98 protein-coding genes, 1 other RNA gene, 2 pseudogenes and 1 riboswitch (1 of these 102 cut by a window edge) are annotated in these 113,203 nt (G+C 71.7%); of the genes and pseudogenes, 59 read left to right on the top strand and 42 right to left on the bottom strand.

Features of this window, described 5'->3' with window-relative positions:
• Nucleotides 1-529 precede the first annotated feature (529 nt).
• Both ACIP79_RS15120 and ACIP79_RS15115 read right to left on the bottom strand, forming a co-directional pair.
• Nucleotides 530-1,180 (bottom strand): SCO2322 family protein, encoded by a 651-nt coding sequence (locus tag ACIP79_RS15120; RefSeq protein ID WP_401223222.1) that lies wholly within the window; start codon nucleotides 1,178-1,180, stop codon nucleotides 530-532.
• Nucleotides 1,177-2,394 (bottom strand): prenyltransferase/squalene oxidase repeat-containing protein, encoded by a 1,218-nt coding sequence (locus ACIP79_RS15115; protein ID WP_401223220.1) that lies wholly within the window; start codon nucleotides 2,392-2,394, stop codon nucleotides 1,177-1,179. The genes ACIP79_RS15120 and ACIP79_RS15115 overlap by 4 nt, the downstream gene beginning before the upstream one ends.
• Nucleotides 2,395-2,653: 259 nt before the next feature.
• A riboswitch (cobalamin riboswitch) is annotated at nucleotides 2,654-2,725 on the bottom strand.
• 88 nt (nucleotides 2,726-2,813) lie between these two features.
• Between ACIP79_RS15115 and ACIP79_RS15110 the strand changes: the two genes are divergently transcribed.
• Nucleotides 2,814-3,488, top strand: a complete 675-nt coding sequence (locus ACIP79_RS15110; RefSeq protein ID WP_401223219.1) for a phosphotransferase — start codon at nucleotides 2,814-2,816, stop codon at nucleotides 3,486-3,488.
• On the opposite strand, the gene ACIP79_RS15105 is transcribed toward ACIP79_RS15110, so the two are convergent.
• A complete protein-coding gene (locus ACIP79_RS15105) occupies nucleotides 3,469-4,650 on the bottom strand; it encodes a PP2C family protein-serine/threonine phosphatase (protein ID WP_401223217.1) in 1,182 nt (393 codons plus the stop codon). The two genes, ACIP79_RS15110 and ACIP79_RS15105, sit on opposite strands and share 20 nt — an antisense overlap.
• A gap of 194 nt (nucleotides 4,651-4,844) precedes the next feature.
• Between ACIP79_RS15105 and ACIP79_RS15100 the strand changes: the two genes are divergently transcribed.
• On the top strand, nucleotides 4,845-7,583 hold the full coding sequence (locus ACIP79_RS15100; RefSeq protein ID WP_401223215.1) for an NB-ARC domain-containing protein: 2,739 nt from the start codon (nucleotides 4,845-4,847) through the stop codon (nucleotides 7,581-7,583).
• Nucleotides 7,584-7,613: 30 nt separating this feature from the next.
• On the opposite strand, the gene ACIP79_RS15095 is transcribed toward ACIP79_RS15100, so the two are convergent.
• A complete protein-coding gene (locus ACIP79_RS15095; protein ID WP_401223213.1) occupies nucleotides 7,614-8,639 on the bottom strand; it encodes an MBL fold metallo-hydrolase in 1,026 nt (341 codons plus the stop codon).
• 182 nt (nucleotides 8,640-8,821) lie between these two features.
• Here ACIP79_RS15095 and ACIP79_RS15090 point away from each other — a divergent pair, with 182 nt between their 5' ends.
• Together ACIP79_RS15090 and ACIP79_RS15085 are read left to right on the top strand one after the other, a co-directional pair.
• On the top strand, nucleotides 8,822-10,279 hold the full coding sequence (locus tag ACIP79_RS15090) for an aldehyde dehydrogenase (RefSeq protein WP_383679743.1): 1,458 nt from the start codon (nucleotides 8,822-8,824) through the stop codon (nucleotides 10,277-10,279).
• Between the two features lie 2 nt (nucleotides 10,280-10,281).
• A complete protein-coding gene (locus ACIP79_RS15085) occupies nucleotides 10,282-10,515 on the top strand; it encodes a ferredoxin (RefSeq protein WP_383679746.1) in 234 nt (77 codons plus the stop codon).
• A gap of 20 nt (nucleotides 10,516-10,535) precedes the next feature.
• Here ACIP79_RS15085 and ACIP79_RS15080 read toward each other — a convergent pair whose 3' ends face one another.
• Nucleotides 10,536-11,228 (bottom strand): TetR family transcriptional regulator, encoded by a 693-nt coding sequence (locus tag ACIP79_RS15080; protein ID WP_401223211.1) that lies wholly within the window; start codon nucleotides 11,226-11,228, stop codon nucleotides 10,536-10,538.
• A gap of 250 nt (nucleotides 11,229-11,478) precedes the next feature.
• On the opposite strand from ACIP79_RS15080, the gene ACIP79_RS15075 reads away from it, so the two are divergent.
• Genes ACIP79_RS15075 through ACIP79_RS15065 form a run of 3 tightly spaced genes read left to right on the top strand, consistent with a single transcriptional unit; the run spans nucleotide 11,479 to nucleotide 14,755 of the window.
• The gene (locus ACIP79_RS15075) at nucleotides 11,479-12,876 is read left to right on the top strand and encodes a glycosyltransferase family 4 protein (RefSeq protein WP_401223209.1); all 1,398 of its coding nucleotides are present in this window, start codon (nucleotides 11,479-11,481) and stop codon (nucleotides 12,874-12,876) included.
• Entirely contained in the window at nucleotides 12,870-13,688 is an 819-nt protein-coding gene (locus ACIP79_RS15070) for a class I SAM-dependent methyltransferase (protein WP_401223207.1), read from the top strand. The genes ACIP79_RS15075 and ACIP79_RS15070 overlap by 7 nt, the downstream gene beginning before the upstream one ends.
• Nucleotides 13,685-14,755 (top strand): prenyltransferase, encoded by a 1,071-nt coding sequence (locus ACIP79_RS15065; RefSeq protein ID WP_383679757.1) that lies wholly within the window; start codon nucleotides 13,685-13,687, stop codon nucleotides 14,753-14,755. Before ACIP79_RS15070 ends, ACIP79_RS15065 begins: the two co-directional genes overlap by 4 nt.
• A gap of 60 nt (nucleotides 14,756-14,815) precedes the next feature.
• Here the strand turns inward: ACIP79_RS15065 and ACIP79_RS15060 are convergent, their stop codons facing one another.
• Nucleotides 14,816-15,109 (bottom strand): hypothetical protein, encoded by a 294-nt coding sequence (locus ACIP79_RS15060; protein ID WP_401223205.1) that lies wholly within the window; start codon nucleotides 15,107-15,109, stop codon nucleotides 14,816-14,818.
• A gap of 140 nt (nucleotides 15,110-15,249) precedes the next feature.
• On the opposite strand from ACIP79_RS15060, the gene ACIP79_RS15055 reads away from it, so the two are divergent.
• From ACIP79_RS15055 to ACIP79_RS15040, 4 genes are all read left to right on the top strand, one after another.
• Nucleotides 15,250-15,801, top strand: coding sequence for a hypothetical protein (locus tag ACIP79_RS15055; RefSeq protein ID WP_401223204.1), 552 nt, complete (start codon nucleotides 15,250-15,252; stop codon nucleotides 15,799-15,801).
• 128 nt (nucleotides 15,802-15,929) lie between these two features.
• The gene (locus ACIP79_RS15050) at nucleotides 15,930-17,183 is read left to right on the top strand and encodes a hypothetical protein (protein WP_401223202.1); all 1,254 of its coding nucleotides are present in this window, start codon (nucleotides 15,930-15,932) and stop codon (nucleotides 17,181-17,183) included.
• Entirely contained in the window at nucleotides 17,180-18,760 is a 1,581-nt protein-coding gene (locus tag ACIP79_RS15045; RefSeq protein ID WP_401223200.1) for a substrate-binding domain-containing protein, read from the top strand. Before ACIP79_RS15050 ends, ACIP79_RS15045 begins: the two co-directional genes overlap by 4 nt.
• Nucleotides 18,747-19,517 (top strand): hypothetical protein, encoded by a 771-nt coding sequence (locus ACIP79_RS15040; protein WP_383679767.1) that lies wholly within the window; start codon nucleotides 18,747-18,749, stop codon nucleotides 19,515-19,517. Before ACIP79_RS15045 ends, ACIP79_RS15040 begins: the two co-directional genes overlap by 14 nt.
• 89 nt (nucleotides 19,518-19,606) lie before the next feature.
• On the opposite strand, the gene ACIP79_RS15035 is transcribed toward ACIP79_RS15040, so the two are convergent.
• The 8 genes from ACIP79_RS15035 to ACIP79_RS15000 form a co-directional block, all read right to left on the bottom strand.
• Entirely contained in the window at nucleotides 19,607-20,617 is a 1,011-nt protein-coding gene (locus ACIP79_RS15035) for an LLM class F420-dependent oxidoreductase (RefSeq protein ID WP_401223198.1), read from the bottom strand.
• 116 nt (nucleotides 20,618-20,733) lie between these two features.
• Nucleotides 20,734-21,591 (bottom strand): hypothetical protein, encoded by an 858-nt coding sequence (locus ACIP79_RS15030; RefSeq protein WP_401223437.1) that lies wholly within the window; start codon nucleotides 21,589-21,591, stop codon nucleotides 20,734-20,736.
• A 159-nt stretch (nucleotides 21,592-21,750) separates the two neighbouring features.
• The gene (locus ACIP79_RS15025) at nucleotides 21,751-22,707 is read right to left on the bottom strand and encodes an N-acetylmuramoyl-L-alanine amidase (protein ID WP_401223196.1); all 957 of its coding nucleotides are present in this window, start codon (nucleotides 22,705-22,707) and stop codon (nucleotides 21,751-21,753) included.
• An 85-nt stretch (nucleotides 22,708-22,792) separates the two neighbouring features.
• Complete coding sequence (locus ACIP79_RS15020; RefSeq protein WP_401223195.1) at nucleotides 22,793-23,431, bottom strand: LysE family translocator; 639 nt, start codon at nucleotides 23,429-23,431, stop codon at nucleotides 22,793-22,795.
• 69 nt (nucleotides 23,432-23,500) lie between these two features.
• Nucleotides 23,501-24,151 carry a class I SAM-dependent methyltransferase gene (locus ACIP79_RS15015; RefSeq protein WP_383679779.1) on the bottom strand — a complete coding sequence of 217 codons (651 nt, stop codon included), beginning with the start codon at nucleotides 24,149-24,151 and terminating at the stop codon, nucleotides 23,501-23,503.
• Nucleotides 24,152-24,256: 105 nt separating this feature from the next.
• Nucleotides 24,257-25,996 carry an MFS transporter gene (locus tag ACIP79_RS15010; RefSeq protein ID WP_401223192.1) on the bottom strand — a complete coding sequence of 580 codons (1,740 nt, stop codon included), beginning with the start codon at nucleotides 25,994-25,996 and terminating at the stop codon, nucleotides 24,257-24,259.
• A gap of 253 nt (nucleotides 25,997-26,249) precedes the next feature.
• Nucleotides 26,250-26,882 (bottom strand): response regulator, encoded by a 633-nt coding sequence (locus ACIP79_RS15005; protein ID WP_401223435.1) that lies wholly within the window; start codon nucleotides 26,880-26,882, stop codon nucleotides 26,250-26,252.
• 5 nt (nucleotides 26,883-26,887) lie between these two features.
• Complete coding sequence (locus ACIP79_RS15000; RefSeq protein ID WP_401223190.1) at nucleotides 26,888-27,424, bottom strand: MarR family winged helix-turn-helix transcriptional regulator; 537 nt, start codon at nucleotides 27,422-27,424, stop codon at nucleotides 26,888-26,890.
• 189 nt (nucleotides 27,425-27,613) lie between these two features.
• Between ACIP79_RS15000 and ACIP79_RS14995 the strand changes: the two genes are divergently transcribed.
• Entirely contained in the window at nucleotides 27,614-28,579 is a 966-nt protein-coding gene (locus ACIP79_RS14995; RefSeq protein WP_401223189.1) for a zinc-binding alcohol dehydrogenase family protein, read from the top strand.
• A 38-nt stretch (nucleotides 28,580-28,617) separates the two neighbouring features.
• Here the strand turns inward: ACIP79_RS14995 and ACIP79_RS14990 are convergent, their stop codons facing one another.
• On the bottom strand, nucleotides 28,618-29,982 hold the full coding sequence (locus ACIP79_RS14990; RefSeq protein ID WP_401223187.1) for a sensor histidine kinase: 1,365 nt from the start codon (nucleotides 29,980-29,982) through the stop codon (nucleotides 28,618-28,620).
• Between the two features lie 396 nt (nucleotides 29,983-30,378).
• Between ACIP79_RS14990 and ACIP79_RS14985 the strand changes: the two genes are divergently transcribed.
• Genes ACIP79_RS14985 through ACIP79_RS14975 form a run of 3 tightly spaced genes read left to right on the top strand, consistent with a single transcriptional unit; the run spans nucleotide 30,379 to nucleotide 33,346 of the window.
• Entirely contained in the window at nucleotides 30,379-31,254 is an 876-nt protein-coding gene (locus tag ACIP79_RS14985) for a MaoC/PaaZ C-terminal domain-containing protein (RefSeq protein ID WP_401223185.1), read from the top strand.
• A gap of 34 nt (nucleotides 31,255-31,288) precedes the next feature.
• Nucleotides 31,289-32,365: a Zn-dependent alcohol dehydrogenase gene (locus ACIP79_RS14980; protein ID WP_401223183.1), complete on the top strand. Its 1,077-nt coding sequence runs from the start codon at nucleotides 31,289-31,291 to the stop codon at nucleotides 32,363-32,365.
• Between the two features lie 42 nt (nucleotides 32,366-32,407).
• The gene (locus tag ACIP79_RS14975; RefSeq protein WP_401223182.1) at nucleotides 32,408-33,346 is read left to right on the top strand and encodes a 3-oxoacyl-ACP reductase; all 939 of its coding nucleotides are present in this window, start codon (nucleotides 32,408-32,410) and stop codon (nucleotides 33,344-33,346) included.
• Between the two features lie 88 nt (nucleotides 33,347-33,434).
• Here ACIP79_RS14975 and ACIP79_RS14970 read toward each other — a convergent pair whose 3' ends face one another.
• Nucleotides 33,435-33,584: a hypothetical protein gene (locus tag ACIP79_RS14970; RefSeq protein WP_401223180.1), complete on the bottom strand. Its 150-nt coding sequence runs from the start codon at nucleotides 33,582-33,584 to the stop codon at nucleotides 33,435-33,437.
• Nucleotides 33,585-34,167: 583 nt separating this feature from the next.
• A pseudogene (locus tag ACIP79_RS14965) lies at nucleotides 34,168-35,307 on the bottom strand (hypothetical protein); the annotation flags it as partial.
• Nucleotides 35,308-35,549: 242 nt separating this feature from the next.
• Between ACIP79_RS14965 and ACIP79_RS14960 the strand changes: the two are divergent.
• The 3 genes from ACIP79_RS14960 to ACIP79_RS14950 are packed head-to-tail and all read left to right on the top strand — an operon-like array spanning nucleotide 35,550 to nucleotide 38,671.
• Nucleotides 35,550-36,401 (top strand): Nif3-like dinuclear metal center hexameric protein, encoded by an 852-nt coding sequence (locus ACIP79_RS14960; RefSeq protein WP_401223179.1) that lies wholly within the window; start codon nucleotides 35,550-35,552, stop codon nucleotides 36,399-36,401.
• On the top strand, nucleotides 36,398-37,141 hold the full coding sequence (locus ACIP79_RS14955) for a zinc ribbon domain-containing protein (RefSeq protein ID WP_401223433.1): 744 nt from the start codon (nucleotides 36,398-36,400) through the stop codon (nucleotides 37,139-37,141). Before ACIP79_RS14960 ends, ACIP79_RS14955 begins: the two co-directional genes overlap by 4 nt.
• Nucleotides 37,142-37,153: 12 nt before the next feature.
• A complete protein-coding gene (locus ACIP79_RS14950; RefSeq protein ID WP_401223178.1) occupies nucleotides 37,154-38,671 on the top strand; it encodes a bifunctional RNase H/acid phosphatase in 1,518 nt (505 codons plus the stop codon).
• A gap of 36 nt (nucleotides 38,672-38,707) precedes the next feature.
• Here ACIP79_RS14950 and eda read toward each other — a convergent pair whose 3' ends face one another.
• Together eda and yaaA are read right to left on the bottom strand one after the other, a co-directional pair.
• Nucleotides 38,708-39,355 carry a bifunctional 4-hydroxy-2-oxoglutarate aldolase/2-dehydro-3-deoxy-phosphogluconate aldolase gene (eda, locus tag ACIP79_RS14945; protein ID WP_401223176.1) on the bottom strand — a complete coding sequence of 216 codons (648 nt, stop codon included), beginning with the start codon at nucleotides 39,353-39,355 and terminating at the stop codon, nucleotides 38,708-38,710.
• A gap of 72 nt (nucleotides 39,356-39,427) precedes the next feature.
• Nucleotides 39,428-40,228: a peroxide stress protein YaaA gene (gene yaaA, locus ACIP79_RS14940; RefSeq protein ID WP_401223175.1), complete on the bottom strand. Its 801-nt coding sequence runs from the start codon at nucleotides 40,226-40,228 to the stop codon at nucleotides 39,428-39,430.
• A 111-nt stretch (nucleotides 40,229-40,339) separates the two neighbouring features.
• Between yaaA and ACIP79_RS14935 the strand changes: the two genes are divergently transcribed.
• Nucleotides 40,340-41,779: an RNB domain-containing ribonuclease gene (locus ACIP79_RS14935; protein ID WP_401223173.1), complete on the top strand. Its 1,440-nt coding sequence runs from the start codon at nucleotides 40,340-40,342 to the stop codon at nucleotides 41,777-41,779.
• On the opposite strand, the gene ACIP79_RS14930 is transcribed toward ACIP79_RS14935, so the two are convergent.
• Entirely contained in the window at nucleotides 41,730-42,353 is a 624-nt protein-coding gene (locus ACIP79_RS14930) for a hypothetical protein (RefSeq protein ID WP_401223171.1), read from the bottom strand. The genes ACIP79_RS14935 and ACIP79_RS14930 overlap by 50 nt on opposite strands.
• Nucleotides 42,350-43,108 (bottom strand): MerR family transcriptional regulator, encoded by a 759-nt coding sequence (locus ACIP79_RS14925; protein ID WP_401223170.1) that lies wholly within the window; start codon nucleotides 43,106-43,108, stop codon nucleotides 42,350-42,352. Before ACIP79_RS14925 ends, ACIP79_RS14930 begins: the two co-directional genes overlap by 4 nt.
• Before the next feature lie 184 nt (nucleotides 43,109-43,292).
• Here ACIP79_RS14925 and ACIP79_RS14920 point away from each other — a divergent pair, with 184 nt between their 5' ends.
• The 6 genes and pseudogenes from ACIP79_RS14920 (at nucleotide 43,293) to ACIP79_RS14895 (ending at nucleotide 47,189) form a co-directional block, all read left to right on the top strand.
• Nucleotides 43,293-43,862: a Uma2 family endonuclease gene (locus tag ACIP79_RS14920; RefSeq protein ID WP_401223432.1), complete on the top strand. Its 570-nt coding sequence runs from the start codon at nucleotides 43,293-43,295 to the stop codon at nucleotides 43,860-43,862.
• Nucleotides 43,863-43,957: 95 nt separating this feature from the next.
• Entirely contained in the window at nucleotides 43,958-44,779 is an 822-nt protein-coding gene (locus ACIP79_RS14915) for a helix-turn-helix domain-containing protein (RefSeq protein ID WP_401223168.1), read from the top strand.
• Nucleotides 44,780-44,873: 94 nt separating this feature from the next.
• Nucleotides 44,874-45,653 (top strand): annotated as a pseudogene (locus ACIP79_RS14910) (DMT family transporter); the annotation flags it as partial.
• Between the two features lie 118 nt (nucleotides 45,654-45,771).
• Nucleotides 45,772-46,190, top strand: an RNA gene (rnpB, locus tag ACIP79_RS14905) — RNase P RNA component class A.
• 192 nt (nucleotides 46,191-46,382) lie between these two features.
• Nucleotides 46,383-46,841 (top strand): hypothetical protein, encoded by a 459-nt coding sequence (locus tag ACIP79_RS14900; RefSeq protein WP_401223166.1) that lies wholly within the window; start codon nucleotides 46,383-46,385, stop codon nucleotides 46,839-46,841.
• Nucleotides 46,842-47,045: 204 nt separating this feature from the next.
• The gene (locus ACIP79_RS14895) at nucleotides 47,046-47,189 is read left to right on the top strand and encodes a hypothetical protein (RefSeq protein ID WP_401223164.1); all 144 of its coding nucleotides are present in this window, start codon (nucleotides 47,046-47,048) and stop codon (nucleotides 47,187-47,189) included.
• A 68-nt stretch (nucleotides 47,190-47,257) separates the two neighbouring features.
• Here ACIP79_RS14895 and ACIP79_RS14890 read toward each other — a convergent pair whose 3' ends face one another.
• The gene (locus tag ACIP79_RS14890) at nucleotides 47,258-50,428 is read right to left on the bottom strand and encodes a tetratricopeptide repeat protein (protein WP_401223162.1); all 3,171 of its coding nucleotides are present in this window, start codon (nucleotides 50,426-50,428) and stop codon (nucleotides 47,258-47,260) included.
• A 279-nt stretch (nucleotides 50,429-50,707) separates the two neighbouring features.
• Between ACIP79_RS14890 and ACIP79_RS14885 the strand changes: the two genes are divergently transcribed.
• A complete protein-coding gene (locus ACIP79_RS14885) occupies nucleotides 50,708-51,967 on the top strand; it encodes a hypothetical protein (protein WP_401223161.1) in 1,260 nt (419 codons plus the stop codon).
• 466 nt (nucleotides 51,968-52,433) lie between these two features.
• On the opposite strand, the gene ACIP79_RS14880 is transcribed toward ACIP79_RS14885, so the two are convergent.
• Nucleotides 52,434-54,596, bottom strand: a complete 2,163-nt coding sequence (locus tag ACIP79_RS14880) for an ATP-binding protein (protein WP_401223160.1) — start codon at nucleotides 54,594-54,596, stop codon at nucleotides 52,434-52,436.
• Nucleotides 54,597-54,895: 299 nt separating this feature from the next.
• Between ACIP79_RS14880 and ACIP79_RS14875 the strand changes: the two genes are divergently transcribed.
• From ACIP79_RS14875 to ACIP79_RS14815, 13 genes are all read left to right on the top strand, one after another.
• Nucleotides 54,896-57,130 (top strand): MMPL family transporter, encoded by a 2,235-nt coding sequence (locus ACIP79_RS14875; protein ID WP_401223158.1) that lies wholly within the window; start codon nucleotides 54,896-54,898, stop codon nucleotides 57,128-57,130.
• 106 nt (nucleotides 57,131-57,236) lie between these two features.
• Nucleotides 57,237-57,956 (top strand): response regulator transcription factor, encoded by a 720-nt coding sequence (locus ACIP79_RS14870; protein ID WP_401223156.1) that lies wholly within the window; start codon nucleotides 57,237-57,239, stop codon nucleotides 57,954-57,956.
• Nucleotides 57,953-59,416 carry a sensor histidine kinase gene (locus tag ACIP79_RS14865; protein WP_401223154.1) on the top strand — a complete coding sequence of 488 codons (1,464 nt, stop codon included), beginning with the start codon at nucleotides 57,953-57,955 and terminating at the stop codon, nucleotides 59,414-59,416. The genes ACIP79_RS14870 and ACIP79_RS14865 overlap by 4 nt, the downstream gene beginning before the upstream one ends.
• 50 nt (nucleotides 59,417-59,466) lie before the next feature.
• Nucleotides 59,467-60,141, top strand: coding sequence for a LuxR C-terminal-related transcriptional regulator (locus tag ACIP79_RS14860; RefSeq protein ID WP_401223152.1), 675 nt, complete (start codon nucleotides 59,467-59,469; stop codon nucleotides 60,139-60,141).
• Nucleotides 60,138-60,818 carry a GPP34 family phosphoprotein gene (locus ACIP79_RS14855; RefSeq protein ID WP_401223150.1) on the top strand — a complete coding sequence of 227 codons (681 nt, stop codon included), beginning with the start codon at nucleotides 60,138-60,140 and terminating at the stop codon, nucleotides 60,816-60,818. Before ACIP79_RS14860 ends, ACIP79_RS14855 begins: the two co-directional genes overlap by 4 nt.
• A gap of 382 nt (nucleotides 60,819-61,200) precedes the next feature.
• Nucleotides 61,201-63,210: a hypothetical protein gene (locus ACIP79_RS14850; RefSeq protein ID WP_401223148.1), complete on the top strand. Its 2,010-nt coding sequence runs from the start codon at nucleotides 61,201-61,203 to the stop codon at nucleotides 63,208-63,210.
• A 129-nt stretch (nucleotides 63,211-63,339) separates the two neighbouring features.
• The gene (pelF, locus tag ACIP79_RS14845) at nucleotides 63,340-65,043 is read left to right on the top strand and encodes a GT4 family glycosyltransferase PelF (RefSeq protein ID WP_401223147.1); all 1,704 of its coding nucleotides are present in this window, start codon (nucleotides 63,340-63,342) and stop codon (nucleotides 65,041-65,043) included.
• Nucleotides 65,044-65,270: 227 nt separating this feature from the next.
• The gene (locus ACIP79_RS14840) at nucleotides 65,271-66,569 is read left to right on the top strand and encodes a hypothetical protein (protein WP_401223145.1); all 1,299 of its coding nucleotides are present in this window, start codon (nucleotides 65,271-65,273) and stop codon (nucleotides 66,567-66,569) included.
• Nucleotides 66,570-66,618: 49 nt separating this feature from the next.
• A complete protein-coding gene (locus ACIP79_RS14835) occupies nucleotides 66,619-67,644 on the top strand; it encodes an SDR family NAD(P)-dependent oxidoreductase (protein WP_401223143.1) in 1,026 nt (341 codons plus the stop codon).
• A 100-nt stretch (nucleotides 67,645-67,744) separates the two neighbouring features.
• Nucleotides 67,745-68,458, top strand: a complete 714-nt coding sequence (locus ACIP79_RS14830) for an NDP-sugar synthase (RefSeq protein WP_401223142.1) — start codon at nucleotides 67,745-67,747, stop codon at nucleotides 68,456-68,458.
• A 9-nt stretch (nucleotides 68,459-68,467) separates the two neighbouring features.
• Nucleotides 68,468-69,382, top strand: coding sequence for an NAD-dependent epimerase/dehydratase family protein (locus tag ACIP79_RS14825; RefSeq protein WP_401223140.1), 915 nt, complete (start codon nucleotides 68,468-68,470; stop codon nucleotides 69,380-69,382).
• Entirely contained in the window at nucleotides 69,379-70,071 is a 693-nt protein-coding gene (locus tag ACIP79_RS14820) for a spherulation-specific family 4 protein (protein ID WP_401223138.1), read from the top strand. The genes ACIP79_RS14825 and ACIP79_RS14820 overlap by 4 nt, the downstream gene beginning before the upstream one ends.
• On the top strand, nucleotides 70,068-70,865 hold the full coding sequence (locus ACIP79_RS14815) for an endo alpha-1,4 polygalactosaminidase (RefSeq protein WP_401223136.1): 798 nt from the start codon (nucleotides 70,068-70,070) through the stop codon (nucleotides 70,863-70,865). Before ACIP79_RS14820 ends, ACIP79_RS14815 begins: the two co-directional genes overlap by 4 nt.
• A gap of 54 nt (nucleotides 70,866-70,919) precedes the next feature.
• On the opposite strand, the gene ACIP79_RS14810 is transcribed toward ACIP79_RS14815, so the two are convergent.
• A complete protein-coding gene (locus ACIP79_RS14810; protein WP_401223134.1) occupies nucleotides 70,920-71,309 on the bottom strand; it encodes a MazG-like family protein in 390 nt (129 codons plus the stop codon).
• A gap of 57 nt (nucleotides 71,310-71,366) precedes the next feature.
• Nucleotides 71,367-71,912 (bottom strand): DoxX family protein, encoded by a 546-nt coding sequence (locus tag ACIP79_RS14805; RefSeq protein WP_401223132.1) that lies wholly within the window; start codon nucleotides 71,910-71,912, stop codon nucleotides 71,367-71,369.
• Between the two features lie 186 nt (nucleotides 71,913-72,098).
• Here ACIP79_RS14805 and ACIP79_RS14800 point away from each other — a divergent pair, with 186 nt between their 5' ends.
• Both ACIP79_RS14800 and ACIP79_RS14795 read left to right on the top strand, forming a co-directional pair.
• Complete coding sequence (locus ACIP79_RS14800) at nucleotides 72,099-72,425, top strand: nuclear transport factor 2 family protein (protein ID WP_401223130.1); 327 nt, start codon at nucleotides 72,099-72,101, stop codon at nucleotides 72,423-72,425.
• Between the two features lie 67 nt (nucleotides 72,426-72,492).
• Nucleotides 72,493-73,494, top strand: coding sequence for an aldo/keto reductase (locus ACIP79_RS14795; protein ID WP_401223128.1), 1,002 nt, complete (start codon nucleotides 72,493-72,495; stop codon nucleotides 73,492-73,494).
• A gap of 46 nt (nucleotides 73,495-73,540) precedes the next feature.
• Here ACIP79_RS14795 and ACIP79_RS14790 read toward each other — a convergent pair whose 3' ends face one another.
• From ACIP79_RS14790 to ACIP79_RS14780, 3 genes are all read right to left on the bottom strand, one after another.
• Entirely contained in the window at nucleotides 73,541-74,266 is a 726-nt protein-coding gene (locus tag ACIP79_RS14790; RefSeq protein WP_401223126.1) for an ABC transporter ATP-binding protein, read from the bottom strand.
• A 122-nt stretch (nucleotides 74,267-74,388) separates the two neighbouring features.
• Nucleotides 74,389-75,852 (bottom strand): ABC transporter permease, encoded by a 1,464-nt coding sequence (locus tag ACIP79_RS14785; RefSeq protein WP_401223125.1) that lies wholly within the window; start codon nucleotides 75,850-75,852, stop codon nucleotides 74,389-74,391.
• A 775-nt stretch (nucleotides 75,853-76,627) separates the two neighbouring features.
• Complete coding sequence (locus tag ACIP79_RS14780) at nucleotides 76,628-77,386, bottom strand: SDR family oxidoreductase (RefSeq protein WP_401223123.1); 759 nt, start codon at nucleotides 77,384-77,386, stop codon at nucleotides 76,628-76,630.
• 146 nt (nucleotides 77,387-77,532) lie between these two features.
• Between ACIP79_RS14780 and ACIP79_RS14775 the strand changes: the two genes are divergently transcribed.
• Nucleotides 77,533-79,179 carry an alkaline phosphatase D family protein gene (locus ACIP79_RS14775; RefSeq protein ID WP_401223121.1) on the top strand — a complete coding sequence of 549 codons (1,647 nt, stop codon included), beginning with the start codon at nucleotides 77,533-77,535 and terminating at the stop codon, nucleotides 79,177-79,179.
• 127 nt (nucleotides 79,180-79,306) lie between these two features.
• Here the strand turns inward: ACIP79_RS14775 and ACIP79_RS14770 are convergent, their stop codons facing one another.
• Nucleotides 79,307-80,308: a Gfo/Idh/MocA family protein gene (locus ACIP79_RS14770; protein WP_401223119.1), complete on the bottom strand. Its 1,002-nt coding sequence runs from the start codon at nucleotides 80,306-80,308 to the stop codon at nucleotides 79,307-79,309.
• A gap of 191 nt (nucleotides 80,309-80,499) precedes the next feature.
• Here ACIP79_RS14770 and ACIP79_RS14765 point away from each other — a divergent pair, with 191 nt between their 5' ends.
• The 3 genes from ACIP79_RS14765 to ACIP79_RS14755 all read left to right on the top strand — a co-directional run bounded on the left by ACIP79_RS14765 (nucleotide 80,500) and on the right by ACIP79_RS14755 (nucleotide 84,296).
• Nucleotides 80,500-82,005: a multidrug effflux MFS transporter gene (locus tag ACIP79_RS14765; protein WP_401223117.1), complete on the top strand. Its 1,506-nt coding sequence runs from the start codon at nucleotides 80,500-80,502 to the stop codon at nucleotides 82,003-82,005.
• Nucleotides 82,006-82,022: 17 nt separating this feature from the next.
• Nucleotides 82,023-83,132, top strand: a complete 1,110-nt coding sequence (locus ACIP79_RS14760; protein WP_401223430.1) for a serine hydrolase domain-containing protein — start codon at nucleotides 82,023-82,025, stop codon at nucleotides 83,130-83,132.
• A gap of 177 nt (nucleotides 83,133-83,309) precedes the next feature.
• Nucleotides 83,310-84,296, top strand: coding sequence for a small ribosomal subunit Rsm22 family protein (locus ACIP79_RS14755; protein WP_401223115.1), 987 nt, complete (start codon nucleotides 83,310-83,312; stop codon nucleotides 84,294-84,296).
• On the opposite strand, the gene ACIP79_RS14750 is transcribed toward ACIP79_RS14755, so the two are convergent.
• Nucleotides 84,293-84,478 carry a DUF6243 family protein gene (locus ACIP79_RS14750; protein WP_401223113.1) on the bottom strand — a complete coding sequence of 62 codons (186 nt, stop codon included), beginning with the start codon at nucleotides 84,476-84,478 and terminating at the stop codon, nucleotides 84,293-84,295. The two genes, ACIP79_RS14755 and ACIP79_RS14750, sit on opposite strands and share 4 nt — an antisense overlap.
• A 130-nt stretch (nucleotides 84,479-84,608) precedes the next feature.
• Between ACIP79_RS14750 and ACIP79_RS14745 the strand changes: the two genes are divergently transcribed.
• Nucleotides 84,609-85,253, top strand: coding sequence for a TetR/AcrR family transcriptional regulator (locus ACIP79_RS14745; protein WP_401223111.1), 645 nt, complete (start codon nucleotides 84,609-84,611; stop codon nucleotides 85,251-85,253).
• A gap of 182 nt (nucleotides 85,254-85,435) precedes the next feature.
• On the top strand, nucleotides 85,436-86,164 hold the full coding sequence (locus ACIP79_RS14740) for a bifunctional DNA primase/polymerase (RefSeq protein ID WP_401223110.1): 729 nt from the start codon (nucleotides 85,436-85,438) through the stop codon (nucleotides 86,162-86,164).
• A gap of 97 nt (nucleotides 86,165-86,261) precedes the next feature.
• On the opposite strand, the gene ACIP79_RS14735 is transcribed toward ACIP79_RS14740, so the two are convergent.
• From ACIP79_RS14735 to ACIP79_RS14715, 5 genes are all read right to left on the bottom strand, one after another.
• Nucleotides 86,262-87,284 carry a hypothetical protein gene (locus tag ACIP79_RS14735; protein WP_401223108.1) on the bottom strand — a complete coding sequence of 341 codons (1,023 nt, stop codon included), beginning with the start codon at nucleotides 87,282-87,284 and terminating at the stop codon, nucleotides 86,262-86,264.
• Nucleotides 87,232-88,122 (bottom strand): iron uptake transporter permease EfeU, encoded by an 891-nt coding sequence (efeU, locus tag ACIP79_RS14730; RefSeq protein ID WP_401223107.1) that lies wholly within the window; start codon nucleotides 88,120-88,122, stop codon nucleotides 87,232-87,234. Before efeU ends, ACIP79_RS14735 begins: the two co-directional genes overlap by 53 nt.
• 2 nt (nucleotides 88,123-88,124) lie before the next feature.
• Nucleotides 88,125-89,384, bottom strand: coding sequence for an iron uptake transporter deferrochelatase/peroxidase subunit (gene efeB / locus ACIP79_RS14725; protein WP_401223105.1), 1,260 nt, complete (start codon nucleotides 89,382-89,384; stop codon nucleotides 88,125-88,127).
• A 12-nt stretch (nucleotides 89,385-89,396) separates the two neighbouring features.
• A complete protein-coding gene (efeO, locus tag ACIP79_RS14720; RefSeq protein WP_383681549.1) occupies nucleotides 89,397-90,548 on the bottom strand; it encodes an iron uptake system protein EfeO in 1,152 nt (383 codons plus the stop codon).
• Between the two features lie 209 nt (nucleotides 90,549-90,757).
• Entirely contained in the window at nucleotides 90,758-91,819 is a 1,062-nt protein-coding gene (locus ACIP79_RS14715) for a hemin ABC transporter substrate-binding protein (RefSeq protein ID WP_401223103.1), read from the bottom strand.
• Between the two features lie 140 nt (nucleotides 91,820-91,959).
• Between ACIP79_RS14715 and ACIP79_RS14710 the strand changes: the two genes are divergently transcribed.
• From ACIP79_RS14710 to ACIP79_RS14700, 3 genes are all read left to right on the top strand, one after another.
• Nucleotides 91,960-93,399, top strand: a complete 1,440-nt coding sequence (locus ACIP79_RS14710) for an HtaA domain-containing protein (protein ID WP_401223101.1) — start codon at nucleotides 91,960-91,962, stop codon at nucleotides 93,397-93,399.
• 55 nt (nucleotides 93,400-93,454) lie between these two features.
• The gene (locus ACIP79_RS14705) at nucleotides 93,455-94,969 is read left to right on the top strand and encodes an HtaA domain-containing protein (protein ID WP_401223100.1); all 1,515 of its coding nucleotides are present in this window, start codon (nucleotides 93,455-93,457) and stop codon (nucleotides 94,967-94,969) included.
• Nucleotides 94,970-95,089: 120 nt separating this feature from the next.
• Nucleotides 95,090-95,770 carry a PhzF family phenazine biosynthesis protein gene (locus ACIP79_RS14700; RefSeq protein WP_401223098.1) on the top strand — a complete coding sequence of 227 codons (681 nt, stop codon included), beginning with the start codon at nucleotides 95,090-95,092 and terminating at the stop codon, nucleotides 95,768-95,770.
• Between the two features lie 116 nt (nucleotides 95,771-95,886).
• Here ACIP79_RS14700 and ACIP79_RS14695 read toward each other — a convergent pair whose 3' ends face one another.
• Both ACIP79_RS14695 and map read right to left on the bottom strand, forming a co-directional pair.
• A complete protein-coding gene (locus ACIP79_RS14695; RefSeq protein WP_383681541.1) occupies nucleotides 95,887-96,546 on the bottom strand; it encodes a heme oxygenase (biliverdin-producing) in 660 nt (219 codons plus the stop codon).
• Nucleotides 96,547-96,773: 227 nt separating this feature from the next.
• Nucleotides 96,774-97,631 (bottom strand): type I methionyl aminopeptidase, encoded by an 858-nt coding sequence (map, locus tag ACIP79_RS14690; RefSeq protein WP_401223096.1) that lies wholly within the window; start codon nucleotides 97,629-97,631, stop codon nucleotides 96,774-96,776.
• 58 nt (nucleotides 97,632-97,689) lie between these two features.
• Between map and ACIP79_RS14685 the strand changes: the two genes are divergently transcribed.
• Nucleotides 97,690-97,929 carry a hypothetical protein gene (locus ACIP79_RS14685; protein ID WP_401223094.1) on the top strand — a complete coding sequence of 80 codons (240 nt, stop codon included), beginning with the start codon at nucleotides 97,690-97,692 and terminating at the stop codon, nucleotides 97,927-97,929.
• A 255-nt stretch (nucleotides 97,930-98,184) separates the two neighbouring features.
• Here ACIP79_RS14685 and ACIP79_RS14680 read toward each other — a convergent pair whose 3' ends face one another.
• Complete coding sequence (locus tag ACIP79_RS14680; protein ID WP_401223093.1) at nucleotides 98,185-98,787, bottom strand: hypothetical protein; 603 nt, start codon at nucleotides 98,785-98,787, stop codon at nucleotides 98,185-98,187.
• 100 nt (nucleotides 98,788-98,887) lie between these two features.
• On the opposite strand from ACIP79_RS14680, the gene ACIP79_RS14675 reads away from it, so the two are divergent.
• The 3 genes from ACIP79_RS14675 to ACIP79_RS14665 all read left to right on the top strand — a co-directional run bounded on the left by ACIP79_RS14675 (nucleotide 98,888) and on the right by ACIP79_RS14665 (nucleotide 101,092).
• Complete coding sequence (locus tag ACIP79_RS14675) at nucleotides 98,888-100,066, top strand: exo-alpha-sialidase (protein ID WP_401223091.1); 1,179 nt, start codon at nucleotides 98,888-98,890, stop codon at nucleotides 100,064-100,066.
• 37 nt (nucleotides 100,067-100,103) lie between these two features.
• Nucleotides 100,104-100,832 (top strand): NADPH-dependent F420 reductase, encoded by a 729-nt coding sequence (gene npdG, locus ACIP79_RS14670; protein ID WP_401223090.1) that lies wholly within the window; start codon nucleotides 100,104-100,106, stop codon nucleotides 100,830-100,832.
• A gap of 62 nt (nucleotides 100,833-100,894) precedes the next feature.
• Nucleotides 100,895-101,092 (top strand): hypothetical protein, encoded by a 198-nt coding sequence (locus tag ACIP79_RS14665; RefSeq protein ID WP_401223088.1) that lies wholly within the window; start codon nucleotides 100,895-100,897, stop codon nucleotides 101,090-101,092.
• A gap of 80 nt (nucleotides 101,093-101,172) precedes the next feature.
• On the opposite strand, the gene ACIP79_RS14660 is transcribed toward ACIP79_RS14665, so the two are convergent.
• Complete coding sequence (locus ACIP79_RS14660; protein WP_401223086.1) at nucleotides 101,173-101,973, bottom strand: site-2 protease family protein; 801 nt, start codon at nucleotides 101,971-101,973, stop codon at nucleotides 101,173-101,175.
• Between the two features lie 206 nt (nucleotides 101,974-102,179).
• On the opposite strand from ACIP79_RS14660, the gene ACIP79_RS14655 reads away from it, so the two are divergent.
• Nucleotides 102,180-105,455 carry a BTAD domain-containing putative transcriptional regulator gene (locus ACIP79_RS14655; protein ID WP_401223084.1) on the top strand — a complete coding sequence of 1,092 codons (3,276 nt, stop codon included), beginning with the start codon at nucleotides 102,180-102,182 and terminating at the stop codon, nucleotides 105,453-105,455.
• A gap of 34 nt (nucleotides 105,456-105,489) precedes the next feature.
• Here the strand turns inward: ACIP79_RS14655 and ACIP79_RS14650 are convergent, their stop codons facing one another.
• The 3 genes from ACIP79_RS14650 to panB all read right to left on the bottom strand — a co-directional run bounded on the left by ACIP79_RS14650 (nucleotide 105,490) and on the right by panB (nucleotide 108,500).
• Nucleotides 105,490-106,308 carry an ABC transporter permease gene (locus ACIP79_RS14650; RefSeq protein ID WP_401223082.1) on the bottom strand — a complete coding sequence of 273 codons (819 nt, stop codon included), beginning with the start codon at nucleotides 106,306-106,308 and terminating at the stop codon, nucleotides 105,490-105,492.
• Nucleotides 106,305-107,339: an ATP-binding cassette domain-containing protein gene (locus tag ACIP79_RS14645; protein WP_401223081.1), complete on the bottom strand. Its 1,035-nt coding sequence runs from the start codon at nucleotides 107,337-107,339 to the stop codon at nucleotides 106,305-106,307. Before ACIP79_RS14645 ends, ACIP79_RS14650 begins: the two co-directional genes overlap by 4 nt.
• Nucleotides 107,340-107,612: 273 nt before the next feature.
• Entirely contained in the window at nucleotides 107,613-108,500 is an 888-nt protein-coding gene (gene panB, locus ACIP79_RS14640; protein WP_383681520.1) for a 3-methyl-2-oxobutanoate hydroxymethyltransferase, read from the bottom strand.
• A 228-nt stretch (nucleotides 108,501-108,728) separates the two neighbouring features.
• On the opposite strand from panB, the gene ACIP79_RS14635 reads away from it, so the two are divergent.
• The 4 genes from ACIP79_RS14635 to ACIP79_RS14620 all read left to right on the top strand — a co-directional run.
• Complete coding sequence (locus ACIP79_RS14635) at nucleotides 108,729-110,321, top strand: MFS transporter (RefSeq protein WP_401223079.1); 1,593 nt, start codon at nucleotides 108,729-108,731, stop codon at nucleotides 110,319-110,321.
• A gap of 81 nt (nucleotides 110,322-110,402) precedes the next feature.
• On the top strand, nucleotides 110,403-111,026 hold the full coding sequence (locus ACIP79_RS14630) for a TetR/AcrR family transcriptional regulator (protein WP_401223077.1): 624 nt from the start codon (nucleotides 110,403-110,405) through the stop codon (nucleotides 111,024-111,026).
• Between the two features lie 356 nt (nucleotides 111,027-111,382).
• Nucleotides 111,383-112,345 carry an endonuclease/exonuclease/phosphatase family protein gene (locus tag ACIP79_RS14625; protein ID WP_401223428.1) on the top strand — a complete coding sequence of 321 codons (963 nt, stop codon included), beginning with the start codon at nucleotides 111,383-111,385 and terminating at the stop codon, nucleotides 112,343-112,345.
• 146 nt (nucleotides 112,346-112,491) lie between these two features.
• Nucleotides 112,492-113,203 carry the 5' portion of an MFS transporter gene (locus ACIP79_RS14620; RefSeq protein WP_401223076.1) on the top strand. The gene runs 512 nt beyond the window's last position, so only the first 712 of its 1,224 coding nucleotides appear in the window; it begins with the start codon at nucleotides 112,492-112,494; its stop codon lies beyond the right edge, outside the window.

Below are 113,203 nucleotides of genomic sequence, written 5' to 3'. Positions count from 1 at the left end.
GGAACCCGGTACGGGGTTACGACGCCAGGGGCGGCGCGTGCTCCGGCCGGAACCCGGGGTGGGGGTGCGGCGCCAGCGGTGGGTCTTGTTCTCGCCCGTGCTCGGGGTGGGGGTGCGGTGCTGGAGGTGGTCCTTGCTCTCGCCGGTAGCTGGCGTGGGGGTGCGGTGCGAGGGGCGGTTCTTGCTTTCGCCAGCTCCTGGCGTGGGGGTGCGGTGCCAGCGGTGGGTCTTGCTTTCGCCGGTGCCTGGTGTGGGGGTGCGGTGCGGAGGGCGGTTCTCGCTCTCGCCTGCACCTGGCGTGGGGGTGCGGTGCCAGCGGTGGGTCTTGCTCTCGGCCGTGCTCGGCGTGGGGGTGTGGCGCTGGAGGTGGTCCTTGCTCGGGGCGGTGTTCGGTGTGGGGTGCCGGCGTTGGAGGGGTGCCTCGCTTTGGTGGGTGGGCGGCGTAGGGGGCTGGGGTTGGGCGTTCTGCCTCGCGGGGCGGGGAGCCGGGGCTTCGTCGTCGTTCTCTCTCGCTGTCGCCACCTCGAGGTCAGCTCCTGCGGCGGCGGGCTTGCCAGATCGCCGCGCCGCCGAGCACGGCGACGGCCGCGGCGCCCGTGAGGAGGCCCACCGAGGGGCCGCCGTCGGGCGGATCGGCCTGGGGGCGGGCGGTCTCCGTGGCGCGGGAGCCGGTGGAGACCGGGTCGCCGCAGCCCGTCCTCGGGTAGGACGCGATGGCGCAGAGCAGCGCGTTGGTGTCGTAGCGCAGGGGTTTCGCGACCGAGGCCAGCGCCTCGGCGGAGGTCGCGTCGGCGGGAACGCGGGCGCAGGCGGTGCGCGCGGCCGGCGGGGTTTCGCCGGACGGCGCGTCCGCGGGCGTACCGAAGTCGATGACGAGAGCCACCCGCTTCCTGCCCTCCTGGGCGGGGAACTCGGCGCAGATGGCGGCGAAGTCGGTCGCGCCGCGCGGCTTCGTGGCGTGCTGGGAGTCCTCGCTCACCGCGAAGCGGAAACCCTGCACGTCGCCGTCGGAGGGCCGCGCGGTCGACGGACCCTGCGTGGCGTACGTCCACTCGCCGCCGGTCAGGTCCCAGAAGGACCAGTAGCGGTAGCCGACGGCCTGGGCCTGCCCCGCGGAACCGAGTCCCAGGAGCAGCGCGAGCAGGGCCACGAGCAGGGAGACCGCACCGCCGCGGCTCACAGCTGTCGCCTCTTGTCGCGGCCGCTGATCAGGAAGCCGATGCCGATACCGGCGACGAGGCCGACGCCGACGATCCACCAGACGCTGAGGCCCCCGTTGTCGCTGTCGTCCGCCTTGTCGCTCTCAGCGGGGGCGGCGGACGCCGTCCCGGCCGCCGGGCCCGTCGCGCCGAGCTGCCTGACGAGGTCCTGGCCGCCGAAGTCGCGCGGGTCGGCGCCGCTCGCCTCCGCCGCCAGGATCAGCTGCGCGTACGCGGCCGGTCCGCTCTGCGCGGCCCACTTCGCGGAGTGGCTCTCCAGCCAGCGCACCGCGCCGGCCGCGTCGTCGGCCCGGCCGGCGGTGGCGAGGGCCACGACCGCGTCCGCGGTGTTGCCGTAGTCGGGCTGGTCCTCGGCTCCGGCCAGCGCCGACTTGAGGTACTTGTCCTTGGCGAGGGCCGTGACGAGGTACGCGGCGCCGTTGTGCGCGGCGCGCCGCGGGTCGGCGGCGCCGGACTCGCACGCCGCGCCGGCGCCGGCCGGCTTCGCCTCGGCGCCCGCGAAGCCCTTGCCGAGGGCTCCGGTGACGGCCGCCGCGGTGGCGTCCGCGTTCGCCGCGAGCTTCCCCTTCTTGTCCGGCTGGTAGGCGAAGGCGCCGCCGCCGTCCGCGTCGCAGGGGATCGACAGCCCGGCCAGGGCGTCGTACGGAGAGTCGCCGCTCCCGGCGGTGACGTCCGCGGGCTTCTCGCCCACCGCGGTCAGCGCCCCGATCACCACGGACGTGGAGTTCGCGTCGCTGGCCCCGCCCGCGACGTACCCCCAGCCGCCGTCCTTGTTCTGCGCGGACTTCAGCCACGCGACGGCCTTGCCGGTCTCGGCGTCGTGCCCGCCGAGGGCCGCGAGGGCCTGTACGGCGGCGGCCGTGCTGTTCGTGTCGATCAGTGTCTCGGCGTCACACTTCGCGGTGGCGTCGGCGCGGTACGGGGCGAAGGCGCCGTTCGCGCACTGCTGTCCGGTGAGCCAGTCGACGGCCTTGGCCGCGGGCCGCAGACCCACGGTGTGCTGGGCGAACAGCGCGAGCGACTGACGCCAGACACCGTCGTAGGCGGGGTCGGCAGTGCCATACAGACCCGACGGGAGCGCGGGGGAGGCGGAGGGGGAGGGGGAGGGTGACGTGTCGGCCAGCGCGGCAGGCGCGAAGACCGTACCGGCCAGGGCGGTGGCGGCGAGTACCACGACCGATACAGCCGTCTGCCTCGCCGTCTGCCGCGCCGCCTGCCTCGTCGTCGGCCTTGTCGCCGGCGTCGCCGCCCGCCTCGGGACGCGAACCGCTGCGGGTACCGCTGCGCTGCGGCGAACAAACATGACTCTCCCCTGTGGGGAACCGGGCAGCACCGGGCACGCGTGAGTATCCGGGCGGCTCCGGCCCCGTATGCCTCGACGGTGCCGGCCAACGGCGGACCGCCGGTGGCGCGAGCCGGTCACGTCCCGGACCGGGTGATCCGGCTCGCCGCTGCTGGAGCGGCTCACGGTTGCGGGTCAGCGCCGGATTCGCACCGGCTTCCCCCAGAACGGGCGTGATGACGACGGGTTCACTCTACCGGCCCCTTGACCAGCGGCTGAGGGCCGGCTGTGCGGCCGGGTAGGTTCGGGCCATGAGGTCAACGGGGAGACTGCTCGGCTCGGGGCGTTCGGCGGACGTCTACGAGGTGGACGAGGCGTGGGTGCTGCGCCGGGACCGCGCGGGATGGGGCGACGCGACCGCCGAGGCCGCGGTGATGGAGCATGTACGGGGCCACGGCTTCCCGGCGCCGGGTGTGCGGCTCGCGACCCGCACCGACCTGGTGATGGAGAGGCTGTCCGGGCCGACCATGCTGGAGGCGTTCACCACGGGGCACCTCGGCCCCCAGGAAGCCGGTCCCGTCCTCGCCCGCCTGCTGCGCGCCCTGCACGCGGTGCCCGCCCGGATCTCCGCCGACCCCGCCGTCCGCGTCCTGCATCTGGACCTGCACCCGGAGAACGTGATGCTCACCTCCGAGGGTCCCAGGGTCATCGACTGGTCCAACGCCGAGGAGGGCCCGCCCGGCCTCGACTGGGGCATGTCCGCCCTGATCCTCGCCCAGGTCGCCGTCGGTGACGCCCCCTACGCCGGGGCGGCCCGCGACACCCTGGCCGCGATGCTGGCCGACGGCACGCCGGGGATCACCGACGCGGGCCTCACGGAGGCGAGGGAGCGGCGGGCGGCCAACCCGACGATGAGCGGGGCGGAGACCGCGCTGCTGGGCGAGGCGGAGGAACTGGTCCGCGGGATCAGCGCACCCGGGCTGTGACCGTCGCTGTCGCGGGCTGGCAGAGGACGAGGGCCACATCGTCGGTGAGGGCGGTGCCGGTGTGGGCGATCAGACGCGTGTGGAGGGTGTGGAGGGCCTCTTCGGGGAGCAGCTCGCGCAGGGCCAGGGCGGCTTCGCCGAGGAGGGGGAAGGGGTTGCCCTCCGGGTCGCGGGCCTCGGTCAGGCCGTCGGTGTAGAGGAGGAGACGGTCGCCGGGCTGGAGGCGGACCCGGTACTGGCGCGGGTCCGGGCTCAGTCCCAACGGCGGTGTGGTGATGAGGGGTTCGAGGAACTCGATGCGGTGGCCCGAGCGCAGCGGCGGCGGGTGACCGCAGTTGACGAGCCGCACCTCGCCGGGCGCGAACTCGGCGAACACGGCGGTGACGAAGTCCTCGGGGCCGAGCTCCGGCGTCAGGCGCTCGTCGAGGGCGCAGGTGAGGGCGATCAACGTGGGCGCGGTGTAGGCGAGTTCGCGGAAGGCCGTGATCGTGTCCGAGGTCAGCCGGATGGCGTCGAGGCCGTGACCGCGTACGTCACCGACGAGGACGCGCAGTCCGTACGGGGTCACCGCGACGTCGTACAGATCGCCGCCGACGGTCGACTCGCGGGCGGCGCAGTGGTAGCGGGTGCACACCTGAGTGCCGTCCAGGGTGCGGGAGATGGGCCGCAGGATCGCCTCCTGGGTGACGCGGGCGACCTCGCGGGCGTGGGCGAGTGTCATGGCGAGGTGCTCGCGCCGGCGTGCCACGTACACGGTGAGGGCGCAGCCGAGCAGCAGGCCGATCCAGTGCACGTCGAACCCGACGCTCGGTACGGCGCCGTCGCCGATGCCCATTGCCAGGCCCAGCGCCGCCGACAGGCAGCAGACGATCACGGTGTGCCGCACGCCGAACCTTGCGCAGGCCAGCAGCGGACCGATCAGGAGCAGGGTGGTGAGCGGCGGTACCCGGGAGACGAACAGATCCGGCAGGGCGATCAGCAGGCAGGCGACCAGCGGGGCGGGCACCAGCCAGCGGGCCCGCAGCTCCGCCGAGAGCGGCAGTGACGGGGGGCGCCACGCGCGTCTCCCGACGTCCGGCGGGGGCGGCGGCCATGTCGTCGGCCTCTCGGCGCCTGCGGACCGGCTTCCGTCGCCCGCACCGCCTCCGTCACTGGCGGCCATCCGCTCCCCAGCTCCCCCTCGTCCGTCACTCACCGACCCGACCATCACCGAATATCGACCTCCGCGCCCCTGCCAAAGGGGAGTTGACCGCATCTCGTCGAAAGGCGCCCGGAAGTGACGGAGCTCTGTCGTCTTTCTGTCCGAGTTGTCGGACATCGGTAATGGGTGGGTGTGACCAGGCCAGACTGATCGATGTGTCCAAGGAGACGAACGACGGTGCGTGCGACGGGACGAGCACGGGCGAGGGCGACGGCCGGTCCGGTCGGTCACCGCATCCCGGCAATCTCCTTCCGGAGACGCGGAGTTTCGTCGGGCGTGCGGAGGAACTGGCCTGGCTCGACCGTGAGTTGGATCCAGGCGCTGGTGTCGGGCGGCTGGTGAGTCTCGTCGGGGCCGGCGGGGTGGGCAAGACGCGGCTCGCCTCCCGGGCCGCCGCCCGGGTCCGGGACGCCTACCCGGACGGCGTCTGGCTGGTGGAGCTCTCCGTGCTGCGCACCGCGGGCCTGGTGGGGCTGGCCGTCGTGGAGGCGCTGCGGCTCGCGGACCAGTCGACAGGGCCGGTCCTCGACGTGGTGGCCGAATGGGCGCGGGGCAAGCGGCTGTTGCTGATCCTCGACTCCTGCGAGCACGTCCTGGCGGACTGCGTGGCGCTCGCCGGGACCCTGCTGCCCGCCCTGCCGGGACTACGGATCCTCGTCACCAGCCGGGAGCAGCTCGGCGTGCCGGGCGAGCGGGTGCTGTACGTGGACCCGCTGCCGGTCGCCGACGACGCGGTGGCGCTGTTCGCCGAGCGTGCCGCCGCCACCGGATTCACCCTCGACGCCACCAACCGCCCCGCGGTGGAGGCCGTCTGCCGCCACCTCGACGGCATCCCCCTCGCCATCGAACTCGCCGCCGTCCGCCTCGCAGAACTCACCCTCACCGAACTCCACGGCCGCCTCGACGAACACCTGACGTCCCGCCTGGACGTGCTGGGGCCGGGGGGTGGGGGGTTGGGGGGTGAGAACTCGGGCGGCGCCCTGAAGGTTGCGGGCGGCGACCCGGAGGGCGCGGGCGGCAACCCGAAAGTTGCGGGCGGCACCCTGGAGATCCCGGGCGGCACCCCGGAAGTCACGGGCGGCACCCAGGGGGTCGCGGACGCGCCGCCCGGACGGCCGCGGGACGGCGACACCGGGCCGCGCGAGGGATCGCCCCGCGACGTGCCTCGACGTGACGCGTCGCGAGGTGACGCACGGCACCGAGATGCACCGCACCGGGATGCCCTGCCCCGCGAGGGGCCGTCCCGCGAGGGATCGCCCGGCGAGGGATCGCCCGGCGAGGGATCGCCCCGCGACGTCCCTCGATGTGACGCATCGCGAGGTGACGCCTTGCGACGCGAGGGATCGCACCGGGATGCCCCGCACCGGGATGCCCTGCCCCGCGAGGGACCGCCCCGCGATGCTCCGTACCGCGAAGGACCCCGCCGGGATGCCCCGCAGGGCGATGCCCCGCGAAGCGAGGGGCCGCATCGAGAGGGACTGCCCCGCGATGCCCCGCCCCGCAAGGACCCGCCCCGCAAGGACCCGCCCCGCAAGGACCCGCCCCCCCACCTCCCACCCCCCGAAGGACCCCCCCGCCACCACACCCTCCGCACAGCCATCGGCTGGAGTCATCAGTTGTGCACGCCGTTGGAGCGGCTGCTGTGGGCGCGGCTTTCGGTGTTCGCCGACGGGTTCTGTGTCGGCGCGGCCGAGGAGGTCTGCTCGGGGGGGCCGTTGCCCGCCGGGCGGATCCCCGGGTTGCTCGACCGGCTCGTCGAGCAGTCCATCGTGCGACGCCACCGGACCGACCCGTCCCGCTACCAGTTCCTCGACACCGTGCGGGAGTTCGGCGCCGACTGGCTGCGCGCGCTCGGCGAGCAGCGCGCCGTGCGCCTGCGCCACCGTGACCACTACCGCCGCCTGGCCCGCGAGGGCTGCGCCGAATGGAACACCGGGCGCCAGGTCGCCTGGTGCGAGCGCGTCCTCACCGAACACGCCGACCTGCGCGCCGCGATGGACTGCGCGCTCATCGACCCCGGCAGCCGCCCCGCCCTCGAAATGGCGGCCGACATCGGCTTCCTGTGGCGCCACTGCGGCTATCTGCGCGACGCCCAGCACTGCCTGGACCTGGTACTCGCCGCCGACCCGCCCCCCGGACCCGACCGCACCCGCGCACTGTGGTCACGCGGCGCGGTCGCACTGCTCCAGGGTGACCTGGACGTCGCGGCCGGCTGGGCGGCGCGCTGCGCCGACGCGGCCCGGGAAGAGGGCGACGCGGTGGCGACCGTAGCCGCCGCCTACCTGACGGGAGCTCAACTCGCGCTCAGCGGGAGCATCTCGGAGGCGATCGACGTGCTGTCCGCGGCTCCCCGACTGCCCATCGGGGAGGACGCGTTCGGTGCCGCCCAGCTCCAGGTCCGCGTCGGTCTCTCCTTCGCGCACATGATGGACGGCGACCACGACCGCGCGCGCACCGTGGCCCACGAGGCACGCGAGGCCAGCGTGGCGTGCGGCGAGTCCTGGACGGGCGCCTTCGCCGACGCCGTCATCGCGCAGGCGGACCTGGCGGCCGGCGACACCCGCGCGGCGGTCCGCAACGCCCGCACGGCGGTGGCCGGTCACGCCCTGATGCACAACACGGTCGGCGCCGCCCTCGCCCTCGACGTCCTCGCCGCCGCCGTCGTCGCGGAGGGCGACGGCCCCCGCGCCGCCCGCCTGCTGGGCATCGCCGCCCACGTCTGGGAACTCACCGGCCGCGCCCAGATGGACTCCCCCGACCTCATAGCCACCCGCCGCTCCCACGAACTCCGCGTCCGCGAGGAGATCGGCGGGAGCGCGTACGAGAAGGCGTACGACGAGGGGCGCGGCATGCGGTACGAGGAGGGCCTCGACTACGCGGTGCGCGGCGGCTGAGCGGGCGGCCACCGGCACGGGCCCCCGCCGCTACACGGCCACGTACGTCACCGGATCGCTCCCCGGCACGGCCTCCGCCCGCCCCAGCTTCACCAGTCGGCGGACATGGGCCTCCGCCTCCGAGAGGGCGATGGTCCGGGACCCGTAGGGAATCTGGTCCCAGGGCCGGTTCCATTCCATCCGCTCGGCGAGCTGCCAGGACGTGAGCGGGACGGAGAGCAGCGTGCGGAGATCGGCGAGCCGGTCCTCGTGGTGGTCGAGCAACTCCCGTACGCGGGAAGGAGCGTCGGCGAACGCGTACTGGTGGGCCGGCAGCACCTCGGCGGGTGCGAGGCGGCCGACCCGCTCCAGGGAGTCGAGATAGTCGCCGAGGGGATCGGTGACGGTGGCGTCGTCCGGATCCTCGTACAGGCCGATGTGCGGAGTGATCTCCGGGAGCAGGTGGTCGCCGGAGAACAGGCGTCCCTTGCCCGGGAGTTGAGCGGGGTGGTCCTCCTCCAGGTGGAGGCAGACATGGCCGGGGGTGTGGCCGGGGGTCCAGATCGCGCGCAGGCGGCGGCCGGCCAGGTCGAGGAGTTCGCCGGGGACGATCTCGCGGTCGGGCAGCGCGGGCGAGAAGCCGGGCAGATCGCGGCGGCGGGCCCCGCGCAGGGGTGCCAGATGGTCCTCGGGCGCGCCGGCGGCCGTCAGTTTCGCCGTCATGTACGCGTACCACCGCTCGGGCCGGTTCTCCCGTGTCCGCCGCACGATCGAGGCGTCCGCCGCGTGCATCGCGAGCCAGGCCCCGGACGCCTCCCGCACTCTGCCCGACAGGCCGTGGTGGTCGGGGTGGTGGTGGGTGATGACCACGCCGTGCACCTCGGCGACGGAGGTGCCGCAGGCGGTGAGCCCCTCGGCGAGCGTGTCCCAGGAGGTCGGGTCGTCCCAGCCGGTGTCGATCAGGACGGCGCCGCGGTCGGTGTCGAGGACGTACACCAGCGTGTGGCCGAGCGGATTGTCCGGGATGGGGACCCTGATGGACCGCACGCCCCCGCCGTGATCGGTCACCTGCGTCATGGGCTTCCACCAATCGCCGCGTCCCGGGTACCGGCCAACTATAACTAGAACCAGTTCCAATGGGAGCCCAGGTCGACCATCCGCCCGAAGAGTCCGACCCGTGGACTCCGTTCACCGGAACTGGTATCAGTTCTAGTCATCTGATGCATCGTCAGAGAAACTCCCCGGGGAGGCAGTCGGCCATGACCGAGCTCGTGGAACACGGACAGCTGTTCATAGGCGGGGAGTTGGCGGACCCGCTGGGCAAGGACGTCATCGAGGTGATCTCGCCGCACACGGAGGAGGTCATCGGGCGGGTGCCGCACGCCTCCACGGCGGACGTCGACCGGGCCGTCGCCGTGGCGCGGCAGGCCTTCGACCAGGGACCCTGGCCGCGGATGAGCCTCGACGAGCGGATCGAGGTGGTGACCCGGATCAAGGACGGGATCGCCGTACGGCACGAGGAGATCGCCCGCGTCATCTCCTCCGAGAACGGCTCCCCGTACTCCTGGAGCGTCCTCGCGCAGGCCCTCGGCGCGATGATGGTGTGGGACGCGGCGATCACCGTCGCGCGCGGCTTCACCTACGAGGAGACGCGCGACGGAGTCCTCGGCAGGATTCTCGTCCGGCGGGAGCCGGTGGGCGTCGTGGCGGCCGTCGTCCCGTGGAACGTGCCGCAGTTCGTGGCCGCCGCCAAGCTCGCGCCCGCGCTGCTGACCGGCTGCACCGTCGTACTCAAGCCGTCGCCCGAATCGCCCCTGGACGCCTACCTGTTGGGCGAGATCGCGAAGGAGGCCGGGCTGCCCGAGGGAGTGCTGTCGATCCTCCCGGCGGACCGCGAGGTCAGCGAGTACCTGGTCGGGCACCCCGGGATCGACAAGGTGTCCTTCACCGGGTCCGTGGCGGCGGGCCGGCGCGTGATGGAGGTCGCCTCGCGCAACCTCACCCGCGTGACACTGGAGTTGGGCGGCAAGTCGGCGGCGGTGGTGCTGCCGGACGCGGACCTCGCGACGTCCGTTCCCGGGATCGTCTCGGCGGCCTGGATGAACAACGGCCAGGCGTGTGTCGCGCAGTCCCGCATCCTGGTGCCCCGCTCGCGCTACGACGAGTTCGCGGAAGCCTTCGCGGCCGCGGCGAGCGCGCTGGTGGTCGGGGACCCGCTGGACCCGGCGACCCAGGTCGGCCCGTTGGTCGCCGAGCGGCAGCAGCGGCGCAACCTCGACTACATCCGCATCGGCCAGGAGGAGGGTGCCAAGATCCTGGCCGGCGGCGGCCGTCCGCCCGGCCTGGACCGCGGCTGGTACGTCGAGCCGACCCTCTTCGGCGACGTCGACAACTCCATGCGGATCGCCCGCGAGGAGATCTTCGGGCCGGTGATCTGCCTCCTGCCCTACGGCGACGAGGCCGAGGCGCTGAAGATCGCCAACGACTCCGAGTACGGACTGAGCGGCAGCGTCTGGACGGCGGACGTCGCGCACGGCATCGACGTCGCCCGCCAGGTCCGTACCGGCACCTACTCCGTCAACACCTTCAGCCTCGACATGCTCGGCCCCTTCGGCGGCTACAAGAACTCAGGTCTGGGGCGGGAGTTCGGCCCCGAGGGCTTCGGCGAGTTCCTGGAGCACAAGATGATCCACCTGCCGGCCGGCTGGGAGGCGTAGGGATGGGCGACCGCTGGCAGGTCGAGGTCGACCGCTCCGTCTGCATCGGCTCCGCCCAGTGCGTCCACCTCGCACCGGACGCGTTCCGGCTCGACACCGGCATGCAGTCCCACCCGGCCGACCCGGAGCCCGACGCCAACGAGAGGATCCTGGAGGCGGCGGAGGGTTGCCCGGTGGAGGCGATCATGATCACACTGCTGGGCAGCGGGGAGCCGGTGTTCCCGCCCGAGGAGTAGCCGCGGCGCCGGGCGGCGGATCAGCGCCCCTCGCCCGGGTCCGTCAGGTCGATCAGCCGGCAGACCGTCTCGATGTCGATCTTGACCTGGGCGATGGAGGCCCGGCCGGACAGCCAGGTGATGAGGGCCGAGTGCCAGGTGTGCTCGATGACGCGGACGGCGGAGAGCTGCGCTGGGGTCGGATCGTCGAGTCCCATCGCGTCGAGGATGATCACCGTGGTCATCCGGGAAACCTGGTCGACCTCCGGGCTGACGCTGCGGTCCGCGAAGGTCAGCGCGCGGACCATGGCGTCCGCCAGGTGCGGTTCGCGCTGGAGGGCGCGGAAGGCCCGCATCAGGGTCTCCGCGACGCGGTCGGCGGCCGTGTCGCCGGACGGCGGCTTCTTGCGCAGCGTGCCGTGCATGTGTTCCAACTGGTCCTGCATGGTGGCGACCAGGAGATGGACCTTCGAGGGGAAGTAGCGGTAAAGGGTGCCGAGGGCGACCTGCGAGGACTCCGCGACCTCGCGCATCTGCACCGCGTCGAAACCTCCCCGGCTGGCCAGCTGCGCGCTCGCGTGCAGGATCCGCCGGCGGCGCGCCTCCTGCCGCTCGGTGAGCGGGGGAGAGGCGGTGAGCGCGCCGGAGGGCGGGGTGAGGCGCGGGGGGTGCGGCGCGGCGGGCCCCGAGTCCGGTCGCGCGCTGTTCGTGTCCGCCTTGGCTTCCGCAGGCATGGTTCCCGTTCCGTGACGTTCCGTGACTTCGGCGAGAGGGTCGGCGAGTCGGCGCGGCAAGCCGTCCGACCACCGTGCGGACCCCGCGACCCCGTCGTCCCGTCGTGGCGTGAATCACCTGATCCACCGCTCACACTGGCGCTACCTGCCGGTAGATTCAATGCTCCTTGAACGATCAAGTCTGAAACTTGTTCTAGATTAGCGTCCCGGCGTAATCTCGCGGGAAAGTGCAGGGAGAAGGGGGCCGAGAGTGACCGCTGAGGCCATGGAGGCGGACCCCGGAGAGGGCGCGGCCGCCGACGGCGAACGACCGTTGCGCATCGCGCTCCTCACGTACAAGGGCAACCCGTTCTGCGGCGGCCAGGGCGTCTACGTGCGGCATCTCTCGCGCGAGCTCGCCCGGCTCGGGCACCGGGTCGAGGTCATCGGCTCCCAGCCGTACCCGGTGCTGGACGAAGGCCTCCCGGCCCTGAGCCTCACCGAGTTGCCCAGCCTCGACCTGTACCGCCAGCCCGACCCCTTCCGCACCCCCAAGCGCGGCGAGTACCGCGACTGGGTCGACGCGCTGGAGGTCGGCACGATGTGGACCGGCGGCTTCCCCGAGCCGCTGACCTTCTCGCTGCGCGCCCGGCACCATCTGCTGGCGCGGCGCGGCGAGTTCGACGTCATCCACGACAACCAGACACTCGGCTACGGCCTGTTGGGCGACGTGGGCGCCCCGCTCGTCACCACCATCCACCACCCCATCACCGTCGACCGGCAGTTGGAGCTGGACGCCGCCGAGGGCTGGAAGCGGCGCATGTCCGTCCGCCGGTGGTACGCCTTCACCCGCATGCAGAAGCGCGTCGCGCGCCGCCTGCCGTCCGTGCTCACCGTCTCCGGCACATCGCGCCAGGAGATCGTCGAGCACCTCCGGGTGCGCGAGGACCGTATCCACGTCGTGCACATCGGCGCCGACACCGATCTTTTCTCGCCGGATCCGGCGGTGCCCCAGATCCCGGGGCGGATCGTCACCACGTCCAGCGCCGACGTGCCGCTCAAGGGGCTCGTCTTCCTCGTCGAGGCGCTCGCGAAGGTGCGCACCGAGCACCCGGCCGCGCACCTCGTCGTCGTCGGCAGGCGCGCCGAGGACGGACCCGTCGCCCAGGCCATCGAGCGGTACGGCCTCGAAGGCGCCGTCCAGTTCGTCAAGGGGATCTCCGACGCCGAACTCGTCGACCTCGTACGGTCGGCCGAGGTCGCCTGCGTGCCCTCCCTGTACGAGGGGTTCTCGCTGCCCGCCGCCGAGGCGATGGCGACGGGGACACCGCTCGTGGCCACCACCGGCGGCGCGATCCCGGAGGTCGCCGGACCCGACGGGGAGACCTGCCTCGCCGTACCCCCGGGCGACTCGGGGGCGCTCGCCACCGCGCTGAGCCGGGTCCTCGCCGACCCGCGGCTGCGCGCACGCCTGGGCGCCGCGGGCCGCGCACGCGTCCTGGACCGCTTCACCTGGGCCCGGGCGGCCGAGGGCACCGTGACCCACTACCGCGAGGCAATGTCCCGCTCCGCGGCAGGGGGCACGGCGGCTCCCGCGACACCCGGCCAGGACATCCCCGCCCGCCCGGCACCCCCCACCCCCGACCGCGAAAGCAGGGCCACGTGCTGACCGTCGACTTCTCCCGGTTCCCGCTCGCCCCGGGTGACCGCGTACTGGACCTGGGATGCGGTGCCGGACGGCACGCGTTCGAGTGCTACCGGCGCGGCGCCCAGGTGGTCGCGCTGGACCAGAACGGCGAGGAGATCCGCGAGGTCGCCAAGTGGTTCGCGGCGATGAAGGAGGCGGGCGAGGCCCCCGCCGGGGCCACCGCGACGGCCATGGAGGGCGACGCCCTGGCCCTCCCCTTCCCCGACGAGTCCTTCGACGTCGTGATCATCTCCGAGGTCATGGAGCACATCCCGGACGACAAGGGCGTACTCGCCGAGATGGTCCGGGTGCTCAGGCCCGGCGGCCGCATCGCGATCACCGTGCCGCGCTACGGGCCCGAGAAGGTCTGCTGGTCGCTGTCCGACGCGTACCACGAGGTCGAGGGCGGCCACATCCGCATCTACAAGGCGGACGAACTCCTCAGGAAGATCAGGGAGGCCGGGCTCAGGCCGTACGGCTCCCACCACGCGCACGCCCTGCACAGCCCGTACTGGTGGCTCAAGTGCGCGTTCGGCGTCGACAACGACAAGGCGCTGCCCGTGCGGGCGTACCACAAGCTCCTGGTCTGGGACATCATGAAGAAACCGCTCGCCACCCGGCTCGCGGAGAACGCGCTGAACCCGCTGATCGGCAAGAGCTTCGTGGCCTACGCGACCAAGCCGCATCTGCCCGTCGGCTCCGCCGGGGCCACCGGATCGGACGGGTCCACCGGAGCCGCCGCATCGGACGGGTCCACCTCGGCCGACGAGTCCGCCGAGGTGGCCGGCCGGTGACGACTCCCCGGACAGAACACCTCGTCCTGCCCGGGGTCCTCACCGCCGAGCAGGCTGCCGCCACGGTGGGCGGCATCCTCGCGGTGCAGCGCCCGGACGGCGCCGTCCCGTGGTTCCGCGGGCACCATCTGGACCCGTGGGACCACACCGAGGCCGCCATGGCGCTGGACGCGGCGGGCGAGCACGAGGCCGCGGAGAGCGCCTACGACTGGCTGGCGCGCCACCAGAACCAGGACGGTTCCTGGTACGCGGCGTACGCCGACGGGGACTTCGAGGACGTCACCGACCGCGGCCTGGAGACCAACTTCTGCGCCTACGTCGCCGTGGGCGTCTGGCACCACTACCTCGCGACCGGCGACGACACGTTCCTGGACCGGATGTGGCCCACCGTCTACGCGGCCATGGAGTTCGTGCTCAGGCTCCAGCAGCCCGGCGGACAGATCGGCTGGAAGCGCGAGGCCGACGGACGCGCCGTCAACGACGCTCTGCTGACCGGCAGTTCGTCCATCCACCACGCCCTGCGCTGCGCACTGGCCATCGCCGAGCAGCGTGAGGAGCCGCAGCCCGACTGGGAGCTCGCGGTGGGCGCCCTGCGGCACGCCATCCGACGGCACCCCGAGCGGTTCCTCGACAAATCCCGCTACTCGATGGACTGGTACTACCCGGTGCTCGGCGGCGCGTTGACCGGCGCGGAGGCCAAGTCGCGCATCGAGGAGGGCTGGGACCGTTTCGTGGTCCCCGGGGTCGGTGTCCGCTGTGTGGTCCCCAATCCGTGGGTGACCGGCGGTGAGTCGGCCGAACTCGCCCTGGCGCTCTGGGCCGTGGGCGAATCCGACCGCGCACTGGAGATTCTCCAGTCGATCCAGCACCTGCGCGATCCGAGGACCGGCCTGTACTGGACCGGATACGTCTATGAGGACCAGGCTCTCTGGCCCGAGGAACTCACCAGTTGGACAGCCGGTTCGCTGCTGCTGGCCGTCGCCGCGCTCGGCGGCGACGAACCCACCTGCGCCGTCTTCAGCGGCGAACGTCTGCCGACCGGCCTGGACCCCGACTGCTGCCGGTAGCAGATCAGTTGGGGCCCAGGTGGTGCGGGTACTTCAGTGTCCGTGCGTCATTTCCGTGCGTCAGTGCCGGTGCATACGGTTGGCGATGGCGTGGCCTATGAAGAGGTACACGACGGCTGCGAGGCCGTAGCCCGCGACGACCCGAGCCCACTCCTCGTCGAAGGTGAACAGGTCACGGGACCAGCCCGCCAGCCAGGCGGCCACGTCGTGGATGAACTGCACCAGGTCGTTGGCGCGGTTCGCGTCCAGTAGGTACATCAGGATCCAGAGACCGAGGATGAACGCCATCGCGTCCGCGACGATCGCGATGACCCTCCCCGCCTGGTTTGAACCGTTGCGATATCGAGGGGACATGACCCCCGTGTTGCCCGCAATTTCTCCATGAAACCCGAACGGCTCAGCCTGAGTGGCGCACGTGTGCGAGTCGGCTGACGCTGCCGGTAGAGCCGTGTTCTCCCGGGACCGGGGAGGACCGTTCCCTTCCGGAGGACCCCGTGCCCGTTCCGATACGGCGCCTGATCGTGGCGCTCACCCTCTGCTGCGCCCTGCTCGCCGGCGCCACCGCGTGTGGCGGCGACAACGACACCGAGGACACCGCCGCGGTGGCCGCGACCGCCACCCCGACCAGCTCCGCCGAGAGGCAGAAGTTCGCCAAGACCCGGTTCGTGGCGAACGCGGGGCTCGCGGCCGGTGCCACCTACCAGTGGATCGTGAAGCCCTGGAAGGCGGGCAAGTTCAAGAAGGGCGCCGAGGGACGCAGGGTCGCCCTCGTCAAGGCGGGCCTGGCGGGCGCGTTCACGTACAACCGGCTCAAGGCCGCGAACAGGAACGCCCAGGGCGACCCGGCGCTCGCGAAGGCCGTCGCCCCGCTCACCGCGGGCATCGACGCGCTCAAGGACCTGCCGTCCAAGCTCCGCAAGGGCGACTCGACGGACGCGGTGGTCGGCTCCTTCGACGACATCATCAACAACGTGAAGGAAGCCGGGAAGAGCGCGGGCGCCGAGGTTACGGACAAGGTGCCCTCCGCCTCCCAACTCAGCGGCTGACAAACGCTCGTGACGGCACATCAGTAGCCAGCCGTTCGCCTCCGGTTCGACTGGAGTTGGCCTTCCGGTGACCGGCAGTTCGGCATGGTCCCTGATGATCCTGACCTCGGGAGAGGCAGGAGAAGCCGGTGACCGACGCCAGACCGTTGACCATCGAGGAACCGCGGCTGGCCACCAGGCGGAGGGTTCGCCGCCGCTTACCGCGCCATGTCGCCGTCACCATACCGCTCGCCCTGGCCGGCCTCCTCTCGCTGCTCGTCTCCGGCAACGCCCTGCGGCCGTTCGAGCACATCACCACCATCGAGGCCAAGATGGCCTCCAAGTCCGACTTCTTCCAGGATCCCGAAGTACGGCGGCTGCTGCTGAAGCACGGCATCCGCGTCGACATCCACCGACTCGGCTCACGCGGTATCGCCACGCAGTCCCTGAAGGGCATGGACGTGGTGTTCCCCTCCGGGCAGCCCGCGGCGCGACTGATCCTGGACGAGCTGAACCGCTCGGTCGACTCGGCCCGTCCGTTCGTCACGCCGCTGGTGCTCGGCACGTTCCGCGACTACGCCGAGACCCTGCGGAAGCGGGGGGTGGCGAGCCCGCAGCGGGCCGGGAGCGGCGACACCCTCTACTACGACCTCGACATGGCCAAGTTCCTCGCGCTGATCGAGGCGGGTGAGACCTGGAACGGCATCGGCTTCGACGACACGAGCGAGCGGAGCAACAACGGCCGTGTCCTGGTGCGGACTTCGAGCGTCTGCGAGTCGAACGCCGCCGGCACCTACCTGAGCATTCTCGCCTTCGTGAAGAACCACAACCGCGCGCCCGGCACGAACGACCCCGGCGACGGCGCCAAGGGCCTGGACGCCACCTCCCAGGAGGCCGTTCTCGAACTCGCCGGGCAGGTCAAGCCGCTGATCAACCTCCAGGGCATGGCCTCCGACGAACAGGCCGAGAGCTACTTCTCCGCCCTCGGCGAGAGCATCGCGCCGGTCACCGTGATCTACGAGCACCAGTACCTCGCCCACCAGGTCGACCACGTGCGCAAGCACCAGGAGCAGGACACCGGACGCGTCCTGCTCTACCCCACCCCCTACGCCCTCACCGAACCGCAGCTCATCTCCCTCACCGACAAGGGCGACAAGCTCTCCGAGCTGATCGAAACCGACGCCGAACTGCGGGACCGGGCCATCGAGTTGGGCTTCCGTGTGCGGTTCTCCGGCGAGGACGGGACGAGCGAGCAGCTGAACGCGTTCCTGCGCGGGCACGAGATACAGGTCCCGGCGTCGAACCCCGACCAGACCAAGGTCGACGCACCCGACCTGGACGTCCTGGAGGAGATCATCAACCACGTGGGCGACTGCCCGCCGCCCGAGACGGAAACCCCGTGAGACGGCGCCTGCGCGTCCTCGCCCTCTGCGTGACGCTCCTGGCCGCCACCCTCACCGCCTGCTCCTCGGGCCGGGACGACATCACGCTGCGCGTCCTGGCCGGACCCGAACTCGCCGACGTAGCACCGTTGTTGGGCCGCCTCAAGGACGACACCGGTATCGAGCTGGACATCGACTACACCGCCACGGCCGACCTCCCCGGGCAACCGCCCGCCGCCGGGCAGACATCCCCGTACGACCTGGCCTGGCTCGCCTCGGACCGCTCGTTCCTGCTGCGGCTCCAGGAGGCGGGACAGCGGGCGGCCCGCCCCGAGTCGACCCCGATCATGCGCTCCCCGGTGGTCGTGGGCCTCACCCCCGGCCTCGCGGACCGGCTGCGCGCCCGGGTGCCGGGCGGCCGGCTCTCCTGGGCGGACCTCGCGGACGCCGCCGCCGACGGCACCCTGCGGTTCGGCATGGCCCACCCCGGGCGCAGCGACACCGGGCGCGCGGCCCTCGTCGGGGTCGCCACCGCCGCCGCGGGAACCGGCAGCGCGCTGCGCGAACAGGACGTGTCCTGCGACCGGTTGCGCGGCTTCCGCTCGGGCCAGACCCTCACCGCGGCCGGCTCACGGGAGCTCATCGCCGGCTATGTACGCGACCAGGGGCGGGCCGACGCGCTGATCGCCCACGAGTCCGAGCTGCTGTCGCTGAACGCGTCCGGGAAGCTCGGCGAGCCCCTGGAGATCGTCTACCCCGAGGACGGCATGGTGCTGTCCGACTTCCCGCTGCTGCTGCTCGACCCCGGAGAGCGCTCCGCCTACCGCACGGTGGTGGACTGGCTGCTGCGCGACGACATCCAGCGTGAGCTGATGCGGCGGACCTGGCGGCGCCCGGTCAGCGAGGACGTCACTCCGTCCGCGCCGCTGCGTGCCCCCGTCGGCAACGCGCTGTCGTTCCCCGGCCGACTCTCCATCGTCGAGCGGCTGATCGCCGACTACGGCGACCCCGCGCGGCCCGTCGCCGACCAGGTGGTGTTCCTGCTCGACTTCTCGGGCTCGATGCGCGGCCGACGGATGGAGGAACTGCGTGCCGCCTTCGCGGGGCTCAGCGGCGCCGACAAGACGTCCACCGGAAAGTTCGCCCGCTTCTACCGGGGCGAGCGGCTCACGGTCGTCCGGTTCAGCGGGGACATCCTGCAGGAACGCACCGTGACCGTGCGCGACGACGGCGACCTGGCCGACCTCAACTCCCTAGTCTCCGAAGGCGGGTTCGGGGACTCCACCGCCGTCTGGTCGGCCCTCGACCGCGGCTACCGGATAGCCGCCGACGCCCTCGACGAGGCCCCGGACCGCCCGGTCGCGATCGTGCTGATGACGGACGGCGAGAGCAACTCCGGCCTCGGCTACGCGGAGTTCCTGCGCCGCCACGCCGAACTCGGCACCGGCGTGGACGCGGTGCCCACCTTCCCCGTCCAGTTCGGCGAGGCCGACCCGGCCGCGCTGGAGCGGGCGGCGTCCGCGACCGGCGGTCGCATGGTCGACGCGGGCGCCTCTTCGCTCTCCGACGCGTTCAAGGAGATCCGTGGGTGTCATTGACAGCCAGTGGTGGAGCCTGTGGTGGCCGTGGATGGCCGTCTGGCTGCTGACGGCCGCGTGCGCCGCCGTCCTGGTCCGCCATGTCCTCGTCCGTTTCGGCCTGCTGCGCCGCAGACGCCGGCCCGGCCGCACCTTCCACGGCATGTGCTTCTACCTGCACAACCAGCGGGTCATGGACATCTACCTGACCGGCGGATTCTCCGCGGCCCTCGAACAGGAGGTAGCCGACCGGACCAACGTCAGCAAGGGCTTCGGGCTGCTCGCCAAGTTCGGGTTCGGCGGAGGCGAGGTCCACGGGGGAGTCGCGCGGGAGCGGACCACCACCTATCTGGAGCAGAAGGAGCCGATCACGGTGATCGGGCTGCTCCTGGACACGATGCGCAAGGAGGACGTCGTCGTGGACGCCGACCTCACCACCGGCCTCCTCGTCCCGAACCGGACCCTCGGCGACCGCCTGCGCGACAGCGCCGACGACCGGGTGCCGCTGACCGCCGTCATGTCGGAGTTCGTCTCGGTCACCGGGAGCTTCACCGCCCGCACCTCCACCGGCGGCGACGTCGTCCTGCGCGCCCGCTACGGCACCGGTGAGCCGTCCGCCCATGTGAAGATCACCTGCGCCGCCTCGGGCGTCCGCGAGGAGTTCCAGGACGAGGACTACTACAGCGGGGAGTTCCAGGCCCGCTGCCTGGGCAAGGTGCGCACGTGGAACCGCGAGGCGGGGGAGCTGACGGTGGACGCGGTGGCCATCTTCCGCTGAGCGGCAGGAGCCCGCTCATGGCAAGGAGCCGCTCATGGCAAGGAGCCGTTCCCGGTGAGGAGTTGAGCCGGGTCAGGAGTTGAGCCGGGTCAGGAGTTCAGCTCGGCCAGCACCCGGAGGGTGTGCGGGTCCGGTGAGAGGACGAGCAGATCGGTCACCGGGCCCTTGCGCCACAACTCCAGCCGCTCGGCGATGCGTTCACGCGGTCCCACGAGGGAGATCTCGTCGGCGAACGCGTCGGGCACGGCGAGCACGGCCTCCTCGCGCCGCCCCGCGAGGAACAGCTCCTGGACCCGCCTGGCCTCCTCCTCGAAACCCATCCGCGCCATCAGGTCGGCGTGGAAGTTGCGTGCGGCGTGCCCCATCCCGCCGATGTAGAAGCCCAGCATGGCCTTGACCGGCAGCAGCCCTTCGGCGAGGTCGTCGCAGACGTGCGCGCGGGCCATCGGCGCGATGAGGAAACCGTCGCGCAGATCGGTCAGCGAGGCCTCGTACGCCTGGGGGCGGGTCGGCGACCAGTACAGCGGCAGCCAGCCGTCCGCGATCCGGGTCGTCTGCGCGATGTTCCTCGGGCCCTCCGCGCCGAGCAGCACGGGCAGTTCGGCGCGCAGCGGATGCGTGATGGACTTGAGGGCCTTGCCGAGCCCGGTGCCGTCGGCGCCCCGGTAGGGGTGGGAGTGGAAACGCCCGTCCAGCTCGACGGGGGCCGCACGCCGGAGGACCTGGCGCACGACGTCGACGTACTCCCGGGTCGCGGTCAGCGGTGACTTGGGGAACGGCCGCCCGTACCAGCCCTCGACCACCTGCGGGCCGGAGAGGCCGAGGCCGAGCATCACGCGCCCGCCGGAGAGATGGTCGAGCGTGAGCGCCTGCATGGCGGTGGTGGTGGGGGAGCGGGCGGCCATCTGCGCGACGGCGGTGCCGAGTCTGATGCGGGACGTCTGCGCGGCGATCCAGGTCAGCGGCGTGAAGGCGTCGCTTCCCCAGGACTCGGCGGTCCACACGGAGTGGTAGCCGAGCCGCTCCGCCTCCTGGGCGAGCGGCACGTGGTCGGCGGAGGGGCCGCGTCCCCAGTAGCCGAGTGCGAGACCGAGCCGCATGTCGCCTCCAGGCACTGTGTTCTGACGGTGCGTCAATCACTGGCCGGGTGAGCCTACGACAGCGGCCCCCCGCCCGGAAGGGCGAGGGGCCGTGCTGGACGAACGTGGGGCGGACGTCAGCCGCGCTGGATGCCGCTGGTGTCCTGAAGGACGCCACGACGGCCGTCCTGGGTCTGCGCCACCAGGCTCGGGCCGCGCTGCTCGACGGCCAAGTACCAGGTGCCGGGCGCCAGTTCGGCGATCGGCGTCGGCGAACCGTCCTCCGAGTACAGCGGACGCGGCACCGGAACCGCGAACCAGAACGGGGAGAAGTCCCCGGCCGGCTGCTGCACCTGCGGGGTCGGCGCCTGCTGCGGCTGGCTGGGCTGGCCGGCGAACGGCTGGCCCTGGCCCGTCTGCGGCTGACCACCGTAGGGCTGACCCGGCTGACCCGGCTGGCCCGGCTGCGGGGCGCCCGGGTAGCCGTATCCACCCTGGGGCTGACCGCCGTAGGGCTGCGGGGTGGCCGGCTTGGGGGCGGGGAGCAGCGCGCCCTTCAGGGCCGGGACGAGGGGGGTGGCGATGGCGCCGCCGGCCAGGATCAGGGTGGCGACGAGGCCCAGGATGGCGCCCGTTCCCGCGTCCGGGCCGCTGCCGGAGAGGCCGCCGAGGTTGTTGTAGCCACCCGCCGGGTCGAAGACGTTCCCGAGGGCGCTCCACGCGGCGAAGACCGTGAAGGCGACGCCGAACTGGCCGAGGTCGAGGCCGGCGACCTTCGGGACCTGCGGCAGGCCTCGGGAGACGATGATCAGTGCGGCGCCGATGATGCCCGCCAGGAAGACGCTCATCAGGAGCGGGGCGCTTCCCCAGGCGTTCGGGAGGTCGACCCCTTCGGCACCGTCGGCGGAGTAGATGGCGAAGAACGAGGCGATGAAGAGCAGAACCGCTGCTCCGATCACCACGCCGTCGCCTCGAGTGAGGGAGCGGATATTCACTTCCATGTCCTTCGTCAGTCGTCTCGTCATCGGTGGAGGCGTCGCTGCCACCATGCCGCCGTAAGGCCCTGGTGTGAAGCGCGGGGGTGGCCCCTCATCGTAGGGACGACACTATCTCCCGCCCCATGAGGGTGTCCGCCCGGTTCAGCGCACTGATCGTCACTCGCGCAGGAAACTCACGATTCCCTCAGAGATCCCCCGTGCCGCCCGCTGCCGCCACGCGTCGCTGGTCAGCAGGGCGGCGTCCTCGCTGTCGCGCATGTTGCCGCACTCGATGAACACCTTGGGAACCGTTGACAGATTGAGACCGCCCAGATCCGTACGGACGTCGAGGCCGGTGCCGTCGCCGATGTAGTTGGAGGCCCCGGTGCCGGTCTCGCGGGCGAAACCGCCCGCGACGCGTTCACCGAGTTCGCGGGAGGGGGCGACGATCGGGCGGGTGTCGGCGGCGCCCTCGTGGACCGGGCCGGGAAGGATCACGTGGAAACCGCGGTTGCCGGCGCCGGAGCCGTCCGCGTGGATCGAGATCGCCGCATCCGCGTGCGCCTTGTTGCCGATCTCGGCCCGCTCGTCGACGCACGGACCCCATGAACGGTCGTCGTCCTGGGTGAACTTCACGGTGGCGCCCTGCTTCTGCAGGATCGTACGCAGCCGCCGCGACACGTCGAGCGTGAACTGCGCCTCCGCGTAACCCGAGTTGGTCGCCGTACCCGTCGTGTCGCATTCCTTCGAGTTCGTGCCGATGTCGACCTTGCGGTTGATCTCGGCCGTGTGCCGGAAGTTGCCCGGGTTGTGCCCCGGGTCGATGACGACGACCTTGCCCTTGAGGGGCGTGGCGGCGGGCGCGGAGGACGTGGAGCCCGAGGGGCTCGGCCGCTTGGCGTCGTCGGTCGCCGACGCGGACCCGGCCGGGGAACCGGCGTTGTCTCCGGGCGCGGAGGACGCGGCCCCCGGCGTCTGCCGTGCCGCCGCCCCGCCGTCGGAGCCGTCGTCCAGCGCCTGCCAGAGCAGCCATCCGGCCAGCGCACCCGGCACCAGCGCGGCCACCGCCACGGTCAGCAGCCGCCGGGAGCGGCGCGGGCGGGGAGGATCGAAGTCCGGACCTACGTACGACACGGGTGCCACCCTACGGGTCCGCGTCCGGCGTGGTCCGCGGGGTGCCCGTGACGGGAGAGGCGCCGGGCTCCGGCCCAGGTGGCGGCTACTCCTTGCGCCCCGTCGCGGCGACCGTCACGCCGAGGCCGATCATCGTGAGGCCGCCGACTCCGCCGATCATGGCGAGCCGCCGCGGTGAATTGGCGAACCAGTCCCGGGTGGTGGCCGCGGCCAGCCCCCACACGCTGTCGCACACCACCGCGATCGCGTTGAAGACCAGACCGAGCAGCAGCATCTGCGCCGTGACGTGCCCCTGGCTCCGGTCGACGAACTGGGGCAGTACGGCGGCGAAGAACACGATGGTCTTCGGGTTGGCCACGCCGACCGCGAACCCCTCCCAGAATGTCCGCAGCCCGCCGTGCGCGGGGCCCTCACCGGTGAACGCCGCGTGCAGCGACCGGCGTTGGCGCACGGCCCGCACCCCGAGGTAGACCAGATAGGCGGCGCCCACCAGCTTCAGCGCCGTGAAGACGAGCACCGAGCGCTCCACCACGGCCCCGACCCCGAGAGCCACGGCGACGACGAGGACGTACGCCCCGAGCGTGTTCCCCGCGACCGTCGTCAGCGCGGCACGGCGCCCCTGCGCCAGCGCGCGCCCGATCACGAACAGCACGCTGGGGCCGGGTATCACGATCAGCAGCAACGACATGGCCGCGAAGGCGAGCAGTCGGTCGGCGGGCACCATGCCGCCATGTGAACACGGGGGCGGAGCCCGCCTCCAGCGCTTTTCCACGCGCGAGGGCGGAGCCGCGGTTCAGATGCCGGGCCCCGTGCGCCGCAGCACCCGCAGCGAGTCCGTCGCCGAGACCTCCGTGAAGGCGCCGGACGCCAGGGCGCGGAGGTAGACGCGGTAGGGCGCCTGCCCGGTGAACTCGTCGACGGGGTCGGGGAACACGTCGTGGATCAGCAGCAGCCCGCCCTCGGCGACGTGCGGCGCCCAGCCCTCGTAGTCGCCGGACGCGTGCTCGTCGGTGTGGCCGCCGTCGATGAAGACCAGCCCGAGGGGCGAGTTCCAGAACGCGGCGATCTGCGGCGAGCGGCCGACGACCGCGACCACGTGGTCCTCCAGGCCCGCCCGGTGGAGCGTGCGCCGGAAGGCCGGGAGGGTGTCCATCAGGCCGAGCTCGGGGTCCACCGTCGCCGGGTCGTGGTACTCCCAGCCCGGCTGCTGCTCCTCGCTGCCCCGGTGGTGGTCGACGGTGACCGCGGTGACGCCGGCCGCGCGCGCCGCGTCGGCGAGCAGCAGCGTGGAGCGCCCGCAGTAGGTGCCCACCTCAAGGAGCGGCAGCCCCAGCCGTCCGGCCTCGACCGCCGCCTCGTACAGCGCGAGCCCCTCGCCCGTGGGCATGAACCCCTTGGCCGCCTCGAAGGCGGCGAGGATCTCGGGCTCGGGTGCCGCGGGCATGGGGGTCCTCCGGTTCGTACGTGTCTGTGGGCGCCCCATGGTGCACCAGCACCCCCGGCGCAGGGGCGACGGGGGTGCTGGTGGATGTGCTGGTGGATGTGCTGTTCAGGCGCGGACGGGCTCGCCGGGCAGCGCCAGGTCCAGGCTGACCGGGCGCTCGTCCCCGGCGTGCGTCGCCGACGAGGCGAGCGGGCCGTGGCCGGTGGCCTTGGCTGCCAGGACGTAGGAGCCCTCGGTGGGCACGGCGAGCGCGTAGCTGCCGTCCTCCGCGGAGAGCGTCGCGCCGGCCTGCCGGCCGCGCCGGTCGATCAGGGTGACCTTGGCGCGGGCGACGGGGACACCGGCGGCGTCCAGGACCCGGCCGCGGAAGCCGCCGAGGATCTCCTGCGCCCGTTCCAGCGCGGCGTCCTCGTCGCTGCTGGCGCGCAGTACCGGCGCGGTCGCCGGACGTCCGCGCGGCAGGAACAGGGCCATCAGCAGGCCGACGGCCACCGCGCCCGTCGCGATCAGGAAGGAGACCCGGAAGCCGTGCATGGACGGGACGGCGACGCCGCCGACGTTGTTCGCCGTGTTGGCCAGCACCATGCCGATGACGGCACTGGACACCGACGTACCGATCGAACGCATCAGGGTGTTGAGGCCGTTCGCCGCGCCGGTCTCCGAGGCGGGGACCGCGCCGACGATCAGGGCGGGGAGCGAGGAGTACGCGAGGCCGATACCGGCGCCCAGGACGACCGCGATGACGATGGTCTGCCAGGCGGCGCTCATCAGGCCGAGGCCCGCGCCGTAGCCGATCGCGATGATCAGCATGCCGAGGATCAGGGTGACCTTGGGGCCGTACTTGGCGGAGATCCTGGCGTACACCGGCGCCGTGAACATCATCGTCAGGCCGAGCGGCGCCACGCACAGGCCCGCGACGACCATCGACTGGCCGAGGCCGTAGCCGGTGGACTTCGGGAGCTGGAGGAGCTGCGGCAGGACGAGGGAGACGGCGTAGAAGGCGACGCCGACCATGATCGAGGCGAGGTTGGTGAACAGCACCGCGCGACGGGCCGTGGTGCGCAGGTCCACCAGCGGGGCCTTCACGCGCAGCTCCATCACGCCCCACAGGAGGAGGACGACGGCCGCGGCGCCGAACAGGCCGAGGGTGGTGACCGAGGTCCAGCCCCAGTCGCTGCCCTTGGTGATCGGCAGCAGGAAGAGGATGAGGCCCGCCGAGAGTCCGATCGCGCCGAGGACGTCGAAGGTGCCCTTCGCGCGCATCGGGGACTCCGGTACGGCGACGAGGGTGAGGACGATCGAGACGACGCCGAGACCGGCGGCGAGGAAGAACAGGGCGTGCCAGTCGGCGTGCTGGGCGACCAGTGCCGCGATCGGCAGCGCGAGTCCGCCGCCGACGCCGATCGAGGAGCTCATCAGGGCCATCGCCGAGCCGAGTTTCTCGCGGGGGAGCATGTCGCGCATCAGGCCGATGCCCAGGGGTATCGCGCCCATGGCGAAGCCCTGGAGCGAACGGCCGACGATCATCACCAGGAGCTGGCTGGTGAAACCGGCGATCAGTGAGCCCACGACCATCACGGACAGGCTCAGGAGCAGCATCCGCCGCTTGCCGTACAGGTCACCGAGCCGGCCCATGATCGGCGTGGCCACGGCGCCCGCGAGCAGGGTCGAGGTCATCACCCAGGTGGCGTTGCTGGGCGTGGTGCCGAGCAGCTCCGGCAGGTCCTTGATGACCGGCACCAGCAGGGTCTGCATCACCGCGACAACGATGCCCGCGAAGGCGAGCACCGGCACGATCGCGCCGCTCGGCCTCCGCGCGGGCTGTTCGGTCGTCGTGTGCGTCATTACGTGAGGCCTCCAGGCCGAAGAGGGGGAACGTGCTCGCGGGGCGAGTCCGGGGTCGTCCGAGGGGCAGCGAAGGGTCAGCGAAGGGTCATCCGCGCGGTGATCGGTGCGGTGATCTCTGCGGGATACGTGCAAGGTGAACCCGGTGTACCCGGGCAACTATTCCGATGCTTCGGCCCACTAACTAATTCTTGACCTACCCATGAAGATCTGACCGGCCGTCAAGCGGGCGGGAGGCCGCCTCGGCAGCCCTCTAGAGCCAGCCCTGCCGCCGCGCCTCCCGCATCGCCTCCATGCGGTTGCGGGTGTTCGTCTTGCCGATGGCGGACGAGAGGTAGTTGCGGACGGTCGACTCGGAGAGGTGCAGTCGGCCCGCGATGTCGGCGACGGTGGCGCCGTCCACCGAGGCGTTCAGTACGTCGCACTCGCGGGCGGTGAGCGGATTGGGCCCGGCGCTCAGCGCGACCGCGGCGAGCGCCGGATCGATGACCTTCTCGCCGGTCAGCACCCGGCGGATCGCCTGCGCGAGCTCCTCCACGGGCCCGTCCTTGACCAGGAACCCGGCGGCCCCCGCCTCCATGGCCCGCCGCAGATAGCCGGGGCGCCCGAAGGTCGTGAGGATCAGTACCCGGCAGTCGGGCGACTGGTCCCGCAGCTCGGCCGCCGCGTCCAGCCCGCTCATCCCCGGCAGCTCGATGTCCAGCAGCGCCACGTCGGGCCGGTGGACCAGCGCCGCGTCCACGATCGCGTCTCCCGTCGACACCTGCGCCACCACCTGGATGTCGGCCTCCATCCCCAGCAGCAGCGCGAGGGCGCCCCGCATCATCCCCTGATCCTCGGCGAGCAGCACGCGAATGGACTTGGCGGGACGGTGGTCCCGGGGCATCTCGTTCACGGGGTCAGCGTATGGCCCGCGGAACCGCGCAGGAGCTTTGCGGCGAGCGCGCGGACCTGGGTGTGTTCGGCGGGGGTCAGGGGCTCGGTCAGGGCGATGATCCGCCGTTCCACCTCGGCGACGCACTCCGCGGTGAGCCGCTGGCCCGGTTCGGTGAGGGCGACCAGGACGGCACGGCCGTCGTCGGGTGAGGGCAGACGCCGGACCAGGCCGCGTTTCTCGGCGCGGGTGACCAGACCGGTCATGGAGGACTTGTCCAGCCCCAGATGGCGGGCCAGCTCCAGCATGCCGGCCCTGCGGTCGCGCAGGATGCCGAGCAGGCGGACCTGGATCAGGGAGAGGTCGTGCTCGGCGGCGACTCGGGTCAGGACGCCCTGGACCAGGAACGAGAGCTGGACCAGGGCGTCCATGGTGGTCAGGGGGGCGTCGGCGGTGGCGTGGGCGGTGGCGGTGGCGTCGGGGTGGGGGCCAGGGCCGGAGCTGAGGTCGAGGTCGGCGGGATCGGGGGTCGGGCTGGGGGATTCCTGAGCCATGGGGCCCCTTCGGTTGACTTGGTACGTGGCACAAACTACCTTCGAATTAGTACGCGCCGCAAACTATATCGTCGTACGAGGTGAGTGGTGCGCGATCCGAACCCGAGTGGTGCGCGACGCGAACCGGTATGCGGGCTGGACCGAAGGTCAGGCCCAGTACAGGTGCTCACCCGATCCAGGAGGTCAGCGATGCACGCAGCAGTCGTCCGTTCCTTCGACCGTCCGCCCCGCTTCGACACCGTCGACACGCCCCGGCCCGCCGGGGAGCACCAGATCCTGGTGGACGTCCTGGCCGCCGGTCTCCACCCCCGGGTGCGGTCCGACGCCAACGGCACGCACTACACCGCCGACGGGGTGCTGCCGCTGGTCCCCGGCATCGACGCGGTCGGACGTACGGCGGAGGGCGAGCTGCTCTACTTCGTCGCCCCGGACAGCGGGCCGGGCACCATGGCCGAGCGAGCCCTCGTTGACCGCTGCCGGGCCGTCACTCTGCCGCCCGGCACCGACCCGGTCGCCGTGGCCGCCGCGATGAACCCCGGTATGTCCTCCTGGGTCGCCCTCCGCCGTCGCGTCACGCTCCCGCCGGGCGCCTCCGTGCTGGTCCTGGGCGCGGCCGGCAACGCCGGACAGCTCGCCGTCCGGATCGCGAAGCACCTCGGCGCCGCCCATGTCGTGGGCGCGGGCCGCGACCCGGAGCGGCTGGCGCTGCTGCCGGGGCTGGGCGCGGACGAGACCGTCTCCCTGCTGGGCGACCCCGAGAAGGTCGCCGACCGGCTCGGCCGGTGCGCGGGCGACGCGGACGTGGTCGTCGACTACCTGTGGGGCCCGGCCGCCGAACACGCCATGCCCGCGCTGCTCCTGGCGCGTCCCGACCGCGCCAAGCCGCTGGCCTGGATCCAGATCGGCGCGGTGGCGGGGGCGGAGATCACCCTGCCCTCCGCCCTGCTGCGGGCCGCGAACCTCCAGATCATGGGGAGCGGCCAGGGCTCGGTCACCACCGCCGGAATCGTCGCCGAACTGCCCTCCCTCGCCGCGGAGATCGCCGCCGGCATCCTGGCGGTCGATCCCCTCGCCCTGCCGCTGTCCCAGGTCGAGGAGGCGTGGAACACCCGCACGGAGCCCGGACAGCGGATCGTGCTGACGCCGGGTGGGTGAGGGTTCGAGGGCTGCTCGACCTGCCTGACCTGCCCGACCTATTTCACTCGCTCTAGTCGCTCCACCAGTTGGGCCTGCTCCACCAGCGAATCCCAGCGGGCCGGCGCATTCCGGCGGTTCAGCGCATCCCGGGGCTCCAGCGCATCCCGGGGCTCCAGTGGATCCACCGGTTCGGTCGGAAGCTCGGCCGACACCGTGAATCCGCCGTGGGTGCCCGGACCGGCGTCCAGTGAGCCCCCCGCCCCCGCGAGCCGCTCCGTGAGGCCCTTGAGTCCGGTGCCGGTTCCGGTGCCACCGCCCGGCTCCTGGGCGTCGGTGCTGCCGGCACCGGTGCCGTCGTCGGTGACGGTGAGGCGGACGCGTTCGGAGGTGCCGTCGACGGTGATGTCGCAATGGGCGGCGCCACTGTGCCGTACGACGTTGGTGACCGCCTCGCGGACCACCCAGCCGAGCAGGACCTCGGTCTGGGGCGTGAGGGGTGTGCCCGACCGGTGGACGGCCGGTTCGACGCCGGCCGCGGTCAGGGCCGAGCGGGCGCCCTCCAGCTCCGTGGCGAGGCTGCCCTCGCGGTAGCCGGTGACCGCCTCGCGTATCTCCGTGAGGGCCTGGCGCCCCACCGACTCGATGTCCGTGACCTGGACGAGGGCGGCGGTCAGGTCGCGCTGGGCCAGCCGACGGGCCGCCTCCGACTTCACCACGATCACCGAGAGCGTGTGGCCGAGCAGGTCGTGCAGGTCACGGGAGAAGCGCAGCCGTTCCTTCTCGACAGCGCGGTGCGCCAACTCCTCGCGGGCCGAGCGCAGTTCGCGTACCGCGTCGGAGAGGGAGAGGATCGCGGCGGTCACCGCGGTGGACAGGAAGGTGCCGTAGGCGATGTTGATCGCGTCCCAGCCCTCGTGGAACCAGCCGATCGCCCCCGCGAGCACGCTCAGACCGACCGCGATCCGGCCGAGCGGCCTGCCCCTGACCACCGAGCCGACGGCCAGGCCCAGCAGCGGGAAGAACCACAGCCAGGTGCCGCCGTACCCGACGGCGAGACCGAAGGTCAGCACCGCCATCGCGCCGAGCGCCGCCCGGGTCGAGCGGGCCTTCCGCGACTCCTTACCGAAGGCGCGGAACACGACGTAGATGTAGAGGGAGTTGAAGACGAACAGGCCCAGACCGCCGATCAGGGGGTTCGGTGTCCTGCCCTGGACGAGGTTGGAGAACGAGCCCATGCCCATCAGCAGCCAGGGCAGCATCGTGAAGCCGCTGGGCGGCGGCCCCAGTTCGTCGGGCTGCGACTCCCCGGAGTTGCCGGAGTTTCCGGATCGTCCGGACCGCCCGGACGCCCCGTGCGTCTCGGTGCGGCAGTTCCGCCTCTTCTTCCCGGTCATCCCGGTCATCCCGGTCTTCCCTGCCATCGCGTCTCCCCGTCGTCGAATGCGATGACGACGACGCTACGGACCGGGGGCGCCGGCCGGCAGAGGGGTTTGTCAGGAGCCGGCCGGGACAAATGTCACCGCCCGCCGGGCGTACGTCCATCGCGCACCCGTCCGTCGGGCGTGCGTCTGACGTCGGTCCGCACCCGATCTGACATGGTGTCAGGAGTCTTCACAACTACCCTGCTCTGGGCTATACAAGGGGTCGCCGGACTGGAACGCGTTCTAGAACGGGCGGGTTCCGCGGCCCGGTGTCGACCTCGGTGCGGCCGACGGTGCGGACGGTCGTGCCGAGGTTTTCCACAGACGATCGCAGGCGATCACAGCGAGACCGGCAATCACAGCGAGACAGGCGATCACGAGCGATTCAGGAGCCCCATGCCCATCGACGCCGCCAAGGCCGTTGCCGCCGAGCCCCGGACGGGAGAGATCGCCTGGGGTCACAAGGACGTCCAGCTCTACCACCTCGGTGTCGGCGCGGGCGCCAACCCCGACCGGCACGACCCCGCCACCGACCCGGACGAACTCCGCTACACCCTGGAATCCAGGCTGCACGTCCTGCCGAGCTTCGCGACCGTCGCGGGCGCGGGCCGCCCCGCGGTGATCAGCGGCCTCTCCCTGCCGGGCATCGAGGTCGACCTCGCGCGCGTACTGCACGGCGGCCAGACCCTCTCGCTGCACCGCCCGATCCCGGTCGAGGGCAGCGCGACGACGAGCATGCGGATCGCCGCCGTGTACGACAAGACCAAGGCCGCGATCCTCGTCATGCGCACCGAAGTCGCGGACGCCGAGGGCCCGTTGTGGACGAACGACTCGCAGATCTTCGTACGCGGCGAGGGCGGCTGGGGCGGCGACCGGGGTCCCTCCGCCCGCCCGGAGCCACCCTCCGGACCGCCGGTCAAGGCCGTCGACCGCCCGCTGCGCGAGGACCAGGCCCTGCTCTACCGGCTCTCCGGGGACTGGAACCCGCTGCACGCCGACCCCGAGTTCGCCAAGCTCGCCGGGTTCGAGCGGCCGATCCTGCACGGGCTGTGCACGTACGGCATCACGCTCAAGGCGGCCGTCGACACGCTGCTCGGCGGCGATGTGACCCGCGTCCGCTCCTACACCACCCGCTTCGCCGGTGTCGCCTTCCCGGGGGAGACCCTGCGCATCCGGATGTGGCGCCGCCCCGGCCGGATCCAGCTGGCCGTCACCGCCGTGGAGCGGGACCACGCGCCGGTCCTCACCGACACGATCGTTGAGCACGTCTGACTGTCGTACGTACCTTCCCGAGGGGAGCCGCACCATGCGCGCAGCCGTACAGCACGAGATAGGCCAGGAGAAGCTGGAAGTCCTCGACGACATCGAGGCGGTGGGCTTCGGTCCCGGCAGGGTGAGGATCCGGGTGCGGGCGACCGGGCTGTGCCACTCGGACCTCTCGGCGATGAACGGCGTACTGCCGCAGCCGGCGCCGTTCGTCCCCGGGCACGAGGGCGCCGGTGAGGTCGTGGAGGTCGGCGAGGGCGTCACCGACGTGAAGGCCGGCGACCGGGTCGTCGTCTGCTGGCTGCCGGCCTGCGGAGTCTGTCCCGCCTGCAAGCGCGGCCAGACCGAACTGTGTCTGGCCGGGTTCATGAACGCGGGCACCCCCAACTTCCGTCGCCCCGGCGGCGATGTCTTCGGCTTCGCGGGCACCGGCACCTTCGCCGAGGAGGTCGTGGTCGACGCCGGGTGCGCCGTGCCGATCCCCGACGACGTGCCCTTCGACATCGCCGCCCTCATCGGCTGCGGGGTCACCACCGGACTCGGCGCCGCGCTCAACACCGCGGACGTGGAAGCCGGTTCGTCGGTCGCCGTGATCGGCTGCGGCGGCGTGGGCATCTCCGCGATCCAGGGCGCGCGGCTCAAGGGCGCCGCCGAGATCGTCGCCGTCGACCCGGTCGCCTCCCGTCGCGAGGCGGCGCTGCGGTTCGGCGCCACCCAGGCCGTCTCCCCGAACGAACTCCCGGACGCCAGGCAGCGGATCACCGCGGGCGAGGGCTTCGACTACGTCTTCGAGGTCGTCGGCCGCTCCGCCACCGCCCGCACCGCCTACGAGAACACCCGGCGCGGCGGCACCCTCGTCGTGGTCGGCGCGGGCGCCATGGACGACTTCCTCCAGCTCAACATGTTCGAGCTGTTCTTCGACGAGAAGCGGATCCTGCCCTCGATGTACGGCGGCGGAGACGTCCTGCGTTCCTACGAGCGGACCGTCGCCCTGTGGCGCGCGGGCCGCATCGACCTGGAGGGCCTGATCACCCACCGGGTGCCGCTCGCCGAGATCAACGAGGCGCTGGACCAGATGCGGACCGGCACGGCACTGCGCACGTGCATCGAGCTCTGAGACCCCGGCCGCCCATAGTCTCTCCAACCCCCAAGGACCCTGATGTCACTGCCACTTGAAGGGCTGTCCGCGGTCGTCACGGGTGCCGGCCGTGGACTGGGCCGGGCCGAGGCGCTGGAGCTGGGCCGGCTGGGCGCGGCCGTCGTCGTCAACGACTACGGCCGTCCCGGGCGGGACGGTTCCGGCGAGGCGTCGGCCACCCCGGCCGAGGAGGTCGCCGCCGAGATCCGCAAGGCGGGCGGCCGGGCCGTCGCCCACACCGGCGACGTCGCCGACCACGAACAGGCCCGCGAACTGGTCGAGTCGGCGGTCACCGAGTTCGGGAAGCTGGACATCCTGGTCAACAACGCGGGCATCCTGCGCGACCGGATGGTCTTCTCGATGTCGGAGGACGAGTGGGACTCGGTCATCAGGGTGCACCTGAAGGGCCACTTCAACACCACCCACTTCGCGTCCGTCCACTGGCGGGCGCGGTCCAAGGCGGCGGGCGCCGCCGTGTACGGGCGGATCGTGAACACCTCCTCGGAGGCGTTCCTCGCCGGTTCGGCGGGCCAGCCCAACTACGCCGCGGCCAAAGGAGGAATCGTCGGGCTGACGACGTCCACGGCGCTGGCCCTCGCCAAGTACGGCGTGACCGCGAACGCGATCTGTCCGCGCGCGAGGACCCGGATGACCCAGGACGTGTTCGCCGGTTTCGCCGAGCCGGAGGACGGGCTCGATCCGCTGGCCCCGGAGCATGTCGCCCCGCTCGTCGGCTACTTGGCCTCACCCGCCGCCGCGCGCGTCAACGGCCAGCTCCTCGTGGTGCACGGCGGCATGGTCGCGATCGTCGAACGCCCCCGGGTGGCGGCCAAGTTCGACAGTGGCCAGGACACCTTCACCTACGACGAACTCGACGGGCTGCTCACTCCGCACTACGCCGACCGGCCGGCCGGGGAGACGTTCGCGGCGGCGGAGGTACTGGGCCTCAAGCGGGGGTAGCCGCCTCCGGTTCGGAGGGAGCCCTCGCATGCCACGACCCCGCCCGCTGTCACAGCGGGCGGGGCCGTGGTGTCGCTCCAGCCTGTCGTCAGGCCGGGTTGCCCTGCTCGGCGGGCTTGCGGTGGCGGCCCTGCGGGGTCGCGTCCGCCTGCTGGCCGGAGACCGGCCCGCGGTGCTTGCCGTGGCCCTCGGCCTTGGTGTCCGTGGCCGGGTATTCCATGGTGCTGGTGTCGCTCATGTGGTGTTCACCCCGTAAACAAGATCCTTCTTTGTGCCCGTGGATCCTATCCGGCGGTCAGGACAGGGGCGTCGGCGGGTACGCCTTCGCCGCCCGCTTCCTCGTCGGCGCCGTCCGTCCCGTTCCTGACGGCTGCTGGAGCCGGGGGCTCGCTTTCGGGGTGAACGGGGGTGCTCTCAAATCCCTTAGGGGGGAGGGGAGTTGGCTGGCTCGTCGAGGGCGTCGAGGGCGTCGAGGGCGTCGAGGGTGACGGAGACGCAGAGGGCACCGGGGGTGCCGGGGACGGCGTGGGTGCCGAGGGTCCCGCCGGGTTAGGCGGAAGCGTTGCCGCGCGCGGGGAGATCTCCTCCGTGCGGGGAGTAGCCGTTCCCGCACGGTGATAGGCCGCTCCCGCGAGGGAAGAGGGCGTTCCCGCGAGGGAAGAAGGCGTTTCTACGCGGCCGGAATCCGCTCCCGCCGGGGCAGAAGCCTCCGCGCGGCCGGAAGCCGCTGCCGCCCGCGGAGAAGCCCCCGCCCGGCCGGAAACCGCTCCCGCCCGCGGAGAACCCCCCGCCCGACCGGCAACCGCTCCCACACGACCAGGAGCCCTCATCCGCCCCGTCAGCGGAGCCTGCTGGAGCGGGATCGGTCGGGTGGCGGCCCGCGCCGGGGGTGCCGGGGGAGCCTGCGGAGAGGCGGACGGGGTCACCGGCGCCGGTGCGGACACCCTCGCCACTCCGTAGGTGAGTGCCCCCGTGGCGTACGGAAGCTGGAGGACCCCCTCCCTGCTCCACAGCCCCGCCCCCGGCAACCACCCCTCGGGCGCGGCGACATGGTGGACCTGCCCTTCGGCGGGGCGCCACAGGCCCACCCAGGTGCCGGTCGGGCCGTCGACGCGGAGGGCGACCGCGCAGCTCTCCGGCATCAGTACCTGGCCGGGCTGGATCGCGAACGGGGTCACCGTGCAGTCGGTGAGCTGGAGACTCTCCGGGAAGCGGATCGGCAGGGTGCTGCCGAGGACGCCCCAGCCGAGGCGGCCGTGGCCCGGCGACGGGGCGTCGGAACGGATCAGGATGAGTCCGCTGTCCGCGTCGGCGAGAAGCAGCCGGTCGTCGCTGGTCTCGGCGATCTGGAGCAGGGGCGACACCTCGCCGCCGCGCTCCAGATCCACCACGACCGTCTTGGCGCGGCCGTCCTGGAAGCGGTCCAGGGCCAGCAGGCGCCCGGTGCCGTCCAGCCACACCCCGCCCGAGCAGCGGCCGGGCACCTCGGCCAGATGCTCGGGCCCGAAGGCGCCGCCCGCCACCAGCCACACCGCCGTGGACCCCCGTCCCACGGCGATGGCGTACGCGTGCTCCCCGTCCGGCGCGGGCGGCAGCAGCCGCAGCCGGGTCCCCGGGTCCGGGCACTCCACCGCGCCGAGCGGCAGCTCACCGGTGCCCGGCCCGGTCGGATAGAGCAGCGAGAACGCGTGCCGCCCGGCCGTCTCGCGGTGGATCAGCACCCGCCCGTCGGTCAGCGGCAGCACCTCGGTGCCCGGCTCCTCCGGCTGATGGGAGGGCAGCGGTACGGCGTACGGCTCGGGGCCGTCCAGGGTCCAGCGCTCCGGATACCAGGACTCGCCGTCGAGGGCGAGGCGTGCCGCGTACGTACCGTCCGCGGTGATCACGCAGGCGGGGCGGGCGGCCCGCTCGTCCTCGTTCTCAGCCGCCTCGTTCCCGGGTTCGGTGGCACAGGCCGTCATCGTTCGGTCACCTCCGGCCACGAAGCTAGTTTTCGTACGCACAGACGTGGGACCGGCAAGCGGACGCTTCACACATAAGGGTGGCTGTGCCGAGATTCGCCTGAGGAAACGGGGGCGGGTGTGCTGAACGGGGCGGGCGGCGGGTGCGGGAGCGGGGTGACCGCGGCGCCCTCGCCGCCGGGGTCGCGGGCGAGGGTCCCGCGGCAGGTGGGGGAACGACGTGAGCCAGGTAGCCTTTCCCCGTGCCCCGTCTGTCTGAAGTCATCGCCGCTCTCGACGCCCTCTGGCCCCCCGAGCGGGCCGAGGGATGGGACGCGGTCGGCACGGTCTGCGGCGACCCCGGCCAGGAGGTCACGCGCGTGCTGTTCGCCGTCGACCCCGTCCAGGACGTCGTGGACGAGGCGCTGAAGCTGGGCGCCGGCCTGCTGGTCACCCACCACCCGCTCTATCTGCGCGGTACGACGACGGTCGCGGCCGACACCTTCAAGGGCCGGGTCGTGCACACCCTGATCAAGAACGACATCGCGCTGCACGTCGCCCACACGAACGCCGACCGGGCCGATCCGGGCGTCTCCGACGCCCTCGCGGGCGCGCTCGACCTGCGGGTCCTGCGCCCTCTGGTGCCGGATCCGACAGACCCGGACGGCCGCCGGGGCCTGGGCCGTGTCTGCGAGCTGGACCACCCGCTGACCGTCCGCGAGTTCGCCGCGCGCGCCGCCGAGCGGCTGCCGGCCACCGCGCAGGGCATCCGGGTCGCGGGCGATCCCGAGGCGCTGGTACGGACCGTCGCGGTCAGCGGCGGCTCCGGCGACAGCCTTTTCGACGACGTACGCGCCGCGGGCGTGGACGCCTTCCTCACCGCGGACCTGCGCCACCACCCGGTGAGCGAGGCCCGCGCCCACAGTCCTCTCGCGCTGCTCGACGCGGCGCACTGGGCCACCGAGTGGCCCTGGTGCGAGCTGGCCGCCGCCCAGCTCGACGAGATCTCCGACCGGAACGGATGGGGACTTCGCGTCCACGTCTCCAAGACGGTCACCGACCCCTGGACCGCCCACGCGGCCTCGAACACCGATACCTCAGGAGCCCCCAACTGAACGCCGCGCCCGCCGACCAGATCCGACTCCTCGACGTCCAGTCCCTCGACGCCCGCCTCCAGCAGCTCGCGCACAAGCGCGGGTCGCTGCCCGAGTACGCCGAGATCGAGTCGCTGACCAAGGACCTCACGCAGCTGCGCGACCTGCTCGTCGCCTCGCAGACCGAGGAGAGCGACTGCGCCCGCGAGCAGACCAAGGCCGAGCAGGACGTGGACCAGGTGCGTCAGCGCGCCGTCCGCGACCAGAAGCGCCTCGACTCCGGTGCCGTGTCCTCGCCCAAGGACCTGGAGAACCTCCAGCGCGAGATCGTCTCCCTCGCCAAGCGGCAGGGTGACCTGGAGGACGTCGTCCTGGAGGTCATGGAGCGCCGCGAGTCCGCCGAGCAGCGGGCCGCCGAGCTGACCGAGCGGGTCGCCTCCGTCCAGGCGAAGATCGACGACGCCACCGCCCGCCGGGACGCCGCCCACGAGTCGCTGGACGGCGAGACGGCCACGGTGACCAAGGAGCGCCAGGTCATCGCGGCCTCCGTCCCCGCCGACCTCCTCAAGCTGTACGACAAGCTGCGCCAGCAGCAGGGCGGCGTCGGCGCGGCCCGCCTCTACCAGCGCCGCTGCGAGGGCTGCCGTCTGGAGCTCAACATCACCGAGGTCAACGAGGTGAAGGCCGCCTCCCCCGACACCGTGCTCCGCTGCGAGAACTGCCGCCGCATCCTGGTGCGCACGTCCGAGTCCGGCCTGTAAGGAGCCTGTGCGGTGCGGGAGTTCATCGTCGAGGCCGACGGCGGTTCCCGGGGCAACCCGGGTCCCGCGGGCTACGGCGCCGTGGTCGTCGACGCGGCCACCGGGGAGACACTGGCGGAGGCCGCCGAGTACATCGGCGTGGCCACCAACAACGTCGCCGAGTACCGCGGGCTGATCGCCGGCCTCACGGCCGCCCGCGCCCTCGACCCCGGCGCCCCCGTCCACGTCCGCATGGACTCCAAGCTCGTCGTCGAGCAGATGTCGGGCCGCTGGAAAATCAAACACCCCGACATGAAGCCCCTCGCCGCGCAGGCGGCGCGAATCCTCCCACCCTCACAAGTGACGTACGAGTGGATCCCGCGCGAGCAGAACAAGCACGCGGACCGGCTCGCCAACGAGGCGATGGACGCGGCGAAGCGCGGAGACACGCCGGCTTTGAAGGCGCCGGCTCCGGAAGCGCCCCGTCAGGGGCGCGGGGAACTGCGCGACCAGCCCCCGCGGGCCGGTAGCCGGACGGCTGTCGGAGGCGAAGCGGCGTCGGCGGCGGTGCGAGGAGAGAGGGCCGCCTCGGAGGTGCCGGGTTTTCAGGGGCGCGAGGAACTGCGCGGTCAACCCCCACGGGCCGGTAGCCGGACGGCTGTCGGAGGCGAAGCGGCGTCGGCGGCGGTGCGAGGAGAGAGGGCCGCCTCGGAGGTGCCGGGTTTTCAGGGGCGCGAGGAACTGCGCGGTCAACCCCCACGGGCCGGCAGCCGGGCGACTGCCGAAGGAGGCTCCCCCTCACCCGGCGGCGAAGCCGCGAGGGCCGCCGGCGCGCGGGCGGACAACGCACGGGCCAATGACATGCGCGCCGCGCGCAACGTGGCCACCGGTACCCCGACCGTCGGCTGGGGCGCACCCCCCGACCTGGGCCCCCCGACCACCTTCGTACTCCTGCGCCACGGCGAAACCCCCCTGACCCCCCAGAAACGCTTCTCCGGCAGCGGCGGTACGAACCCCGCCCTGTCCCCGGCGGGCAGAGACCAGGCCGAGCGAGCCGCCAGTTCACTGGCGACCCCCGGCACGATCCAGGCGATCGTCGCGTCCCCCCTCACCCGCACCCGCGAAACCGCCGCGACCGTAGCCACCCGCCTCGGCCTGGAGGTGGTCATCGACGAGGGCCTGCGCGAGACGGACTTCGGAGCCTGGGAAGGCATGACCTTCGGCGAGGTCCGCGAGCGTTACCCCGAAGACCTGAACGCCTGGCTCGCGTCCCCGGACGCCGAACCGACCGGCGGCGGCGAGAGCTTCACGGCCACCGCCCACCGCATCTCCGCAACCCGCGACAAACTCACCGCCGCCTACGCGGGCCGCACGGTCCTGCTCGTCACCCACGTCACCCCGATCAAGACCCTGGTTCGCCTCGCGATCGGCGCCCCGGCGGAGTCCCTGTTCCGCATGGAACTGTCCGCGGCCTCCCTCTCCACGGTGGCGTACTACGCGGACGGCAACGCGAGCCTGCGCCTCTTCAACGACACCTCGCACCTGCGCTGACCGGAGACGGGCCGGGCCGGAGCCGCCGCCCAAGCCCTACGGCTGCCGCAGCGCCGCCGCCTCCCGCGCCAGGGACTCGATCCGCCCCCAGTCCCGCGCCGCGACCGCGTCCGCGGGAAGCATCCAACTGCCGCCCACACAACCGACGTTGGGCAGCGAGAGGTACTCGGGCGCGGAGTCGAGGCCGATCCCGCCCGTCGGGCAGAACCGGGCCTGCGGCAACGGCCCCGCCAGCGACCTGAGATAAGCCGTACCCCCCGCGGCCTCCGCCGGGAAGAACTTCATCTCGCGCACCCCCCGCTCCAGCATCGCCACGACCTCCGACGTCGTGGACACCCCCGGCAGGAACGGCACCCCGGACCCCTCCATGGCGGCGAGCAGCACGTCCGTCCACCCCGGGCTGACCAGAAAACGCGCTCCCGCGTCCACGCACCGGGCGACCTGCGCAGGCGAGAGCACGGTCCCCGCCCCGACCACCGCGTCCGGCACCTCCGAGGCGATCGCCCGGATCGCGTCCAGCGCCGCCGGCGTCCGCAGCGTCACCTCGATCGCCGGCAGCCCGCCCGCGACCAGCGCCCGCGCGAGCGGTACGGCGTCGGCGGCGTCCTGGAGCACGACGACGGGGACGACCGGCGCGAGGTCCAGTACCGAGGCATGCGGAGACGAGGGCAGCGGCGAAGTCATGCCGCTCATCCTGCCCGCGGTGCGCAGCATGCGCAAAGGGCGTTGCGCATGCTGCAATACAAGCGAGGCGGGTCAGTGGATCTCCGTCACCACCACGTCCAGCGCCCACGGCCTGCCCGCCTTCGCGGGAGCCTGCGCCTCCACCGCGTACCCGAGGTCCCGCAACGCCTCCACCAGCTCGGCAGGCCCCTTCGGAGCCGCCCCCGCCAGCAGCAGGCTGCGCACGATCTTCCCCTTGGTCGCCTTGTTGAAGTGGCTGACCACGGACCGCTTCTCGACGCCGTTCACGAGCTGCGAGTGCAGCACCCGCACCGTCGCCGTCCGCCCGGCCACCTCACCCGTCGGCCGCCAGGCAGCCGCGTACGCGGAGGACCGCAGATCGAGGACGAGCCCGCCGCCCGCCGCCTCGGGCAGCGCAGCGGCCATCGGCGTACGCCAGTACGCGCCCAGCGCCCCCAGCGCGGGCAGCTTCACCCCCATCGAGCAGCGGTACGAGGGGATCCGGTCGGTCATCCGGACCGCGCCCCACAGCCCGGAGAAGGCGAGGAGCGAGCGGCCCGCGCGGCGCTTGGCCGCGGGGTCGAGCGAGGCCAGGTCGAGGGCGTCGTAGAGGACTCCGGTGTAGATCTCCCCGGCCGGGCGCGCGCCCGCGGTCCGCAGCTCCGTGTTCTTGGCGATCTCGCCGCGCAGACCGTCGCTAAGCCCGAGTGCCTCGCGGGCCTTCTCCTCGTCGCCCAGACACAGCTCCACCAGCTCGTCGAGGACCGCCTGCCGGGTCTCGGTGAGCCCCGGCAGCGACAGCGACTCCAGCTTCAGCGCGGTTCCCCGGCCGGAGGGCGCCTTGCCCTCGGAGGGGGGCAGCAGCACGAGCACGGTGGTATCTCCCTACGGTGGATCTGGCCCCGGCCAGCCTAAACGGTGGCCGGAAGACGGCTCGACGCCATTCGGCGTGCCACGGGTCCGCGCGCGGCCTACGCTCGACCCATGCCTCGCCGCCGCATCCGTGTCACCGGCGCAGCCGAGGCCCCCCTGCGGGCCGCCCTGCGCGCACTGCGAACCGAGCTCGACGTGCCCGAGGGCTTCTCGCCCGAGGTGCTGGAGGAAGCCGCGCGGGCTCCCCGCCTCCCCTCCCCCGACGCCACCGACATCCCCCTCTTCACCATCGACCCGCCGACCTCCACGGACCTCGACCAGGCGATGCACCTCGCGCGCCGCGACGGGGGCGGCTACCGGGTGCGGTACGCGATCGCCGACGTCGCCGCCTTCGTCGCACCCGGCGGCGCGCTGGACGCCGAGGCCCACCGCCGGGTGACGACCCTGTACTTCCCCGACGAGAAGGTCCCGCTGCACCCGCCCCGGCTCTCCGAGGGCGCGGCCAGCCTGCTCCCGGACCAGACCTGCCCGGCCGTGCTGTGGACCATCGACCTCGACGCGGACGGCCGCACGGAGACGACCGACGTGCGCCGGGCCCTCGTACGCAGCCGCGCCAAACTGGACTACGCGCACGTACAGCGCCGGATCGACGACGGGACGGCCGAGGAGCCGCTCGCCCTGCTCAAGGACATCGGGCTGCTGCGCGAGGCGCTGGAGGTGGAGCGCGGCGGCATCTCGCTGAACGTGCCCGAGCAGGAGATCGTCGAGAACGAGAAGGACGGGACATACGAACTCGCCTACCGGGCCCCGCTCCCCGCCGACGGCTGGAACGCCCAGATCTCGCTGCTCACCGGCATGGCCGCCGCCGACCTCATGCTCGCCCACGGCACCGGCGTCCTGCGCACCCTCCCCGCCGCGCCCGACGGCGCCGTCGGGCGCCTCCGCCGTACCGCCAAGGCCCTGCGCATCGACTGGCCGCACCACGTGCCCTACGCGCGGCTCATCCGCACCCTCGACCCGCACCAACCCCACCACGCGGCCTTCCTCCAGGAGTGCACGACGCTGCTGCGCGGCGCGGGCTACACGGTGTTCCGGGACGGCGTGCTCCCCGAGATCACCTCGCACGCGGCCGTCGCCGCGCCCTACGCCCACTGCACGGCCCCGCTGCGCCGCCTCGTCGACCGCTACGCCGCCGAGATCTGCCTCGCGGCCGTCGCTGAACAGGCCTCCCCCGACTGGGTGTTGGCCGCCCTCGCCGAACTCCCCAAGGAGATGGCCGACGGCACCCGGCGGGCGGGCACCATCGAGCGGGAGTGCGTCGACATCGTCGAGGCCGCGCTGCTCAAGGACCGGGTCGGCGAACTCTTCGACGGCTGCGTGGTGGACGTACAGGATCGTGAACCGACCGTCGGGACCGTGCAGTTGGAGTCTCCGGCGGTGTTCGCCCGGCTGGTGGGCGGGCCCACGCCGCTGCCGCTGGGGGAGCGGTTGCGGGTCCGGCTCACGCAGGCCGATCCGGGAGCGGCGAAGGTACGGTTCGCGCCCGCGTGAGGCTCCGGAGCAGTTCGGCGGGGTCGTCCGCGTGCAGCCGTACCCGATGGACCGTGCGTTCCCGGCCCAGGAAGGTGAAGTGACGTACGGGAGTGCGTAGTTGGAGAGTCACCTCGGTCTGCGCGCCGACCGGGAGGTTCAGTTCGCCGTCCGCCCGCTCATGGGTGGTGCGCAGCTCGCGGTGCGCGGAGGCGATGTCCGACAGCGGTATCCGCAGATCGACGTGGGCGCTGTTGCGGACCCGCAGGGTCTCGGAGTCCAGCACGTGCGGCCGGGTGACGCAGGCCGCGTACAGGCCGATCAGGAAGACCACCGTGTAGACGTCGAGGACGAGGACGATCCGGTACGCCAACGGCCAGTCGCGCAACAGCACGGACATACCGACGGTCTCGACCACGCAGACGAACGCGAGCCCGAACATCGTCGCGGCCTGCCCCCGCGCGTAACCGAACCCGCGCCCCGCACCCACCCCGTGCGGCCGCCGGGCCACCCACCGCCAGAGGCTCGCGAGCAGCCGCAGCTCATGCGCGAGAAGCCGCCGGAGCATTCGCAACAGTCCGCACGCGACTCTCATGCCCTGCTCCCTCGCTGTCGCTCCGCGACCATCCGCATCGTGCGGCGGATCGCCTCCGCCTGGGCCGGCGCGAAGTCGGCGTAGAAGGCGCGCAGGAAGGCGGTGTCGCCGTCCACCTCGCCGCCGGGCAGCAGGCCGTCCGGCAGACAGTCGGCGATGGCCCGCGCGGCCTCGTCCACGCGCGGGTCGGCCGGATCCGCGTCGGCGAGCGCGTCGAGCAGGGCGTACACCTCGTGCGCCCGCTCCAACGCGCCCGGCGCCTCGAACGCCCCGCGCAGCACGCCCAGCAGCCGCCGCCGCTCCTCCGGGGGTGCCGCGGTCTCGATGAGCGCCAGCATCTCGCGGTCCTTCGCGGCCATCGGCGATTCGAGTCCGGCCGCCATCTCGCCGAACAGCGCGGTCAGTTCGGGCGACAACGGCCCCTCTGCGGACACCCCGTGGCGCATCAGCGCACCCAGCCGCTCGCGCCGTTCCCGGATCGCCTCCTCCTGCCGGGCCAGATCCTCGTCCAGCTCCGCCAGCACCTCGACGAGCTCACGCCCCGCGTCGTCCGCGAGTACGTCCCGCACCTCGGCGAGCCCGAGCCCCAGCTCGGTCAGCCGCCGGATCCGCGCCAGCACGACCGCGTGCCGCAGCCCGTACTCCCGATACCCGTTCGAACGCCGCTCCGGCTCGGGCAGCAGCCCAAGGTGGTGATAGTGCCGCACGGCCCGCGTCGTGACACCGACGGCCGCGGCGAGTTCTCCGATCCGCATGCACCCAGTAGAAACGTTGACGCTGCGGCAGGGTCAAGCGACGGCTCGCGCCGGGCGGCCGAAGCCTGACGGCGTCGGTGGTCGTGTGCCACGATCGAGGGAACAGTTCCCGATTTCATGGACGGGTGATCACTCGATGTCCCAGTCTGGCGAGCGACCGAAGGAGGGGCGTGACATGACTGCCATGGCACATGAGCCGCTCACGCAGGCGGACGTCCTGCTGGAGGGCTTTCTGGCCCTGGACACCCCGGAAGGTTTCCGGGCGGAGCTGATCGAGGGGGAGATCGTCGTGACACCGCCGCCGGACGGGGATCATGAGGAGTACATCAACCTGGTCTTGAAGCAGGTGATCAGGCGGTCCCGGACGGACATGGATTACTCCGGGAACAAGGGGCTGAAGCTGAAGAGCGGGGGCGCCTGCCCGAAGAATCACGCGATCCCGGACGGCACCTTCGCGCCCACGGAGCTGAAGCTCTTCCGGGGAGCCGAATCCTGGATGCCCTGTGAGGGGGTCGCCATGGTCGTCGAGGTCACATCCACCAAGGCGGCGGCCGACCGCGAGGCGAAACGCCGCTGCTACGCCCGCGGCGGGATCCCCCTCTACCTGCTCGTCGATCGCGAAGCTTCTTCGGTGACGCTGTTCAGGGACCCGGAGCGGGACGACTACCGACAGCACTGCACGTTTCCCTTCGGCAAGCCGCTCGCCCTCCCGGAACCGTTCGCCTTCGAACTGGAGACGACCGAGTTCCTCTGAGCACCCGCCCGCCCGCATGCACCTCGCGGTATGGAAGTGACGCGCTCAGGTGTTGCGGCTCTGGTGACGGGGTGCGGCCGGGGGAGGGGTGTCGGGTGGGTGGTCGGGAGCAGGCTGTCTGGACCAGGGCGAGTCTCGGGCGGGGCGGCCCGTCGGTCGATCTGCTGACCGCACGGTTCGACAGGCATCGGTACGCCCCCCACGCGCACGCGGAGTTCACCGTCGGGGTGTGCGTCGCGGGTGCGGAGGTCATCGACTACCGGGGCGGCCGGATCCGTCCCGTACCGGGATCGATCGTCGTCCTCGCGCCCGGCGAGGCGCACACCGGAGGCCCCGCGGCCTGCGACGGCTACGCGTACCGCGCGATGTACCCGGACGCCTCCCTCCTCACCGAGGGCACCCTGACCCTGCCGCACTTCCGCGAACCGCTCCTCGACGACCCCGAACTGGCCGTGGCCCTGCGCACCGCGCACGCCGAACTCAGCGTCTGCCCAGACCCGTTGGAGGCGGAGTCCCGCCTCCCGTGGCTGCTCACCGCACTCGCCCGCCGCCACTCCACGGCCCGCCCGGTGAGCGACACGATCCCCGGAGCGGGCCACCTCGCACTCGTCGTGCGCGACCGGCTCGCCGACGAAGTGCGCTGCCCGCCCTCACTGGCAGAGCTCGCCGCCGACCTCGGCCTCTCCCGCTACCAACTCCTGCGCGCCTTCCGTACGACGATGGGGATGCCGCCGTACGCCTGGCTCGCCCAGCACCGGGTGGACCGGGCCCGCACCCTCCTCGAAGCGGGCCGGCGCCCCGCGGAGGTGGCGGGCCTGGTGGGCTTCGCGGACCAGGCGCATCTGACGCGCTGGTTCCGGCGGGTGCTGGGGGTGACACCGGGGGCGTACCGCGCGAGCGTGTTCGTGACGGCGTAGATCCCCGAGGACCTGCCCCGCGGCGTAGATTCCCGGGGCCGGCCCCGCAACGGCGTTCAAGACGCCGACGGCCGCCTCGGCCGAGACTGCCCGCATGACTGCACGCGGCTGGTTCCTCTTCTCCCTGATGGGAGTCCTCTGGGGCATCCCTTACCTGATGATCAAAGTGGCGGTGGACGGCGTCTCCCCGTCGATGGTCGTCTTCACGCGCTGTGCGATCGGGGCGGCACTGCTGCTTCCCTTCGCCGTACGGCAGGGGGGACTGGTCCGCGTCGTACGGGCACACTGGCGCCCGATGCTGGCCTTCGCCTTCATCGAGATCGTCGGCCCGTGGTGGACCCTGACGGACGCGGAGCGCCACCTCTCCAGCTCCACGGCCGGCCTGCTGATCGCGGGCGTACCGATCGTCGGCGTACTCCTAGCCCGCTTCTTCGGCGACACCGAACGGCTCGGTGTCCGGCGTATCACCGGCCTCGGCCTGGGCCTGGCAGGCGTCGCCGTCCTGACCGTCCCGCACCTCACCGGCGGCGACACCCGTTCACTCGCGGAGATGCTGGTCACGGTCGTCGGCTACGCGACGGCACCGCTGATCGTCGCGCACTACCTGAAACCGGTCCCCACGCTCCAGCTGATAGCCCCGTGCCTGCTCCTGGCGGCCCTGGTGTACGTCCCTGCGGCGGCCCTGACCTGGCCGTCCGAGGTCCCGTCCTCCTCGGTCCTGGTCTCCCTCGCGGGCCTGGGCGTCATCTGCACGGCGCTCGCCTTCGTCGCCTTCCTCGAACTGATCCGCGAGGCCGGCGCGACCCGGGCGGTGGTCTTCACCTACGTCAACCCGGCGGTGGCGGTGGCGGCGGGCGTGACGTTCCTGGACGAGTCGCTGACCCCAGGGATCGCCGCGTCCTTCGCCCTGATCCTGGCGGGCTCCCTGCTGGCCACGGCGTCCGCCGGACCGAGGCCCGCCCGGCGCCCGGTACCATGGTCGACACGGCAGACGAGCCGGGCGGACGGCCGCGTGAAGTCCCCTTCGGGGGTGCTTCCCGAGGAACGTCCGGGCTCCACAGGGCAAGGTGGTGGCTAACGGCCACCCGGGGTGACCCGCGGGACAGTGCCACAGAAAACAGACCGCCGAGGGCTCCGGCCCCCGGTAAGGGTGAAACGGTGGTGTAAGAGACCACCAGCGCCTGAGGTGACTCAGGCGGCTAGGTAAACCCCACCTGGAGCAAGGTCAAAAGGGAGTTCCTTCCAAGGAATGGAAAAGGACTCCTGCGCGGACGTTAGAGGGCTGCCCGCCCGAGTCCGCGGGTAGATCGCACGAGGCCGGCGGCAACGCCGGCCCTAGATGGATGGCCGTCTCCCCGGCCACCGCGAGGTGACCGGGCGACAGAACCCGGCGTACAGCCCGACTCGTCTGCCGGCTGGTGTCCGTGCCGCAGGGCCGCGCTGACGCGGTCAGTGGCTAGCCGTGGCCGACTGCCGTGCACGGTTCTGAGTCTGATTGGGATCACCGCAAGGTGCCTTGCGGATCGTTGCTCTACTCAAGCTTTCGTCGCTTCTCTACCGTGGCAGCCACGGGCTCAACAGCGCACGGAAGCAGGGGGTTTCGGTGGAAGCTGAGTTGGCGGCGCTCGCCGCGTCCGGGGCGACCACGCTGGTGGGGCTCATGGTGTCGGAGACCTGGGTCCAGGCGCGGGACCGGCTGGCGCGGTTTTTCGCCCGTACCGGCGACGAACGTGCCGTTGACGAGGAACTGAGCCTGTCACAGGGAGAGTTGGCGGCGGCTCGGGAGGCGGACGACGACGCCGCCGCGGCGGACATCGAGGCCGCCTGGCGGACGCGGCTGCGCCGTGCGCTCCAGGCCGATCCCGCGGCCGCGGAGGAACTGAGGTCCCTGCTGGCCGAGATAGCCTCCGACGACGGCCGGGAACCGCGGAGCACCGTGCACAACACCATCAGCGGGGGCGTGCAGCATGGGCCGGTGTTCCAGGGCGAGCGGTTCTTCGGAGTGACCATCAGCGGCTCGAACGCGGCCTCTCCGGATGGGAGTTCGGGGTCGGCGCACTGAGCGGAGGCCTGCTGATCGAGGGGCGGGCGTAGTGGTCGTACGCTGTCCCGGTCCGGGGGGCAGGGCCCGCTCGAACGGGTCGGACGTCACGTCGCCTCTGCGTGTGACAGACTCGGACTCGCCGTGATCTATTAGCACGTGCAAGCGAATCTCGCAAACTTGTCGCGCCTAGCCGTCGATCATGGCTAGCGTCTGTACGTCGGCGTGACCCCCGCGTCGGAGCTGGTCCAGTACGAGCACAAGGAATTTGATTTGAACCGCAAGCAGATGAACGTCGATCCTTCGCTCCCGGCCGCCGAGTCCGCGGTGCTGGTGCTCTTCCGCTGGATGTGGGGGATGCCCGCGTAGGCCTCGGCAGCCGGATTCTCGGCTGACCAAGGCCCGAGGGATGAAAGTGCCGGCTCCTGGGAGGGGGCTCAGGAGCCGGTGGATTCGTGTCTTGTCAGGAACTGGAGCAAGCTCGTCGCTTCCGCCTCCGCGCCCAGACGCCGGTAGAGGGCGATGGCCTGTTCGCCGTACTCGTCGGCCCGCTCAGCGGGGCGGCGGGACAGGGAGGCGGTCCGAGCTAGGCCCGCGAGCGCGTGGGCGGAGCCCATGGGGAAGTCGATGCGACCGGCCACTTCCAGGGCCTGTTCGTAGCCCTTGGACGCGAGGTCGAGCCGGCCCGACTCACGCTGGACATCGGCCACGGCGATCAACGCCCGAAGTTTCTCGAACGGGTTGTCGATGCTGGTGGCGACCCGTTCCGCCATGGTGAGGTGCAGCAGGGCTTCGCCCCGGCGGCCCGACTGGGCGTAGGTGGTGCCCAGGCTGATCAGGACGTCGGCCTCTCCCAGGGCGTCGCCGCTGTCCCGGTGGGCGGCGAGGGCCTTTTGGAAGTAGGTGAGGGCCCGGTCCGTCTCCCCGACGGCCTGGTGTACGGCACCCAGATTCACGGCGAGGATCGCCAGGTCAGGGCGGCCGCCATGCTGCCGCATCAGGGTCAGGGACCTTTCGTAACAGTCGCGTGCATCGGCGTGACGTCCCTGGAGGAAGTGCAGTTCGCCCCGGTTGTTCAGGGCTTGCGCCAGTCCGTACGGGTCAGGGAGCTCTTCGTAGATTGTCTCCATCAGCTGGACGTTGTGGAGTGCCTCGTCGTACTGCCCCGCGTAATAGAGGATCATTCCCTCGACATTGAGGCACTCTGCCTCCCCGCAGCGGTCGCCGACCTCGCGGTACAGCTTCAGGGCCTGTTCGAGATCGCTCATGGCCGTGCCGCCGTGGCCTGCCGCGAGGTGGGCACGTCCCATCTGGACGAGAGCGTCGGCACTGCCCTGTGTGTCGCGCAGGTCCTGGCAGATCGCCGAAGCCTCCGTCGCGCAGCGCAGCGCCTCACCGTGGTTTCGCTGCGCCAGCAGGTCCGCATACGCCGTCAGGGTCTGGGCAAGCAGGGAACGGTCGGCGGACGTACGGAGGACCGGTAGGGCCGCGTCGAAGAGTTCGGCCGCGATGTCCCACGCGCCCCACAGTTTGAGCGATCTCGCCAGGACGCCCGGGAACAGCGCGGCGTACTCGGGGTGTTCGGCGGCGGCCGTGCGCGCGAGGGCCACGAGATTCGCGCGTTCGACGGTCAGCCACACCGAGGCCTCGTCCGCGTGGGGGAACACGAGCGTGCGGAGGGACTGTGTTTCCGGAGGCAAAGGCAAGGGAATTGCGCGGCGATGGGGGTGGGCGAGCCGGTCGGCCCCGTGCGCGGTGGTGACGTAATGGCCGATGAGCCGGCCGGTCGAGGCATGCCGGACCGTGTCCGAATCCGTGTGGCAGCAGACCTGCAGGGCGAAGGCCCGGGTCAGATCGTGGAGCCGGTAGCGTCCGCGGACCGGCTCCTCCAGCAGACTGGAGTCGAGCAGGTCTTCGACGCATCGCTCCAGCAGCCCCCGCTCTCTCCCGAAGTCCGGACCGGCCAGCGCGGCCGCCGCCCGAAGCGTGATGTCGGGGCCGGTGTGCAGGGCGAGGCGACGGAGCAATTCCTGGGCCGCACTGCTTAGTTCCGTGTACGAGAACTGGAAGACCGCGCTGATCAGGGTGTCGAACTCCTGGAGCGGATCGGCGGCCTGTGTCAGCCGGTCGAGCAGATGTTGCAGGTCCCAGGAGTCCCGGTGACGGAAGCGGCTGGCCAGGATCTGGAGGGCCAGGGGATGGCACGCACATGCGTCCACGATCTGCTTCAGGCCCTCGGGTTCGGTCGACAGCCTCGACGCGCCGACGATCCGCGTGAAGAGAGCCGCCGCCTCCGCCCTGGACAAGGTGTCCACGAACAGGGAAGTGGCGCCCTCCAGTCCGGCCAGTCGGCTCCTAGTGGTCACCAGGACACGGCAGGTGGGAGAGCCCGGCAACAAGGGGCTGACCTGTGTGGCGTCCCGTACGTTGTCGAGGACCACGAGCGCGCGACGTCGGGCGGTCCACTCGCGCCATCTGGTCGCTCGTTCGTCCAGTGCGGCCGGCAGTTCGCCGGGCCATCCCGTCGCGTGCAGCAGGTTGGCCAGGGCGTCCGCCGGATCGAGCGGCTGCTGACCGCTGTAGCCCCGCATGTCGACGTAGAACTGGCCGTCCGGATAGGCCTTGGACAGTTGGTGCCCGGCGTGTACCGCAAGGGTCGTCTTGCCGATACCGGGCATTCCGTGGATGACGGTGACCGGTAGGGCGGTCGTCGCGCCGTCCTCGGCGGCGGAATCGGCGTGCAGGATGCGTAGTTCGCCGACTCGTCCGGTGAAATCCCGGATGTCGCGGGGCAGGCAGTTGCGGGGCTCCGAGGTCTGGGCCGGGGCGGGAGGGCCTGTCTCCGTCCGGAGCAGGCCGCCGTCCTGATCGAGCATCCGGAGATGGAGCTGCTGGAGTTCCGCGGTCGGCTCGATGCCCTGGCTCTTGTGCAGCCGCGTGCGGGCGTTCCGGTAGACGGCGAGGGCTTCGTCGTGACGTCCGGAGCGGTACAGAACCAGCATCAGGGAGCCGATCACCTTCTGAGCGAAAGGATTCTGCGTGGCGAGTTCCTGGAGTTCGCCGACGAGATCCGCATGGCGGCCCAACTCCATTTCCAGGCCGATCCGTTCCTCACGCACCCGGCGATGGTCCTCGGTCAGTCGCGCACACGCCGACTGCGCCCAGGAGCTGCCGGTGAACTCGGTCAACGGCTCGCTCCGCCACAGAGCTTCGGCGGTCCGCAACAGCCCGATGGCCAGAGTGCGTTCGCCTCGTGCGGCCGCGGCCACCGCGTCCGACCGCAGCCGTTGGAAGCGCAGTAGGTCGATGTCCTCCGGGTCGGCGCGCAACTGGTACAGCCGGGAGGAGGGCCGCTCCACCCGTGCCCTTTCGTCGCCGACCGCCCGGCGCAGCCGTCCGCGGAGCCTGGAGAGGTAACTGTGCAGCGTGGCCATCGCCGTTGGCGGAGGTTCGCCGTCCCAGACCCGGTCCATCAGTGTGTCCGCCGTGACCGGTTCACCGCGCGCGTGGATCAGGACCGCCAGCACGCAGCGTTCCTTGAGAGACCCGAGCTCGTACTGCTGCTGGTCGTGCCAGAGTTCAAGAGGTCCCAGAGCAAGAAGTTCCACCACCACCCCCGACGGGTGCGCTTCTTCCTACGAGCTTCGGCAGTGTCCGGACATCCGTGTGACTCGTACCACTGTTCTATGGATGCGGGGTTGGAGTCAGGGGTGGCTACACAGGCGCACCGAAGCGCGGCGGGCGCACAGGCGTAGCGCGGTCGTCGTCCCACAGGAGTGCAGGATTCCTGCAAGCCCACCATCCAGCCCTCCGGGCATCCCCCTGTCACCGGCCGCGAATCGTCGCGGCCGCGATGACCACGAAGGAAGAACCGGGGGATTTCAACGATGAGCGTGACAGTGCCGGAGCCGCACTGGCGGCATGTGCCGGTGCGGCTGGACGTCGAACGCTGGGCCACTCGCCGGACTCGCAGAAGAGTCCTGGTCGTGGTGCACACCGTCATATCGGGCCAGCGAATACTTGACGCGATACGCCTGCTCGAAGGTGACATCAGGGTGCAGACCTTCTTCACCCAGGCACCCGATGTGTTCAGCAACGGAGTCAGTGAGTTTCTCGATCGGCTGGGCGGCCTGGTGCTGCCGTGGAGTCAGGCGGTGCAGACGAACTTCGATCTGGCGCTCGCCGCCAGTCACGGCAGCCTCCACGACCTTCAGGCACCTGTCGTCGTACTTCCGCACGGTGCCGGACACAACAAGTTCACCCCGGTCGTGCATCGGGGCCGCCGGGTGGTGGCGCAGCGGGGTGTGTACGGGCTCAGCAGGCAGGGGTTGGTGCGGGACGGAGCGGTGGTGCCCGAGGTGATCGTTCTGGCCCATCACGAGGAGCTGGCCAGGCTCGGCCGCGAATGTCCCGAGGCTCTGCCGGCGGCGGAAGTGGTGGGGGATCCGTGCTTCGACCGCCTTGCCGTAAGTCTTCCCTCCCGGGCGTTGTACCGGGAGGCGCTGGGTGTCAGGGCGCGGCAGAAACTGGTCCTCGTGTGTTCCACCTGGGGGCCCGACTCACTTCTGGGGCAGGGGTGGGGCACGCTGGAACGGCTGGTCACCGAACTGCCCGGAGACGAGTACCGGATCGCCGCGCTCCTCCATCCTCATGTGTGGAACGCGCACGGCGACTGGCAGGTCCGGAGCTGGCTCGCCGAGCTGGCGCGCTCGGGTCTGATCCTGGTCAGCCCTCACGGCGACTGGGCCGGAGCGGTCGTGGCAGCTGATCACATCGTGGGTGATCACGGCTCGGTTTCGCTCTACGGCGCGATGACGGGTGCACCGGTGCTGATGGCCGGCCGCTTGGACGCCGACGTGGATCCGGGCTCGCCGATGGCCGAGCTGATGTCCTTCGCGCCGCGACTGCACGGAGACCGTCCGGTGTACCCGCAGCTCAAACGGAGCTCGGTGTTACGTCGTTCGCATCAGTACGAGCGCGTCGCGGCCCGGATCACCTCGGAGCCCGGCCGGTTCGCGCGAAGGATGCGCGCGTTGCTCTACCGGAAGTTACGGCTGCGAGCACCTGCCACCCGGACGATCACGGAACCCGCGTGGCTCCCGCTGGCGGTGCGCTACGACGAACCCGGCAGCGTGATCCCACGATGACTCTTCTCGTTGTGTTGTCCCAGACGGTGGTGTCCCCCCTGGTCGCGGGCGTCCGGAGCCCGGCGCACCGGATCCGGACGACGCTGCTGCACCCGGCTTCCGGGGCTCTGTCCGCGGACGAGCACGTCAGGGTCCGGCTTTCCGGGCGGGAACCCTCCGGGCAGGAATTCTCCGCGGAGGAACGGTCGCCCGTGTTCGGCGACGTGCTCATCGAGCACGGCGAGGGAGCACGGAAGGTCGCTCAGCTGGCCGCGTCCCATCCGGGGGCCCTGGTCGTGGCGGTGCATCACGGACTCCACTGCTGGATATGGCTCGGTCCGGGTGGCCACGTGGTCGAGCTCGAAGCCCGCGGGCCGGGACAGCCGGAGAAGGTGTGGGAAACCGCCGCTTCGCTGGCTCATTCCTGCCTGGTGGCCGGGCTGCCCGCGGCGCTTCTGGGGTCCGCGGCCGTGCGCCTCATCTGGGCTCAGACTCCGGACTCGCCGCCCTCCAACTGCCGGAGCCGGTGCCGAGTTGACTCGGCTTCCTCCGATTGCGACCGGCCCACGGAGGAGTAGAGGTCCAGCGCCTCCTGGTAGTGATCCCGGGCAAGGTGCGTCCGCCCGCGCCGTTCGGCGACCTCGGCCAGGTTTCCGAGGGCGCGGGCGGTCTCGTAGTTCGCTGTCATGCCACGCAGCGCCGCCAGTGCGGAGGACAGCAACTCCTCAGCCTGATCAAGGCGGTTCAGAACGAGATGCGCACGGCCCAGAAGAGTGGCCGCGCGTGCGGCGTTGTAGGTGTCGCCCGCTCCTTGAAGCGTGGTGCGGGCGGCATCGGCATGGCGGACCGCCTCCTCGGCCTGCCCCGTGGCGAGCGCGACATCGGCGAGGTTGAACCTGGCCAACCCGCCTGCTCGATGGTCTCCGTTCGCCGGTAGTTCCGTCGTGGCGCGCAGGAAGAGCTCCGCGGCCTCGCGCTGACGTCCGAGCCGATACAGGGCGAGGCCGCGGTAGTTGAGCGTGCGGGCATGACCGAGTCGGTCACCGCTGTCCAGGAACAGCTGCGCCGCCTGCTCGAACATCTCCCGGGCGCGGTCGGGATTCCCGGAACCGAGTTCCCCCACCCCGCCGGAGGTGAGCATCCGGCATTCAGCCGCCACGTCTCCCAGTTCCCTTGCCGCCGCCAGACCTTCCTGATGCGCGGCGCACCAGTCGTCGTAGAACTTCCGCCGCAGGAAGAGCGGCCAGAGGGCATCCGCGAGCTGCCAGCAGACGGTCGGGAATCCGGCGGAACGGGCCTGGTGGATCACGGCCATGAGCGTGGGCAACTCCCGCTCCAGCCAGTCCAGGGCGGCGTCGGAATCGGGGCCCACATCCGCGACGACCAACGGTACGGTCCCGTAGTCCCGGGCCATGGTCCGGTGCTGGGGGTCGATGATCTCCTCGGCGCGGGTGGCGCTCGCGAGGTAGTGATCGGCGATACGGCGGATCGCCCGCGTACGTTCCTGCGGCGCTTCGTCCTCTTGCGCCTTGGAGGCGGCGTGCAGTCGTACGAGATCATGGAAGCGATGCCGTTCTCCAGCGGCGTCGATGAGCAGGCTCGCGTCATGGAGAACTTCCAGCAACTCCGTGGCACGCGGTTCCTCGGCCTCGTGCGCCACGCCGGACAATGCCGTGACCACCGAGGCGTCGAACTCCCGACCGGGGTGCAGTCCCAACAGCCTGTAGAGCCGGGCAGCGGAGGGAGGCAACGCCTGATAGGACAGGTCCAGCGCCGCTCGGACGTTGTGGTCGCCGTCGATGGCCAACGCCTCCAGCCGTTGATGCTCCTCGGTGAGCGCGCGGACCATCGTGGTGATACCCCGCTCGGGACGCGCCGCGAGCCGGGCACCGGCGACACGAACAGCCAAGGGCAGCCCGGCGCACAACTCGACCAGGGCGCGCGCGTCCGCAGGCTGTTCGGTCACCCGCTCGTCCGAAAGGGTGTCCGCGAGCAGTTCGACGGCTGCCTCGGAGGTCAGGGGTTCCAGGTGGACGGGATAGCAGCCGTCGACTGTCAGCCCCGGCAGCCGGCTCCGGCTGGTCACAGCGGTGACGCTGCCGCCCGCGGGCAGCAACGGCCGTACCTGGGCCGCGGTCGCCGCGTCGTCCAGGAGCACCACCAGGCGCTGGTTCGCGGTCAACGACCGGTACAGCGCCGTCCGTTCGGCGAGCATCGCGGGAACCTGCTGTGCGGGGACGCCCAGGGCGCGCAGGAAGCGCGCGAGTATCTCTCCCGGCTGCGTCGGTCCCTCGGGCGACTGGGCCCCGAGATCCGCGTGGAGCTGGCCCGCCGGGAAGTGCGGGCGAAGCGTGTGCAGCCACCTCAGCGCGACAGTGGTCTTACCGACTCCGCCCAGCCCGCTCACCGCGGCCAGAGCCGACCGCCCGTCCCGCGCGGCACGGGTGCGATGGCGCTCCAGCGCCGCGAGTTCCGGCGACCGGTCGATCACTCGCACGAGCGGGGGCAGTTGCCAGGGCGTCCGCGTGGCGGAGCTCTCCTGCGAGCGGATGTGGATTCCACCGTGCACGGCACCTGCCTGGACGACAGCGCCGTGCACGGTGCCACTCAACTCGTTGTGGGAATCACGCCCGTCCCTCGGCACTCGCACCCTCCGCCCCTGTGTATGTAAGTACCGATACGTTGGATGGATCCTTTCCACGCAGGTGATCGATATCCGTCGATCCGGGAAGGGATCGCCTCCTTCCACCTTCCACGGGCCTGGCGGGGGAGAGGGGGCCGGCTGTCGCGCTTCGGCGGAACCGGCGTGGCCTCTTCGGTTCCCGTCCTTGACGCCCCCCGCCAAAACCGTCAACAAACCCTCAACTCCCCCACCCCCCACCCCTCAACTCCGTTGCCCAGGATCAGGACCTCAAGCTGGCGTCGTCGGAGTGATTGAGGGATGCGGGTATGGCTACGTTCTTGTATCGGGTCGGGGCTTTTGGGGCTCGGCGGTGGCGGGTGGTGTTGGCCGGGTGGGTGCTGGTGCTCGGGGCTGTGATCGGGGTGGGGTTCTCGGTCGGCGGGAGTTTCGCGGACAGCGGGTCCATTCCCGGGTCGCCGGCGCAGACCGCGCTGGACAAGATGGACCGGCACTTTCCGGAGCCGGATGTCCAGTCCGCGCAGGTCGTCTTCCAGGCGCCGCCGGGGCAGAAGGTGACCGATCCGGGGCTGCGGAAGGCCCTGGAGGACTCCCTCGCCGCGACCGGCGACGTCAGTGGAGTGAGCCAGGTCGGTGAGCCCCTCCAGGACGGCACCGTCTCCCGGGACGGGCGTACCGCCGTCGCGGACGTCGAGTTCCACACGAAGAAGGACGACGACGTGCCCCCCGGCACCCTCGACGCGGTGAAGGCCGCGGGGAGCCAGGCCGAGCAGGCGGGGATGAGGACCGTCTACGGCGGTGACGCCTACGCCGAGTCCGCCCCGCCCGTCGGGCCCGCCGAGCTGGTGGGGATCGGCGTCGCCCTGGTGATTCTCGTGATCACGTTCGGGTCGCTGGTCGCCGCCGGGCTGCCGCTGCTGACCGCCGTCCTCGGCGTCCTCGGCACCATGGCCGCGATGACGGGCCTGGCCTCGGTGTTCGGCATCAGCGACAACGCGCCGACCCTGGCCATCATGCTGGGGCTCGCCGTCGGCATCGACTACGCCCTGTTCGTCGTCTCGCGCCACCGGGCCCAGCTCGCCACCGGCATGCCCGTCGAGCAGTCCGCCGCCAAGGCCAACGCCACCGCGGGCAGCGCCGTCGTCTTCGCCGGCGCGACCGTCTGCATCGCCCTCGCCGGGCTGTCCGTCGCCGGAGTTCCGATGCTGACCTCCATGGGGCTCGCGTCGGCCGGAGCGGTCGCCGCCGCCGTCGTACTCGCCCTCGGTCTGCTCCCCGCCCTGCTGGGCATGATGGGCCGACGGCTCGTCCCCAGGGCCCGCAAGTCCCGTACCCGCGGCGGCCGTACGGCGGTACGCGGCAGCCGCAAGGCGGTACGCGGCGACCGGACCCCCCTGGGCGTCCGATGGACGGAGGCCGTGCTGCGGCGGCCCGTGCGCGCGCTCGTCGTCGTCACCGTCACTATCGTCGCCCTCGCGCTTCCGGCCCTGCAGCTCAAGCTCGCGGTCACCGACGAGGGGAACAGCCCCACCACCTCGTCGAGCCGCCAGGCCTACGACATGATCGGCGACGCGTTCGGCCCCGGGGCGAACGGCCCGCTCGTCGTGCTCGTCGAGGACGAGAGCCCGGCCGTGGTGAGTTCGACGGCCGCCGCGGTCGAGGACAGGCTCGGCAAGGTCGAGGGCATCGCGGACGTCAGTGGCGTCGACGTGGCCGAGGACGGGACGGCCGCGCGTATCCAGATCACGCCCGACACCGGACCCCGGTCCGCGGAGACCAGCGCTCTGGTCTCCCGGCTGCGCACCGAGACGCGGCCCCTCGCGGACTCGACCGGAAGCTATGTCGCCGTCACCGGCCTGACCGCCGTCAGCATCGACGTCGCCGACAAGCTCAGCGGCGCGCTCGTCCCGTTCGCGATCGTCGTGGTCGGGCTGTCCCTGCTGCTCCTGATGGTCGCGTTCCGGTCCCTGGCCATACCGGTCAAGGCCACCGTCGGGTTCCTGCTGTCCGTCGGCGCCGCGTTCGGAGCCACCGTCGCGGTCTTCCAGTGGGGCTGGCTGGCGGGGCCGCTGGGAGTGAGCGCCGAGGGTCCGGTGGCCAGCTTCATGCCGATCATCGTGATGGCGGTGCTCTTCGGGCTCGCCATGGACTATGAGGTGTTCCTCGTCTCCGCCATGCGTGAGGACTACGTCCGCCACCGCGACGCCCGTGCCGCCGTCGTCGCCGGGGCCCGCAACGCCGCCCGCGTGGTGACGTCCGCCGCCCTCATCATGGTCTCGGTCTTCATCAGTTTTCTGTTCTCGCACGACGCCGATATCATGCCGATCGCCTTCGCCCTGGCGTTCGGAGTGCTGGTGGACGCCTTCCTGGTGCGTATGACCCTCGTACCGGCGGTGCTGGCCCTCCTCGGTGACCGGGCCTGGTGGCTGCCCCGCCGTCTCGACCGCCTCCTGCCCCACGTCGACGTCGAGGGGGAGAACTTCCACGCCGGCGACGACGCCCCCGGGACACCCGTCAGGACCCCTGCCGCCGTGAATTCGTGACGCGATGAACCACCGAGCCGGTACCGGGACTTGTGTCGCGTCCGTCGAGCGGGCGCGAGCACTGGTAGACGTCGGGCAGGCAACCCCGCCCGCACAAGGAGCACGTATGAACGCCGCCGACGCACCGCACACCACGGCCCGCGTGCTGGTCGTCGACGACGATCCCGGTATCCGGCGCCTGCTCATCTCGGCCCTGGGATTCGCCGGGTTCGAGGTCGACGTGGCGGGCGACCTGACGGAGGCTCTCGACCAGGTCGCCCGCCGGCCCCCCGACGTCATCGTCCTGGACGTCATGCTCCCCGGCGCCGACGGTTTCGAGATCCTTCAGCTGCTGCGGGCCCGCGCCGTCCAGGTGCCGGTCCTCTTCCTCACCGCACGCGACGCCGTCGAGGACCGCGTCCGGGGCCTGCGGCTGGGAGGCGACGACTATGTCACCAAGCCCTTCAGCGTCGTGGAGGTCGGCGCCCGCCTCCAGGCGCTGCTCCGCCGGGCCCGCGGCGGAGCCCCCGCCCCCGAGGGGACACCGCTGCGCTGCGCGGACCTGGAGATCGACGATCCCCGTCACGAAGTACGCCGCGCGGGCGCGCTCATCGAACTCTCCCCGACCGAATACCGCCTGCTGCACTACCTGTTGAGCCACCAGGGGCAGGTGCTCTCCCGCGCGCAGATCCTGGAGGCCGTCTGGCGGTACGACTTCGGCGGGGACACCGTCGTGGTCGAACGCTTCGTCTCCAACCTCCGCCGCAAGATCGACCAGGGGCACGAACCCCTGCTGCACACCGTCAGAGGCGTCGGCTACACGCTGCGAGAGCAGGCCCGCAAGTGAACCTCCGTGGCCGCCTCACCTGGTCCCGCTCCAGTGTCCGCCTGCGTCTGCTCGCCGGCCTGGCCGTCCTCCTCGTCTTCGGGCTGACGGCCAGCGCCGTCAGCAGCGCCTTCCTTCTGGAGGACTTCCTCGACAAGCGCTACGGAAGGACCCTCAAGAGCAGCGCCGACCGGCTCGCCGAGGTGATCGCACAGGGCCCGCAGACGGCCGACGCCGACCAGCTCGGCGCCCTGCTCGGGCCCCCGCTGGGGCTGGTCGCCGTCGACGCTGACAACAGGGTTCTGGACAGCACGGGTTCGGCGACCCCGGCAGCCGCCGCTCTCGCCGAGATCAGCCTGACCGTCCCCGTCGGCAGCACCGTCAAGTACGACGGGGACGACGGGGAGGACAGGGACGGGGACGCCGGGGGCGACGAGCAGCACGGTCTCGAAGCGATCCGTATCCCCAGCCCCGGGCTCGTCATCGACCGCGGTCCCGAGGAGACCGACATCAGACCGGCCGCCGTCGTCCTCGCCATCGACTCCTCCGTGGACGACGGCACCGTCGCCACCCTCATCAAGCGCCAACTGGGTCTGGTCGGCGGCGCGTTGGTACTCCTGTTGGGGCTCGCTCTCGTCGTCCTGCGTCTCGGGATGCGGCCGCTGGCCAAGATGGCCCGCACCGCCGACGCCATCGCCGAGGGGCATCTCACGGAACGGCTGCCGAGCAGACGTAACGGCAGCGAGGCCGACCTGCTGGCCGAGGCCGTCAACCGGGCCTTCGACGCCCAGGCCCGCGCGGAGGCGACCGTACGCTCCCTGGCGGCCGACACCTCCCACGAGCTGCGCACCCCGCTCACCACGATCTCGGGCTGGCTCGACCTGCACCGCCAGGGCGGTCTTTCCGGGCCGGGTCTGGAGACGGCGCTCGAACACATCGAGAACGAGGTGGGACGGATGCGGCTGCTCGTCGAGGACCTCGCGCTGCTCGCCCGCCTGGACGCCGGCCGCCCGGTGGAGCGGGACCACGTCGACCTCACCGCGCTGGCCGCCAGCGTCATCGAGGACGCGCAGATCATCTACCCCGAGCGCGGCATCACCATGGCGCCCGCTCCCTCCGCCCCCGTCCTCGGCGACGCCGACCGTCTGCAACAGGTCCTGCGCAACCTGGTCGGCAACGCCGTCCAGCACACCCCCGAGCGGACCTCCGTGACGGTCGAGATCAGCCAGGTCGGTACGGACGTACGGCTGCGGGTCATCGACGACGGCCCCGGTATCCCCCCGAAGGACCTGCCCCGCGTCTTCGAACGTTTCTGGCGCGCCGAGGCCAGCCGCAGTCGTGCCTACGGGGGCTCGGGTCTCGGGCTGGCCATCGTGGAAGCCATCGTGCACGCCCACCACGGCCGGGTGGACGTGGAGTCGGAGGTGGGAGCCGGGACCACCGTCACCATCCGGCTTCCCCGGGCCACCACGCGGAAATGAGGGGCCGCACGGTATTTCTCGCCGGCGGACCGACACTCGTACGCGCGGCCATGGCCGTGGTCATCGAGAGCCGATCCATGGTGGTCGTCGGACAGGCCGCCGCCGACGACATTCCATTTCGCGAATCACTCAAGGCCGATATCGCACCGGCTCTGGTTCTTCTCGACCGCGCCATCCGAAAAGGAAACGTCCTCGAATTCGCGAAGACCGTCTCCGTCGCTTCGGCGGCCGCCCTTACCGTCGTGTTCGGCGTCCGGGACGCCCCGGAGGCCGAGGCCTGCCTGCGGGCGGGCGCCACCGGGGTCCTCGCCGCCGACATCACGGCCACGCAATTCGTGGAGGCGCTGGAAACGGTGCTGCGCGGCGGCCTCGTCGTCATCCTGGAGAACGTGCCCGACGGCGTGCCCCCTCCGTCACGGGCCGCCGGCGCCGAAGCGACGCTGACCCTCTCCGGACGGGAGCGCGAGATCCTCGTCATGCTGGCGAGCGGCCGGGAGAGCGCCGCCATCGCGGACGAACTCGGTATCAGCCCGCTCACGGTGAAAACGCACATAGCCAACATGCTCACCAAAATCGGGGTGAGGCAGCGCGGACACCTTATTGCCTTTGCCTACGAGACCGGCATTGTGGTGCCGGGCCTGCGAAGCGGGCGTTCCGGGGACTTTCGTATGCTTGGTTCGGACCGCAGTCCAGTAGCCGTGCCACTGATACGGAGCCGCACATGACCACAGCTCAGGATCTGATGATCGTCGCCGTGGACCTGGTTCCCGGCCGTTCGGTGGAGCCCGGTGATCTCTCGCTCGCCCTCGCGGGGGCCGAGCTCCTCGACCTCGTCGCCGCGCGGGCGGTCACCCTCGACGGCGACCGCGTCATACCGAACCCGCAGCAGGCGTTCGACGACCGTCTGCTGGACGAGGCGTCGTCGGCGCTCACCCGGCAGTCACCGTACGAGTCGGTCGAGGACTGGCTGTGGCGCAGGGGGCGCGGTCTGTCCGCCGGTTACCTGAAGGCATGGGAGGCGGAGGGGCCGGAGGACAGGAAGCGTCATCGCTGGATCCCCTCGCGGACCCAGCAGCCCGCCCCCGCCGACTCGCCCGCCCGGCTCCGCGCCGAGGAGCGCTGGGTGTCCGACGAGCCGGTCCTGGTCGCCCTCGCGACAGCCGCCGGAGTGCGCGAACGAACGGACGAGGACCCCCTGGCCGCGACGGCGGACCCGGACGCGGTCGCGACAGAGGGCCCGGACGCCACGGGGGACCCCGTCGCGGCGGAGGGCCTGGGCGACGACGACTCGACCGTGACCGTGCTCGCCGCCGTCAACGAAGCGGTGATGGAGCTGGAGGCCGTCCGGCAGCGCCGCGCCATCGAGAACGCGGCCTTCGACAACATCTGGCGGGGCCTGTAAGAGCCGATTGGCTGGGGTGTGAGCGGGTTTCAGGCCAAGTGCGAAACCCGCGATTGTGGCCACCCGGCGCCGATCGGGCCGGAAACGGGCTGTCAGGGGAGGTCAGCGGCCGTTTCCCTGGGAGTTCGCTGGGGATCACATGTGCACGGAGTGAACATTTGCGTACACAAGGTAAACAGGAGTGGGGTGGCTGAGAAACTTTTTCGAATTACCCACGAAACCTCCCCAGATCATCGGAGGATGTGTCCGGCAAGGGCGGGGGGTCGCTCGCGGCCACGGGCTTCCCGACGCTTCGGCGTAGGTGCGCACGAAGGTTTTTCGCTGTCCTGGTTCGGTTTTTGTCATGCGGCGATTCATGCCGTAGCCCATGGGGGGGCACATCATGAAGGGTTTCTCGCGAAGAGCCGCGGTCTGCGCGGCGTCGCTGATGCTCACGTTCCTGGCGCCGGTCGCCGGGGCGAGAGCCGACGAGTTGGAACCGAGGGTCGACCTCAGGGTGCTGATCGTCGACGACGGGGGAGCGGCCACGGAGGCCATCGCGGCCGAACTCGACGGAGCGGGGACGCCGTACACCGAGGTCGACCTGAACGACACCGGCAGACCGCAGATCGACGCGGCCTTCCTGAGTGACACCGTCGACGGGCGGCCGAGGGCGAAGTTCCAGGCGGTGGTGCTGCCCGACGACAACCCGTTCGGGGCGGGTTCGGCGGAGATGGCCGCGCTGGCGGCGTACGAGCAGACGTACCAGATCCCGCAGGTCGACGCCTACACGTACGCGCAGCCGGCCGTCGGGCTCAACTGGGCGCAGAATCCCGGGTACATCGGGTCCCTGGACGGTACGACCGCGCAGGTGACCGCGGCCGGGCTGGCGGGGCCCTTCGGATATCTCGAAGGCGCGGTGCCGTTCGAGGACAACGCCGATGACGTGTCGGAGAGTTACGGGTTCCTGTCGGTGCCGCTGGCCCAGCAGGCGGCGGGGGCGGAGTTCACGACCTACGTCGAGGCGCCCATTCCCGGTACGGCGGTGGACGGTTCGCTCATCGGGGAGTACGCGCACGACGGCCGCCGGGAACTGGTGGTGACGTTCGTCTACAACTCGGCCCAGCAGCAGTACCGGCTGCTCGCCCGCGGCATCGTGGAGTGGATGACCCAGGGCGTCCATCTCGGCGCCGACCGCAACTACTTCTCGGTGCACGTGGACGACGTCTTCGGCGCCGACGACCGGTGGGACACCGAGCTGAACTGCACGCCCGGTGACGTGGACTGCCCCGAGGGGGAGGGCGTCTCGGACCCGATCCGGATGACGGTCGCGGACGCGCAGTACGCCAAGCAGTGGTCGCAACAGCACGGCCTGACCTTCGACTTCATGTTCAACGGCGGCGGCAGCGAAACGTACAAGGAAGACAACGGCGGGGCCGACCCGCTGACCGACCAGCTCATCGCGGACAAGGACGCCTTCCGCTGGGTGAACCACACCTACGACCACCCGTTCCTGGGCTGCGTCCAGAACGTGACCGTCGTCCCGTGGGTCTGCTCCACCGACTTCTTCGGCAACGTGCGGTGGATCAGCCGCGCGGAGATCACCGCGTCGATCGCGGACAACCAGGTGTGGGGCGCGGCCAAGGGCCTCGACCTCGACAACGGGGAGCTCGTCACCGGCGAGCACTCGGGCATGCGGGTGCTCCCGCAGCAGCCCGCCGACAACCCGAACCTCGCGCCCGCCCTCGCCGCGACCGGCGTCACCGTGCTCGGCAGCGACAACTCCCGTGACCCGCAGCAGCGTCAGGTCGGCGCCGCGCTGACGGTGCCCCGCTTCCCGATGAACGTCTTCTACAACGCGGGCAAGGAAGCCGAGCAGGTCGACGAGTACAACTGGATCTACACCAGCGCGGCCGACGGCGGCAGCGGCATCTGCGACAACTCCACCACGACCACATGCCTGGACGAGCCGCTGGACACCGAGACCGGCTACGCCTCGTACCTCGTACCGACCGAGAGCCGGATCGCGCTCGGCCACGCGCTGTCGAACAACCCGCGCCCGCACTACATCCACCAGTCGAACCTGGCCGAGGAGCGGATCGCGTACCCGGTGCTGGAGAAGGTCCTCGGCGACTACGCCGACCTCTTCGCCGCCAACACCCCGCTGGTCAACCAGGGGTTGAGGGAAACCGGGGACGAACTGAAGCGGCGGGCCGTCTGGGACGCGGCCGTCGACGGCGGTCAGGTCACCGCCTACCGGATCGGCGACACCGTCACCATCAGCGCGCCCAGCGGGGTTCAGGCCCCGGCGACCCTGCCGGCCACCGCGGACGGCTTCGGCGGCCCGTACGCCGGAGCGAGGTCCGGATGGGTCGGCAGCGGCTCCCTGGAGACCGTGCCGACGGCCCAGTAGCCGCCCGCCTCTGCGACACCGGCCGTACGGCCCGACCGCGTATCGACCGCGGTCCGGCCGTCCGGCCCGACCGCGCCACTGACCACGGCCGCGGCCCGAACTGATCGTTCCTTGGGGGGAATGAGACGCATGTCCACGCGAGAGATCCTGCACGCCGTGCCGCCTTCGGGTACGGACGACGGAGCGGTGGTGACACTGCTCACTGAAGGAACGTATCCGCACCAGCACGGCGGGGTGAGCGTCTGGTGCGACCAGCTGGTACGGGGGATGCCGGACGTCCGCTTCCGGGTGGTCGCGATCACCGGGACGGGACAGGAGCCGTTCGCCTGGGAACTGCCGCCGAACGTCGGTGAGTTGGTCACCGCCCCGCTCTGGGGGCCCGTACCGGACGGACGCGCGCCCCGGGGACGGCGGCTGCGCCGCTTCCTCGGCATCTACGAGCGTTTCCTGCTCTCGCTCCTGGAGCCCGGCTCGCCCACCGCCGGGACGGACTTCGCCGACGGCCTCTACGCCCTCGGCGCGCGGGCCCGCAAGGGCGAACTCTCCGCGGCCATGCGCACCGAGGAGGCGCTGCGCACCCTGACCGCGGTGTGGAACCGGCCGCACATAGCCGTGGCCGCGGCCCGGCCGACCCTGCACGACGCGCTGACCGCCACCGAACTCCTCGAACACGCGCTGCGCCCGCTGGCGGTCCTGCCGCCCGAGGGCGGAGTCGCGCACGCGGTCAGCGGGGGACTGGCGGCACTTCCCGGACTGACGGCCCATCACCTGCACGGGACACCGCTGCTGCTCACCGAGCACGGCGTCTACCTCCGGGAGCGCTATCTCGGCTACCGCAGCGGCGGTTACCGCTGGCCGGTGAAGTCGCTGCTGCTCGGCTTCTTCCGGCTGCTGGCCCAGGAGACCTACGCGAAGGCCGCGCTCGTCACCCCCGGCAACCGCTACAACCGGCGCTGGGAGGAACACGGCGGCACGGCACCCGACCGCATCCGCACCGTATACAACGGCGTCGACCCCGGCGCCTTCCCGCCCGCCGGTCCCGAACCCGAAGTGCCCACCCTCACCTGGGCGGGACGGGTCGACCCGATCAAGGACCTGGAGACGCTGATCCGCGCCTTCGCCCTGGTACGCGAGGAGTTGCCGCAGGCGCGGCTGCGGATGTTCGGCGGCACGCCGCGCGGCGGAGAGGCCTACCGGGAGCGCTGCCAGGCCCTCGCCGAGGAGTTGGGGACCGGCGACGCGGTGGTCTTCGAGGGCCGGGTCGAGGACATCCGCGACGCGTACGCGGCCGGCAACGTGGTGATGCTGTCCAGCATCAGCGAGGGCTTCCCCTTCACCCTCATCGAGGCCATGTCGTGCGGGCGGGCCACCGTCTCCACCGACGTGGGCGGGGTGCGCGAGGCGGTCGGCGACACCGGGCTCGTCGTCCCGCCGCGTGAGCCGCGGGAGATGGCGCGGGCGGCCCTTGAACTGCTGCGCGACCCCGGTCGGCGCGCCCTGATGGGCGAGGCCGCACGGCTGCGGGTGATCGAGCAGTTCACCCTCCGCCAGACCATCGACACCTTCCGCGGGATCTACGGCGAACTCGCCTCGGGATCCGACACCGCACGCGAGCGCCACACCGCGGGAACCACCGCCGAGCACGAGCGGAGCGTCGCCGGTCACGGCGTCCCACGCGAGCTGAGCGCCGCGGGCCAGGGCGTCCCGCGCGACCTGAGTGCCGCGGGCTACGCCGGCCTGCGTGACCGGAGCGTCGTCGGTCACGCCGTCCCCGGCGAGCGGTACGAGGAGGCCCGGGTGGGCGGCGTACGGCAGGCGGGTGAGGCCGGGTGAGCGGGCCGCTGCGGCTGCTGCCGGGGGACGGCGGGACCGATCAGGACCGGGCCGGCCCGCGGCGGTTCCCGGCGGGCTGGCCGGGCAACACCACCACGGGCGAGCAGGGCTATCGGAGAAGCCAAGGCGGACGGAGAAGCCAAGGCGGCCGGGGTGGCCAAGGCGGACGTGCCGGGCGGGGACGAAAGGCGGTCCACGCAGGGGCTGTTGACGGTGACGGTCTGCCGGTGCTGGGGCCGCGTCCGTTGCGCCGGCGTCGGCCCTCCTGGGCCGAGGACCCCTTCGACGAGCTCGCCGAACGGCTGGCGGACGTGTGCGGCGCGGCCGTCCACCCCGACGAGATCGCCGCCGTACTGGAATCGGACGGCCTGACCCAGGAACAGATCACCGGCCGCTACGGACGGCGGGATCTCTTCGAGGTCGCCCAGGAACTGTACGAGCGGGTGCCGCGCCGCTTCCCCGACCCGGAACCGGCGCCCGACCCCTGGCGGACCAGCCCCTGGCGGTGCGTGCTGCGCGGCGCGGTCTTCGGACTCCCCGGGCTGGCCTACCTGTTGGGTGCCGGGCTGCTCGCCGACGGCACGGGCGCCATCGCCGGGCTCGCCGCCTCGGCGCTGGCCGCCTGGGCATGGAACCAGGGCCTGGCCCACCGTTCCTACGTACGGCTCGCGACGGGCGGACGGCGTGCCGCCGCGCGCACCCTGCGTGCCGGCGCACCGGTCGGGGCGCTGGTCGCGGTGGCGGCGGCGCTGCTGCTGTCCGGACTGGGCACCATGACCGCGTTCGCCGCCGGGCAGGCGGTCTATCTCGCCGCCGGAACCGTCCTGTTGGTGCTCGGCCGTGAACGGGACCTGCTGCTCGCGCTCACCCCGACCGTCGCCGGAGCCGCCTCCCTGCTGCTGTGGGATCCAGGCCAACTGGCCGTCATCGGACTGCTGTTGGCCACCGTCGCGGGCGCGGTACTGCTGGCGGCCCGCGAGATCGTACGGTCGCTGCGAACGCCGGGCACGGCCGCCGCCGGCAACGGCACGCCGGTCACCGCCTCCGTGCCCTACGGGCTGTTCGGCCTGGCGGCGGGATCGCTGACGCTGATGGCCGCCTCGGCCGACGGGCCCGCCGTCGTCGTGCTCACCCTGAGCATGGGCGTGGCCGAGTGGCTGCTCTACCGCTACCGCAGTCTGGGCCTCGCCGCGCTCCGGCACAGCACCACACCAAGGGGCTTCCAACTCCGGGCAGGGCGGGCGCTGTTGCTGTGCCTCGCCGGTTACCTGGCGCTGCTGGCCGCACCCGCGCTCATCCGCGGCGTGTCGCCTGGGCCGCTGCTGGCACTGGGAGCCGTCCTGTGGACCGCCCTGCTGCTCCAGGCCTTCGGCACGGCCTGGCCGCCCGCCGTCGTGTGTCTGGCCGCCGCCGCGGGCGCCGCCCTCGGCCCGGCCGCGGTCCGTCCGGTCGTCTGCGGCTGCGCCGCCGTCGCCCTGGTGCTCATCTCGTACGCCCTGCTGGGCCGGGCCACCGCCCACCGCTGACCACGCACCCGTCCACCGCACCACCCCTGACAACAGAGGAGACAGACCCGTGACCGAATCCGGACCTGTGACCGGCCCCGTGGCCGGACCCGTAGCCGTCACCGGAGCGGAGGGGTTCATCGGTTCGCACCTGGTGGAGGCGCTTGTCGCCCGTGGGCACCGGGTTCGTGCGATGGCCCAGTACAACTCCTTCTCCTCCTACGGCTGGCTGGAGACCCTGCCGCGGGACGTGATGGGCAGCGTCGAGGTGGTGCTCGGCGATGTTCGCGATCCCGGTTCGGTCGACCGGCTGCTGGCCGGTGCGGAGGCCGTCTACCACCTGGCGGCGCTGATCGCGATCCCGTATTCCTACCAGGCCCCGCACAGTTACGTGGACACCAATGTCACCGGCACCCTCAACGTCCTGGAGACGGTCCGCAGGCTCGACATCCCGAGGCTGGTGCACACGTCCACGAGTGAGACGTACGGCACGGCCCGGACGGTGCCGATCACCGAGGACCATCCCATCAACACCCAGTCCCCGTACGCCGCTTCGAAGGCGGGCGGTGACCGGCTGGCCGACAGCTACCACGCCAGTTTCGGCACCCAGGTGGTCACGCTGCGGCCGTTCAACACCTTCGGGCCGCGCCAGTCCATGCGGGCGGTCATCCCGACCGTCATCGGGCAGGTCGCGGCGGGGGAGCGCACCATCACCCTCGGCGACCTGCGGCCCACCCGCGACTTCACCTTCGCCAAGGACACCGCGCGGGCGTTCCTGGCGGTGGGCACCGCGCCCGCGGAGGCGGTCGTCGGCCGTACCTTCAACGCCGGTACCGGCGGCGAGATCTCGGTCGGTGACCTGGTCACGCTGATCGGCAAGCTGATGGCCGCCGACCTGGAGGTCCGCGAGGACGCGCAGCGCATCCGGCCCGCCGGATCGGAGGTGATGCGGCTGGTCTGCGACGCGTCGCGGCTGCGCGCCGCCACCGGCTGGGCGCCCGCCCACAGCCTCGAAGAGGGACTTGAGGCGACCATCGACTTCTTCCGCGACCCGGCGAACCTCGCCCGCTACAAGACGAACGTCTACAACATCTGACCGCTCCACGGCTCCCCGGCCGCCGGGGAGCCGCCTGCACCAAGGACCCGGCGACACCGAATCTGGCGACACCTGACGACAGTCGGAAGGAAACCCCACGATGCACGCAGTCATCCTGGCCGGTGGCAAAGGCGTACGGTTGCGGCCCTACACGACCGCCCTGCCCAAGCCGCTCGTCCCCATCGGCGACCAGCACGCGATCCTGGAGATCGTGATGCGGCAGCTCGCCGGCGCCGGCTTCACGACCTGCACCATCGCCATCGGGCACCTCGGGCACATCATCCGGGCCTACGTCGGCAACGGCTCCCAGTGGGGCCTGCGCGTCGGCTACGCCACCGAGGACAGCCCGCTGGGCACCATGGGCCCGCTGCTGACCATGCTGGACCGGCTCCCCGAGCACTTCCTCGTCATGAACGGCGACATCCTCACCGACCTCGACTTCGGCGCCGTACTGCGCAGTCACGAGGTGTCCGACTCGCCGCTGACCATCGCCACCTACGCGCGTAAGGTCTCCATCGACTTCGGCGTGCTCACCACCGAGGGCGGCAAGGTCGTCGGCTTCGCCGAGAAGCCGAGCATGGACTACCGGGTCTCCATGGGCGTCTACGGACTCTCCCGCTCCACCCTGAACGGCTACACCCCGGGCCTGCCGCTCGGCTTCGACGAACTCGTCCTGGACCTGCTCAGAGCCCAAACCCCGCCCGCCGCCTACGACTTCGACGGATACTGGCTGGACATCGGCCGCCCGGACGACTACGACCGGGCCAACGCGGAGTTCACCACCCGCCGCCCCGCCCTCCTCAAGGGAGCGTGACCCGGCATCATGCGCATCCTCGTCCTGGGCTCCACCGGATTCCTGGGCGGCCACGTCGCCGGGCAGCTGCGCACCCTCACGGGTGTGCGGGTGCTCGGCGGCGGCCGCTCGGTGGACCCCGGCCTGCCCGTGAACCTTCCCGTGGACCTCGCCGCCATCTCCGTCGCCGGGCTCACCCGCTCCCTGCGGGCCCTCGCCCCCGACGCCGTCGTCAACTGCGCGGGCGCCGTCTCCGGCGACCCCGTACGCATGGCCGAGACCAACGCCCGCGGACCCGCCGTACTCTGCGAGGCCCTGCGGGAGGCCGCCCCCGCCGCGCGTCTCGTCCACTTCGGATCGGCCGCCGAGTACGGTCCGACGCCCGCCGGAGAGACGCTCACCGAGAGCTCGCCCGCCAGCCCGCAGGGCAGCTACGGCGCGACCAAGCTGGCCGGTTCGTACGCGGTGACGGAAGCCGGCCGGACCGGCCTGGACACCGTCGTGCTGCGGGTGTTCAACCCCGTAGGACCCGGCGCGCCCGCCGCCGGCCTCGCCGGGCGGCTCGCCGACGAACTCAGGCGCGCGCTGCCCGACAGCACCGTCCGCGTCGGCGACCTCTCGGCCTACCGCGACTTCGTCGACGTACGGGACGTGGCGCGGGCCGCCGTGCTCGCGGCGACCACCCCCGGAACCCTGCCGCCCGTCCTCAACATCGGCAGCGGCACGGCCACGCAAGCCCGGGAACTCGCGCGGGAGTTGGCGCGCGCCGCCGGATTCGACGGCCCGATCGAGGAGGGCGGCGCGGGATCGCAGCGGTCCTCGGCCGTGTCCTGGCAGCGGGCGGACATCACCGCCGCTGCGGACGCCCTCGGCTGGCGGCCCGAACTCACCCTGGCCGACTCGCTGGCCGCCCTGTGGGCCGAACACACCCGGGTCCCGGCGTGAGCGACCCGGCGACGGACGGCGGCGGCCGGCTGCTCGTCCCGCTCTACGTCCACCCCGCCGTGGACCCGGCCGCCTGGCGCGCCCTCATCCGCGCCGGACCACAGCTCTACGGCGTCGTCCTCAACGTCGCCGACGGGCCCGGCACCACTCCCGACCCGGTCTTCGCAGCGGCCGTCGCGCAACTGCGCGAGGCGGACGTGCGGGTCCTCGGGTACGTGGACACGGCCTACGGCGAGCGGTCGGTCCGCTCGCTCGTCTCCGACCTACGCCGCTACCGCCGCTGGTACGACACCGACGGTGCCTTCCTGGACCGGGCGGCCTCCGGCGCCGGGGAAGTGCGCCACTACCGCAGGCTGGCGCGGGCGGCCCGGCTCTGCGGCGCCGGGACCGTCGTCCTCAACCCGGGCGTCCATCCGGCCCCGGGCTACGCCGAGTTCGCCGACCTGCTGGTCACCTTCGAGGGCACCTGGAAGACGTACCGGCACACCGACTTCACCGTGCCGGCCTGGACCGGCGCCCATCCGCCCGACCGGTTCTGCCATCTGGTGTACGGCGTCCCGGACGAGCTCTGCGGCCTCGCGGCGCGCACCGCCCGGATGCGCGGGGCCGCCGTGCACTGCGCGGTGCCCGGCAGCGGCGCGAACCCGTGGAACGGCCTGCCGCCGACCGTGGAGAGGGAAGCTTCGTGAGGCACGCCGTACGGCCCGGAGCGGCGACGGCCCTCGTCCTCACGCTGGTCGCCGTGCTGCTTGCGGGGTGCTCCGCCGACTCCCCGCCGAAACAGGGGCGTTGGCAGCCGCGTCCGGGCACGGCCTGGCAGTGGCAGCTCAGCGGCCGGATCGACACCTCCGTGGAGGTCCCGGTGTACGACATCGACGGCTTCGAGAACAGCGCGGCGGTCGTCGAGCGCCTGCACGCCGACGGACGTAAGGTCATCTGCTACATCAACGCCGGTGCCTGGGAGGACTTTCGCCCCGACCACGAGGACTTCCCGGCCGTCCTGCTCGGCAGGGGCAACGGCTGGGAGGGCGAGCGGTGGCTCGACATCCGCGAACTCGACGTGCTGCGGCCCCTCATGGCCGAGCGGATGGACATGTGCCGCGACAAGGGTTTCGATGCCGTCGAGCCCGACCTCCTGGACGGCTACACCAACGAGACCGGCTTTCCCCTCACGGCGGCCCACCAGTTGGCGTACAACCGCATGATCGCGGACCTGGCGCACGAGCGGGGCCTGGCCGTCGGGCTGAAGAACGACCTGGAGCAGATCCCGCAGCTGGTCGGCGACTTCGACTTCGCGGTCAACGAACAGTGCGCGGAGTTCGGTGAGTGCGCCTCGCTGACCCCGTTCGTCGACGCCCGCAAGGCGGTCTTCCACGCGGAGTACGACGTGTCCATGGGGAGGTTCTGCCCGACCGCCGAGCGGCTGGGACTCGACTCGATGCTGAAGCGGCTCTCGCTGGACGCGTGGCGCCGGGCCTGCTGAGCCCGGACACGGATCCGCGGGGGTGGCCGCCGGACTCCGGCGGCCACCCCTGCCTCAGGTCGTCCGTGTCGAGGCGAACGAGCGTTCCGTGATGGCGGCCAGATGGGCGGTGAAGGTCTCGCGGGCGTCCGGGGTCAGGGTGCGCAGGGCGACCAGGGCCGTGATGACGACGTCGCAGAGTTCGGACCGTACGTCGTCCCAGGTGTGGCTGGTGCCCTTGCGGGGGTTCTGCCCGGTCACGCCGATCACCGCCTGGGCAACCTCACCGACCTCCTCGGAAAGCTTCAGCATGCGGGTGAGCAGCAACTCCCGTCCTGTCAGCTCCTGGTGGGAGTCCAGCCAGACATAGAGACGGTCGATCGAGTCCCACACGAGGTCGTCGGCGCCTTCAGGGTCTGCAACGACTTCGGCATCTTCGGTCTCTTCAGCAGCACGGTCAGCCATGCGGTCAGCCTCCCATCCCGGAGGGCGCCGTCGGACCCCTGTTCGCCGTTCGGGTCCCTACTCGTCGAACAGCGTTTCCTGCCGGCCCTCCGCGGCCTTGCGCACCCGCTGGTTCCGCATGCCCACGACCACCGCGGTGACCGCGGCCGTCACCCCGAGCGCCGTCGGCACCATCCAGCCGCGGTTCACGGCATGTCCCAGCGCGTGGTCGAGGGAGAACCGGCCGGGGCCCGTCACGGCGAGGCCCGCCGCCGTCAGGCCCAGGCTCGCGGCGTACTCGTAGCCGCCGCCCTGCGCGAAGAACCCGTTCGGCGCGTGCACCGCCGCGGCGCCCGCCATCGCCCCAGCCGCCGCGGCCCCGGCCGCGGGCGTCGCCAGGCCCAGCGCCAGCAGTGTGCCGCCGCCCGCCTCCGCGAGGCCCGCCGCGGTCGCACTCACTTTGCCCGGCGTGTATCCCATGGCCTCCATGGCGGCTCCGGTGCCCTCGATCCCGCCCCCGCCGAACCAGCCGAGGAGCTTCTGCGTACCGTGCGCGGCCAGTACGCCGCCGGTGCCCAGGCGGAGCAGCAGCAGTCCAAGATCACGTCGGTCGAAACAGCTCACGATGACTCCCGGGACAGGCAGGAAGGACAGCACGGATGGATTGCGTGGAGGGATTGCTCGGACGGATTGCGTGGAGGGGGTGGAGCGGGCGGACGGATTTCCACCGTCGCACCGATCACGACCGTTCGACGTACTCGCGCCGCCGTTCGGGTGGCGGGCCTCCGGGAGCGGTGTGAGTCTGCTGGCATGACGATTCAGGTAGCCAAACTGAGCGACCCGGCCGTCCGGGCGTTCGTCACCGCAGTGAACGCGCACGACCGCGACGCCTTCCAGGCCGTTCTCGCGCCGGGCGCCACCATGTCCGACGACGGGTCCGACCGCGACCTCGCCGACTGGACCGACCGCGAGATCTTCTCCTCCCGCGGCCACATGGACGTCGACAACGAGTCCAAGGGCGGCCGCGCCCTCATCGCCCGCTACAGCAACGACACCTGGGGCGAGATGAAGACGCGGTGGAGCTTCACCGTCGACGAGGGCGGCAGGATCTCCCGCTTCGAGACAGGGCAGGCATAACCGCCAACAGGCTCTCCATGTACGGGGCTTGCCTTGGCGTGCGCTCCAACTCGTAGCGTTCACCGGCATGGAGAACACCGGGAACACCAACGGGAGAAGGACCCTGGGCCGCAGCGGCATCGAGGTGAGCGCGCTCGGCTTCGGCTGCTGGGCCATCGGCGGGGAGTGGGCGACGCCTGACGGCCAGCCGCTCGGCTGGGGCGCCGTCGACGACGAGGAGTCCGTACGGGCCGTGCGCCGCGCCCTCGACCTGGGCGTCACGTTCTTCGACACCGCCGACGCGTACGGCACCGGGCACAGTGAGCGGATCCTCGCGCGCGCTCTCGGCAAGCGCCGCCCCGACGTGGTCGTCGCCACCAAGTGGGGCAACGTCATCGACGAGGAGCGCCGGCTCGCGCTCGGCAGCGACGACTCCCCGGCGTACGCCCGTCGCGCGCTGACCGCGTCGCTACGGCGCCTGGACACCGACTACGTCGACCTGTACCAACTGCACATCTCCGACGCCGACCCGGAGCGCGCCGCCGAACTCCGGGACGCCTGCGAGGAGTTCGTGCGCGAAGGGCTCATCCGTGCCTACGCCTGGAGCACCGACGATCCCGGGCGGGCGGCCGTCTTCGCGGCGGGCGAGCACTGTGCCGCCGTACAGCACCGACTGAACGTCCTCCAGGACGCACCTGAACTGCTCGCGCTCTGCGAGGAGTCGGACCTCGCGAGCGTCAACCGCAGTCCCCTCGCCATGGGGCTGCTGACCGGGAAGCACGCACCGGGGCGCACCCTGGGGACGGGGGACATCCGCAGCGCGCCGCCCGCCTGGCTGCCCGGCTTCGACGAGGGCGGCGCGGACCCGGACTGGATCGCCAGGGTCGACGCACTCCGGTCGATCCTCACCAGCGATGGCCGCACACTCGCGCAGGGCGCCCTCGCCTGGCTCTGGGCGCGCAGCCCCCGTACCGTCCCCATCCCCGGTTTCCGCTCGGTCGCCCAGGCCGAGGAGAACGCCGGCGCTATCGCGCAAGGGCCGCTCACCGCCGGGCAGTTGACCGAGGTCGACCGCGTTCTCGGACGATGAGCGGCCCCGGGGACCGCCGCAGGGCCTACTGGACGAACTGCAGGGCCTACTGGACGAACTGCTGAGAGGCCGTGGCCGGCGCCTGCCGCTGCGCGCCGCCCTGCTCCTTCAGCGAGATCTGGCCCTTCCTGATGGTCGCGAGGCGCGGCGCGCGGCGGGCGATGGACGAGTCGTGGGTGACCATGATGAAGGTCAGCCCGTACTCGTGCCACAGCCCGTCCAGCAGCCCCATGATGTCGTCGCGGGTGCCCTCGTCGAGGTTGCCGGTCGGCTCGTCGGCGAGCAGCACCTTCGGCTTCTTGACCAGGGCGCGCGCGATGGCGACACGCTGCTGCTGGCCGCCGGACAGCTCGGAGGGCGCGTGCGTCAGACGGTCGCCGAGACCGACGGAGGCCAGTGCCTCCGCGGCCCGCTCCCGCCGCTCCCTCGGCTTCACGCCGAGCGGTACGAGCGCCGTCTCCACGTTCTCCTGTGCGGTCAGCGTCGGGATGAGGTTGAACGACTGGAAGATGATGCCGATCTTCTCGGCGCGCAGCCGGGTCAGTTTGGCCTCGCTGATGGACGCGAGGTCCACGCCGTCCAGTTCGACGCTGCCGGAGGAGGGGCGGTCGAGGCCGCCGATCATCTGCAGCAGCGTCGACTTGCCGCCGCCGGTGGGGCCCTGGATGACGAGCTGGTCGCCGTCCTCGATGGTGAGGTCGATGCCGCGCAGCGCCTCCACCGTGTCCTTGCCCCGCGTGTAGCGCTTGGTGACGCCGGTGAGCTTGTACATGAGTTCTCCGAAGATGAAGCAGGCAGGTGAGGAAGGAAAGGGGCGGGGCGCCGCGACCCGGGGGAACGGACGCGGCGCCCCGGCTCAGGGGCCGGCCCGAAGGCCGGTTGTCCGAGGGCCAGTTACTGGACGCTGCGCAGCGCGTCCGCCGGACGCATCCGGGAGGCGCGCCAGCCGCCCATCGCACCGGCGATCAGACCGCCCGCGATGGCCAGGCCCGCCGCGAGCGCGATCGTGGTCAGCGAGACCGGCGCGGAGAGCGCGATGTCCATGGTGGAGGCCGTCGCCTGCTGGCCGGGGCCACCGCCGCCGCCCATCCGGCCGCCGCCGCCACCGCCCGCGCCGCCCGTGGAGCCGAGCTCCGCGGTCAGGGTCGGGCTGATCGCCGTCACCGCGTACGCCGCGCCGAGACCGATGGCGATGCCGAGCGCGCCGCCGATCAGACCGTTGACGATCGACTCGCCGACGACCTGCCGGGTGACCTTGCGCGAGGGCCAGCCGAGCGCCTTGAGGGTGCCGAACTCCCGTACCCGGCGCGAGACCGCGGAGGACGTGAGCAGCGCCGCCACCAGGAAGGCGGCGATCAGCACCGCGACGGACAGCCACTTGCCCACGCTGGTCGCGAGGTTGGAGGCCGTGGAGAGCGAACCCGAGACGGTGTCGGCGAGGTCGGCGGAGGTGGTGACCGTCGTACCCGAGATGTTCTTCTGGATGGTCGCCTTGACCGTGTCGATCTGCTTCGAGTCGGTGGCCGTGACGTAGATCGTGGTGACCTCGTCGGCCGAGTCCGCCAGCGTCTGCGCCTGCTTCAGCGGCAGGTAGACGTCGGTGGTCGACTCGCTGCTGTCCGGCGTCGCGATGCCGATGATGTCGTACTTGGTGTCCGAGATCGTGATCGTCTTGGCGGTGGTGAGCTCGTTCTCCTTGGCGTACGACGCGCTGACCACCGCGACCTTGGAGTTCGTCTGCGCGGTCGTGAAGGTCTTGCCGGTGGTGATCTTCGACGTGGCGAGCGGACCGAGGTCCTGGTCGCTGACGTCGACGCCCGCGACCGAGTACGAGTTCACGTCGAAGTTGGCGCCGCCGCCCTGCACCCGCGGCTGGCCGGTGGCCTGGCCGCCGCCGGGGCCGCCCTGCTGCGAACCGGAGCCGGAGGCGGAGGACTCGGCCGTGCCCTGGGTGAAGGAGCCGTCGACCTTGGTGACGTTCAGGCTCAGGGCGCCGACCGCGTTGGCCACGCCCGCCTGCTTGGCGACGGTGCTGACGAGCGAGGCCTTGAGGGCCTGGCCGCCGGACGTCATCACGCGGTCCGAACTCTGCGTCTCGTCGCTGTCGGAGCCCGCGTCGAACTCGAAGTTGGGTCTGCCCGAGGCGTTGTCGGTGGGCGCGGCCTGCGCCTTGGTGACCGTCATGTCGGTGCCGAGCCCGTACAACGACGTCAGGACCTTGTCCTGGGCCTGCTGCATGCCGGCCGACACCGAGTTGACGGTGATGACCAGCGCGATACCGAGCGCCAGACCCAGGGCGATGACCAGGGCCGCCTTCTTGCGCCGGCTCAGCTCACGCTTGAGATAGATGCCAAACATCCCGTTCCTCAAAGGTTCTTGGCGCCCGCTGTGGGCGCGGCCACAAGCTATGGACGTAGCTTTGAGGGGGGCTGAGTAAGGGATGTGTAGGAGCTGAGAAATCGGGACCCGTCATAAATGTTCCATCAGACAGCTGATTCCCAGGGTCCCTAGGGCCTACTGCCAGGTAGCGGCTGTTGAGTCGGCTCCTGGTGAAGAACAGCGGGCCCGCCCGGTGCGCGTCTCCCGGTGGGACGGTGGATGGGCGTTACGGGGCGGGCCCGCGCCATTTCCGGGCGATTTTCGCGAGCGGCCGCGCGCTTTACCGGCTTCCTTCGCTTTCGCGTCACGGCACCGAGGGATTCCTTTTGCCACTCCCTCGCGCGGCGTCACGGAATTCCTTTGCGGGGTCCCCGGATACGCGATTTCCTCCGGTCCTCCCGCCACGCCGCCCCCGGTCCCGCCGCGGCGGCCGTCCCGGGGCGGGGTCCAGGTGAGCGGCGCGGGACGGCGTTGTCCGGGGAGTGCGGTGCAGCCGCCCGCGGCCCGGTGCACACCTCGCGGTCCCGTGCGAGGTCCGCCCCCATCCGGGCCGCGGAACGGCTGCCTCTCCCCCCTCGGTGTGGACCGTGGTTGTGCCCGTGGTCGTACCGAAGTCGTGTCCTCCAAGTGTGAAGCTCTGGTGGAGGAGGGGTCGAGCATATGCCCGTCACCGGGCTTTATGGTCCGGAGGTTCAGCTTCCGTTTGTGCAAGTTGAGGAGTTGACGAGGTGGGCGCGAGCCGGGCGCGGCCGGTTCAGCCGCGCCCCACGTACGGCATCGAGGTCGCCAGAACCGTCGCGAACTGCACGTTCGCCTCCAACGGCAGCTCCGCCATGTGCCGCACGGTGCGCGCCACATCGGCCACGTCCATCACCGGCTCGACCGCGGTCTCCCCGTTCGCCTGGAGGATTCCGGTTCGCATGCGCTCGGTCATGTCCGTCGCCGCGTTGCCGATGTCGATCTGACCGCAGGCGATCCGGTACGGACGCCCGTCCAGCGACAGCGACTTGGTCAGACCGGTCAGCGCGTGCTTGGTCGCCGTGTACGCCGCCGACAGGGGGCGCGGCGTGTGCGCGGAGATCGAGCCGTTGTTGATGATCCGGCCGCCCTGCGGATCCTGCTCCTTCATCAGCCGGTACGCCGCCTGCGCGCACAGGAACGCGCCGTTGAGGTTGGTGTCGACGACGTGCTTCCAGGCCTCGTAGGGCAGCTCCTCGAACGGGACCCCGCCCGGCCCGAACGTGCCCGCGTTGTTGAACAGCAGGTCGAGCCGCCCGAAGCGGTCCCGCACGGCGGCGAAGAGGGCGGCTACCTCGTCGGGGCGTGAGACATCGGCCCGTACGGCGATCGAGGGGCCCTCGGGGGCGAGGGCGGCCGTCTCCTCCAGGGTCTCGGGCCTGCGTCCGGCGAGCGCCACCGACCAGCCGGCGCCCAGCAGTTCCACCGCGACGGCGCGCCCGATGCCGGAGCCCGCCCCGGTGACCACCGCGATCTTCGTTTGCATGGCATTCATGGCCCGCAGGCTACTGGCAGCTCCGAGCGGGTGACGGGGATGCGCAACCCACACGTCACCGTCATCCGGATGTTGTGTACGTGCCAATCTGACGTCGACCCGGACCACTCCAATGACGGGCACCACCACCGTCAGGGGAGGGCCAGATGACACCCGCAAGCCACGAGCATCCGTCTCAGCACGCCCCCGAACTACGCGCCGTCGCCCGGCACGTCGGGCGCCGCCACTTCCTCACCCGGACCGCGGCGGCAGCCGCGGTCGCCTTCGCCGCCAACCTGCCGGGCGCGGGCGTGGCGAGCGCCGCCGAACTCGACGCCTCGAAGATCACCGAGAACCCCTTCACGACCGGGGTCGCCTCGGGCGACCCGCTGCCGGGATCCGTCCTCCTGTGGACACGGCTCGCACCCGCCCCGTACCAGCCGGACGGCGGCCTTCCCGCCGAACGTGTCACCGTGCACTGGGAGTTGGCCCACGACGAGCGCTTCCGACGGATCGTCAGACGCGGCACCGCCACCGCGCACCCCGAGTTCGGCCACACCGTGCACGTCGAGGTCGACCACCTCGCCCCCGGCCGGGTCCTCTACTACCGCTTCCGCACCGGCGGTTGGATCAGCGAGACGGGCCGCACCCGCACCGCGCCCGCCGCCAACGCACAGGCGTCCGCCCTCAAGTTCGCCGCCGTCTCCTGCCAGTCCTACACGGACGGCTACTTCACCGCGTACGGCCATCTCGCCCAGGACGACGTCGACGTGGTCTTCCACCTCGGCGACTACCTGTACGAGTACGCGGTCAACTCCGCCGGCGGCTACCGCAACTACACCGACCGGGTCATCCCCGACCTCTACAACCACGAGACCCTGACCCTGGAGGACTACCGCCTGCGGTACGCCCTCTACAAGTCCGACCCGGACCTTCGCGCCGCGCACGCCGCGCACCCCTTCCTGGTCACCTGGGACGACCACGAGACCGAGAACAACTACGCGGACGACATCCCCGAGAACGACGTGCCGCCGGAGGAGTTCCTGCTGCGCCGCGCCGCCGCCTACCGCGCGTACTGGGAGAACCAGCCGCTGCGCCGCCCGCAGCGGCCGGCCGGGCCCGACATGCAGCTCTACCGGCGGCTGCAGTGGGGCAGGCTCGCCCAGTTCGACATCCTCGACACCCGGCAGTACCGCTCCAACCAGGCCTACGGCGACGGCTCCGACCTCCCCGGCCCCGACATCGACGACCCGACGCGCACGATGACCGGCGAGAGCCAGGAACGCTGGCTGCTCGACGGCTGGCGCCGCTCGCGTGCGCTCTGGAACGTCGTCCCGCAGCAGGTCAACTTCTCCCAGCGGAAGCTGGACATCGCGCCGGTCGCCCGGCTGTCGATGGACTCCTGGGACGGCTACCGCGCCTCGCGCCGACGCGTCCTGGACGGGGCGAAGGCCGCCGGGGTCGAGAACCTGATGGTGCTCACCGGCGACGTGCACGTGGCGTACGCCTACGACATCAAGGACGACTTCGACGACCAGGCGTCGGCCACCCTCGGCACGGAGATCGTCGCCACCTCGATCTCCAGCGGCCGGGACGGCGCCGACAAGCCCGCCACCTGGGACACGTACACCGGCGCCAACCCGCACATGAAGTTCTACAACGGGCGGCGCGGCTATGTGACCGTCGAACTGGGCCGGGAGGCCGCCCGCGCGGACTTCAAGACGGTGACCGCCGTGACGACGCCGGGGGCGCCGATCACGACGGCGGCGTCGTTCGTGACGGAGGTGGGGGAGCAGGGCCTCAAGCCCGCCTGATCCCGGGGCGGTTGGCGTCCATGACCGTGATCCCTCCCCGGGCTCGCGGCGTCCGCGGGTCGGCGTCCGCCGGTCGGCGTCCGCGCGTCGGCGTCCGCGCGTCGGCGTCCGCGTGGCGGTGGACGCGTCAGTTCATGTCGGCGGGGTAGCGGACGCCGACGCGGTCCCGGATCGCGTCGAGCGTCCGCATCACGGCGAGCGTGCCGTCGAGGGGGACGAGCGGCGACTCCCGCTCGCCCGCCCGCAGCGCGCGCATGACCTCGGCGGCCTCGTGCTGGAGGCTGTTGCGGGGGCCGTGGGCGGGGTCGGCCGTGAACTCCTCGGGGTCGCGGCCCTCGCGGTGCACGACGAAGCGGTCCGCGAAGAAGAACCCGTCCGGGATGTCGATACGGCCCGCGGAGCCGGTGATCGAGGCGGCGGTGGGGGTGCCGCCGGTGATGGAGCAGTGCACCGAAGCGAGAGCACCGCTCTCGTAGGAGAGCACCGCACCCGTCTGGAGATCGATGCCCTCGTCGGAGAGCACCGCTCTCGCGACCACGTCCGAGGGCTCCCCGAGCAGCAACTGCGCGAAGGACACCGGGTAGACGCCGAGATCGAGAAGCGCGCCGCCGCCCTGCGCCGGATCACGCAGCCGGTGCGCGGGCGAGATGGGCGCGGAGATCCCGAAGTCGGCCTGCACGGTCCGCACCTCGCCGATCACACCGTCGTCGACGAGCGCCTTGAGCCGCCGGACCAGCGGATTGCAGTACGTCCACATCGCTTCCATCAGGAAGCGGTCGTGCCGCCGGGCGAGCGCGACGAGTTCCAGCGCCTCCCGCGAGTTCAGCGTGAACGCCTTCTCGCACAGCACATGGCGCCCGGCCTCCAGACACATCCCGGCCGCCGCCCGGTGCGCCGAGTGCGGAGTGGCGACGTACACCACGTCCACGTCCGCGTCCTCGGCGAGGGACGCCCAGTCCCCGTACGCCCTCGGAATCCCGAACCGTTCCGCGAACGCCTTCGCCGAGGCGTCCGTCCGCGAGGCCACGGCCACCACCTCGGCGTCCGGCATGTCCACGAGGTCGGCCGTGAACGCCGCGGCGATCCCGCCCGTCGCCAGAATCCCCCACCGCACGCGATCCACTGCCATCCCCGGCCCCTCGCTCCGTGACCGCCGCGGTCCACGTGACCCCGGCCGTCTCTGTTACCCATGCGGCCCGTGTGGCCTCTGAGGTCTCCGTGACCCCTGTGGTCTCCGTGACCTCTGTGGACTCTATGGCCCCGAACACTGTGTTCGAGCTGAGAGCATAGGTGGCGGATCACTCGGAGAGGGAGGGGCGCATGTCCGAGCGTGGCCGTACCACGCGGGAACAGCCGGGCGGGGAGAGCCGACAGGGCCACGGAGCCCGGCCGGAACACATACCGCAACCGGCGGTCACCGCGTCGACGTCTGCCGCCTCGACGTCCGCCGTCCCCACGCCGGTGCCCACATCCAGCCCCACGCCGGTCTCCACGCCCGTTGCCGTGTCGCCCGTCGCCGCGACGCACGCCCCCGCGACGCCCGGCGTACGGGACTCCAGTGCCCTCCGTCGCACCGGACTCCTCGTCACCCTGGTCCTGGGCGGGCTCACCGCCACGCCGCCGTTGGCGATGGACATGTACCTCCCCTCGCTGCCGGCGGTCACCGAGTCCCTGAACGCCCCCGCCGCGACCGTGCAGCTCACCCTCACCACCTGCCTCGCGGGCATGGCGCTCGGGCAGTTGGTCGTCGGCCCGATGAGCGACAGGTGGGGCCGCCGCAGGCCGCTCCTCGTCGGCCTGGTCATCTACATCCTGGCCACCGCACTGTGTGCCGTCGCCCCGAACATCGGGCTCCTCGTCACCTTCCGCCTCGTCCAGGGCCTCGCGGGCGCGGCCGGAATCGTCATCGCGCGGGCGGTCGTCCGCGACCTCTACGACGGCATGGAGATGGCCCGTTTCTTCTCCACCCTCATGCTGATCTCCGGCGTCGCGCCCGTCGTCGCGCCGCTCATCGGGGGCCAGATCCTGCGTGTCACCGACTGGCGGGGCGTGTTCGTGGTCCTCACCGTCGTCGGCGTCGCGCTGACCACGGTCGTCTGGTTTCGGCTGCCCGAGACCCTCGCGCCCGCCGACCGGCACGGCGGCGGCGTCGGAGAGGCGCTGCGGGCGATGCGCGGACTGCTCGCCGACCGGATCTTCACGGGGTACATGCTCACGGGCGGATTCACCTTCGCCGCGCTGTTCGCGTACATCTCCGCCTCGCCGTTCGTGATCCAGGAGATCTACGGCGCCTCCCCGCAGACCTTCAGCCTGCTCTTCGGCGTCAACTCCATCGGCCTGGTGATCGTCGGCCAGGTCAACGGCAGGATCCTGGTCGGCCGGGTCGGCCTTGACCGGGTCGTCGCGTTCGGCCTGGCGGTCGTCACCCTCGCCGCGGCCGCGCTGCTGCTGATGTCCACGGGCGCCTTCGGCGAGGCCGGGCTCGTGCCGGTCGCCGCCGCGCTGTTCGTGCTGATGTCCGCGATGGGCGTGGCGCTGCCCAACGCCCAGACGCTGGCCCTGATGCGGGTCAGGTACGCCGCGGGTTCCGCGTCCGCGCTCCTGGGCACCACCTCCTTCCTGGTCGGCGCGATCGCCTCACCCCTCGTCGGGATCGCGGGCGAGCGCACCGCCGTCCCGATGGCGGTCGTCCAACTGGCGGCGGTACTGGTGGCGGCCGCCTGCTTCGTGGGATTGTGCCGTCCCTGGGAAGGGGGGTCCTCCCGCTCGAACTCGGCCGAGAGCGGGGGAGTGGGCACCTCGGACGGAAAGGCGGCGGACCGCTGAGCGCACCGAGACTGCGCATCGACTCACCGGAACGGGCCGGCCTCGACCCCGGCGAACTCAAGCACCTCGTACGGGAGGTCCGCGCCCTCACCGGCGGAACGGACCCGTGGGCGGCGGGCGTCGTGCTGGTCGCCGGGCGCGGCCCCGTCATCGCCGTCGAGGAGGCGGCGGGGTGGGCGGTCCGCTATGCCTCCTACGACGAGGAGACGGAGACGGGGATCGAACTGCCGTCCGGAACACGGGTGTCCACGACGATCCACACACCCTTCGACCTGGCCTCGCTCACCAAACTGTTCACGGCCGTCGCCGCGGTGCAGCAACTGGAGCGCGGCACGCTCGGTATCGACGCGCGCGTCGGTGCCTATCTGCCGGACTTCCGCGCGGCCGTCGAACACGGCGTGACCGTAAGGCAGTTGCTCACGCACACCTCCGGGCTGCGCCCCGAACTCCCGCTCTACGACTTCCCGGACGACCGGGCGCGGCTCGCGCTGCTCCGCGCGGAGGCGCCCGTGTCGGAACCGGGGGAGTACGTCTACTCGGACGTGAACCTGCTGCTCCTCCAGCACGTCCTGGAGCGCATCACCGGGCGCACGCTGGACGTCCTCGTGCGTGACGGGATCACCCGCCCGCTCGGGATGACGGCCACCGCGTTCGGCCCCTGCCCCGGGGCTGCCGCCACCGAGGACCAGCGGTGGCCGTGGGCCAAGGCGGACCGGGGCATGCTGCGTGGCGTGGTCCATGACGAGAACGCCTGGGCGCTCGGCGGGGTGGCGGGCCACGCTGGCCTCTTCTCCACCGCCCGCGACCTCGCCGTCTTCTGCCGCACGATCCTCGCGGGCGGCTCCTACGGTCCCGCCCGCATCCTCGGCCCCGACTTCGTCGAGCTGATGCTCACGCCGCCCGGTCTCGGGTTCGCCCTCGACCAGCCGTGGTTCATGGGCGGCCTCGCGGGACGCGGTGCCGCGGGGCACACGGGTTTCACGGGCACCTCGCTCGTACTGGACCCGGCGACGGACACCTTCCTGGTGCTGCTGGCCAACACGGTCCATCCCCGCCGCCGTCCCGCCGACAACGCGCCGCGGGCGGCGGCGGGTACGCGGCTGGCACGGGCGGTGCGGGGGGCCTGACTTTCAGCCCGTCCGGCGTTTGAGGACGAGCGCGAAGCGCGAAAGCGGGGGTCTGGGGGCGCAGCCCCCGGATACGGGACGGGAAGGGGCGGAGGGGGCGAGAACGCGTCCACCCCGCCCCCGTCGCCGGGCACGCGACGGACCGGACCCCCGTCCGGCCGACCGTAGAATCACCGCGTGAACGTCGCCCCCGCCGAAACCCTCCGCTCCGCCCTCGCGGGCCTCCTCGACGGCCTCCCCCCGAAGGCGGCCTCGCAGGCGGTGGAGCGGCTGATCGCGAACTACCGGGGGCAGACCCCGACGCACACCCCGATCCTCCGCGACCGCTCGGACGTGGTCGCGTACGCGGCGTACCGGATGCCCGCGACGTTCGAGGCGGTACGCGCGGCGCTGGACGCGTTCGCGGACACGGTGCCCGAGTGGTCACCGGCGAGTCACGTGGACGTCGGCGGCGGCACCGGCGCGGCGACCTGGGCGGTCAACGCGACCTGGGAGGGCGCGCGCCCCGTCACGGTGCTCGACTGGGCGGAACCGGCCCTCGCGCTGGGCCGGGAGATCGCCGCGGCCAACCCGGAGTTGAAGTCCGCCGAGTGGCACCGCTCTCGTATCGGAGCGGCGCTCTCCATCGAGAGCACTGATCTCGTCACAGTCTCCTACGTCCTGGGCGAACTGACCGCCGCCGACCGCGCCTCCGTCGTCGACGCCGCCGCGTCCGCCGCCCGAGCCGTCGTCATCATCGAGCCCGGCACCCCCGACGGCTACGCCCGCGTCATCGAGGCCCGGGACCGCCTGATCGGCGCCGGGTTCCGGATCGCCGCGCCCTGTCCGCACAGCGCCGGCTGCCCGATCGTCCCCGGCGAGGACTGGTGCCACTTCTCGGCCCGGGTGAGCCGTTCCTCCCTGCACCGCCAGGTCAAGGGCGGCTCCCTGCCGTACGAGGACGAGAAGTTCAGCTATGTCGCCGCGACCCGTTTCCCGTCGGACCCGGCGCCGTCCCGAGTCGTCCGCCGACCGCAGATCCGCAAGGGCCAGGTGCTGCTCGACCTGTGCGAGACCGAGCCCTCGCTGCGCCGGGAGACGGTGACCAAGCGCCACGGGCTGCTGTACCGAGCGGCCCGCGACGCCGACTGGGGCGACGCGTGGCCCCCGCCCCAGGAGGACTAGCTCCGCTCCTCCGCCGTACGGCGTTCCTCCCGCAGCCTGCGCAGGAGTTCACGCTTCTGGGCCCGCGGGTCCAAGCCGCCGCCGATCCGGCCGCCCCCGCCGCCGCCGCGCAGCGCCTCGCGGCCCAGATTGCTGCGGGTGCCGCCGACTCCCAGGGTGTTTCCGCTTCCGCCTCGGGTCATCTCTGCCTCCTCGCGTTTTTCCGACGTACGTCCGATCCGGTGCACCAGCGTGACGATACGTATCGTCTCGCCGTTGCCTCTTCACTTTGCGGCGAGACGCATCGTCTTGTCAACCTGGTAAATTCGCCCCATGGTCCAGAAGCCCAGCCCGTCCGCCCCGCCCGCGGGCAAGCCCGCCCCCGACTCCACCCGCCGCAGCGAGAAGTCCCGCCGCGCGATCTACGACGCCGCCCTCGCCCTCGTCGGCGAGGTCGGCTACCCGAAGACCACCATCGAGGGCATCGCCGCCCGCGCCGGCGTCGGCAAGCAGACGATCTACCGCTGGTGGTCGTCCAAGGCGGAGGTGCTGCTGGACGCCTTCACGGACCTGGGGGAGCAGACCTCGCGGGAGGCGGGGCAGAAGCCGTACGAGATCCCCGACACCGGAGATCTGGAGACCGACCTCAAGCTCGTCCTGCGGGCCACCGTCGACGAACTCCTCGATCCGAGGTTCGAGATCCCCTCCCGCGCGCTGGCCGCCGAGGGCGTCGTCAACGAACAGGTGGGCGTCGAGTTTGTGACCAGGCTCCTGGAGCCCTCCCTCCAGCTGTACGTGAAGCGGCTGCGCTCCGCCCAGGAGGAGGGCCAGGTACGCCGGGACATCGACCCCCGTATCGCCCTGGAACTCTTCGTCTCCCCGCTCGCCCAGCGCTGGCTCCAGCGCACCGGCCCGATCACCCACGCCTACACCGACGCGCTGGTCGACTACGCCCTCAACGGCCTCGCCCCGCGCTGAAAGGCGGACGGTTCCCGCTCCGCCTCGGCGAGATAAATCACACCAAAACAGGGGAAGGCGCCTGATTACCGCCGCAGGCGCATCGCCCCCACCCACCCCGGATGTCGGCTCTGGCCACCCGAGGCGCAGGATGGTGGGACCATGAAGCAGGACGTGGGTACTACCGCCAGGCGAGGGGATACATGAGCGCAGAGTTCGGCCGCCGGTCCGGTGCGCAGGGCAGGATCTCCCAGTGGCTGCGCGGACGCCGCCCCAAGGAGACCGCCGACGACGACGGCGGGCGCGAGGCCCTGCTGCTCGCCGCTGCCGCCGCCGGACTGCCGCTCGCGCAGGCCGCGTACCCCTCCGGGTACCGGTGCTCCTGTGACCGCGTCGGCTGTCCGACCCCCGCGCGCCACCCGGTCTCCTTCGCCTGGCAGACCCAGTCCACGACCGACCGCGCCCAGATCGAGCGCTGGGCCAGGCACCAGCCGCAGGCCAACTTCATCACCGCGACCGGCATGGTGCACGACGTTCTCGACGTGCCGCTGGAGGCCGGGCGCGAGGCGCTTGAGCGGCTGCTGGCCTCCGGGATCGACGTCGGGCCCGTCGCCCAGTCCGGCACCGACCGCATGCTGTTCTTCACGGCCACCCGCGGTACGCCCGAGGACGAGGACGAGTGGTGGCCCTGTGAGCTGGACTGCCACCCCGAGACGATGGACGAGCACCCCGGGCTGCGCTGGCACTGCCGCGGTTCGTACGTCCTGGTGCCGCCGGCCCAGCTCCCCGGTGACCTGACGGTCGACTGGGTGCGCGGCCCCGAGCATCCCCTGCCGGACCCGCTCACCATCCTGGAGATCCTCACCGACGCCTGCGCCCGCTACGTCGGCGACGGCTCGGACCAGCTCGCCGCCTGGCCGCACCGGGGCTGAAGGGGCCGCGTCGAGGCTGACGGGGGCGCACCGAGGCTGATGGGCCCGCACCCGACGGGTGGCCGCAACCGACCGGAGCCGGAGGCCGAGGGGCGGGCTACTCGCCCTTGGCCCCCGTAAGACCCTGCACCCGGCTCAGGAACGTCACCCGCTGGTCACCCGAGCCCTTCGCCGGGTCGAGCACCGCTTCGTTGGAGACGAACTCCAGGGTGAGGGACTGCTTCACGTCGCCGGTCATCAACGCCTTGATGTTCTTGTCGGAGACGGTGATGTTGACGCCCCGCGCCGCGGTCTGCTTCTCGAAGTGGCGCGTGGCGAAGAAGACCAGCGCCCCGCCGCCCTTCAGCCGCAGCCCGACCGGCGCGTAGTCACCGGAGTTCAGCGGCTCGTCGACGTACTGCCGGGCCAGACCGGGCCTGCTCGCGTTCTTCTCCCGCAGCGCCCGCCACTGGGAGGTGTGCGCGCCCGGCGCGAAGGCGTCGCCGCCGCTCGCCAGGTAGGTCGTGTACGCCCGGCCCAGTTCGGCGGGTTCGACCGCGAGGGCCGCGTCGTTCGCCGTGACCGGCCGAGCCCAGCCGTCCGCGTCCTTCTCGAACTCCGGTACGTCGGCGGCGGCGAGGACCGTCAGATACGAGGCCTCCCACACGTCGCTCGCGCTGCCCCGGGTGAACACGAGCAGCCAACGGCTGTTGTCCGAACCCCTGTCGGCCCGGGTGTCGGCCAGGAACCAGCGAGGCCAGCCCGCCTTCGCGGGGATGGTGAACTTCGCGTCGGTCAGCGTCAGCGGAGTGTGCTCCGGGTTGCCCGCGGGGTTGTTCTCGTGCCCGGCGTCCAGCTTCGCGCCGTCGATGTCGGCGAGCGGGCCGGTGACCTGCCCGGCGTCCAGCGAGCGGTCGTTCGCCTTGTCCGCCGCGTTGTAGGCGGTGGTGAAGTCGTCGAGCGCGCGGGCGGCTTCCGGCTCGGTCGCCGCCGGCACGATCTCCCGCTCTCCGTGCACCACCACACAGCCGCTCGCCGTGACCGCCAGAACGGTCACCGTCCCCGTCGCCAGGGCGAATCGGCCGAGTCTACGAAGCCTTCGAGTGGTGCGATCCCCGCGTACCCTGCGATCCCTGCTCATCAGGTGTCTTCACCCTCCCCTTCCCGGAGGCGAACCCTACCGGGGCAAGGAAAATCGCGAGCGTCGGGACCAGATACAGCGCCCACACCGTGACCTGGAGGACGGTCGGATCGGGCTGGAAGTTGAAGACGCCCTTGAGGAGGGTGCCGTACCAACTGTCCGGCGGAATGGCGCCGCTGACGTCGAACGCCCTGTTCGTCAGGCCCGGCAGGAAGTCGGCCTCCTGGAGGTCGTGGAAGCCGTACGCCAGTACCCCCGCGGCGACGACGACCAGCATGCCGCCGGTCCAGGTGAAGAACTTCGCCAGGTTGATGCGCAGCGCGCCCCGGTAGAAGAGCCAGCCCAGCAGGACCGCGGTGGCCAGGCCGAGCAGCGCGCCGAGCAGGGGCTCGAAGGTGCCGTCCTCGGAACCGGCCGCGTGCACCGACGTCCACACGAACAGCGAGGTCTCCAGGCCCTCCCGGCCGACCGCGAGGAACGCCGTGACGACCAGCGCGCCGGTGCCCATCAGCAGCGCCGAGTCCAGCTTGCCGTGCAGTTCGGCCCGCAGGTGCCGGGCGGTGCGCCGCATCCAGAAGACCATCCAGGTCACCAGGCCCACGGCCACGATCGACAGCGAACCGCCGAGCGCCTCCTGCGCCTTGAACGTCATCTCCTGGGAGCCGTACTCCAGGCCGAAGCCGAAACCGAGCGAGATCAGCACGGCGGCGGCGATGCCGATCCAGATCGGCCGCAGGGCCTCGCGGTGTTCGGTCTTCACCAGGTAGGCGATGAGGATGCAGACGACCAGGCTGGCCTCAAGGCCTTCGCGCAGGCCGATCAGATAGTTCGCGAACACGGCTAGGCCTCCTCGGAGAACAGCGCCCGGCCCCACCAGTCGTCCTTGTCCCGGACGCCCGGTGGGATCGCGAAGACCGCCGAACCCACATGCTGGATGTACTCGTTGAGCGGATCGACGGACAGACTGCGCTGCACCGGGATGAAGCCGGTGCGCACGTCGCGCTGGTAGGCGAGGAAGAACAGGCCCGCGTCCAGGCGCCCGAGGCCGTCGGTGCCGTCGGTGAAGGAGTAGCCGCGGCGCAGCAGCGTCGCCCCGTCGTTGGAGTCGGGGTGCGCGAGGCGTACGTGGGCGTCGGGTTTCATCGCCTTCAGGAACGGCTCGTCGCGTTCCTTGGCCTTGCCGACCGGGGCGCCCTCGCCCTTGTCGCGGCCGAAGATGTCCTCCTGCTCCTGGAGGGGGGTGCGGTCCCAGGTCTCGATGTTCATGCGGATGCGCCGGGCGACGAGGTAGGAACCCCCGGTCATCCAGGCCGTGGCCGGCGTGCCGTCCTTGGCGTCCGCCCACACGAACTTCTTCAGCCGGTCGGTCTCGGTCCCCGCGATGTTGCGGGTGCCGTCCTTGAAACCCATGAGGTTACGAGGGGTCTGCGCGTCCGGCGTCGTGGAGGAGGTCTTGCCGAAGCCCAGCTGGGACCAGCGCATGACGACCTTGCCGAAGCCGATCCGGGCGAGGTTGCGGATGGCGTGCACCGCGACCTGTGGGTCGTCCGCGCAGGCCTGGACGCACAGATCGCCGCCGCTGCGGTTCGCGTCCAGGTTGTCGCCCGCGAACTTCGGCAGGTCGACGAGCGCCTCCGGCCGCCGCTGAGCCAGGTCGAACTTCTCGAACAGGGAGGGCCCGAAGCCGATCGTCAGCGTCAGCCGCGAGGGATCCAGGCCCAGCGCCTCACCGGTGTCGTCCGGCGGTGCCTCGGCGAGACCGCCGAACGCGCCCTCGCCGACCGGGCGTCCGGCGGTGACCCGCCGCGCCGCCTCGGTCCAGTCCTTCAGCAACTGGACGAACTCGGAGCGGTCGTCCGTCTTCACGTCGAACGCGGCGAAGTGCAGCCGGTCCTGCACGGGCGTCGCGATCCCTGCCTGGTTCGCCCCGTGGAACGCGATCGCGCCCCCGGAACCGGAGCCGGCCGGGTCCACGTCGTCGCCGGTACGGGTCATCGCCACCGCGCCGCCGGCCGCGGCGGCACCGAGCGCGAGCCCGGCGCCGCCCCAGCCGATCAGCGAGCGCCGGGAGGGAGCGGAGCCGCCGGAGGTGTCCGTCATGGTGGCCCCCGCCTACTTCACGACGGCGGCGGCGAGCTTGGAGAGCGGCTCGGCGAGCGCGTTGACCGCGTCCGAGAGCTCCTTGCGGTCCGCGTCGCCGACCTTGTCGTACGAGGTGAAGTCGTAGGAGGTCTTGTCCGCGCGGTAGTTGTCGAGCAGCGTGTTCAACGCGGCGAACTGCTTGTCGAGTTCCTTGGTCAGCGCCGCGTCGTTCTCGGCGGCGACCGGCTTCAGCAGTGCGTACGACTTCTCCGCGCCCTCGACGTTCGCCTTGAAGTCGACCAGGTCGGTGTGCGAGTAGCGCTCCTCCTCGCCGGTGACCTTGCCGGTGGCGACCTCGTCGAGGAGTTCCTTGGCGCCGTTGGCCATGGAGGTCGGGGTGATCTCGGCCTTCCCGACGCGCTTCTGCCAGTCGGTCAGGTCGGTGAGGAGCTGGTCGGCGAGCTCGGAGTCCCGGTCGGTGAGCTTCTTGTCCTTCCAGAGCGAGCGCTCCAGCCGGTGCCAGCCGGTCCAGTCCGTCTCCGGGTCCTGGCCCTCCTCCAGGCCGTCCTCGCGGACGTCCACCTTCGGGTCGATGTCACCGAAGGACTCGGCGACCGGCTCGGTGCTCTCCCAGCCGATGCGCGAGGGAGCGTACGCCTTCTTCGCGGCCTCCAGGTCGCCCGCCTTCACGGCGTCGGTGAAGACCTTGACCTTGGGCAGCGTGGCGTCGGCCTGCGCCTGGACGTAACCGCGGTACGCGGCCACGGCCTTGTCGAGCCGCGGGTCGCGCTTGGCGACCGTGCCGCCGGTGACCTTGACGTCCTGCCGGATGCCGTCGCCCTTCATACCCGGCTTGCAGGCGATGGTGTAGTCGCCGGCCTTCACCTCGGCGGTGACCCGCTGCCTGGTGCCAGGCCCGATGTTCTCGCGCTCGGTGACGATCCGGTCGTCCGGGAAGAGGAGGTAGACCTCGGTCACCTTGGAGCCCTTGTTCTCCACGGCTATCTCGACGTGCCCGGCGGGGAACTCCTTCTTGGACACCTCGCACGAGGAGTCGGTGGCGGTCACCTCGATGACGCCGTCACCGCTCTTGGCATCGCTCTTCTCGGTGCAGCCGGTGACGGCGGTGAGGGCGGCCGCGGCGGCGACAGCGGTGGCGACGGAGAGACGGACGGGGCGCATCGGGGCTCCAAGCGAGGGCTCAACGGGTCACAAAGAACTCAAAGATCCGGGTAAGGCGGACCTAACTTAACTGAGGCTTACCCGAGCGCCACCCGTACGTCCAGTGATTCAGCTCTCATGAGCGACCAGGGGACACGGCCAGATCTCGGTGGCTCAATCCGCACCCCATGAATGGGCAAAGAACGGGTCAAGAACCCCTTCCGGCAGCGTTATCCGGCGTCTCCGTACAGCTGGCCGACGATCGACTTCAGTACCTCGTCCGTGCGCGGCCCGTAGTTGAGGAGCACGCCGTCCTCGATCGAGACGACCCGGCGCGCCATGCCTGCCGGGGTCTGCGCGACACCGGGGATCGCGACCAGGCCGTCGATCCCGCCGACCGACTCAAGTCCCTTGCTCATCACGAGGATCGCGTCGGGAGCGGCCTTGGCGAGCGCCTCGGCGGTGATGGTCGTGAAGTCCTTCGTCAGACCCGACTCGGCGCCCGCGTCGATCGCTCCGGCCGCTTCGAGCAGTGAGGTGGCTCCCGAGCCCTTCCCGCCGATGAGGTAGACGGAGGCGGAGCCGCGGACGTAGAGGAAGGCGACGCGCGGATGTTCCTCGCGGGCCGGAACCGCCGCGCGTACGGCGGCGATCCGGTCCTGCGAGCGCTCGGTGAGCCGCTTCCCGTCGGCCGGTACGCCGAGGGCGTCGGCCACCGCCCGGATGCGCGGGCCCACGTCGTCGAGGCCCTGCGCCGGGTCGACGACCAGGACCGGGACGCCCGCGGCGCGGATCTGCTCCATGGCCTCGTCGGGGCCGGTGGTCGTCTCGGCGAGGACGAGGTCGGGCCGGAGGGAGAGCACGCTCTCGGCGGAGACGTCGTGATTGCGGGTGACGACCGGCAGTTCCGCCGCCTGCGCGAAGGTGGCGGTGATGTCACGGGCGACGACCCGCTCGCCCAGCCCGAGCGTGAACACGATCTCGCTGAGGCTGCCGGAGAGCGGGACGATCCGGTCGGCGGACTCGATCGTCACCCGCTCGCCGCCGGACGAGCCGACGGTGACGGGGAGTCGGGGCTTCGCCGGATCCGTGAGGGGTTCGACCCGGTCGGCGCCGGCCGAGGCCGAGGCGGGTGCCTTCTTCGCGGACTCCGCGCTCTCGGCCGGGCCCGTACATCCGGTCGCGGCCGTCAGAAGGGCCAGCGCGGACAGCAGGGCGCCCGCCAGCCGTGCGCGCCGCCCGATTCGCGTCGGCTGCGGCGTTCGCGGACGGTGGGCCGTCCCGTCTCTCATCTTCGTCCATCCGTTCTCGCGGTCCTCTTCCGGCATCTGCGGAGATAGCTTAGGTTAGCCTTACCTTAGCTTCTTGCCTTTCCGGCCATCGGTGGCCGGTTCCTGACTTCGTTTCCTGACTTCGTATCCGGAGGACACCCATGTCCGTGCGCCTCAGAGCCCTGATCGGCGCGGTCTGCGTGGCCGTGCTGGGAGCTCTGCTTCCCGCCACCGCGGCGCACGCCGCCGGCCGAAGCGTGCAAGGCGGCCGGCTCGACTGGGGCATCAAGTCCTCCTTCCAGAGCTATGTCACCGGCCCGATCGCCAAGGGGAGTTACTCCCTCACCGGCGGGGCGGCCACCGTCGGTGCGGGCCAGTTCCGCTTCCACTCGGCGACGGGCACCTACGACGGCGACACCGGCGCCTTCTCGGCCGCCTTCTCCGGCGGGGTCCACTTCGTCGGGCACAAGGACGCCGACGGCGGTTACCAGCTCGACCTCACGATCAGCCGCCCCACCGTCCGCGTCTCCGGCGGCAGCGGCACCCTCTACGCCGACATCAGCAGCAGGGCGAAGGGCACGGGGGCGGTCACGACGTCCTCACAGGTACCCTTCGCCTCGCTCTCCCTCGGCGGGATCGAGATGAAGGGCGGCGGTGACACCGTCCAGCTCAACAGCCTTCCCGCCACGCTGACTTCACAGGGCGCGCGGTCCTTCGCCGGCTACTACACGGCCGGAACCGCGCTGGACCCGGTGAGCCTGTCCGCCGACGTGCTGCCCGCGGCCACCACACCGAAGGCGACCGGCACTCCGACGCCCCAGGCCACCAAGTCCGCGCAGAAGAAGGAGACTTCGGGCGCCATCGTGAACGGCGCCGTCGACTGGGGAGTACGCCGCACCTTCCGGGAGTACGTCACCGGTGACATCGCGAAGGGCGAGTGGACCCTGTCGTCGGGAGCACAGGACGGCGGCGCGCTCTTCCGCTTCCCCCGCGGCGAGGGGACCTACGGGAAGAGCGACCGCTCGCTGGAGGCCGAGTTCGCGGGCACGGTGCGCTTCACCGGCGAACAGGGCCTCGACCTGGAACTGAGCGGCGTCCGGGTCACCGTCGAGGACGCCAGGGGCACGCTGTACGCCGATGTGGCCGGCGCCGGCTTCGAGGGCGAGAGGGTCGCGCTCGTCACCTTCACGGCCAAGGACCTCACCCCGCGCGACGGCCTCGTCGAGCTGACCGAGGCGCCGACGAAGCTCACCGCGCGGGGCGCGAAGGCCTTCGGCGGGATGTACCAGGCGGGCACCGTGATGGACCCCCTCTCGCTCGCCGTCGCCCTCACCGAGGACGCGACGCTGCCCGCCCTGCCCGACCTGGGCAGTTCGGCCACCGGGAGCGCCTCCCCCTCGGCCTCCGCGAAGGCGGCCGAGACCGATACCGACACGACCGGCACCGACACGACCGAGGCCGCCGCGAGCACCTCGGGCGGCGCGCCGGTCCTCCCCATCGGCCTGGCGGCCGGCTTCCTGCTGCTGGCGGGCGCGGTCTACGCGTTCGTCCTCCGCGGGCGCCGGGCCCGCAAGGCCGCCGCGGTCCCCGACGAGGACTGAACCCCCTTACACCGTCCGCCCTTTCGCGGACCACCCACCAAGGAGAACCACCGTCATGTCCGTCAGATCCCGTCGTCCTCTCGCCCTCGCCGCAGCCGTCGCGACGGCCGCCGCACTGGGCGCCACCGCGCTCGCCACCATCGGTGCCTCCAGCGCGGCGGCGGCCGAAACCCCCCTCACCGGCTACGAGTTGACGTGGGGCATCAAGGAGTCGTACCGCTCCTACGTGACCGGCGCCTACGCGAAGGGCACCTTCACGACGGCGGACGGCGCCTCCCAGGCCGCGAGCAACGGCGCGTTCACCTTCGTGGACGGCACCGGCACCTACGACACCACCGCGCACACGCTCGGCCTCGGCTTCAAGGGCAGCCTGCGCGTCGTCTCCCAGGCGCACGGCTTCGACATCACGCTGACCGACGTGAAGTTCGACAGCGCCACCACCGAGATCACCGCCGACGTGACGAAGACGACCGCCGCGGCGGCGGGCGCGACGCCGGTCACCACGAAGTCGGACGACGTGCCGCTCGCCACGGTGACCGTCACGCGCGACATGAAGGACATGGCGACCAAGCTCACGGCCGAGGCGGCGGACGTCCTCGGCAGCGCGAGCTACAAGGACGCGGCCGGTGACCCCGTGACGCTGGTGCAGAAGACCGTGTCCCAGTCCCCGACCCCGACCGTGACGCCGAGCCCCACGGAGACGCGGACCACGACTCCCACGCCGACCGCCACGCAGACCACGACGCCGTCACCCACCCGGACGAGCGCCTCGCCCTCCGAGAGCGCCGCCACCAAGGGCGACATCGTCGACGGCACCCTCGGCTGGGGCGTGAAGCAGTCCTTCCGCACGTACGTCGTGGACGGCGTCGCCAAGGGCACGATCACCGCGTCCGGCGGCGCGACCCAGGCCACCGGCAACGGCGTCTTCACCTTCGTGGACGGCACCGGCACCTACGACACCGACGCCGGCACCCTCTCCGCCGCCTTCGAGGGCTCGGTGAACTTCAAGGGCCACGAGGAGAGCGGCGCGTACGGCCTCGACCTCACCCTCAGCGACCTGAAGGCCGAACTCGACGGCGGGTCCGGCGAGTTGACCGCCGACGTCGAGAGCCTCGGCGAGGAGTCCGACGACGTCGTCCTCGCGAAGCTCAAGGCATCCTCGGCCGAACTGACCGCGGACGACGACGTCATCACCCTCGACGATGTCACCGCCACCCTGACGGACGCGGGCGCCGAGGCGTTCGGCGGCTTCTACACCACCGGCACCGCGCTCGACCCGCTGGACCTGTCGGTGGCGCTGAGCGAGGACGCCCAACTCCCCTCCGACGACGAGTCGGAGACGGCCGGCACCGGCGGCACGTCCGGCGGATCCGGCACCACGGGCGGCACCGGCACCACCGGCTCGACCACGGGCGGCACGACCGGCGGGACGACCGGCGGCACGGGCGGCGCGCTCGCCTCGACCGGCTCCGAGGTCCCGGTGGGCGCGCTCGGCGCCGCGGCGGCGGTGACCGTCGCGGCGGGCGCTGGTGTGGTCGTCGCGACGCGCAGGCGGCGCCTGGCCTCGTAGTCCGCGCGTCCACGGGCGCGTTCGACCTCGTCGGCCCGCCCCGGTCCGTCCGGCCACCGCTCCGCGGCGGTCCCGTGGACCGGGGCGGGCCGATCGTACGACTGGTGTTTGAATGCCGGAGTGACTGAATACGACGTGCTGCGGGTCTTCTGCGGTCCCGGCGGGCGACACGGCAAGGAACTCGGGGTCGTCCGCGAGGGCTCCGTGCTGCCTGACCCCGGGGAGCGGCAGCTGTTCGCCGGCAAACTCGGTTTCGGCGAGACCGTGTTCGTGGACGACCCCGAGCGCGGGGTCATCGACATCTGCACGCCCGGCGTCCGGCTTCCGTTCGCGGGATGTCCCTGCGTCGGCGCGGCCTGGCTCCTCGACGTGCCCGAACTCGTCACGCCCGCCGGGGTCGTGGGCACCCGGCTCGACGGCGAGTTCAGCTGGATCGAGGCGCGGCCCGAGTGGGCGGCGCCGCGGACGCTGCGGCAGTACGCCACGGCCGGCGAGGTCGAGGCGCTCGCCGTGCCGGGGGCGGGGGCGGGAGTGTCTCCCTCGCCTCTCGGGCAATGGGGGAGGACCTACGCCTGGGCCTGGGAGGACGAGGCGGCGGGGCGGGTGCGGGCCCGCGGGTTTTCCGGGCGTGGGGACGGGGTCGAGGAGGACGAGGCCACGGGGGCGGCGGCGCTCTTGCTGACCGCCCGGCTGGGGCGGGCGCTCAACATCGTCCAGGGGGCCGGGTCGCAGATACTCACGGCGCCGCAGCCGGGGGGCTGGGTGGAAGTGGGGGGTCGGGTGCGGCTGCTGCGGGGCTGAGGGTTTTCTTTCGCCCCCTCCGCCCCTTCCCGTCCCGCATCCGGGGGCTGCGCCCCCAGACCCCCCTTTCGCGCTTCGCGCTCGTCCTCAAGCGCCGGACGGGCTGAAAAACTCCTTCACGCCGTCAGCGGGAACTCTTCTCCCAGCGCCCGGAAGACCGCCGTGTTCAGGGCGAACGCCCGCTTGCACTCCGTCACGATCCGCTGCTTCTCCAGGTCGTCGGCCTGGATGGTGTCCAGGAGTTCGCGGTAGGAGCGCTTGAAGGCGGCGGGGTTGGTGATGTCCTCGAAGACGTAGAACCGCACGCCGTCGCCCTTGCGGTCGAAGCCCCAGGTCTGTTCGGCCTTGCCGCGGATGATCTGGCCGCCGGAGAGGTCGCCCAGGTAACGGGTGTAGTGGTGCGCGACGTACCCGCCGGGCCAGGTGAGGGCGCACTCGGTGACACGGTCCGCGTAGGCGCGGGTCGCGGGCAGTGCGGTGAGCGTCGCGCGCCAGTCCGGGCCCCGGAGGTGGGCGAGGTCGGCCTCCAGCGCGTCGCGGCGCATCAGCTCGGCCTGGATGAAGGGTCCCGCCACCGGGTCGGACGCCAGCTTGTCGGCGTCCGCCTCCAGCGCCTCGTACACGAACCACAGCTGCTCGGTGTAGCGCGCGTACGCCTCGACGCCGAGCCTGCCGCCGAGCAGGTCGCTCATGAACGTCGAGGTCTCCGCCTCCGTGTGCTGCTCGTGCGAGGCGGTGCGGATGAGCGTCGAGAACGCCGAACCCGACGAGTTCATGGTGGAACCTCCGGTGGTGAAGGGAAAGGCGACTGCACGTCGGATTTTCTCTGGTTAGGCTTACCTAAGTCAACAGGATCCCGACGTCCCGTCGGTAAACATGTTCCCGACGTGCTGTCGGTAAAAACGTACCTCGAATCACGGCTCCGTCCACACGAAACAGCCCACCCTGTGTACAGGGCGGGCTGTGTGGGGTCCAGAAGCCGGGGCAATGGCTAGGACATGACCTACGGGAGGGTGAGGATCTCCGCGCCGCTGTCCGTGACGACCAGCGTGTGCTCGAACTGCGCCGTCCGCTTGCGGTCCTTGGTGACGACTGTCCAGCCGTCGTCCCACATGTCGTACTCGTGCGTGCCGAGCGTGAGCATCGGCTCGATCGTGAAGGTCATCCCGGGCTGGATGACGGTCGTCGCGTGGGGGCTGTCGTAGTGCGGAATGATCAGACCGGAGTGGAAGGAGGAGTTGATTCCGTGCCCGGTGAAGTCCCGGACCACCCCGTAGCCGAAGCGCTTCGCGTACGACTCGATGACGCGCCCGATGATGTTGATCTGCCGGCCCGGCTTGACCGCCTTGATCGCGCGGTCCAGCGACTCCCGGGTCCGCTCCACGAGCAGCCGGCTCTCCTCGTCGACGTCACCGACGAGATAGGTGGCGTTGTTGTCGCCGTGCACCCCGCCGATGTACGCCGTCACGTCCAGGTTGATGATGTCGCCGTCACGCAGGACCGTGGAGTCCGGGATGCCGTGACAGATGACCTCGTTGACAGAGGTGCACAGCGACTTGGGGAAGCTCCGGTAGCCCAGGGTCGACGGGTAGGCGCCGTGGTCGCACATGTACGCGTGGGCGACCCGGTCCAGCTCGTCCGTCGTGACGCCCGGCGCGATGAGCTTCGCGGCCTCGGCCATCGCCCGCGCGGCGATCCGGCCGGCGGTCCGCATCGCCTCGATCGTCTCGGGCGTCTGCACCTCCGGGCCGGTGTACGGCGTGGGCGCGGGCTTGCCCACGTACTCGGGGCGCCTGATGTTTCCCGGGACGGGACGGGTGGGAGAGAGCTCCCCTGGTACGAGCAGCGACTGGCCAGACATGCCAGCGAGTCTAACCAGCGGACGTGGGGGACCATGTCCGTGGCGAAAGGAGCCCGTCATGGCCCTCTTCAAGAAGCGCACCGTCGGCAAGCCCGGCGAGTGGTACTACTGCCTGGAACACCACAAGGTCGAGGAAGGCCCCGACTGCCCCGGCAAGGACCGCTTCGGTCCCTACGCCTCCCGCCCCGAGGCCGAACGCGCCATGGAGATGGCCCGCGAACGGAACCTCGAATGGGAGACGGACCCCCGCTGGCACGACGCCTCGGGGAAGGGACCGGGGGGCGGGCAGGACGGCTGAGGGTTTCGGCGGGGGCGGGGCTGCGGGGGGCGGGTGATCCGGGGCCCCCGCGAGGCTGAGGTCTGCGAGGTTCGGGAGGTCCGCGAGGTTCGCAAGGTGTGCGAGGTTCGCAAGGTCCGCGACCCTGCGAGATCCGAGAGCCCCGTGAGACCGGCGTAGCCCGCGACGTCCGTGTCGGTCACCGCCCTGCCCGCCACCGCCCTGCCCCACCCGGCCCCTGCCCCCGGCACCTGCCGTCGGCCCCCGCCCCCGCCCTCACCACCGAGCCGAAGGCGGCGCCGTCAGGTGGTCCGCGAGGCGGGAGAGCCGGTCGCGGAAGCGGCGGGGGTTTCGGGGTGAGGGCAGCGCGTTCTCGCCGGCCGCCGCGCTGACGAGGTGCTGCACGGTGTCGAGGTCGAGGTCGGGCCCGTCCGGCACGGGGAGGGACTCGTGGGCCAGTGCCCCCAGTTCGCGGTCGCCCGCGTCGAGGGAGAGGACCGTCGCTCCGGCGCGACGGGCGTCGTGGACCCGCTCCAGGAGCGGCGCCCCGGGCGTGCCCGGGGAGACCACGAGCAGTGTCTCCCCCCGCCGCGCGGCCTCGACCCGCCCCAGCCCCACCGCGAGGTGGGCCGGATCCGAGGGGCGCGCACCGTGCCGCACCAGCGTCGGCGACAGTTCCGGCGTCCCCGACCACGCCGCCTCGTCGACCAGATGGGCGGCGAGATGCCACGGCTCGTACTCCTCCGTGCCCACCAGCAGCAGGCCGCCCCCGTACGACACCACGGACCCCCGCAGCACCCCGGCGAACCGGCGCGTGGACCCCAACCACTCGGTCCCGGCGAGCACTTCGCGCAGCAACGCGACCCGTACGGCATCCATGGAAAGGCATCCTGCCGCAACCGGCCGCCAGTGGCCCGCAGTTCGACACGAATTCCCCCAAGCTGGGCAAAGGGCCCGGTCGCGGGGTAAGGAGAGACGCATGACGAGCACCGAGGCCGCTGAGGCCACCGAACACACCGATGCCACCGGACGCACCGCCGCCACCGACTACATCGAGGCCACCGACGACATCGAGGCCACGGACGACATCGAGACGTCCGTTCCCTTCACGGCCGGTCAGGAGGGCTACGCGAGCTTCCGTATCCCGGCCGTCGTCGCCACCGCCGCCGGGACCCTGCTCGCCTTCTGCGAGGGCCGGCTCGGCTCCCAGGAGGACCACGGGAACATCGAGATCGTGCTGAAGCGGTCCGTGGACGGCGGCCGCACCTGGGGCCCGCTCCAGGTCGCCGCGAGCAACGGCGAGCACCTCGCGGGCAACCCGTCCCCCGTCGTCCTGGACACCGGCCGCGTCCTGCTCGTCCACGTCCGCAACGCGGCCGACGCCACCGAGAAGGCCATCCGCCGCGGCGAGGTGAGCGCCGCCGACGGCCGCCGTGTCTGGGTCCAGCACAGCGACGACGACGGGCTCACCTGGTCGGAGCCGGCGGACATCACCACGTGGACGAAGGAGGAGACCTGGCGGTGGTACGCCACCACACCGGGCCACGCCCTCCAGCTGGCCTCCGGCCGGATCGTCGTCCCCGCCAACCACTCCCTCCCGCCGCAGGGCGACGACGACGGCACCGAGGGCAGGTACGACGGCGGCCACTGCCTGCTGAGCGACGACGGCGGCCTGACCTGGTCCATCGGGTACGTCGACGACAACACCAGCGGGTACGTCAACGCGAACGAGACCACCGCCGCCGAACTCCCCGACGGGCGCGTCTACTTCAACACCCGCAACGACTCGCGCGCCCCCGGCACCCGCGCCGACGCCTGCTCCCGCGACGGCGGCGAGACCCTGCTCAAGCCCTTCCGCCCGCAGGCGGGCCTCACCACCCCCGTCGTCCAGGGCAGTGTCCTCCAGCTCCGCGACCCCGACCTGCTCCTCTACTCCGGCCCCGCCGCGCCCGCCCACCGCGCCCTGATGACCGTCCGCGCCTCCACCGACGGCGGCGTCACCTGGCGGCCCGCGCACACGGTCGACGGACTGCCCGCCGCGTACTCCGATCTCGTACGCGCCGACACCGCGCACGTCGGACTCCTCTACGAGACCGGCGACTTCGGCGCCTACGAGACGATCACCTTCCGCCGCATCCCGGTGACGGCCCTCACCTGAACCGCGCGGCCGGGATCCGCGCACGTAAAGTCGGCCCATGACCTCTACTGACAGCGCACCGAACGCCGCCCAGAACGCCGCCGGGAAGGCCCCCGCGAAGGACCCCTGGGACCTCCCCGACGTGTCCGGTCTCGTCGTCGGCGTGCTCGGCGGCACCGGCCCGCAGGGCAAGGGCCTCGCCTACCGGCTCGCCAGGGCCGGCCAGCAGGTGATCATCGGGTCCCGCGCGGCGGACCGCGCCGAGGCGGCGGCCGGGGAGCTCGGGCTCGGCGTCGAGGGCGCCGACAACGCCGAGTGCGCCCGCCGCAGCGACATCGTGATCGTCGCCGTGCCGTGGGACGGCCACGCCAAGACGCTGGAGTCGCTGCGCGAGGAACTGGCGGGCAAACTCGTCGTCGACTGCGTCAACCCGCTCGGCTTCGACAAGAAGGGCGCCTACGCGCTCAAGCCGGAGGAGGGCAGCGCCGCCGAGCAGGCCGCCGCCCTGCTGCCCGGCTCCCGGGTCACCGCGGCCTTCCACCACCTCTCCGCCGTCCTCCTCCAGGACCCCGAGATCGAGGAGATCGACACCGACGTGATGGTCCTCGGCGAGGAGCGCTCCGACGTCGAGATCGTGCAGGCGCTCGCCGGACGCATCCCGGGCATGCGCGGCGTGTTCTCCGGGCGGCTGCGCAACGCCCACCAGGTCGAGTCCCTGGTCGCCAACCTGATCTCCGTCAACCGGCGCTACAAGGCCCACGCGGGCCTGCGCCTGACCGACGTGTAGGCGGGCCGGCCGGGTGGGGGACACTGGTGGCAAGCAGTGTCCCCCCGACAGGAGCCGATCCCATGCCCCGCCTCGCCCTCTACGCCCTGACCGTCTGCGTGCTCTCCGTCGCCGCGGCCGTCGTCTCCTTCGTGCAGGGCAGCCTGCTGGGGATCGTGTGGGTGCTGCTGGCCGGTCTGTCGTCCAACATGACGTGGTACTACGTGCGGCGCGGCCGGACCACTCGCGCCCAGTCGGAGTCGGGGTCGGTCACCGGCTGACGCCTCCGGTCGACGTCACCGGCGTACGTCACCCGCGTACGTCACCGGCGTGCGTCACCGGCGTCCATCACCCGCGTACGTCACTGGTCGACGGAGCAGAACTCGTTGGTGCCGGACCAGAAGCGGTAGAGCTCCTGACCGCAGTACCGCTCGACGTCGTCGATGCCGAGGCCGCCCAGGATCGAGTAGATCGCGTCGAAGAACGCCGTGTTCACCGACGGGATCCACAGCACCGCGAACACCGCGAGCAGACCGAACGGCGCGAACGGCTCCACCTGACGGCGCACACCGTGCGACAGCCAGGGCTCGATCACGCCGTACCCGTCCAGGCCCGGCACCGGCAGGAAGTTCAGGATCGCGGCCGTGACCTGGAGCAGCGCGAGGAACGCCAGCGCGTAGCGGAAGGTCGCCGGCACCCCGTCCAGGGCGTCCAGCCAGAACGGCGCCGTGCACACGATCGCGAAGAGCACGTTGGTCAGCGGACCCGCCGCCGAGATCAGGCTGTGCCTCCACCGCCCCCGGATCCGGCTCCGCTCGATGAACACGGCGCCACCCGGCAGACCGATCCCGCCCATGATCACGAAGATCACCGGCAGGACGATGCTCAGCAGCGCATGGGTGTACTTCAGAGGATTCAGCGTGAGATAGCCCTTGGCGCCGATCGAGATGTCGCCGCTGTGCAGGGCGGTGCGCGCGTGGGCGTACTCGTGCAGACAGAGCGAGACGATCCACGCGCCCGTCACGAACAGGAACACGGCCACACCGGGCTGCTCGGCGAACCCGGTCCACGCCGCCCAGCCCGTCACCGCCGTCACGGCCACGATCCCGATGAAGACGGGACTGATCCTCCGGTCGCTGCGGCGGCTCGCTGCGGTGGTCATGGGGCTCCCTGGACTGACGAGCACGGGCTGGGCCTGCCCGACCGTACCGGGCGCGTTCGGAAAACGTCTCGCCATCGCCCATTGGTTCCGGAGAAGGTGGGGCCATGGTGCCCTGACACGTTCTCCGTCCCCCCTTCGCCCCCTCACGGTGAGCCGGCCGCCGACGTACCGGTGGCCGATGCCCGACCGCCGAGCCACCAGAGACAATGGACCCCGTGCGCTACCGCATCCTCGGCACCACCCAGGCACTCCGCTCCGACGGCACGTCCGTCCCGGTCGGCGGGGCGCGGCTGCGTGCCCTCCTGACCGTGCTCGCGCTACGGCCCGGACGGACCGTGCCCGTCTCCGTCCTGGTCGACGAGGTGTGGGACGGCGACCCGCCCGCGGACGCGCCAGGCGCGCTCCAGGCGTTGGTCGGACGGCTGCGCAGAGCGCTCGGCGCGGACGCGGTGGACTCGGTGGAGGGCGGCTACCGGCTCACCGCGACCGGCGACGACGTCGACCTGCACCGGTTCGAGCGGCTGGCCGGCGAGGGCACCCGCGCGCTGGCCGACGGCGATGCCGCGAAGGCCGCGGCCGTCCTCGACGACGCCCTCGCCCTGTGGCACGGCCCCGCCCTCGCCGACCTCCCGGACCGCGCCGCGGAATCCGCCCGCTGGGAGACCCGCCGCCTCGACGCCCGCCGCGCCCGCCTCACCGCGGCCCTCGCCCTCGGCGACGCCGAACAGGCCCTGCCCGAGCTCACCGCCCTCTGCGACAGCCACCCCCTGGACGAACCCCTCCAGGTTCTGCGCCTGCGCGCCCTGCGCGAAGCGGGCCGCGCCGCGGAGGCCCTGGCCGCCTACGAGTCCGTACGACAACTGCTGGCCGACCGGCTCGGATCCGACCCCGGCGCCGAACTGCGCGCCCTGCACGCACAGTTGCTGACACCGGCCGAGGTCGAGGCGCCGCTCCCCGCCGTGCCGCAGCCGTCCCAGCCGCCGCCCGGCAACCTCCGCGCCCGGCTCACCTCCTTCGTCGGACGGGAGGCCGACATCGATGCCATCAGGGGCGATCTCGCGGCGGCCCGCCTGGTGACCCTGCTCGGGCCCGGCGGCGCCGGGAAGACGCGGCTGTCGCAGGAGGCGGCGGAGACCGTGACGGACGCGGCGCGGGACGGGGTGTGGCTGGCCGAGCTGGCCCCGGTCGACGACCCCAAGGCCGTGCCCGAGGCCGTGCTCACCGCCGTCGGCGCCCGGGAGACCGTGCTGCGCGGCGCCGGGGCCGAGGAGATGCGCGCGGTCTCCGACCGGCACGACGACCCCCTCAACCGGCTCGCCGAGCACTGCGCCAAGCGCCGCATGCTGCTGATCCTCGACAACTGCGAACACGTCGTGGACGCCGCGGCCCACCTCGTCGAGGAACTGCTCAAGCGGTGCCCCGGACTGACGGTGCTCGCCACCAGCCGTGAACCCCTCGGCGTACCGGGGGAGTTGCTGCGCCCGGTGGAGCCGCTGCCCGAGCCCTTCGCGCTGCGGCTGCTCGCCGACCGCGGTTCGGCGGCCCGGCCCGACTTCCGGGTCGAGGACGATCCCGAGGCGGCCGCCGAGATCTGCCGGCGGCTCGACGGCCTCCCGCTCGCCATCGAACTCGCCGCCGCCCGGCTGCGGATGCTCACCCCCAGACAGATCGCCGACCGCCTCGACGACCGGTTCCGCCTGCTGACCTCGGGCGCCCGTACGGTGCTGCCCAGGCAGCAGACCCTGCGCGCGGTCGTCGACTGGTCCTGGGACCTCCTCGACGAGGACGAACGCGACGTACTGCGGCGGCTTTCCGTGTTCGCCGGCGGCTGTGCCCTCGCCGCCGCCGAGGCCGTCTGCGGACCCGGCGCGCTGGACACACTCGGCTCCCTCGTCGACAAGTCCCTCGTGGTGGCGGCCCCCTCGCCGGACGGGGGGATGCGCTACCGGCTCCTGGAGACCGTCGCCGAGTACGCCGGCGAGCGGCTGGAGGAGGCCGGTTCCCGTGCCTCGGCCGAGCGCGCCCACCTCACGTACCACCGCGAACTCGCCCGCACCACCGATCCCGCGCTGCGCGGTCCCGGCCAGGCCGCGGCGATCGCGCTCCTTGAGCGCGAGTACGAGAACCTGCGCACCGCGCTGCGGCACGCCGTCGCCGAACGCGACGAGCAGGAGGCCGTGTGCCTCGTCCTGTCGCTGCACTGGTACTGGCAGATGCGCGACCAGCGCATCGAGGCCCGCACCTGGTCCCGTGAGGTGATGGCCCTCGGCCCCGACCCGTTCGCGGCGCCCGCGCGCCAGGTCGCCCCGCTGTACGAGAGCTGCACGGCCGGCCCGCCGCCGCTCGCCCCGGACCTCCTGGAGGAGGCCCGGCGCGGGGTGCACCTCATCCAACTCGCCTGTATGGACATGGACATGGGCACCTGGCAGAGCCCGGAGGCCCAGGAGAAGCTGCGCGTCATCAGCGACACCTACCGGCCCGGTCTCCCGCAGACCTGCCGCAGCCCCGGCAGCTTCTGGTTCTACGCCGTCATGCTCACCGGCGACATGGACCGGATGCGCTCCGTCATCGACGTCACCGTCAGCACCTGCCGTGAGCTCGGCCTCGAATGGGAACTCGGCGCCGCCCTCCAGATGCGCGCCAACATCCTGGCCAACCGGACCGACTGGACGGGCGGCGCGACCCGCGATGCCGACGAGTCGCTGGAGATCTTCGCCCGCGTCGGCGACGCCTGGGGCACCGCCGAAGCGCTCTCGGCCCGCGGTGAGGCCCACGAGCGGCGGGGCGAGTTCGGGCTCGCCGCCGCGGACTACGCGGAGGCGATGGCGTACGCCGAACAACTCGGTGCGCGGGCCCAGCAGGCGGTGCTGAGCGTCCGCCTCGGCAGCATGTACATCGAGCTGGGCGAGCCCGAGCGGGGCGAGCGGATGCTGCGCGAGGTACTGGCACTGGGCCGTGGCGTGGTCAACGAGGCCATGCCCGCGGGCCGTCTCTTCCTCACCATGTGGCTGGGGCGCTCCGGCCGGATCACCGAAGGGCGTGAGCAACTGCGGCTGCTGCGCGAGGAGTTCACGGGCGGCAGCTTCATGGTCGTCGACGGGTTCATCCTCGGGACGGAGGCCTGGCTCGACGTGGTCGACGGACAGTACGCGGACGCCCTGCGCAAGGTGCGAGGTGCGCTGGAGCGGTCGCTGGACCCGCTGTCGCGGATGGTCACGCCGAACCTGGTCTCCGCGCACCTGGTCACCGCGGCCACCGCCCTCACCGGTCTGTACGGCGCCGGCCGTGCCCCCGACGCGGCCCGGCTGCTCGGCGCCTCCGACGGCCTGCTGCCGCCGGACCACTTCTCGGCCCCCATGGAGGACGAGTCGCGCACCCGGGCCGAGGCCGCGGTGCGGGCGGTACTGGACGACGCGGCGTACGAGGCCGCGTACGCCGAAGGCGGCGGGCTCTCCGTGGAGGAGGCCGCCGCCCTCATCTGACGCGGACCGGGGATGTCGCCCGGGAAGCCGAACGTCAGCTCTTGGTACGGAACTTGTGGATCGCGATCGGTGCCATCACCACCGTGATGGCCACCGACCAGCCCAGGGTCACCCACAGGTCGTGCGCCACCGGGCCGCCGACCATCAGGCCGCGGGCGGTGTCCGCCAGGGCGGAGAGCGGGTTGTAGTCGGTGAAGTTCTGCAGCCAGCCCGGCATCGACTGGGTCGGCGCGAAGATCGACGAGCCGAACTGCAGCGGCATCAGCACGAGGAAGCCCATGGCCTGCACGGACTGAGCGCTCTTCATGACCACGCCGAGCGTGATGAACACCCACATCAGCGCCGAGCCGAACACCGTGGACAGGGCCACGGCGGCGAGCAGACCGGGCCAGTTGGTGATGTCGAAGCCCACCAGGACGCCGACGACCATCAGGACCGCGGTCGCGAACAGCATCCGCATCAGCTCCACCGCGATCTTGGCGAACAGCACGGAGCCGCGCCCGATCGGCAGGGACCTGAAGCGGTCCATGACCCCGGTGTTGAAGTCCTGGTTGAAGCCGGTGCCGACTCCCTGGGCCATGTTCATGCCCATCATGGCCATCAGACCGGGCACGACGTACTGGACGTAGGCCTCCTGGCCACCGCCCAGCGACTGCCCGATGGAGCCGCCGAAGACGTACACGAACAGCAGGGTGAAGATCACCGGGAACAGGATCGCGTCGAACATCGACTCCGGGTCCTGGCGGATCCACAGCAGGTTGCGGCGGACGAGGGCCCCGGTGTGGCGCAGATGCGCGCGCAGCGGGATCCGGGCGTCGGCCTTGAGATCCGGGGTGAGAACGGCGGCGGTCATACGGCGACTTCCTCGCGTGCGTCGGTGGGCGCGGTGTCCTGCGGGGCACTCGCCCGGTGGCCGGTGAGGGACAGGAACACCTCGTCCAGGCTGGGCAGTTCGGTGGTGATGGAGGAGATGGTGATACCCCGCGCGATGACCGCCCCGGTGACGGCGGTGAGCTGCTCGTCGCTGAGGATCGGGACCAGCACGGCGCCGCGCTCGGTGTCCACGGTCGTGCTGGCCAGTCCGGTGATGCCGAGGCTGTCCAGGTCGGCCGCGAGCGGGCGCAGTTGCAGCGGGTCGGCCGGGCGGACGCGCAGGGTACGGCCGCCGACGCGGGCCTTGAGCTCCTCGATACGGCCGTTCGCGATGACCTTGCCGCGGTCCACGACGGTCAGTTCGGAGGCGAGCTGCTCGGCCTCCTCCATGTACTGGGTGGTGAGGAGCACGGTGACGCCCTCGCCGACCATGCGCTTCACCTCGTGCCACACCTCGTTGCGGGTGCGCGGGTCGAGCCCGGTGGTCGGTTCGTCGAGGAAGAGGACGGTCGGCTGCCCGATCATGGACGCCGCCAGGTCCAGCCTACGCCGCATACCGCCGGAGTAGGTGCCCGCGGGCCGCTTGGCCGCGTCGGTGAGCGAGAACCGTTCGAGGAGCTCGTCGGCGCGGGCCCGGGCGTCCTTGCGGGACAGGTCGAGGAGCCGGCCGATCATGTAGAGGTTCTCCCAGCCGGGGAGCTTCTCGTCGACGGAGGCGTACTGCCCGGTGAGGCCTATCACCCGGCGCAGCTGTCGCGGCTGCCGTACGACGTCGAAGCCGGCGACGGTGGCCTGGCCGGAGGTCGGGGCGAGCAGGGTGGACAGGATGCGGACGAGGGTGGTCTTGCCGGCGCCGTTCGGCCCGAGCACACCCATCACGGTGCCCTCGCGCACGTCCAGGTCGACGCCGTCCAGCGCCTTGGTCTCGCCGTAGTGCTTGACCAGCCCCCGTACGGTCACGGCCGTCCGGCCGTCGTCGGCCTGTCGGGGCAAGTTGTCGATTCGCGTCATGACCACCAAGGTGCCAGCCCCCACCGACAAACCACCGACAGCCTGCCCACAGCCCCCTACACGCCACCGACAGACCGACACACCACCGACAGGTCGGCGCACAGCCGACGGACCGGTGCACCGCCGACGGCAGACCCCCGCCGACGGCAGATCCCCGACGGCTGACCCCCGGAAACGGCAGCGACCCGTCGACGGGGGAAGTTCGACGGGTCGCCTTGGTGCCGCGGTGGCTCAGTGGACCTCGGCAGGTCCTCGGGGGAAGCGCGGGGGAGCTCAGTGGACGGAGTGCTCCTCCAGCGGGAACGTTCCGCCGACGACGTCGGAGGCGAACGCCTTGGCCGCGTCGCCCATGACCTGGCGCAGGTCGGCGTACTTCTTGACGAACTTCGGCACCTTGCCGCCGGTCAGCCCGAGCATGTCGGTCCACACCAGGACCTGGGCGTCCGTCTCGGGGCCCGCCCCGATGCCGACCGTCGGGATGTGCAGGGTGCGGGTGACCTCGGCGGCCAGCTCGGCGGGGACCAGTTCGAGGACGACGGCGAACGCGCCCGCGTCCTGGACCGACTTGGCGTCGCGCAGCAGCTGCGCCGCGGCCTCCTCGCCGCGGCCCTGCACGCGGTAGCCCATGGAGTTCACGGACTGCGGGGTGAGGCCGATGTGCGCCATCACCGGGATCCCCGACTCCACGAGCAGCTCGATCTGGCGGTGCGAGCGCTCGCCGCCCTCCAGCTTGACCGCGCCGACGCCGGCCTCCTTGACGAGGCGGGTGGCCGAGCGGAGCGCCTGCACCGGGCCCTCCTGGTAGGAGCCGAAGGGCAGGTCGCCCACGATCAGGGCGCGCGAGGTGCCGCGTACGACCGAGGCGGACAGCATGGTCATCTCGTCCATCGTGACGGGCACGGTGGTCTCGTATCCCAGGTGGACGTTGCCCGCCGAGTCGCCGACGAGCATGACCGGGATGCCGGCCTCGTCGAAGACGGACGCGGTCATCGCGTCGTAGGCGGTGAGCATGGGCCACTTCTCGCCGCGCTCCTTGGCGGCGAGGATGTCCCGCACCGTGATGCGGCGGGTGCTCTTGCCCCCGTACAGCGCCTTGCTGCTGTCGGTGGACGGGCGGACACCCTCCGCGGGCTGCTTCGCGGCAGCCGAATCCTGCGTCATCGCAACGGCTCCTTCAGTCATCTCGAGGCACCCTGACGGCGTCCCCGGATCACCTCCATGGTGGCACCTCGTGCCACGCGCGGCTAGACCGGGCCCCGGGAGAGCGCCACAGGCCCGCTGGAGCGGCCCCCGGGACTCCGTCCCCGGACCTAGGTCTCTTCGTAAGTTCTCCGTAAAGCATTTTCGATACGAGACGGTGTCGTATCGAAACTAGCTAGGCTGGTCGTCATGACAACTTCCGCTCCCGCTTCCGAACGACATGTACCCGAGGCGGTGCACAAGCGCCGATGGGCCATCCTCGGCGTGCTCATGCTGAGCCTGCTGATCGTGGTGCTCGACAACTCGATCCTGAACGTCGCGATCAAGACGATCTCGACCCCCGCGCCCGTCGGCCTCGGCGCCACTCAGGGCGAGCTGGAGTGGGCGATCAACGCCTACACGCTCGTCTTCGCCGGACTGCTCTTCACCGCGGGCCTCCTCGGCGACCGGCTCGGCCGCAAGAAGGTGCTGCTCGCCGGTCTCGCCGTGTTCGGCGTCGGTTCCGCGCTGGCCGCGGAGTCCGGCTCACCGGTCCAGCTCATCGTGTTCCGCGCGGTGATGGGCCTCGGCGCCGCCTTCGTGATGCCGGCCACCCTCTCCGTCCTGATGAACGTCTTCGAGCGCGACGAGCAGCCCAAGGCCATCGGCATCTGGGCAGGCGGCGTCGGCCTCGCCATCGCGATCGGCCCGATCACCGGCGGCATACTCCTGGACCACTTCTGGTGGGGCTCGGTCTTCCTGGTCAACGTGCCGATCGTGCTGCTCGCGCTGGTCCTGATGATCTGGCTGGTCCCGGACTCCCGCGACCCCAACCCCGGACGCGTCGACCCGATCGGCGTGGTCCTGTCCGTCGTCGGTCTCGTCCTGCTGGTCTACGGCATCATCAAGGGCGGCCAGCTCGCCGACTTCACCGATCCGACGGTCCTGGCGACCATCGGGGCCGGAGTCGCGGTCCTCGTCGGCTTCGTGGTGTTCGAGAAGCGCAGCGACCACCCGTCCATCGACGTCACCTACTTCAAGAACAAGGTCTTCTCGGCGGCGATGTCCGCCATCGCGCTCGTCTTCTTCGCGCTGATGGGGGTGACCTTCTTCTCCGTCTTCTACACCCAGAGCGTGCGGGGCTACTCGCCGCTCCAGACCGGCCTGTTGATGCTGCCGCTCGCCGTCGCCCAGCTCATCTTCGCGCCGCGCGCCCGCCTCGTCGTCGACCGCTTCGGGAACAAGGCCACCTGCACGGCGGGCCTGTTGATGATCGCCGCGATGCTGGCCGCGTTCGCCACGCTGGACGCGGACACGCCGATCTGGGTCCTGGAGGTCATCTTCTTCTTCATGGGCACCGGTATGGCACACATCATGACGCCGACCAGCGTCGTGATCATGCAGGCCCTGCCGCGTGAGAAGGCCGGCTCCGCGTCCGCCCTCAGCAACACCTTCCGCCAGGTCGGCGGCGCCCTCGGCATCGCCGTACTCGGCTCCGTGCTGTCCGCGGCCTACCGCAACGGCATCGAGGACAAGCTCACCATGGTCCCGGCGAACCTGCGGCACACCGCAGGCGAGTCCATCGAGGCCACCCTCGGCGTCGCCGCCCGGCTCGGGCCCGAGGGCAGGGCCCTCGTCACCCCCGCCAACGACGCCTTCCTGCACGCCATGCACGTCACCGCGCTGTGCGGCGCGGGTGTCGCCGTCATCGGCGCGCTGGTCGTGTTCCTGTTCCTGCCGGGCCGCCCGCCGACCGCGCGGGAGGACAAGGAGGAGACGGAACTGGTGAAGGCGGGCTCGTAGCCGCCACCACGCTCGTACCGGGAGAGAATCACCCCACGCGCAACGCGTGACGCGCAACCAGTGAAACGGACGGAGTTCGACGTGAGCCTCGCTGAAAGCCAGGACCGGCCGGAAGCGTGCCCCGTGCGGGGGCGCCCCCGCAGCGAGGCTGTCGAACGCTCCATCATCGAGGGCGTGATGAAGCTCCTGGAGGAGGGCGTACCGCTCGGGGAGGTCTCCATCGAGCGGGTGGCCCGCACCGCCGGGGTCGGCAAGGCGACCATCTACCGCCGCTGGAGCGGCAAGGAAGCCCTCTTCGTCGACGTCCTGCGCAACGTTGAGCCCCCGGACCCCGAACTCCCCGGCACCTCGATGCGCGAGGACCTGATCGCCCTCCTGGAGCCGTTGCGCCAACGCGGGGTGGCCAAGCGCACCTCGCTGATCCTGCACAACGTCTACGCGCAGATGAAGAGCAGTCCCAAGGTCTGGGAGGCCTACCACGCCATCGTCGTCGAACCGCGCCGCCTGAGCACCCTGGAGGTCCTGCGCCGCGGACAGCGCGACGGCGAACTCCGTGACGACATCGACCTCGACCTGCTCAACGACATGTTCGTCGGCCCCATGCTCGTACGCTCGGTGCTGCGCCCCCAGGCGGACCTCCCCGAGGACCTCGCGGCACGGATCGTGGACGCGGCGCTCGATGGACTGCGTCCCCCCAAGCCGTAGTCCACCCGCCCGTCGAGCCGTGGCCCACCCGTCCGTAGGGCCGTGGTCCACCCGCCCGCGCCGCGGTCACCCGCCCGGCCGTTCAGCTGATTTCTGACGGGCCGTATGTGCGCGTTTTGTCACAGGGGACGCGTTCCACCTCCGCATTCGGAACTCCGGGGACGAGGTTGCACGTCCTCGTGCCAGTACGGCCGTCACGGGACGGCGGGAACGACACGGATCATCCCCTAGGGTCGTAGCGCGGGGCAGTCGGTGTGCACGGCAAGTTGTGAGGCGAGGGTATGGCGCAGGCGTATATGACGGAGACGGGCAGCGGCGGCCAGGGGCCCGACCGCAGAGGGTCCCGGCTTCGGCGTATGTTCGCCGGCTGGCGCGGCGACCGGGGCATCTGGCGCCGCGGTGTGATCATCGCCGTGCTCGCGGTGATCCTCTCGCTGGTGATCACGCTGCACTCCCGGATCCCGAACAGGATCGGCAACCTGGGCAGCCTCACCGAGACGTTCCTGCCCTGGTTCGGCCTCGCCGTGCCGGTCCTGCTGGTCCTCGCCTTCGTACGGAGGTCGGCGACCGCCCTGATCGCCGTGCTGCTGCCCGCGATCGTCTGGCTGAACACCTTCGGCGGACTCGTCACCGACAAGACGGGCGGCGGCGGGAACCTGACCGTCGCCACGCACAACGTCAACGCGGACAACCCGGACCCCTCGGGCACCGCCGGTGACGTGGCCGCGTCCGGCGCCGACGTGATGGCCCTGGAGGAGCTGACGGCCACCGCGGTCCCGACGTACGAGAAGGCGCTCGCCTCGACGTACAAGTACCACTCGGTGCAGGGCACGGTCGGGCTGTGGAGCAAGTACCCGCTCACCGGCGTCCGGCCGGTGGACATCAAGCTGGGCTGGACCCGGGCGATGCGTGCGACCGTGACGACGCCGGAGGGGCCGGTCGCCGTGTACGTCGCCCACCTCCCCTCGGTACGGGTGAAACTGGAGGCCGGGTTCACGGCCCGCCAGCGTGACAAGAGCGCCGACGCGCTGGGCGAGGCGATCACCGGCGATCCCAACGCGCAGGTCGTCCTGCTCGGCGACCTGAACGGCACCATGAACGACCGCGCGCTCAACGCCGTCACCGCCCAGATGCGCTCCACGCAGGGCGCGGCGGGCAGCGGCTTCGGCTTCAGCTGGCCCGCGTCGTTCCCGATGGCCCGGATCGACCAGATCATGGTCAAGGGGATCGAGCCGGTGTCCTCCTGGACGCTGCCCAGGACCCCCAGCGACCACCTCCCGGTCGCCGCCCGCGTGAAGATCTCCGCAACCGGGTCTTAACCTCCTGGAATACTGGGCCTGGGAGACTTTGTTCCCTGGATGAACTTAACCGTCCCGTACACAGCGGTGTGTACGGGACGCAGACCTGCGCGCGGTCACGTCCCCGCGAACCTCCGCGCACCCTCCGCTCCACTGAAAGGCCCCTCATGCCTCTGGCCCTGCTCGCCCTAGCCGTGGGCGCCTTCGGCATCGGTACCACCGAGTTCGTGATGATGGGTCTGCTGCCCGACGTCGCGGACGACCTGCACATATCCATTCCGACCGCGGGACACCTGGTCTCCGCGTACGCGCTCGGCGTCGTCATCGGCGCCCCGCTGCTGGCCGCCGTCACCGCCCGGATGTCCCGCCGCAAGGTCCTCATCGCCCTGATGGTGCTGTTCGTCGCGGGCAACGCGCTCTCCGCCCTCGCCCCCGACTACCACTGGCTGCTGGCCGCCCGCTTCCTCAGCGGACTGCCGCACGGCGCCTTCTTCGGCGTCGGCGCCGTCGTCGCCACCGGCCTGGTCGCCCCCGAGCGCAAGGCGCGCTCCGTCTCGCTGATGTTCCTGGGCCTGACGGTCGCGAACGTCGTGGGCGTCCCGGCGGCCACGCTCATGGGCCAGCACATGGGCTGGCGCTCCACCTTCCTCGGCGTCAGCGTGATCGGCCTGCTGGCCGTGCTGTCCCTGGCCCTCCTCGTCCCCCGCGACGGGGCGCACACGCCCGTGGCGGGCCTGCGCGGCGAACTGGCCGCCCTGCGTTCGCTCCCGGTCTGGCTGGCCCTCGGTACGACGGTCGCCGGTTTCGGCGCGCTGTTCGCCGCGTACAGCTACATCACTCCGATGCTCACGGACGCCGCCGGGTACGCCGACTCCAGCG

Origin of the sequence: Streptomyces sp. NPDC088747, from assembly GCF_044751025.1 — a bacterium.
Lineage (GTDB): Bacteria > Actinomycetota > Actinomycetes > Streptomycetales > Streptomycetaceae > Streptomyces.
Note: the sequence above shows the minus strand (reverse complement) of the source record. Positions and strands in the feature narration are given on the sequence as shown.

What these genes read in the sequence shown, in the direction of transcription:
- ACIP79_RS15110 (WP_401223219.1), top strand. Translation starts at nt 2,814, where the DNA reads ATGAGGTCAACGGGGAGACTGCTCGGCTCGGGGCGTTCGGCGGACGTC.
- ACIP79_RS15105 (WP_401223217.1), bottom strand. Translation starts at nt 4,650, where the DNA reads ATGGCCGCCAGTGACGGAGGCGGTGCGGGCGACGGAAGCCGGTCCGCA.
- ACIP79_RS15095 (WP_401223213.1), bottom strand. Translation starts at nt 8,639, where the DNA reads ATGACGCAGGTGACCGATCACGGCGGGGGCGTGCGGTCCATCAGGGTC.
- ACIP79_RS15090 (WP_383679743.1), top strand. Translation starts at nt 8,822, where the DNA reads ATGACCGAGCTCGTGGAACACGGACAGCTGTTCATAGGCGGGGAGTTG.
- ACIP79_RS15085 (WP_383679746.1), top strand. Translation starts at nt 10,282, where the DNA reads ATGGGCGACCGCTGGCAGGTCGAGGTCGACCGCTCCGTCTGCATCGGC.
- ACIP79_RS15080 (WP_401223211.1), bottom strand. Translation starts at nt 11,228, where the DNA reads ATGCCTGCGGAAGCCAAGGCGGACACGAACAGCGCGCGACCGGACTCG.
- ACIP79_RS15060 (WP_401223205.1), bottom strand. Translation starts at nt 15,109, where the DNA reads ATGTCCCCTCGATATCGCAACGGTTCAAACCAGGCGGGGAGGGTCATC.
- ACIP79_RS15035 (WP_401223198.1), bottom strand. Translation starts at nt 20,617, where the DNA reads ATGCGGCTCGGTCTCGCACTCGGCTACTGGGGACGCGGCCCCTCCGCC.
- ACIP79_RS15020 (WP_401223195.1), bottom strand. Translation starts at nt 23,431, where the DNA reads ATGGTGCCCGCCGACCGACTGCTCGCCTTCGCGGCCATGTCGTTGCTG.
- ACIP79_RS15015 (WP_383679779.1), bottom strand. Translation starts at nt 24,151, where the DNA reads ATGCCCGCGGCACCCGAGCCCGAGATCCTCGCCGCCTTCGAGGCGGCC.
- ACIP79_RS15010 (WP_401223192.1), bottom strand. Translation starts at nt 25,996, where the DNA reads ATGACGCACACGACGACCGAACAGCCCGCGCGGAGGCCGAGCGGCGCG.
- ACIP79_RS15005 (WP_401223435.1), bottom strand. Translation starts at nt 26,882, where the DNA reads ATGCCCCGGGACCACCGTCCCGCCAAGTCCATTCGCGTGCTGCTCGCC.
- ACIP79_RS15000 (WP_401223190.1), bottom strand. Translation starts at nt 27,424, where the DNA reads ATGGCTCAGGAATCCCCCAGCCCGACCCCCGATCCCGCCGACCTCGAC.
- ACIP79_RS14995 (WP_401223189.1), top strand. Translation starts at nt 27,614, where the DNA reads ATGCACGCAGCAGTCGTCCGTTCCTTCGACCGTCCGCCCCGCTTCGAC.
- ACIP79_RS14990 (WP_401223187.1), bottom strand. Translation starts at nt 29,982, where the DNA reads ATGGCAGGGAAGACCGGGATGACCGGGATGACCGGGAAGAAGAGGCGG.
- ACIP79_RS14985 (WP_401223185.1), top strand. Translation starts at nt 30,379, where the DNA reads ATGCCCATCGACGCCGCCAAGGCCGTTGCCGCCGAGCCCCGGACGGGA.
- ACIP79_RS14980 (WP_401223183.1), top strand. Translation starts at nt 31,289, where the DNA reads ATGCGCGCAGCCGTACAGCACGAGATAGGCCAGGAGAAGCTGGAAGTC.
- ACIP79_RS14975 (WP_401223182.1), top strand. Translation starts at nt 32,408, where the DNA reads ATGTCACTGCCACTTGAAGGGCTGTCCGCGGTCGTCACGGGTGCCGGC.
- ACIP79_RS14970 (WP_401223180.1), bottom strand. Translation starts at nt 33,584, where the DNA reads ATGAGCGACACCAGCACCATGGAATACCCGGCCACGGACACCAAGGCC.
- eda (WP_401223176.1), bottom strand. Translation starts at nt 39,355, where the DNA reads ATGACTTCGCCGCTGCCCTCGTCTCCGCATGCCTCGGTACTGGACCTC.
- ACIP79_RS14935 (WP_401223173.1), top strand. Translation starts at nt 40,340, where the DNA reads ATGCCTCGCCGCCGCATCCGTGTCACCGGCGCAGCCGAGGCCCCCCTG.
- ACIP79_RS14930 (WP_401223171.1), bottom strand. Translation starts at nt 42,353, where the DNA reads ATGAGAGTCGCGTGCGGACTGTTGCGAATGCTCCGGCGGCTTCTCGCG.
- ACIP79_RS14925 (WP_401223170.1), bottom strand. Translation starts at nt 43,108, where the DNA reads ATGCGGATCGGAGAACTCGCCGCGGCCGTCGGTGTCACGACGCGGGCC.
- ACIP79_RS14920 (WP_401223432.1), top strand. Translation starts at nt 43,293, where the DNA reads ATGGCACATGAGCCGCTCACGCAGGCGGACGTCCTGCTGGAGGGCTTT.
- ACIP79_RS14885 (WP_401223161.1), top strand. Translation starts at nt 50,708, where the DNA reads ATGAGCGTGACAGTGCCGGAGCCGCACTGGCGGCATGTGCCGGTGCGG.
- ACIP79_RS14875 (WP_401223158.1), top strand. Translation starts at nt 54,896, where the DNA reads ATGGCTACGTTCTTGTATCGGGTCGGGGCTTTTGGGGCTCGGCGGTGG.
- ACIP79_RS14870 (WP_401223156.1), top strand. Translation starts at nt 57,237, where the DNA reads ATGAACGCCGCCGACGCACCGCACACCACGGCCCGCGTGCTGGTCGTC.
- ACIP79_RS14860 (WP_401223152.1), top strand. Translation starts at nt 59,467, where the DNA reads ATGGCCGTGGTCATCGAGAGCCGATCCATGGTGGTCGTCGGACAGGCC.
- ACIP79_RS14855 (WP_401223150.1), top strand. Translation starts at nt 60,138, where the DNA reads ATGACCACAGCTCAGGATCTGATGATCGTCGCCGTGGACCTGGTTCCC.
- ACIP79_RS14850 (WP_401223148.1), top strand. Translation starts at nt 61,201, where the DNA reads ATGAAGGGTTTCTCGCGAAGAGCCGCGGTCTGCGCGGCGTCGCTGATG.
- pelF (WP_401223147.1), top strand. Translation starts at nt 63,340, where the DNA reads ATGTCCACGCGAGAGATCCTGCACGCCGTGCCGCCTTCGGGTACGGAC.
- ACIP79_RS14830 (WP_401223142.1), top strand. Translation starts at nt 67,745, where the DNA reads ATGCACGCAGTCATCCTGGCCGGTGGCAAAGGCGTACGGTTGCGGCCC.
- ACIP79_RS14825 (WP_401223140.1), top strand. Translation starts at nt 68,468, where the DNA reads ATGCGCATCCTCGTCCTGGGCTCCACCGGATTCCTGGGCGGCCACGTC.
- ACIP79_RS14810 (WP_401223134.1), bottom strand. Translation starts at nt 71,309, where the DNA reads ATGGCTGACCGTGCTGCTGAAGAGACCGAAGATGCCGAAGTCGTTGCA.
- ACIP79_RS14800 (WP_401223130.1), top strand. Translation starts at nt 72,099, where the DNA reads ATGACGATTCAGGTAGCCAAACTGAGCGACCCGGCCGTCCGGGCGTTC.
- ACIP79_RS14795 (WP_401223128.1), top strand. Translation starts at nt 72,493, where the DNA reads ATGGAGAACACCGGGAACACCAACGGGAGAAGGACCCTGGGCCGCAGC.
- ACIP79_RS14790 (WP_401223126.1), bottom strand. Translation starts at nt 74,266, where the DNA reads ATGTACAAGCTCACCGGCGTCACCAAGCGCTACACGCGGGGCAAGGAC.
- ACIP79_RS14785 (WP_401223125.1), bottom strand. Translation starts at nt 75,852, where the DNA reads ATGTTTGGCATCTATCTCAAGCGTGAGCTGAGCCGGCGCAAGAAGGCG.
- ACIP79_RS14780 (WP_401223123.1), bottom strand. Translation starts at nt 77,386, where the DNA reads ATGAATGCCATGCAAACGAAGATCGCGGTGGTCACCGGGGCGGGCTCC.
- ACIP79_RS14775 (WP_401223121.1), top strand. Translation starts at nt 77,533, where the DNA reads ATGACACCCGCAAGCCACGAGCATCCGTCTCAGCACGCCCCCGAACTA.
- ACIP79_RS14770 (WP_401223119.1), bottom strand. Translation starts at nt 80,308, where the DNA reads ATGGCAGTGGATCGCGTGCGGTGGGGGATTCTGGCGACGGGCGGGATC.
- ACIP79_RS14765 (WP_401223117.1), top strand. Translation starts at nt 80,500, where the DNA reads ATGTCCGAGCGTGGCCGTACCACGCGGGAACAGCCGGGCGGGGAGAGC.
- ACIP79_RS14750 (WP_401223113.1), bottom strand. Translation starts at nt 84,478, where the DNA reads ATGACCCGAGGCGGAAGCGGAAACACCCTGGGAGTCGGCGGCACCCGC.
- ACIP79_RS14745 (WP_401223111.1), top strand. Translation starts at nt 84,609, where the DNA reads ATGGTCCAGAAGCCCAGCCCGTCCGCCCCGCCCGCGGGCAAGCCCGCC.
- ACIP79_RS14740 (WP_401223110.1), top strand. Translation starts at nt 85,436, where the DNA reads ATGAGCGCAGAGTTCGGCCGCCGGTCCGGTGCGCAGGGCAGGATCTCC.
- ACIP79_RS14735 (WP_401223108.1), bottom strand. Translation starts at nt 87,284, where the DNA reads ATGAGCAGGGATCGCAGGGTACGCGGGGATCGCACCACTCGAAGGCTT.
- efeB (WP_401223105.1), bottom strand. Translation starts at nt 89,384, where the DNA reads ATGACGGACACCTCCGGCGGCTCCGCTCCCTCCCGGCGCTCGCTGATC.
- efeO (WP_383681549.1), bottom strand. Translation starts at nt 90,548, where the DNA reads ATGCGCCCCGTCCGTCTCTCCGTCGCCACCGCTGTCGCCGCCGCGGCC.
- ACIP79_RS14715 (WP_401223103.1), bottom strand. Translation starts at nt 91,819, where the DNA reads ATGAGAGACGGGACGGCCCACCGTCCGCGAACGCCGCAGCCGACGCGA.
- ACIP79_RS14710 (WP_401223101.1), top strand. Translation starts at nt 91,960, where the DNA reads ATGTCCGTGCGCCTCAGAGCCCTGATCGGCGCGGTCTGCGTGGCCGTG.
- ACIP79_RS14705 (WP_401223100.1), top strand. Translation starts at nt 93,455, where the DNA reads ATGTCCGTCAGATCCCGTCGTCCTCTCGCCCTCGCCGCAGCCGTCGCG.
- ACIP79_RS14695 (WP_383681541.1), bottom strand. Translation starts at nt 96,546, where the DNA reads ATGAACTCGTCGGGTTCGGCGTTCTCGACGCTCATCCGCACCGCCTCG.
- map (WP_401223096.1), bottom strand. Translation starts at nt 97,631, where the DNA reads ATGTCTGGCCAGTCGCTGCTCGTACCAGGGGAGCTCTCTCCCACCCGT.
- ACIP79_RS14685 (WP_401223094.1), top strand. Translation starts at nt 97,690, where the DNA reads ATGGCCCTCTTCAAGAAGCGCACCGTCGGCAAGCCCGGCGAGTGGTAC.
- ACIP79_RS14680 (WP_401223093.1), bottom strand. Translation starts at nt 98,787, where the DNA reads ATGGATGCCGTACGGGTCGCGTTGCTGCGCGAAGTGCTCGCCGGGACC.
- ACIP79_RS14675 (WP_401223091.1), top strand. Translation starts at nt 98,888, where the DNA reads ATGACGAGCACCGAGGCCGCTGAGGCCACCGAACACACCGATGCCACC.
- npdG (WP_401223090.1), top strand. Translation starts at nt 100,104, where the DNA reads ATGACCTCTACTGACAGCGCACCGAACGCCGCCCAGAACGCCGCCGGG.
- ACIP79_RS14665 (WP_401223088.1), top strand. Translation starts at nt 100,895, where the DNA reads ATGCCCCGCCTCGCCCTCTACGCCCTGACCGTCTGCGTGCTCTCCGTC.
- ACIP79_RS14660 (WP_401223086.1), bottom strand. Translation starts at nt 101,973, where the DNA reads ATGACCACCGCAGCGAGCCGCCGCAGCGACCGGAGGATCAGTCCCGTC.
- ACIP79_RS14655 (WP_401223084.1), top strand. Translation starts at nt 102,180, where the DNA reads ATGGACCCCGTGCGCTACCGCATCCTCGGCACCACCCAGGCACTCCGC.
- ACIP79_RS14650 (WP_401223082.1), bottom strand. Translation starts at nt 106,308, where the DNA reads ATGACCGCCGCCGTTCTCACCCCGGATCTCAAGGCCGACGCCCGGATC.
- ACIP79_RS14645 (WP_401223081.1), bottom strand. Translation starts at nt 107,339, where the DNA reads ATGACGCGAATCGACAACTTGCCCCGACAGGCCGACGACGGCCGGACG.
- panB (WP_383681520.1), bottom strand. Translation starts at nt 108,500, where the DNA reads ATGACGCAGGATTCGGCTGCCGCGAAGCAGCCCGCGGAGGGTGTCCGC.
- ACIP79_RS14635 (WP_401223079.1), top strand. Translation starts at nt 108,729, where the DNA reads ATGACAACTTCCGCTCCCGCTTCCGAACGACATGTACCCGAGGCGGTG.
- ACIP79_RS14625 (WP_401223428.1), top strand. Translation starts at nt 111,383, where the DNA reads ATGTTCGCCGGCTGGCGCGGCGACCGGGGCATCTGGCGCCGCGGTGTG.